Genomic DNA, 113,299 nt, shown 5'->3' on the forward strand with positions numbered 1-113,299 from the left:
GAACTGCTTCGCAGCCCTACGGGTGACCTTCGGCCATTCAGCCGGCCCCACCTCCCCGCCGCACACCAACCATGGCCCGGTACCCTGCATCCCTTGACCGAGCCCCAGTTCGTCGGTACGGCCCTTACTCCTCTGCCCCCAACGGCATAGGCGTCATCAGCGGCGACACGCTCGCCACCAGCCCACCGCGACCTCAAACGCGTTCGGCTTCGGCGTGCAGGCCAGCTTGCCGCTAGGCACAGGCGGCCTCCTCGATGAGCGCGCGGGCCCGCTCGTACGCCTCATCTACGTCGATGCCGTAGTTCTGGGCGACGATCAGGTCCACCAGGTCGTTGACCGCGCGGGCGGCGTCCCACGCGGAGACGGCCTGCACGGCCTGGTCCTCGTCGGACTCGGCGACGAGCGCGGCGAAGCCGATCTCTCTGACCGCCTTATCGGTGGCGTCCTGCAGCAGGGCGCGCCTGCACTGGTCGAGCGGTTCACGGCAGTGGAAGCACGTAACCATCAGGGGTCCTTTCAGAACAGGGCGAATTGTTCGACTTCGGGTTCAGGAGTGGGGGTGGGCGGGACCTCGGCCGGACGCACGCACCCGAGGTCGTAGCGGGCGTCGTAGGGGTGGTCGGTGAGGTCGTCCGGGTCCACGAGGGACGGCGCGTCATCCCGCAGCAGGTGCCACGTCCAGCGCAGGGCTGACGGCAGATGCTTGTCGGGGCCGTTGGTGAGGAGCGTTCCGTCCGCCGAGTCGGCGTCCATCGCGAGCGCGGCGTACCGGTGGCGTTTGAACGAGTTGACCCGGCCGACGTGGACCCACAGCCCGGCGGCGCCTGCGGCGCGCGCCAGTACTGCGGCCGCGGGGCTGAGCTTCCAAGACGTCGAGCCGCCGATGAACAGGCAGTCGAAGTCCTCCCAGCGCCACCAGTTGCAGAATTCCAGGTGGTCCTGGGCGACCAGCGCGACGGGGTAGCCCATCTGGCGGATGCGTTGCAGGTACGGGTATGACCGGTTGATCGTGGCGAAGGCGTTGAAGGGGACATCGGGCGCGGTCGCGAACAGGCACCGGTCGGCGTGCTCGCGGCGGTCCTCCAGCCAGTCCATGTACGCCTCGTCGCCGACGTACTTCTTGCCGAAAATTCCGGAGTCGGCGGCCCACCAGCCGTCCTCTGGCACGCGGTTTCCGGAGGATGGGGTGACGATGGCGCCGAGCCGGCCCGCGTGGATGTGCTCACGGATCCGGTCGGTGCTGGGTGGGGCCAGGTAGAGCGGGGCGTGCATCAGCAGCCTGCCGCCGCGGTGTCGAACAGCCTGGCCTGCCGGACCTTCTTGCGGCGGCGAACGAGACCGGCCTCGTACCGGCGGCGCAGCTCCGCGAGCGTCAGCGGGTACTTCACCCCCGCGACGGTCTCGGTCAGGATCGCCACGTTCTTGTCGTGGGTGGCGCGGAACTTCTCCTCCAACTCTTCGGCGTAGGCGTACCGCGCCGGGAAGACCTCCAGCGTGAGCAGCCATTGCTCGCGGCCCGCGCGGACGCACAGGCCGCCGCAGTTGTTGTGTTCGTAGCCCAGCTCGTTCAGCCGGGGCACGGCGATGCTGAGAGCCCTGCACTCGTCGAGCATTCGGTCCTTGGACCAGTGGGGCTCTGAGCGCATTGGGAATTCGACACGCCACGGCGACCAGCCGTTCACGGTGCCGGGCAGACGTCGAGTTTCTGCGTGGTCGAACCCGACGTAGGCGATGGTGTTGGCGGGGTCGCAGTGGTCCGTCATCCATTTGCGGCAGGGCACCTGCTTGAGGTGCTTGCTGCACGGTGCGAGCCGGGAGTTGCCGAGCCACTTGACGTCGAAAAACACCTCGAACGGCGTGCGGCCGTCCTGGACGATGGTCGGTGCGACGCCCAGGTGTGCGCTGGCGTCGTTCATGAACCGGTAGAGGTCTTCGTCCTCGACCAGGGTGTCGGCGAACAGCAGGACCAGGTTGTCGGTGCCGTGCTGGGCGGCGACGCGCTTCGCGGCCCAGAACGACCCGATGCCGCCGCTCATCTGGACGACGTGACGGGTGGCCATGACGGTCTCCTCGATGGTCGGGGGGAGGGCGTTGGCGGCCCCGCTGGTGCGGCGCCGCCGATTGCGGTTTCGCTATTGACGGTTAGGCGGCGAGGGGGGCGAACCGGTCCAGCTCGATCCCGAGAATCGCCTCCACTACGGCGCAAGTCAGGATCTCGGCCATGGGTGGCGGGACCGCGTTGCCGATGAGCTTGACCTTGTCTCGCGATCGGTCGGCGACGAACACGTAGTCGTCCGGGAACGACTGCGCACGCCGGAGCTCGGCGAGCTTGAGCATCCGGAACAGGATGGACGACACGTCGATTCGGCCGTCTGGGGTGAGCAGTGCCCATCGGTCGCGGGTCGGCAGGGTTCCCATCGGTTCGTCCACTCCCTGCACGCCGCCCCTGCCGTAGTACGCCATCAGCAGCGGCTGGGGCATGCGCAGGCCGGGCGGTGCGGTGACGAGCGACTGATGCCCGGTAGTGGTGACCGTGCGCATGTGCTCGCTGGTCGGGGTGCAGTGCTCGCGCCCGTCCCCCTTCGATCCGTTGTTGCGCATGAGGAACGAGGGCGGAGGCTCCCAGCCCGGCGGTACGCCGAGCCCGTGATGGTAGCCGCCGGCCGTGACCGCGTGCGCCGGGTCCACGAACGCTGGCCTCGATCGGAGCGCGTCACCGCCGCCGCGCATGGGGAACACGAGCGGCAGCATCCCGTCCTCCATGTCCGGCAGGTCGGGGTGGCTGGCGAGTCCGTGGTTGGAGCCCTCCGCCACCAGGGTGGCCAGCGGGTCCTTGGACGGATTCGTGTTCCGCGCCCGGTCCGACCGCATCAGCGACAGGAACGCCGGGAATACGCCTGGCTGGGTGCCGGGGTCGAACGCGATGCCGTCCTCGTGCCGAGTGGTGCTGGTCCGCTTCGGCAGGCTGACCGGGCGCGCCACCTTGCCGTCGCGGCCTTCGCACGGCACCACGAGGGCGTTCGCCTCGCGCGTGGTGAGCGCGGGGATCGGCTCGTCCACTCCCCTGGGCCCGTCGTTCCATGTGCCGCCGGCAGGGACGGTGAACGGTTTGATCCAGTGCTCCTCGACTCCGGCGCGGATGCGCGCGATCGTCTTGGGTGCCAAGCCCTCCGGCTTCTTCTTGGTCTTCTTGCGGGACCCGATCGGAGTGCCGAGGTCGGTCCAGTCGATCGCGTACGCGGCTGGGAGAACGGGCGGTTCGATGAGCTGCCCTTGGCACGCCAGCTCGGGGCACACCCACACGTACTGGCCGTTCTTGATGCCGTAGACGCCCATGTCCACGCCGGGACGTTTCCACGCCCGGACAGCCTGCACCCATCCTCCGTGGCGGGGGCAGTAGGCGTACGGGTCGAACCACTTGCGGTAGTTCGGCCTGCGGCCCACGGACTCATGGATGCCGGACACGAGCAGCCTGTCACGTGACTGCGGGGTGGGCAGCGTGGTCCGGCCCTGCACGTGCGCGGCGTTGACGGCGTGGAGCTGGATGATGTAGCCGAGCTTCCGCAGCTCCCGGACCCACCGGTCCCAGTGCGCCCACAGCCGGGCCTGCACCACGTTCTCGACACCGAACCCGAGCACCGGCTTGCCGTGCTTCTCCTGGCAATGCCGCAGGTAGGTGACGACTTCTTCCATCAGCGCGCGGCTTCGGATCCTGGTCTTCTGATGCTCGGTCAGGTTGTCCAGGTCGTCGGCCCAGAGGGCCATCTGGTTTTCCTTGTCGAAGTACCGCGTCTCCCCTGATGCGGTACTGAACGCCGGGCACGCTGGCGACGCCCAGAAGAAGCTGGCGTAGGGGAACTTCTCGATGGCGTCGGCTGCCTGGACGTCGCCGAGCCAGAAGTCAACGTTGGGGTGGTTCTTGACGTAGGTCCACTTGGCGGGCTTCGCGTGGTTGGCGGCGAACTTCAGCTCGGTTCCGGGGACGGCGGCGATGCCGGTTCCGGAGCCGCCACCGCCCGCGAACATCTCGGCAACGTCGATTGAACTGGGGAAGAGCCGGTTCAGCACCCGCGCTCCCTGCGGGCAGACTCCTCGGCGGCGACCCGCGCAGCACGGACCTGCTTGACCGCTTTGGCTACTTCGCCCTGCTCGTGTTTTTGGGCAGCAGGCACCACAGTGTGGTCGTTCATCAAGGGTTTCGCCTTCCGCGAATAGCGAGGGGTTAGAAGGACAGCGAGAGCTGGGCGGGGCCTTCGAGCCCGGCCCGCCAGGCGCTGGAGAAGGTCTTGTTGGTCTTGTCGGACGCCAGCGCGGGAGCTGCGGCGACGAGCTGCTCCACGCACGGGTAGTAGAGGTTGCGTTCGTGCAGCCACAGCCGGTGGTGTCGGCCCGTTTCGAGCCGTGCCCCGAGGGGGTGTAGGAGGGTGGCCATGAAGCGGACCCCGCCGATCATGTCGCCGCGGGTGCCTTCATGGACGCGGGTGAGGGAGCGGGCGGCGTTGGCTGGGCGCATCATGTCGTCCGGGTGGGCGCGGAAGGCGCGCCGAACGTCATAGATTGCCCAGGGCAGGCTGTCCAGGTGCTGCTCGAACTGGTCGAGCAGCGGCCCGCTTCCTTCGGTCGCCTCCAGTTCGTCGAGGAGCTGGCGCCCACCGATGAGGCCCTGCCGTGGGTTGATCGCTACGGCCAGGTACTCCATCGTGAGCGTCCGCATCGCCTCGTCGGGGTGGGCGAGGAACCGTGGGATGGTGCGCGCACGGCCGGCCGCCGTGGCGAGGGCGTAGGGGCACTGGACGCATGCCGATTTCGGCCACCACACGCCGAGCTGGTCGTGGATGTACTGTTCGCACGTGGCCCGGTCCCAACCCCACTCGATGAGCGGGTAGGTCGGGATGCGGCCGGGCAGCCCCACGACCTGAGCGTCACCGAGCATGCGGGACAGCTCGTCGGACTCGTAGCCCACGACGTGGACGAAGTCCTCCCCCTTAGTGAGTTCGGCGATGAACGTGTCCAGCGGCCAGCCCTTGGACTTCAAGGAGCACAGCCGCTTGCCGCCGGTCTGTGGAACGGTGGCGACGTCGATCAGCTCGTCGCTGAGCTTGTAGGCGCCGGTGACGTAGCAGCGGGTCGGGGTGCGGGTGTCGTCGAGGATCACGATGCCGTCGCGCTGGCTCTTGCTTTTCCGCGCGACCTGGACGGTGCGGATGCCGTGCTTGGCGAGCAGCGGGTAGACGTACTGCTCGACGAGGTGTCCGGTTTCGCTCCATTCGTCGCCGGTCTGTGCGGACACGACGATGAGGTCTGCCAGGTCGAAAGTGCGGGTGGCGGGTTCGATTAGCCAGCGGAGCAGGATCGCCGTGCTGTCGGCGCCGAGGCCGTAGGACAGCACGATCTTCACATGGTGTCTCCGTTCTGGGGACGCGGCCCCGCCCAGTACGGGCGGGGCCGATGAGCGGCGAATTAGTCCTGGGCGGGGATGACTACGACGACCGTGTTGGCGTCGGTCGCCGGAGCGAACGAGCCCGCGGGCAGCGGCTCAAACTCGCCGCCGTGCTCCTCCACCAGGGCACGGAACCGTTCGGCCACCTTGGTTTGCTGGAAGATCACCGAGGAGCCCATTACTGCGACGAGACGACCGCCGGGCTTGAGGAAGCGCAGCGCGTGGGTGACGTGCGCGATGTCCTTACCGCCGGAGAACGGCGGGTTCATCACGATCCGGTCGTACGCCTCCTGCTCGACCTGTTCCAGGTCGAGGAAGTCCTGACGGCGGACGCAGTTCACCCCGGGGACGCGCTCGACGAGGAGGTTCGCCAGGCTGTGCTCGATCTCGACGCAGTCCACGACCGCGCCCCGCTCTACGGCAGCCGCCGCGATATTGCCGGTGCCCGCCGAGGGTTCGAGGACGGCCATGCCGGGCTGGATATCGGCCAACTCCATGAGCTTGTCCACCACAGCGGGCGGGGACACGAACGCTTCCCGGTCGCGGCCGACGCGCACGCTGCTTGCCCTGCGCGCGGCTGCCTGAAGCTGCTCGGTGTCGAGCTTCGGCACCTTGACCTTGGGCCGAGCCGGCTGGGCACGGGCTGGCTCGGATACGCCCGCCAGGCTGGGCTTGTCGCCGTGCGGGCATTCGACTTGCAGGATGTCGGTGTACGGCACCTTCGGCTGCCAGTGGTCCCGGAAGTCCAGCCGGACCGTCGTGGGGTTGGTCTTGACGGCGAGGCCGTTGTACCCCCATGCCCACACCCGGTCGCCGACGTGGATGTTGTGCTTGCCCCACTCGACGAACTCGCCCTCCTGCGTGGCAGCCGCGAGCTGCTGCCGCTCGTAGGCGAGCTGGTTCTCGATGTGGGCCTGCTCGGCGAGGAGCCTTTCGCGGTGCTGCCCGGTCGCGGGCTCGTGCTTCTCGATGTAGTACGGCTCGCCTCGGTGATTGCGGAACACCCGCTCATAGCCGTCGAGGCCGCGCTGCACCCGCCGCAGGTCTGCCTCCAGCTTCTTGATGCGGCGGGCGGTGACGCGCGGCCGCGCCGAGTAGGCGGCCTGCTTGCCCACTGCGTTGGCGCGGCGGGCGGCCTGCTGCGCGGCCGTGTCCTCCTCCACGGATTTCCGCATGGCGGTGTCCATGCGCTTCTGGTCGCGCCGCGCGCCGCGCTCGGAATGGTGCCCGAGGAGGATGGGCTGCCCGCCCGCGAACCGCTCCGACAGATCGTTCGCCCGCTCCGCGGCGGCGGCCGCCCGGCCGGCGTGGCGTTCGGCCTTCGCTGCGAGCGCGTGCCGCCGGTCTTCCAAGCGGTCTGCCTTGTCGGCGAGGACCTGGGCGCGGTCGCGCGGGGTGTCGTCGATCTCGACCTCGACCTCGAACCCGGCCGCCTTCAGGGCCTTGGCCGCCTTGTTGATCGCCCACCGGTCGGCTACACGGTCGCGCGAGTGGCGGAGCCCGATCATGCCGATGGAGGGGAAGAACGTGAAACGGCCGTTCTCCCACTTGCGGACGATCTCGTACACGCCGTCGCCCTTGGACGAGCCGTAGATGAGCGTGCCGTCCTCGTGGGTGTGCTTGATCGTGATCACTGGTCGGCCTCGCCCTCGTCCTCGGCGTCCTGGAGCTGGGCCTGCATCAGCTCGACGGCGAGTGCGCGAGGCGGCTTGGAGCCGGGCCGGGGCGCGAACACGGCGCACGTAGGCGGGCACTGTGTGGTGCGGTCCTCAGGACCGGCCGGGGCAGTGCCGCAGTGCGGGCACCGCTCGCGCGGCACGGTCTGGGACACGTCGAACGTGCCCTTCTTCATGTAGTACCGGGGGCGGCGCGGTTTGGTGGACTGCCAGCCCTCCTTGGCCAGCTCCTCCTCCTTGGCCTGCTCCTCGTTCTTCTTCCGGCCGATGTGCCGGAATGTGCCGAGGGACCTCTCCCCCTCGGCCACGATCCGGCCCTGCGCCAGCCAGTAGTCGAAGCCGCCGCAGTGGGTGAGCGGGCGGCGCTGAGCGGCCAGCAGCGCGACGTTCTGCAGCGAGTAGCCGGGGTCGTCGCTGGCGGGGTCGTACTTCCAGCCGATGCTCGCGGCGATCGAGCGGAACTGCTCCAGCTCGGCCGGGTCGGACAGGCACGCCACCGCGTAGGCGTGCAGGGTCTCGTTCGCCGCCGTGCGGCTGGCGGTGTCGCGGTCCTTCATGGCCTGCGTGACGCGGCGGCGCTTGCGGGGCTTCTTCGTGGCGGATGCCATGTGGCGTTCTCCTGTGGTGTTGATTGCGATTCCGCTATCAGCGGTCAGGCGTGGGTGATCTCGTAGCCGTCCGGCATGGAGACCGGCCGGCGGCACTGGCTGCATTCGAAGCCGTCGCTCTCGAAGGTGCTGTCGCCCAGGTGCGCGCTGATCTTGCCGTCGTCTGAAATCGACAGCGCGTTCTCCCGGGTGGCCACGTCGAGCTCGACGATTTCGTCTGCGGCGCCGCAGTCGCCGTAGGGGCAGATGAGCTTGCCGTCGTAGATGAGCACGGGCAGTTCGTCGTTCATCTCGGGGATGACGGCCTCGCAGCAGGCCGAGACGACCGTGCCGTGGGCGCCGCCGAGGGTGATGATGTGCGTGTTCTCCCCGCACTTCGGGCACTCGGTGCCGCCCGGGGGGATGGTGTCGGTCAACGTTCCTCCGTTGATTGCGAATCCGCTATCGGCCCCGCTACCAGGGCGGGGCCGATGCAGGATTAGAGCCTGGCCCAGGTTCCGGCGTGCGGGACCAGGTGCCAGATGCTGTTGGTCGTGATGTGGCGGGCCTTTATCAGGCGGCCTTCCTCGCGGACCTGGAGGACGATGTACTGGCCGTCCTTGGCCGTGAGGACGTCGTCTGCCGTGAGCGGTTGGTCGGTCGCGGTAAGGCCGCTCACACCGGCGCCTCTTCCTCGGCGCGGACGTGCGTGGTGTACGGCTCGCCGACACCGCCGCCGTCGTAAACGACGATGAGCCGGACCTTCACCTCGTCGTCGGGGATAATGTCCTGCACCACCCCGGCCTGGTCGCCGACGATGACCCGCTGGCCACGGCGGAAGGCTGACATCTGCTTCCGGTTGCCCCGCAGGTAGCGGGTCAGCAGCCCGAGCGACAGAATGCCCGCTGGGTGGGTCTGGCCGGGGTACAGGATGGCGGCCGCGAACGCCGTCCCCGCCTGGAACCCGACGAAGATCTTCCAGTCGTCGCGGGTCAGGGCCAGCTCAGTGACACCTTCCGTATACGTCGGGCAGGTGGCGATGGCCCATCCGCACAGGTGCGCCTTCGCGGTGATGAGGCTGTGGCTGGTGTTCGGGTTGACGGCGGGCCGTGGTTTCCTGGTCATCGGTTTCCTCTCGGGATCGAGTCGGACACGGAACGTGCCGTGTCATAGACGGGATCGGGTAGGTCGCAGGGGCAGCCGCAGTGGCACAGGCCGGTGATGACGACGCCGCCGTGTAGGTCGAGCCACCACCGGTTGGCGGCAGGCCGGAAGTACTGGTCGAGGACCAGCCCAGCGATCTGGTTGCGCTGCCGGTCGCCGGGGCGGGCCAGCCGGCCCACGAGGAGACGGACGCCGGGGTACTCCTCGACCTCGCAGATCTCGCGGTCGGTGTCGCCGTCGCCGAGGGTGAGCACACCCGACAGGTATGAGTGGTCGAGCCGGTCTCCGTCGTCGGCCAGCAGCAGCGGAACACGGTCGCCCTGGTTGAGGTCCGTGGTGAGCAGCAACCCGGTAACGGTGCTGGTCATTAGGAGTGCAGTCCTTTCAGTTGGCCCAGCCGTGCTCGGGCAGGCAGTTGAGGACGCCGATGATCTCGGACGCACCGCTGCCCTTCCGGTTGGAGCCGTTCGGCTGCCAGGTCAGCGAGATCCGCAGGGCGCGCCCCTTGTCGGCGGAGATGTCGAGGGTGCCGAAGTACAGGCCGCGGGACAGCCGGAGTTGGTAGATGCGGCGGTACGGCTCGTCGGGGATGTTCACGGTGAACCCGGCCTCGCGGAGCCGGTTGATGATCTGCGCTGCGGTGCGATTCGGCCGCATGGGCATGGAGCGAGTCCTTTCAGGGTCGGAGCTCGGGCGGGAGGTCGGTGATGGGGATGCGGCGGACGTGGGCGCCCGTGCCCCAATTGCGGGCGGTGTTCCAGGCGTGCGCCCGTGCCCATTCGCAGGGCACGGGGTGCCGGTTGTTGGGGTCGGGCTGAGGGGGCGCACAGTGATGCAGGGGCGGCCGGTGACGTAGACGTTGCCTCCGCCGTTCGGGCTGACCGCCATGTAGGCGTAGCCGCGTTCCTGGTCGAGCTGGTCGTTTCGCAGCACAGGCGTCCTCCGTAGACGAGATAGGTAGGGCGGCCGCGGGGCGGACGGGATCGGCTACCGCCAGTTGACGGAGCAAGAAAAGGCGTGTTCCTGCGGGGGCGCGTCCCAGCGCGCCTCGCAGTCGTTGCACTGGTCTTGAATCTCGACGGGGAAGGCGTCGGTGACGCTCTCCTCGGGCTCGATGTCGTCGAGGCGGCGGCAATCGACGATGACGCCGGGGCATCCGCCCCCGCCGCACCAGAACAGGCCGGTCGGCTCATCGCGCTCAACCAGGGCGCCGCCGGGGAGGCAGGGGTGGAACCCTGCGAACGAGGAGACGTTGCCGCACAGGCACGTGATCTCGTCGTCCTCGTCCACCGTCACGACGCCCGGTATTGGGTCGTCCGAGCTGTGAACCCGGACAGGCTTGACGAGCCGTAGCTGCTGGTCGCTGCGCCGGTAGGAGGGGTAGGCGATGACGCCCTCGTAGGCGAGGTGGCGGGCCTCGGCGCACTGGGAGGAGCCGCAGTTCGACGACATGTACGGCCCGTCGCAGTCGTACTCGAACACACGCGGCCGGGCACGGCACCATGTGCAGGCTGGCACCCGCTCCACCGTGAGCGCCGTGAGCGAGACGACGAGCGGCAGGCCAGCGAGACGAGCCAGGCGGATGGAGTCCACGACCTGGTTGAGGTTGTCGGTGGTGCGTGGCGCGAACCACTCGTGGCCGGGGAGTTCCATGCGGTAGCGGCGGACGGCCGCGACGACGTGCTTCACAGTTCCTCCGTTGCTGGCGGCTGAAATAGACCGGATGGGTGCATTACGCTGAAAGGCACTGGGACCTCGTTGTGGCTACGAGAGGCCCCGGGGCTTTTGTGGTGTTGGGATGGCCGGGCCGTGGCGGGCCCGGCCATCGCGTTGCAGGGGCTAGAAGCAGGCGTCTCCGTGGGGCGGGACGAGCTGCTCAGTGCGGGTGAGGCCGGGGTACTTGCGGCTGTTCTGGACCATGTCCACGGAGTTGTCGCCCCAGTAGGTCCTTTTGCCGTCCTGCCAGTCCGGGTCCACCTCCTCCATGTGGCGGCAGTACGCCAGGTAGCGCCGGTGCAGGCGGTAGACGCGGGCGTAATCCTCCGGCGACAGGCGCAGGTGCGTGCGCTCCCACAGCCAGTAGTCGCCGTGGTCCTCAGGCGCGGTCAGCCAGTAGCCGTCCACCGTGCGCCGCCAGCCGTGCTGTTGGGTGTTCGCCGCGAGCCAGCGCAGCACCTCGCCGCCGCTGCGGAACTCCTTGATCTGGTTGTGCAGGTACGAGGCGGTGATCATCGAGGTCCCCTCCCGGGGTTGTGGTGATAGGTCAGTGGGCGGCGGGGCCTGTGGCTGGCCCCGCCGCTGGAGTGCTCAGCGGGGGTTGGGCAGGATGCGCAGGGCCTGCGGGTTGATCACCTCGGCCCACACGCCCGCAGGCAGCGGAAGCGACGCGTACTCGATCGGCGCATAGTCGGACGTTCCGCCGTCGCAGGCCAGGAACGCCCAGTCGGGCAGGCCGTCCATCCAGACGATGACGCGGCCACCACCGCTATCCCAGTCGGCGTCCATGACCTGCGGCCAGTAGTCGCGGTCGGCGCCGAAGTGCTCGCCGATCGCGTTGGCGATCTGCTGCGCCAGCTCGTCGCTGATCTCCGACAGAGGGGCGTTCACCGGAGTTGCGACGTTAGCGGTACCGCATTCACCGACACGCGTGGCCAGCATGGCGTCGAACAGCGTCGAGCCTTCCTGCATCGCGTGCAGGATCGCCTCGTTGGCGTGGGCGGGGCCCCAGTCAGCGGTCTCCAGGATCGTGATGAGGGCGTGCCGGGTATGCCCGTACGGGCCGGGGTCACGGGCAAGCTTCTGGTCATCGGCCTGGTTGAGGCGGCGCAGGATGAGAAGTAGGTCTTCGGCGATGCCGCGGGTGGTGGTGTCCATGACGTTCCGTTCGGGTGGCGGGGTCAGATGAGGCCCATGTCGAGCAGGGGCGAGATGTGCCCGTCCGGGCAGGTGCCGTCCACTTCGATCTCGTAACCGTCCGGGCAGATAGGGGTGTCGCCGTAGACGCTCCACTCCCAGCCCTCGGGCAGGTCGATCAGGTCGCGCATCTTCGTGGTCCTTCCGTGCGGGCTCAGTGGCCGGTGTTGGCGCAGACGGTCTTGCCGTCCGTCGTCTTGCGGGCCAGGGCGGTGGGCGTAGTGGCCGGCTGGAGCCGCACGCCGAAGTCGGAGATGACGCGCCGGATGACGACCATCTGGCCTTCGGGGGTGAGGTCGTCGTACGTGGCGTCGTCCGCGTAGTGCGTTGGACCGGTGTCCTTCTCGTAGGCGAAGTGGTGGGCGGCCGTCCGAGTGACGGCGTACAGGATGTCCTCGTACTGCTCGGGGGTGGCCGGGTCGGTCAGCATGCGGGCGATGGTGGCGAGCATCTGGCTGGTGGTGCCGCCCGCGTTGCAAATTCCCTCGACTGCGGCGAGCAGTTCGGTGTGCGTTCGGGTGGTCATGGCGTCCATGTCGTTTCCCTTGTGACATGCAGCGGCCCCGCGACCGTGGCGGTCGCGGGGCCGGAGCCTGCTTGTTGATTGCGGTGCCGCTATCGGCACGTCTTGTCGAGCCTGTCCAGCCGGGCGGTGGTGTCGGCGGCGGCGTCCTGTCTGGCGTTTCGCCTTGTCAGGGTCGGTGTTTCGTGGTGGTACGTCTTCGACGCTAACACGTTCAGGAGAGCGACCTAGACATTAAGGGGTGCGGTGATCCCTTATCCTCATAACGATTCGATTAACGCGTCAGACGCATCCTTAGCGTCCCAAAGCATGTGACGCGTCAGATGTACCGGATGCACCCTAGACGCGCGTCTCCGTTGATCTGACGCGTACACAGCACGGGTTCTGGACCTTCATCGCCCCCACCTCCCGGCTTTACGACGTAGATCAGGATTTGTCGTTTTGTCGGTGCGCGCGGGCCCGCATCCGCGCCCGCGCCAGCGAGACCCGCCGCCGCTCCGCCACCTCGTCCACCACCGGCTGCTCGACCAGCGGCAACGCCTCGACAAGCCGGGGCCGCCTCGCGATCTCCTCGCGCGCCTGCTGGTCGATCCGGCCCCAGCGACGCTCATCCCCCGCCTCGCGCGGTCGCGCAGCCTCCCGGCCTCGGACACGCATCGCCCGAGCGGCCGCCGGAGAGGAACGCACCAGCAACTCCCGGGCACGCGCGGCCTGGTCGGAGTACGACGCGCTCGCAACTCCGGCCAGCGCGAACCGCTCACGCATCCTCACCTGCTCTGCGCGAAGCTCGGCGGCCGCAGCCGCGAGCCGCTGCGACTTGCCGGGCAGGGGCCGGCCGTGCTCGTCCAGCCACGCCGACAACCGGAACCGGACCCAGCCGGGGACGTTGCGGATCTGGTCGCGGCTGGTCCAGGTGTAGGTCCAGGCCGAGCCGTCCGGCTTGTGGTCCAGGGCGTGCATCACGTCGTCGGCGGTCCATCCGGCAGTGACGTAGTCCCTGATCAGGTGCCGGATGTACCAGGGCGACAACCGGCGCAGCGTGGTGCTCTCGTCGTGGATCTTCTCGGCGACCTGAAGGGCCTGCTTTCGCTCGTGTCTGCGGGTCCCCGGCGTGGCGGCGAGTTCGCCCGTCGTCGAGATTCGGTTCCTGCGGCGGGAAGATGATCTTTCCTCGCGCGCGCGCGTAGGACCTTCCTGTACTCCCCTACGGGAAGTACAGGAGGGGGGTTCAGTTGTCGTTTTGTCGGTGCGCGCGTCGTGTTCGTCCAACTCCGGAGCCGGAACGCACAGCACCCACACCGCCGCCCGGTTCCCCAGACCGTCGTCGCCGAGGCCGCACCGGTTTCCCCTGCGGTACCGGTTCGTCGTGCCCTCTTCCACGACGCCGAGGAAGCCGCGCTCGCGCAGCCACCGGATCCAGCGCTTCACGGTGGACAGCGCCAGGTCGAGATCGTCCGCGATCCGCTGCTCGGTCGGACGGGTGGTCATCGTTGTCCAGTCGGCCCAGTTGGCCAATGCATCGGCCACCTCGGTCAGGTTCCGGTAGGCGTGGCACTTCAACGCGAAAGCGTCGGGGTGCTCCTTGACGGCGCGGCGGAAGTCTTGCTGAGAGGGAGCGCGGCGCATGCCAGCAGGGACGGCCGACAGGACCGCCGCACGGGACGGAATCAGTGAGGGTTGTGAGGCGTCCGACTGGAGCGCGGCCCAGAGGTTCGGGCGCGCCGGGGCGAACGCTTGGCGAGGTGATATCTTCGGCTCCAAGCATTTCTGTGGCACCCACCCGATCGGCTCGTCGGCGACCATCCTTGGAGCCGGTCAGGGGTGCGGTGTCGTTGGTGATGTGGGTTAGGCGCTCTCCGCTTCGCGGGGGGCGCCTTTCTTGTTGTCTGGCCCGGGCGACTCCTGGGGCAGGCGGCTCGGATGCGGGCATGGATGCTGCTCCCCCGGCCCGCCCCGCTGAGGGATTGGACGGCGTGGGCTTCTCGGACCCGTGCCGGTGGTCTCGTGCTATACAAATAGTAGAACTTGACGCGTCAGACGCGTCAGTCACACGATAGCGCGTCGCATGCGCTCGCACGAGACGCGGTCGTGAAGATCAGCAAGCGCGAGAGGTGACCTCCACAGACGGCGAATCGCGCGAGCCCCGCAGGCTCAGTACCAGGCGAAACGCCAGACGGAGCAGCCCGCTGCGGCCGGCCACAACCCCCTCAGGAGAAGAACGATGGCCCGCGTCAAGGACCTGTGGTTCAAGACCGTGAAGACCCCGGACGGCAAGACGAAGCGAGAACCGACCGCGCGCCACGGGAAGGGCAAGAGGTGGTTAGCGGTCTGGACCAACCCCGAGGGGCGGGAGCAGACACAGGCGTTCACGAAGAAGTCGGCGGCCGAGACGCACGGTTCGCTCATGGAGGCCGACAAGGCGCGAGGGAACTACATCGACCCGAATGGCGGCAAGACGCGCCTGGTCGCCCTCGTCGAGGGCGACGAAGGCTGGCTGGCGTCGCTCACCGCAGACCCGTCCACTCGGCAGATCTACGAGGGGTACTGGCGGGTGCACATCAGGCCGAAGTTCGGGCAGCGGGAGATCGGCTCGATCCGGCCGAGCGAGATCCGAGCCTGGGTCAAGCAGCTTGAGAAGCGACTGGCGAAAAGCACGGCCAATCGGGTGCTCGCGTTCCTCGAACAGCTCCTGCAGAGCGCCGTGGACAACGACTTGATCGCCAAGAATCCGTGCGCGTCGAAGACCGTCCAGAAGCCCAAGGCGGAACCACGGAAGGTGGTGCCGTGGCCGATGGAGCGCGTGCTGGCGGTGACCGATGTGCTTCCCGCGCGGTACAGGATCATGGCGACGCTGGGTGCCGGCCTCGGGCTTCGCCAGGGCGAGATCTTCGGTCTTGCCGTGAACGACGTGGACTTCGACAAGGGTGTCGTCCACGTGCGGCAGCAGGTGAAGCTGGTCAACGCGAAGCTGCTGTTCGGCCTGCCGAAGCACGATCGCGAGCGGACGGTCCCCCTCCCTGAGTCGGTGGCCGCGGCCGTGGAGGAGTACCTGAGCCTGTTCCCGGCCCGGGAGGTCACTCTGCCGTGGGAGGAGGTGGACGGAGATCCCGTGACCTTGCCGCTGATCATCACCAGCCGTGAGTCCAGGGCGCTGAACCGCAACTACATCAACACCTACGTCTGGAAGCCTGCTCTTGTGGGTGCGGGTGTGGTCACCCAGGCGGATCTCAAGGCGCGAGTACCGGGGCGCCGCAACCAGAAGAACCGCAAGCACGGCATGCATGCGCTGCGGCACTTCTACGCCAGCGTGCTGCTCGACGCCGGCGTGTCCCCGAAGGCGCTGGCCGAGTATCTCGGGCATCAGGATGCTGGCTATACGCTCCGGACCTACACGCACTTGATACACGGCAGCGAGGACCGAGCCGGGAAGGCCATCGACACGGCATTCGACCTTGCGCTTACTGAGACCGGAACAGAGCCGGAACAAACCCCTTAATGATCAAGGGATTGGCAGCTCAACGGTGTGTATAGATCACACCTACGACGTGTGACGGCGGGTTCCGCCGCACGCGAACGGCCCGGCACCGCGATCGGTGCCGGGCCGTTCGCGTGCCACCGGCCGGACGGCCTCGGACCGGCGGCCCCAGGTGGACCGGCACCGGCGACCCGTTCACGCTGCGGCCGCTGCACACCGGTGACACCAAGTGCCTGGACGTGGCCTGGCGCAGCCACGACTGGGGGGCCAACGTGATCCAGGCCGACTGCGCGAGCTCGAACAACGCCAATCAGATCTGGCGGCTCAGGCTGGTGGACACCGCCTGGGAGGAATAGGCGCCCACGATCGCGGCCGCCCCGCCGGACGGACGATGAGGGCACAGGGCCAGGCCCCCGGCCGCCTCCTCGGGGGAGCGGCCGGGGGCCTGGCGGGTGTCGCGGTCAGTGCGGGCAGGTGTGGCGGGAGTCCGACAGGGTGATGTCGTCGGGGGCGGGGCACAGGAACTGCTCGTAGCGGGTGTCGTCGTCCACGAACCGCTTGAGCCAGGAGATCATGTACTTGGCCAGGGTGGTGTTGGAGGTCTGCGGGAAGAAGTGGCTGGCGTTGTTCAGCTCCAGGTACGCCTTCTCCGCCGAGGCCGGGATGCTGGTGTAGAACGGGATCGAGTGCGAGGACACCGGGGCGATGCTGTCCGACTCGCCGCCGACGATCATCGTGGGCACCCGCAGGCCGCTCCAGCTCTTGGTCAGGTTCCACGGGGCGATCGGCACGGCCGCCTGGAGCGACGGGCGATCGTCGGCCGCCTCCAGGCTGCCGCCGCCGCCCATGGAGTGGCCGGCGACCGCGAGGCGGTTGGGGTCGATGCGGTCGCGCACGCTGCTGCGCTGGGTCAGGTAGTCCAGCGCGGCCAGGAGCTGGCGGCCTCGGCTGGAGGGCTGGTCGTACAGGGTGTTGGTCTCGATGCCGATGACGACGAAGCCCTGTGAGGCGATGCGCGGGCCGAGCCAGTCCAGGCTGGACCACCTCGCGGTGTAGCCGGGGGAGATCGCGACGGCGCCGAAGGTGCCTTCGGCGGTGCTGGTCGGGTAGTACACGGTGCCGCCGCCGAAGCCGGTCACGCTGAGCGAGGAGACCGAGAACTGCGAGGTGGCGAACGGGCCGCGGGCGGCCTCGATGCTCGCCTCGGTGGGGGCGGGGCCGCGCTCGTACGGGTTCGCCGCCGCGGCGGAGGCGGGGGCGTGGGCGGCGGTGCCGGCGGCGAGGGCGAGCGTGACCGCGGCGGCCAGCTTGGCGAGGCGGCGTCCGGGGCGTGAGGGGCGGAGGGTGACAGTGGGGGGCTGCACGTCCGTTGACTCCCGTTCGTGAGGGGACTTACGCAGCACACTTTCTCTGTGTCAGCCCGTGGTGTGCACCGGTGGAATCACCAGCCTTCACACCGAAAAATCCCGCAAAAGGTGGCTATAGCGGACATACAGCCGTGGCTCGCCGGTTAGTGGGCCAAGGATGCCTCAGACGCCATTGAGAGTCCGGCCCATCCTGCTCGCGACGCTCCGTGCCCAGCCGACGGCGGTGTTCATCGCCCGGCTCACGATCACGGCCGTCGCGGCGTACCTCCTGGCCCTGCGTCTGCCGGCCGCCCAGGCGCCGCCGCTGCTGGCGCCGCTGACCGCGCTGCTGGTGGTGCAGTACACGCTGTACCGCACCGTCCGCACCGCCATCGAGCGCATCCTCAGCGTGCTGGCCGGGGTGGTGATCGCCGTGCTGGTCTCCGCGACGCTCGGCTTCTCCTGGTGGACGCTGGGCGTCACGATCGCCGCCGCGCTGGTCATCGGGTACGTCGCGCGGCTCGGCGACCACCTGCTCGAAGTGCCGATCAGCGCGATGCTGATCTTCGCGCTGGGCGCGCACACGCCGGCGGGGGCGCTGGACCGGATCCTGGAGACCGTGCTCGGCGCGGCCACCGGTCTGGTCGCCGGGCTGATCGCCTCCCCCGTCCACATGTCGCCCGCCCAGGAGGCCATCGCCGAGCTGGGCGACCGCCTGGGCGCGATGGTCGACCGGATGGCCGAGCGGCTGGCCGGGCACCCTGGCGGGGAGGTCTTCGCCGAGATGCTGGACGACGCGCGGATGCTCGGCGGCGAGATCGAGCGTACCGACCAGGCGCTGAGCCAGGCCGAGGAGAGCCTGCGGCTCAACCTGCGCGCGGCGGCGCTGCACCCGATGGGGATCGCGCTGCGCAGCGGCCTGGAGACCCTGGAGCACTCCGCGCTCACGCTGCGCGGCATGGTGCGCTCGCTGGCCGACCGCGAGCGGCTGCCCGGCTCGGCCGCCGTGTACGACGCCGAGGCACGCGGGCGGCTCGCCGACGCGCTGCGCGAGGTCGCCGAGATCGTACGCGCCTTCGCCACCCTGGTACGCGCCGAGTCGCACGAGGAGGCCCGCGCGTGCGCCGAGTCGCTGCGCAGCCGCCTTCAGGAGGGCCGCGGGCTGCGCGATGAGTTCGCCGAGGCGCTGCCGCCGTGGACCTCGGCCCGCTCCCCCGAGTGGCGGCTGCACGCCGAACTGCTGGTGCACCTGGACCGGCTGCTGGACCTGTTCGACTCCGAGCACCGCGCGCAGGCCCGCAACCGGCGCCGCCGCCCCGTACGGCGCGGGTTCCCCCGTACGCCGCGCGGCCTGAACGCCCGCGCCCGCCGGTCCTGAACCGGCACGGCACGGCCAGGGCGAGACGCGGCTACGGCGAGATGCGGCGCAGGCCGGTCAGGCGGCGCAGGATGTCCCACCAGAACGAGGCGCCGAACAGCAGGGCCACGAACGACAGCAGGAAGCCGGGCCAGTGGCCCGGGGTGATGATCCGCTCGGCCCAGGTGCCGAAGTTCCACGAGATGCCCGGCGCGCCGTCCTCGGGCATGCGCAGGCTGACGATGGAGTGGTCGAAGATCTGCACCAGCGCCGGCGAGCTGAAGGACTCGGTCACGCACGCGTACGGGTCGGTCTGCTCGGCGCACCGGGTGCGCAGCGCCGACAGCCCGTCGGAGTCGCCGGCGATGGCCGCCACGCCCGCCCGGTAGCCGTTGTCGCGCAGCAGCGACTTGGCGTATTCGAGGGAGTCCATGCTGAAGGCCAGCACCACCAGCAGGCCGAGCAGCGCGACCACCCAGCGGACGTACCTGCGGTAGAGCATGCTCAGGCGCTGCATCTCGCCGTCGAACCACTCCTCGGTGCCCTTGCGGAAGCGCTCCAGGTCGTTGGCCGCGCTCTTCCACACGCCGCTGAGGTGGCCGTGCAGCGGGCTGCCGATCTCCTCCAGCTTCTTCAGGAAGCCCTCCACGCCGCCGTGCTCGGCGGAGACCATCTCCATCACGGCCACGCCGAACCTGTTGGGCGGGATGGTCGCGATGCTGGTCCGCCTGCCCTTGGCGTGGTCGATCTCGCGCAGCCGCGCGTACAGGCGGGCGGTCATGTCCACCCGCGGCGCCTCGTCCCCGGCCCGCAGCGCCTCGTCGGACGGCATCGGCTCGACGACGGGAGGCGAGGGCTCGGGGTCGTGCACCGGCCTGGGGTCGCGCCCCTTGCGGGCGAACGGCAGCCTGGCGAAGACGTCCATCGGCCGGGAGGGCAGGTGCGACTCCCCCTCGGCCGGCGGCCCGTCCAGCGTGTCCTTCAGGTACGCCCACAGGAACTTGCTGCGGATGGACAGCAGCCGGACCATGCCCTCGTTGATCCCACTGACCAGCAGCGAGAGCAGCAGGAAGGCGAGCACCAGGCCGATGGCCAGGTCAACGTAGACGGATATCAAAGCGGATCACCCGCAATGTTGATACACGTCCGGTAAAGCCACCGCAATGCGTTCGGCCGAACCCGGGCTCCTCCCCCGATCCCGCACGCCCTCGCCGTGCGCGGGCGGGTCGGTCAGCGGCGGGTGTCGTCGCCGTAGAAGACGCGTTCGACGACCTGGCGGGCGCGGCGGGTGGCGCGGCGGTAGTCGTCCACGAAGTCCTCCGAGCCGTCGGGCGGGTAGCCCAGGGCCTGGGCGACCATGCCGCGTTCGCGCAGGTCCACCGGGATCGAGTCGGACGCGCGGCCGCGTACCAGCATGATGGCGTCGCGGATGCGGGAGGCGAAGCGCCACGCCTCGGCCAGCACCGGCTCGTCGGCCGCGGACAGCAGGCCCGCGGCGACGGCGGCGCGCAGGGCGGCCAGGGTGCGGGTGGTCCGCAGCGCCGGGCACGCATGCGCGTGGCGGAGCTGCAGGAGCTGCGCGACCCACTCCACATCGGACAGCCCGCCGCGGCCGAGCTTGGTGTGCAGGGCCGGGTCGGCGCCCCGGGGCAGGCGCTCGGCCTCCATGCGGGCCTTGAGCCGCCGGATCTCGCGTACGGCGGCGTCGTCGATGCCGTCCTCGGGGTAGCGCAGCGGGTCGATCACGGCCAGGAACCGCTCGCCCAGCCCGGGATCGCCCGCGGAGACCCGGGCGCGCAGCAGCGCCTGCGACTCCCAGGGGGAGGACCAGCGGGCGTAGTAGGCCGCGTACGACGCCAGCGTGCGCACCAGCGGCCCCTGGCGGCCCTCCGGGCGCAGGTCGGGGTCGATGAGCAGCGGCGGGTCGGTGGCGGGCAGGGCGAGCAGCCTGCGCAGCTCGTTGGCCACGGCGTGGGCGGCGTCGGCGGCCTCCTTCTCGGCCGCGCCCTCGACCGGCTCGTGCACGAACATCACGTCGGCGTCGCTGCCGTAGGAGGGCTCGAACCCGCCCAGGCGGCCCATGGCGATCACGGTGAACCGGGTGGGCAGCGGCGCGCGGCGTTCGAGCACGACCTTGCCGATCGCGGCGTCGAGGGCGGCCTGGATCGTGACGTCGTTCAGCTCGGCCAGCGCCTGCCCGACCTGCTCGATGTCCACCCGGCCGACCAGGTCGGCGACGGCGGTGCGGAACAGCTCGCGGCGGCGCAGCGCGCGCACCGCGGCGACGGCGGTCTCGGCGTCGCCCTCGTGCCGGGAGACGGCCGCGGCGGCCTCGGTGGCCAGGGCGGCCTTGGGCCGCACCTCCAGCTCGGCGTCCGAGCCGAGCATCGCGACCGCCTCGGGGGCGTGCATGAGCAGGCCGGTGACGTACCGGCTGGTGCCGAGCAGCCGGGCCATGCGGGAGGCGACGGCGGTCTCGTCGCGCAGCAGCCGCAGGTACCACGGGGTGGCGCCCAGCTTGTCGCTGACCTGGCGGAAGCCGAGCAGCCCGGCGTCGGGGTCGGGGGCGTCGGCGAACCAGCCGAGCATGACGGGCAGCAGCGTGCGCTGGATGGCGGCACGCCGGGAGACGCCGCTGGTCAGCGTCGCGATGTGGCGCAGCGCGCCCTCGGGATCGGTGTAGCCGAGCGCTTCGAGCCTGGCCTTGGCCGCCGCGGTGGACAGTCGGGCCTCCTCTCCGGGGAGCCGGGCCACCGCCTGCAGCAGGGGCCGGTAGAAGAGCTTCTCGTGCAGGCGGCGCACCTCCATCGCGTGGCGCCGCCAGCGCGTGGTGAACTCGCCGACCGGGTCGATGGGCATGCCGAGCGCGCGGCCGATGCGGCGCAGGTCGGCGGTGTCCTCGGGCACGACGTGGGTGCGGCGCAGCCGGTGCAGTTGCAGCAGGTGCTCGACCTGGCGCAGGAACGTGTACGCCTCCGCCAGCGCGCGGGCGTCGTCCCTGCCGACGTATCCCCCGCGCGACAGGGCGGCCAGGGCCGGGAGGGTGGCGCGGCGGCGCAGCAGCGGGTCGTGCCTGCCGTGCACGAGCTGGAGGAGCTGCACCGCGAACTCGATGTCGCGCAGCCCGCCGGGGCCCAGCTTGAGCTGCCGCTCGGCGGCCGTGCCGTTGCCGCCCTCGCGCAGGTGCGACTCCACCCGGCGCCGCATCGCCTGCACGTCCTCGACGAAGTTCTCGCGCCCGGCGGCCTCCCAGACCATCTCGTTGACCTCATCGACGTACGCCTGGCCCAGCTCCATGTCGCCGGCGACCGGGCGGGCCTTCAGCAGGGCCTGGAACTCCCAGGTCTTGGCCCAGCGGCGGTAGTACGTCAGGTGGCTGGCGAGGGTGCGTACCAGGGGGCCGGAGCGGCCCTCGGGGCGCAGCGCCGCGTCGACCTCCCACAGCGAGCCCTCGGCGGTCGCGGTCGAGCAGGCCCGCATCATGCCCTGGGCGAGCTTGGTGGCCAGGCGCAGCGCCTCGGTCTCGTCTTCGCCCTCGCGGGGCTCGGCCACGAAGATCACATCGACGTCGCTGATGTAGTTCAGCTCGCGCGCGCCGCACTTGCCCATGCCGATCACGGCCAGGCGCACGCCGGTGCCGTGCTCGGCGCGGGCCACCGCCAGCCCGGCCTCCAGCGCGGCGGCGGCGAGGTCGGACAGCTCGGCGGTGACCTCGCCCAGCGTGGCCGAGCCGGTCGCGTCTCTGGCGGCCACCCGCAGCAGGTGGTTGCGGTACGCCACGCGCAACGCCGACAGGGTGGGCGTCGAGAACGCGCCCGCGCCCGGCGGGGGCACGGCCACGGGCTCGGCGGCCTCGGGGTCGGCGCCGACCGCGAGCAGCAGGTCGGCGCACAGCTCCTCCTGCGGCGGGCGGCGTACGGCCTGCTCACCCTGCAGGACCTTCCAGCTCTCGGGATGCCGTACCACGTGCTCGCCCAGGGCCGCGCTGACGCCGAAGACGGCCAGCAGCCGCTCGCGCAGCCCGGCGTCGCCCCGGAGCGCTCCGAGCACGCTCGGGTCGCGCTCGGCCAGCCGGTTCAGCGAGGTCAGCGCGAGGTCGGGATCGGCGGCGGCGACGATGGCCTCAAGCAGGTCGTAGTCGCCGACCGCCTCGGGCCCCAGCTCGTCGAGCAACCGTTCGGCGCGCGCGCCGTCGGCGAATCCGAGACGGGCGAGACGCCCGGCGGTCGACTCCATCCGGGGCACGGCCGTCACGCTCCCTCCGTCATGTTCCGCCCCCGTCATGGGCACCATCTCCTGCGGGGGGCTCTCCACGGTATGCACGCGACCTCCCCAATCCTTCCAGCCAGGGAACCCGTGGGCGCACGCCACACCGTCGGGGCGTCGCCGCACACGTTAAACCTTCCGGCTGTGCGACGTCGTTAGTGGATTGGCAGCGTAATCGCGTTCTCAGCGGCGAATACGCGGTTCCGCCACGACTTTGCCGAACGCCTCCGCGAGAGGCCGCCACGCCGCCACGAGACGGTCCTCGGCCTCCTTGACCTGGGCATTCAGCTCGTCCACGGAGAAACCCTGGCCGATCAGGGCATCGGCGGACCCGGACGTCCACCCGGTGAAAATCTCAGGTGTCGCCTCGGGGTGGAACTGCACCGCCCACGCCGCCTCCCCCAGCCGGTACGCCTGGTTCGGGTACACCTCGCCGGTCGCGAGCGGCACGGCGCCCTCGGGCAGCCGCCGCATCACGTCGCGGTGGTACTGCACCGCCACCGTCTCGGGCCCCAGGTGGCCCAGCAGCGGGTCGCCCGCGGCGGCCGGCAGGGGGCGTACGGGGACGGCGCCGACCTCCAGGCCGTGCTCGCCGCGGTTCACCTCGCCGCCGCAGGCCAGCGTCATGAGCTGGGCGCCGAGGCAGACGCCCAGCGTGGGCACGCCCGACTCGACGGCGCGGCGCAGCAGGCGCCGGGTGGCGGCCAGCCAGGGGTATCCCTCGTCGTCCCAGGCGGACGCCTCCCCGCCCAGCACGATCAGCCCGCCGGGGGCCTCGTCCGGGACCGGCTCGCCGAGGTAGGGGCGTACGACCTCGGTCGCCACGCCCAGCCACCGCTCGAAGTACCCCAGGCCGGCATCGGCCTCATGTTCGACCACCAGAACGCCCATAAAGCAATTATTCCCGTTGCTTTGGACATCCCAGACAGTAGGGGACGTAATTCACAACGCCCCGCCTCCGCGCCGTCTCCGGCGTGGAGGCGGGGCGGCGTGTCACTTCGGCAGGATCCACACGGCGCGGGACACCGCGACCAAGGTGCCGTCGGTCTCGTAGATGGCGCTCTCGCCGAACAGCTTGCGCCCCACCCGCCCGGCGGCCCGGCCGACCACCGAGTAGGTGCCGCCCGGGTAGACCCGGCGGTGCACCTGGGCGGTCAGCCGCCCCAGCAGCGCGCTCTCGCCCGGCCGGAACCCGGCCCAGCCGCTCACGCAGTCGAGCGCGGCCCACACGATCGGCGCGGGCACGTGGCCGTCGGCGTCGGTCACCGTGATCGGCACCCGCCAGCCCGCGGCGTGCAGATCGGTGCCCTCGACCGGCCCGGGGAAGATCCGCAGGCCGTCGCCCGGCTCGCGCAGGCCGCACACGAAGCACTCGGGAACGGGGTGGCGCACCAGCCCGGGGAACCCGGCCTCGGCGCGCGCGGCCACGTTGAACGGCACGAAGCCCGGGGCGGTCAGCTCCGCGGCCACCGGGATCGCCTCGACCAGGCCGCGCTCGCCGTCGCACAGCGTCACGGCGTTCGTATGGTGTTCCAGGCGTAGCTCGGTCTCAAGAGGGGTGGGCGCGTGCAGGGTGACCTCGACGGGAGAGCGGTGCTGCTCGGCGCCGTTCAGCGCCTCTGCGACGGTGCCGGCGATCCAACCGCCGTTGGCGGTGCCCGCGGGCCCGCGGAACCTCGCCGGAACGGACAACACGGTCTGCAGCTCCGCAGCCGTCGTCATGCCAGACCTCCCCATATCGCCCCCACAAGGGACGATTCATCCGAAACCACTATTCAGAACAGTCCGATTACTCTACCCGAATAGCTGTCGCCACAGCTAAACACCCCTGGATGTCCCGGTCGTCAACCCCGGGTAACACCCCAATGACGCGTCTCCGGCCCGCACCGCGAACCGGAGACGGATCACACTACAAGCAACCGGAACCGCTCGATCGCGCATTCCCGCACGAGAGGGGGCCTGCTGAGAGAACTCACAGGACCGGGAGGTGGCGGTCCAGCTCGAACTCGGTGACGTGGCGGCGGTACTCGTGCCATTCGGCGCGCTTGTTGCGCAGGAAGTAGTCGAAGACGTGCTCGCCCAGGGTTTCGGCCACCAGCTCGCTGCGCTCCATCACCGAGATGGCCTCGTCCAGCGACTGCGGCAGCGGCTGGATGCCCAGCGCGCGCCGCTCGGCGGAGGTCAGCGCCCACACGTCGTCCTCGGCGCCGGGGGGCATCTCGTAGCCCTCCTCGATGCCCTTCAGCCCGGCGGCCAGGATCACCGCGAACGCGAGGTAGGGGTTGCACGCGGAGTCGAGCGAGCGGAACTCGATGCGGGTCGAGCCGCTCTTGTGCGGCTTGTACATCGGCACCCGCACCAGCGCGGAGCGGTTGTTGTGCCCCCAGGAGATGTACGCCGGCGCCTCGCCGCCCTGCCCCGCGATGGCCTCGGCGCCGCCCCACAGCCGCTTGTAGGAGTTGACCCACTGGTTGCACACCGCGGTGATCTCGGCGGCGTGCCGCAGCAGCCCGCCGATGAACGAGCGGCCGATCTTGGAGAGCTGGTACTCCGCGCCCGGCTCGTAGAAGGCGTTGCGGTCGCCCTCGAACAGCGACATGTGGGTGTGCATGCCGGAGCCGGGGTGCTCGGTGAACGGCTTGGGCATGAAGCTGGCCCAGATGCCCTGCTCCAGCGCGACCTCCTTCATGACCAGCCGGAAGGTCATGATGTTGTCGGCGGTGGTGAGCGCGTCGGCGTAACGCAGGTCGATCTCCTGCTGGCCGGGGGCGCCCTCGTGGTGGCTGTACTCCACCGAGATGCCCATGGCCTCCAGCATCATGATCGCGTTGCGCCGGAAGTCGTGGCCCGAGCTGTGCGGGGTGTGGTCGAAGTAGCCGCCGGAGTCGATCGGCTCGGGCTTCTCACCGCGCTCCGGCTTCTTCTTCAGCAGGAAGAACTCCACCTCGGGGTGGGTGTAGAAGGTGAAGCCCATGTCGGCGGCCTTGGCCAGCGCGCGCTTGAGCACCCAGCGCGGGTCGGCGTGCGACGGCGAGCCGTCGGGCATCAGGATGTCGCAGAAGATGCGCGCCGCGCCCGGGGTCTCGCTGCGCCAGGGCAGGATCTGGAACGTGCCCGGGTCGGGCTTGGCCAGCATGTCGGACTCGTAGACGCGGGCGAAGCCCTCGATCGCCGAGCCGTCGAAGCCGATGCCCTCGGCGAACGCGCCCTCCAGCTCGGCCGGGGCGATGGCCACCGACTTCAGGAACCCGAGGACGTCGGTGAACCACAGCCGGATGAACCGGATGTCACGCTCCTCAAGGGTGCGCAGAACGAACTCCTGCTGGCGGTCCAAGGCATCTCCTTCGTGCTGCCGTGCCCAACACCATTGTCAATCGCGGTCAGCGGAAGACATGTCTGGTCGGCTTCAAGTCTGCCCGCTGCGTGTTTCGCACACGTTACGGGGTCCAGTAGTGAGGATGCCCTATCAGCTCCCCAATCCCACGATACGTACCTCGTCGTAGCCGTCCACCCGGTTCAGCGGCGGGTGAAACCCCGGGCGAGCCGGTCCAGGAAGGCCAGGGCGTGATCGGCCGACCAGCGCTCGGCGCGGTGCTTGCGGGTCAGCCCCTTCACCAAGGGCTTGAGCGCGTCGAGCCGGCGCGGCGCGGGCGGGTCCTGGGTGAGGATCGCCGACAGCACGGCGGGCAGCCCGTCGCGGGCGAACGGCTGGTGCCCCTCCACCGCCTGGTACAGCGTGACGCCCACGGCCCACAGGTCGGACGCCGCCGAAGCCCGCTCGCCCCTGATCCGCTCCGGCGCCAGGTACGCCGGCGTGCCCACCAGCCGCCCGGACGTCGTCAGCGAGCCCGGCTCCTGCTCGGCCACCGACAGCCCGAAGTCGGTCAGCACCACCCGGTCGCCCGTCAGCAGGATGTTGGCCGGCTTGACGTCCCGGTGCACGATCCCGGCCGCGTGCGCCGCCGACAGCGCCCCCAGCACCCAGGTGCCGATCGCGGCCACCGTCGACTCGGGCAGCGGCCCCTCCTGCAGCGCGTGCCCCAGCGAACGCCCCTTGACCAGCTCCATCACGATCCACGGCAGCCCGTCCTCCTCCACCACGTCGTGCACGGTGATCACACCGGGGTGGTTGAGCTGCGCGGCCAGCCGGGCCTCCCGCAGGGTCCGCCGCAACGCGGCGGCCCGCTCACGCGGCCCGAGGGCATGCCGCAACAGCACCTGCTTCACCGCGACGGGCCGGTGCAGAAGCTGGTCGTGGGCACGCCAGACCACGCCCATGCCGCCCTCGCCCAGCGGATCCTGGAGCACGTAGCGGCCGGCGAGCAGTCGGGAAGGATGCTCCGGCATGCGCGGCAACCTACCGGCCGCCATGGGGGCTGTCGGGAAGAATCATCCCAAGGAGTTTAGCCAGGTATGAAAGCCTCCCCCGACGGCAAGCCCGGCCCCCACGGCGATCCGCCCCACACCACCCCGCCCAACACCCACCACCGGCCCTGCGCCACCGGACACCGCGCCGCCCTGCCCTGCCCGGCGCACCCCGCCGGGCATCGGTCGATGGAGGTGGCCGTGGCCTTGTGGCCAAGGCCCGAGGGCCGGGCATCGCGCCGGTGGGGTGGCGGAGCCGGGCTCGACCGGCACGAGCACGAGGAGGATCAGCGCGCGGCTGCGCCCGACCGGCCCGGCGCGGGCGGCGCGGGCGGCGCGGGCGGCACGGACAGCACGGACAGCACGGACAGCACGGACAGGGCGGACAGCACGGACAGCGCGGACGGCGGGCCCTCCTCCCACAGCGTGCCGGCGCCCAGCACGGGACAGACCAGCATCGACCGGTACGGCGCGCACATCACCGCCACGCCTCAGCAGGATCGTGACGGCCGGGATAGCGGACGCGATCGTCGCCGCGCCGCTGCCCGCCCTCCCTCGCGGCCGGTACGCCGACATGTAGGGGTGCGCCTGGCCGGTGGGCACCCTGCCGACCCCGCTCACCGGCACCCAGCCGCCCCAAGCCAACGGGCCCGCGTTGCCGCAACCCACGACCGGAGGTGACCGCCCAACCACCGCCACCCCCCGACCCCCTCACCAGTACCCAGCCGCCGCAAGCCAACGGGCCCGGGTTGCCGTGGCTCCCGACCGGGGTGACCGGCTCAACGAGCGTTCATCGGATGCCAGATGGCAGCCGCTAGCGTGTGCCGGCATGCCCGCAAGGATCATGCCGGGCCGGGCCGGGCCGCGCGCGGCGACGGGCGCGCGCCTAGTCGGCGGGCACCCTGCCGACCCCGCTCATCGGCACCCGGCTGTTGGAGGCCGACAGGCCCGGGTTACCGGCCCGCGGCCAGGCGACCACCCCGGTCGCCGCCGGCCGTCTCCCCAACCGCCCCGCCACCCGTCTCCCCCGGCCCTCTCCCCAACCGCCCCGCCACCCGTCTCCCCCGGCCCTCTCCCCAACCGCCCCGCCACCCGTCTCCCCCGGCCCTCTCCCGAGGGCCCTACCGGCCGTCTCCCCGGCCGCCCTACCGGTCCCTTCCCGGGCCGGCCATCCACTGGCCTCTCCCCGGCCATCCACCGACCGTCTGCTCGGCCGCCCTACCGGCCCTCTCCCCGCCATCCACCGACCGTCTGCTCGGCCGCCCTCCCGCTCCTATCCCCGACCGGCCGAGGGGTGGCGCGGGGAGCGCTTTCAGCGAGTGTTGATCGGATGCCAAGTGGCGGTCGCTAGCGTCTGGCGGCATGCGGGCAAGGACCATGGCGGGCCGGGGCGCGGCGGCGGGGGCGCCCGGCGGGCACATTACAGGGCGCGAACGCTGGTGGAAGTTGCCGTTTCCCGACGGCGTCAGTACACGTACGCTTACCGCTGCAATGTTGAAATTTCATGCCCTCGGGCCTTTTCAGGCATATAACGGCGACACGCCGTTGGATCTCGGCGGCCAGCGCCAGATGGCCGTGCTCGCGCGGCTCCTCGTGGCCGGAGGGCGCGCCGTGCCCGTGCACACGTTGATCGACGAGCTGTGGCCGGGTGAGCCGCCCGCGCAGGCCCTGTCCACCATCCAGGGGTACGTCTCGCGGCTGCGGCGGGCGCTGGAGCCCGGACGGGCGCCGCGTGAGGAGGCGGGCGTGCTCGTCTCGGCCCCGCCCGGGTACGCCCTGCGGGCCCGCACCGATCAGGTGGACACCTGGAGGTTCGAGGCGCTGGTGAAGGCCGAGGCCGATCCGGAGGCCGACCCCGAGGGCGACTGGCAGCGCATGGAGACCGCGCTCGAACTGTGGCGCGGGCCGGCGCTGGCCGAGTTCTCCGACCTGTCCTGGGCGGCCACCGAGGCGGGCCGGTTGGAGGAGCTGCGCCTGGTGGCGACCGAGCGGCGGGCCAACGCGGGCATCCTGCTCGGCCGGTCGGCCTCGATGGTGCCCGACCTGGAGGCGCACGCCGCGGCCCACCCGCTGCGGGAGGAGGCGTGGCGGCTGTACGCGCTGGCGCTCTACCGCGCCGGCCGCCAGGGCGACGCGCTGGGCGCGCTGCGCCGCGCCCGCGCCATGTGGCGCGACGAGCTGGGCCTGGACCTGAGCGCGGCGTTGCAGCGGCTTGAGGCCGACATGCTCGCCCAGGCGCCGCACCTCGACGGGCGGCGCGGCGCCGCCGTGGCGAGGGCGGCGGCCGTACGGGCGGCGGTGGGGGGCGAGCAGGGGCATGCCGCCGCGCCCGGCGCCGCGCCGCTGCGCGTGGTCGTCGTGGACGACCAGGCCCTGGTGCGCACCGGCATGCGGGTGGTGCTGGACAGCGAGACCGGGCTGGAGCTGGCCGGGGAGGCCGAGGACGGCGAGCAGGCCATCGCCGTGGTCCGCGAGACCCGGCCCGACCTGGTGCTGATGGACATCCAGATGCCCCGCCTGGACGGCCTCACCGCGGCCAGGCGGCTGCTCGCCGACGACAACCCGCCGAAGGTGATCATGATGACGACCTTCGGCACCGACGAGAACCTGTACGCCGCGCTGCGTGCCGGCGTGAGCGGGTTCGTGCTGAAGACGTCGCCGCCCGAGCAGCTCATCGCCGCGCTGCGCGCCGCCGCGTCCGGGGACGCGCTGATCGACCCGGCGGTCACCACCCGGCTGATCGCGGCCTTCGCCGGGCGCCTGGACCCGGCCACGCCGCCCGAGCTGGCCGGGCTGTCCGACAGCCAGCTCGACCTGATCAAGCTGATCGCCCGCGGCCTGACCAACCGGCAGGTCGCCGCGACGCTGGGCGTCCCGGAGCCGACGGTGTCCGACCGGGTCTCCGAGCTGCTGGACCGCCTCGGCCTGCTCGACCGGGCGCAGCTCGTCGTGATCGCGTACGAGTCCGGCCTGGTCAACCCGGCCGGGCACGGGCGCTGACGGCCGGGGGACGGCTCCGGTGCCGGGCTCGCCGGGGGCGGGGTGGGTGCGTGCGGTCTCGGGGGCGGTGGCCGCGCTCGCGGTGACGCTGACCGTGACCGGCACCATCCTCCAGTTCCGCGTGCCCGCGGAGTGGGCGCCCTGGCCGCCCGTGGCGCCCGACCACGGCGCGGGGCTCACCTTCCCGGTGGTCGGCGCGTTCCTCCTCGCGCACCGGCCCCGGCTCAGGATGGGCTGGCTGATGTGCGGCGGCGGCCTGGCCTGCGCGGTCAACGTGATGGCGACCGGGCTGCTGGTGCACCACGCGTCGGCGGGCGACCTGGAGACGGCCGGGTACATGCGGCTGGCGGCGGCCCTCGGCTGGCAGCTCGGCGGCGCGACGCTGGCCGTCCTGCTGCCGCTGCTGTCGCCCGACGACAGGCTGCCGTCGCGCCGCTGGCGGGTGGTGGTCGTCGTGGGCGTGCTGGCCACGCTGGCGGAGGGCACCCGCATCCTGGTACGCCCGACGCCGCCCGCGGCCTCGTACATGTGGCCGCAGGTGATCCCCAACCCGCTGGCGATCGAGTCGCTGGCCCCGTACAACGCCACGATCATGACCGTCACCACCGTCGCGATCAACGTGTGCGTGGTGCTCGCGCTGCTGTCGCTGGGGCTGCGGCTCCGCCGCGCCGACCCGCTGGGGCGCAGGCAGATCGGCTGGCCGCTCGCGACGTTCGCGATCTACGTCGTGTTCCTGATCCTCGGCGAGGACTTCTGGCTGCCCGCGACGATCTGGACCGGGCTGATCCCGGTGGCCATCGCCTTCGCGGTGCTGCGCTACCGGCTGTACGGCATCGACACGGTGATCAGCCGGGCCGTGGTCGCGACCGGCCTGATCTTCGCGATCGGCGCGGTGTACTTCGGCGTGGGGGCGCTGGGCGGGCTGCTGGTGTCCGGCTACGACGAGCTGGCCGGCCTGGCGGCGGCGCTGGCGGCGGGCGCGTTCTTCCAGCCGCTGCGCGTCCGGCTGCGCCGGCTGGCCGACGTGATGCTGTACGGCAAGCACGGCGAGCCCAGGGAGCTGGCCAGGAGGCTGGCCAGGGAGGTGCGCGAGACCGAGCCGACGAACGCGCTGGCCGCCGTGACCGCGGTCGTGCGCGACGGGCTCGGCGTGACCGGCGTCGCGGTCGAGGTCGGCCGGGCGGGCATCCGGGTCGAGCTGGGCCGGGCCGGGCCCGATCCGCGCGAGGTGCCCCTGATCTGGCACGGGGAGCCGGTGGGCCGGATGCTGCTCGGCCCTCCCGGGCCGCGCCGGTTCGCGGCGGCGTACAACGACCGGCTGATCGCGGCGGCGACGCCGTACGTGTCCGACGTCGCGCACGCGGTCCTGATGGCCGCCGATCTGCAACGTTCCAGGGAGCGCATCCTGAGCGCGCGCGAGGAGGAGCGGCGCAGGCTCCGCCGCGACCTGCACGACGGTCTCGGCCAGGCGCTGACGAACATGTCGATGTCGCTGAACATGGCCAGGCTGACCCTGCGCAAGGCGCCGTCGTCGGCCGACCGACTGCTGCTGGACCTGCGCACCGGCATGGACTCGGTCAGCCAGGAGATCCGCGAGCTGGTCTACGGGCTGCGCCCGCCCAGCCTGGACGACCTGGGCCTGGCGGGTGCGATCCGCGCCCTGGCCGACGAGCCGGGACCCCCGGTCTCGGTCGAGGTCGAGGGTGAGATGACCGAGTTGCCGGCGGCGGTGGAGGTCGCGGCGTACCGGATCGCGCAGGAGGCGCTGACGAACGTGCGCAAGCACTCGGGGGCCTCGCGCGCCACGGTCTCGCTGACGCGCACCCCGCACGCGCTCGTCGTACGGGTGCGCGACGACGGCAAGGGCCTGCCCGAGCACCGGCGCTCCGGGGTCGGCTTCGCCTCCATGCGCGAGCGCGCGGCCGAGCTGGGCGGCACCTGCCTGATCACCTCCGACTCGGGCACGCAGGTCGAGGCGACGCTGCCTCTGCCCGGCTGAGCCGGCGCCCAGGGCGTACGGTGATCTGGATCGCACCCGGCAGGCCCTGATAGGGCGAAGCCACATAACGGAATATGGTGTACATCGTGGCACAATTGCGCATCGCTCTGGCCCAGACCAACCCCACCGTCGGCGACCTGACCGCCAACGCCGGAAAGCTCGTCGACTGGACGCGCCGCGCCTCCGAGCGGGGCGCCCACCTGGTCGTGTTCACCGAGATGTTCCTCACCGGCTACCCGGTGGAGGACCTGGTGCTGCGTAACTCGTTCGTGGAGGCCTCGATCGCCTCGCTGGACGCCGTGGCGCGCCGGCTGGCCGACGAGGGGCTCGGCGAGCTGCCCGTCGTGGTCGGTTACGTCGGCCGGGCCAACCTGGCGCCGCGGGTCGGCCAGCCGAAGGGCGCGCCGCTGGACGCCGCCGCGGTGCTGCACCGCGGCTCCGTCGTCACGCGCACGGCCAAGCACCACCTGCCCAACTACGGGGTGTTCGACGAGTACCGCTACTTCGTGCGCGGCGACCGGCTGCCGATCTTCCGGCTGCGCGGCGTGGACGTCGCGGTCGCGGTCTGCGAGGACCTGTGGCAGGAGGGCGGCCCGGTCGCGGTGGTGTCGCAGGCGGGCGCGGGGCTGCTGGTCGTGCCGAACGCCTCGCCGTACGAGCGGGAGAAGGACGACGTACGGCTGGAGCTGGTCGCGCGGCGGGCCCGCGAGGCCGGGTGCGCGCTGGCGTACGCCAACCAGATCGGCGGGCAGGACGAGCTGATCTTCGACGGCGACTCGATCGTGGTGGGCGCCGACGGCACGCTGATCGCGCGGGCGGCGCAGTTCACCGAGGAGCTGCTGGTCACCGACCTGGAGCTGCCCGAGGCCGACCCCGAGGCGCGTCCGGGCTCCTACCCCTACGACGCCGGCGACGGCTCCACCATCACCGTCGAGCGGCTGGACCTCGGCCTGGAGCCGGTGCCGCCGTACGAGCCGGAGCCGCCGTCGATCGCCGCCAGGCTGGACGACCTGGAGGAGGTCTACTCCGCGCTGGTGCTCGGCGTGCGCGACTACGCCGCCAAGAACGGCTTCCAGTCGGTGATCCTGGGCCTGTCGGGCGGCATCGACTCGGCGCTGACCGCCACGATCGCCTCCGACGCGATCGGCCCGGAGCGGGTCAACGTGGTGCTCATGCCCTCGCGCTACTCCTCCGAGCACTCACTGTCCGACGCGCGGGAGCTGGTGGAGCGGCAGGGCATCCGCTCGCGCGTGGTGCCGATCGAGGGCATCGTGGACGCCTTCGAGAAGGAGATCGACCTGAGCGGCCTGGCCGCGGAGAACCTCCAGGCGCGGGTGCGCGGCATGCTGCTCATGGGGCTGTCCAACGAGCACGGCCACCTGGTGCTGACCACGGGCAACAAGAGCGAGCTCGCCACCGGCTACTCCACCCTGTACGGCGACTCCGCCGGCGGCTTCGCGCCGATCAAGGACGTGCCCAAGACGATGGTCTGGCAGCTCGCCCGGTGGCGTAACGAGCAGCGGGGGTCCGGAGAGTTCATCCGCGATTTCGGCCGGCCGCCGATCCCGGTGAACTCCATCGAGAAGGAGCCCAGCGCCGAGCTGCGGCCGGGGCAGCTCGACACCGACTCGCTGCCGCCGTACGAGGTGCTGGACCGGCTGCTGGACGACTACGTCGAAAAGGACATGGGCCGCGAGGAGCTGATCGCCGCCGGGCACGACCCGGCGCTGGTGGCGCGGATCATCCGGCTGGTGGACCTGGCGGAGTACAAGCGCCGGCAGTACCCGCCGGGCCCGAAGATCACCCCGAAGAACTTCGGCCGCGACCGCCGGCTGCCCATCACCAACCGCTGGCGCGAGACCGGCGCGTGAACGCGGTGGTCCCCCTTCCGCCGCCTGGGGGCGGAAGGGGGACCACCGGATCGGCTCAGGCTCCGGGATTCGCGCCGAAGCCGCGCAGCAGCTCGTCCACGACGTCGGCGGCGCTGGAGCCGGGCGGCTCCTCGGCCGACACGGCCTGCCACCTGTTCAGCCAGATCATCGTGCCCACGATCGCCGCCATGGCGATCTCCACGTTCAGGCCGGGGCGCAGCTCCCCGTTGTCGATGCCGCGCTGGAGCACCGCGCGCAGGGTGCGCCGGCGCGGCTCGATGGCGACCTCATGGAACCGTTCGGCGAGGCGGGGGTGGCGCTCGTACTCGCTCTGGGCGAGGTGCATGACGCAGCGCAGGCGCGGGTGGCGCGACTCCTGCCTGATCGCGTCGAGGTAGCAGATCAGGTCCTCGCGCACCGAGGTGCCGGGCAGCGGCGGCAGCGGCGCCTTCAGCGCGGCCAGCGCGTCGACGACGAGGTCCTCCTTGTTCGACCAGCGGCGGTAGATCGTGGTCTTGCCCACGCCCGCGCGGGTCGCGATGGCCTCGATCGACAGCTCGGAGATGCCCACCCCCTCGCCCATCAGGTCGAGGGTGGCGTCGATGATCGCCTTCTCCGCCTTCGCCGAACGGGGACGGCCCGCGGGCCGGGCCGTCGCTTCGACTGTTCCATGGGTCGTCATCAGAGCCTCACACTACCGCCGGTTCCTTCTCCCGATTCTGCGGCGCGGGCGGAACCTGTACCGCGCCCTTGCCCGGCAGGCCGAAGAACACCACGATCGCGCCCACGAGGGCGATGGCCGCGGAGACCAGCGCCGTCACGTGCATGCCGTCGAGGAACGCCTGCTTGGCCGGCTCGATCAGCCCGGCACCGCGCGCGCCGAGCCCGTCGGCGACCGCCATCGTCGCCGCGATCGACTCGCCGGCGGCGTGCCGTACGGTCTCGGGCAGCGCGGTGAGCGAGCCGGCGATGCCGTCGCGGTAGCTCGCCGACAGCACCGAGCCCAGGATGGCCACGCCGAGCGCGCCCGCCACCTGCCGGATGGTGTTGCTCATCGCCGAGCCGACGCCCGCCTTCTCCCTGGGCAGCGATTCCATGATCGCGGTGGTCGCGGGCGGCATGATGTTGGCCATCGCGGCGCCCTGGACGAAGAAGACGATCTCGATCACCAGGACCGGGGTGTTCTGGTCCATCAGCGCGTAGCTCGCCAGGATCACCGCGATGATCAGCATGCTGACCGTGGCGGACGCGCGGCCGCCGAAGCGGGTGACCATGCGCTGGCTCAGCGGGGCGAAGATGAGCTGGGCCGCGGCGAACGGGATCATCAGGGCCCCCGCCTGCAGCGGCGAGTAGCCGAGCACCGACTGCAGGTAGAAGACCAGGAAGAACATCCCGCCCATCATCGCGAAGAACACGATGCCGACCATGCCGATGGCGCTGGAGAAGCGGCGGTCGCGGAAGTACCTGACGTCGAAGGCGGGGTGGTCGGTCCTGCGCTCCCACCACACGAAGGCGCCGAGCACGACGAGCCCCAGTACCGTCGGGAGCAGCACCTCCGCGCTGGCGACCGTGGCCAGCTCGCCACCGCGGATGATGCCGTAGGTGACGGCGACCAGGCCGACGATGGACAGCAGCACGCCGATCGGGTCGAGCCTGCCCGGCTTCGGGTCGCGCGACTCGGGCACGATCAGCCCGATGAGCACCATGCTCACCAGCACGACCGGGACGTTGATCAGGAAGACCGAGCCCCACCAGAAGTGCTCGATCAGCAGGCCGCCCGTGATCGGCCCGATCGCGACCGCCAGGCCGACGCCCGCGGCCCAGATCCCGATGGCCTTGCCCCGCTCCTGCGGCGGGAAGACGTTGGAGATGATCGCCAGCGTGGCGGGCATGATGGCCGCGCCGCCGACGCCCATGAAGGCCCTGGCGATGATCAGTTGCGTCGGGTCCTGCGCGTACGCGCTGGCCAGCGAGGCCAGCCCGAACAGCACCATGCCGATGAACAACATCCGCTTGCGCCCGGTCCGGTCACCGACGACCCCGAAGGTGAACAGCAGGCCCGCGAACACCAGCGTGTAGGAGTTGATCGCCCACTCGAGCTGGCTCTGCGTCGCGCCGAGCCCTTCCACCGGGTCGGCGATGGTCTTGAGCGCGACGTTGAGGATCGTGTTGTCGAGAACCACGACGAGCAGGCTGAACACCAGCACACCGAGGATCTGCCATCTCCGTGGATGTCCCGCGGATTGGTCCACCACCTGCTGCTTTTCCATACGCTTTCCCCCACGAGGTTTTCGATACGCCTAAGTTTCGCAACGCAACCGTAGCGCATGCAGATTCCGATACGCAACCGTCGCGTATCGATACGGAGCATGAACGGCAGGCGAACCCCACGACTCGGCGCACCGCGGCGGGCGCGTGAGGGCCTCTCGATCAGGGACGTGACCGCCGGGGCTCGGAGCGGCGCCGGGCCGACACGGGGCCTTGGGCAGGCCCGGACACCGCGAGCACCGTCACGAAGCCGTGCTCGAAGAACGTGCCGGGGCCGGGTGTCCGCGCCGAGGCTCGATCTCTCGCGGCGCCTCGCCGGGCTCGGCGGGGACGGCCTTCGGCGTCAGAGGGGCGGGGGTGCGGTGGCGGCGCCAGAAGGGGACGGCGAGGAGGACGGCGGCGGCGCCGATGAGGCCGGTGACGGCGAAGGCGGTCGCGGGGCCGTAGGCGTCGATGACCGCGCCGGCCACGGGGTTGCCGATGGCGACGCCCAGGGTGAGGGCGGTGCTGTGCAGGCCCATGGCCTCGCCGCGGGCGGCGGCGGGGACACGGCGGCTCACGACGTCGATCGAGCTGGACAGGGCGGGGGCGCACAGCAGGCCGGAGGGGAGGATGGCCAGGCACAGCCACCACCAGCCGCCGCCCACCAGGCCGAGGGGCGCGGTGAGGGCGCACAGGCCGCCGATGAGCAGCAGCGGGGACACCTCGCGGCTCAGGCCGCCGTACACGAAGCCGCCGATCAGGGAGTACAGGCACCAGACGCCGATGACCAGCCCGGCCAGGCCGGTGGCGCCGGCGGTGGTGAGGGTGGCGACCAGGGACAGCTCGGTGGCGGTGAGGACGAAGGTGAGCGCGGAGACCGCGCCGAGGAGGGTGACCAGGCCGGGGGTGAGCCAGGAGCGGCGGGACGGCGCGCCGCCGGCGGCCTGCTCCTCCTCCCGCTCGGCGTCGGACTTGATGGGCGGGTCGAGCAGGAACAGGACCACGCCGGAGCCGACCAGGCCCACGCCGACCGCGATCAGCATCCACGCGCTGCCGAGCGCGGCCACGCCGGCCGCGGCCACGGCGGGGCCGACCATGTAGGACAGCTCGACGGCCATGGAGTCGAGCGCGAAGGCGGGCCTGCGCCGCTCGGCGGGGACCATCGCGGCCAGGCACTGCCTGATCACGGTGAACACGGGCAGGCTGAGCAGGCCGGCCACCGCGCCCGCGACCAGCAGCGCGTAGTACGGCAGCGCCGGCGCGGCGAGCCAGAACACGAGCTGGGCCGCCGTGGTGACCAGGAGCACCGGGCGCAGCCCGTGCCTGTCGACGAACCGGCCGGCCAGCGGCGCGCCCACGGCGGTGCCGAGCGTGGCCGCGGTGCCCACCAGGCCGGCCTGGGTGAAGCCGAGCTTCATGCTGTCGGTCACGTGCAGCGTGAGCGTGAGCCCCGTGGCGGTGACCGGGATCCTGGCGATCAGCCCGACCAGCGTCAACGAGCGGACCCCCGGCAGCCCCAGAACGCCCCGGTAAGGTGTCATATCCATTACAGGTGCTTACCTCCCTCCGCATTGTGTCGTATGCCACCGACAAAAAGGCAACCGGATTACGCCCCTGTTTGGGGGTGTTACACCACCGGATGGCATGCCATCATCGGAGACGTCCGGGGACGCCACAGGGGCGCCTCGAGGCCATGGAGGGATCTGCGATGTCCTCTGCCACTTCTGTGTCCAGCCCGTCGACCAAGCTCTACGGCGGCCAGGCTGGGAGAAGGGTTACCGTCCGCGACCTCGCCGCCGCCAAGGAGCGCGGTGAGCGCTGGCCGATGGTCACCGCCTACGACGCGATGACCGCGCACGTGTTCGACTCGGCCGGGATTCCGGTCCTGCTGGTGGGCGACTCCGCCGCGATGGTCGTCTACGGCTACGATTCCACGCTCCCCGTCTCCGTGGACGACCTGCTGCCGCTGACGGCGGCCGTCGTACGCGGCTCGTCCCGCGCGCTCGTCGTCGCCGACCTGCCCTTCGGCTCCTACCAGGCGTCCCCCCAGCAGGCGCTGGAGTCGGCGGCCAGGTTCATGAAGGAGGCCGGCGCCCACGCGGTCAAGCTCGAAGGCGGCCACCGCGTGCTCCCCCAGGTCGAGGCCCTGGTCTCGGCGGGCATCCCGGTGATGGCCCACCTCGGCCTGACCCCGCAGTCGGTGAACGTCTTCGGCGGCTACCGGGTGCAGGGGCGCGGGCAGTCGGGCGATGAGCTGATGGCCGACGCCAAGGCCCTGGAGCACGCGGGCGCGTTCTCCGTGGTGCTGGAGTGCGTGCCGGCCGAGCTGGCCAAGCGGGTCACGGGCTCGCTGTCGATCCCGACGATCGGGATCGGCGCCGGGCCCGACTGCGACGCCCAGGTGCTCGTCTGGCAGGACCTGATGGGGCTGACCGAGCGCCCGGCGAAGTTCGTCAAGAAGTACTTCGACCTGGCCGGCGAGATGGACCGCGCGGTGCGGGCCTTCGCCGACGAGGTCACCACGGGCGCCTTCCCCACCGCCGAGCACAGCTACCGCTGATCACCGGTACCGCTCCGCGGCCCCCTCAGGCGAGGAGGGTCGCGGGGTCGGTGTTGGCGCCGCAGAGGATGACGGCCACGCGCTCGCCGGGCGCCGGCGTGTAGGCGCCCGCGGTGACCGCGGCGAGCGCGGTCGCCCCGGCGGGCTCGACGGCGATCCGGTGCGTGCGCCACAGCTCGCGGCGGGCCTCGGCGATGGCGTCGTCCTCGACCAGGACGCTCTCAACCCGGTCCCGCACGATCGAGAAGGCCAGCTCGCCCAGCCGGGTGGCGCCGAGGGCGTCGGCGGCGACCCCGCCGACCGGTACGTCCACGGGGCGCCCGGCGGCCAGGGCCTCGTGCAGGGTCGGGCACAGGCGCGGCTCGACGGCCACGACCTTGGCCCGCCCGGCCACGGCCAGGGTCACACCGCCGATGAGCCCGCCGCCGCCGACCGCGACCAGCACGGTGTCCACGCCGCCGGTCTGCTCCAGCAGCTCGGCGCCGAGCGTGCCCTGCCCGGCGATCACGTGCGGGTGGTCGTAGGCGTGGATCTCCAGCGCGCCCGACTCGGCGGCGCGCTTGCGGGAGGCGAGCAGGGCGTCGGAGTACACGGCCCCGGTCCGGGTGACGTGCGCGCCGAGGTCGCGCAGGCCGCCGACCTTGACCGGGCCGGTGACCTCGGGCACGAAGATCTCGGCCCGTACGCCGAGCGCCCGCGCCGCGTACGCGACCGCGAGCCCGTGGTTGCCGCCGCTGGCCGCGATCACCCCGGCCGGCCCCGGCTCGCCCGCCTCCCGCGCGGCGAGGATGCGGTTGAACGCGCCCCGCGCCTTGAACGACCCGGCGTGCTGCAGGAACTCCAGTTTGTACACCAGGCCGGGCGGCCCCTCCACCACCGGCGTACGCCGGACGCGCCCCGCTATGCGCCGGGCCGCCCGCTCGACGTCCGCGACCGTGACCTCACTCATGCCCGTCTCCCGTGGATGCTCATGGCCGTCTCCCGCCGATGCTCATGGCCGTCTCCCGTCGATACTCATGGCCGTCTCCCGTCGATGTGCCGCTTGATCCCGGCGATCCTAAGCCGCCAGCGCCCGCTCGAAGTCGGCCCACAGGTCCTCGGGGTGCTCGATGCCGACGGCCACCCGCACGGTGCCCTCGCCGATGCCCGACCGGGCCAGCTCCTCGGGGGTGAGCGAGCGGTGCGAGGTGCTCGCCGGGTGCAGGATCAGGGTCTCCACGCCGCCGAGCGAGGGCGCGAGCAGCGCCACGCGTACGGCGCTCATGAACCGCTCCCCGGCCGCGCGCCCGCCCTTGAGGTCGAAGGAGAACACGCCGCCGAAGTCGGGCAGCAGCTTGGCCGCGACCCGGTGCGAGGGATGGGTGGGCAGTCCGGGCCAGTGCACCGCGGCGACCGCGGGGTGCTCCGCGAGCCGGGTGGCGAGCAGCCGGGTGTTCGCGCAGTGCCGCTCCATGCGCAGGCCCAGCGTCTGCATGCCGCGCAGGGTGAGCCAGGCGGCGAACGGGTCGGCGGTGGCGCCCAGCTCGATCGCGAACGACCACACCTTGCGGTACAGCTCGTCGGAGGCGAAGACCGCGACGCCGCCCAGCACGTCGGTGTGCCCGCTGAGGTACTTCGTGGTGGAGTGCACCACGACGTCCGCGCCGTGCTCGATGGGGCGGCACAGCAGCGGAGAGGCGAAGGTGTTGTCCACCACCGAGATCACCCCGGCCTCGCGCGCCGCGCCGCACATCGCGGGCAGGTCGGCGACCTGGGTCACCGGGTTGGCGATGGTCTCCAGGTACAGCAGCCGGGTCTCGGGGCGCACGGCGGCGCGGAAGGCGTCCGGGTCGTCCTCGGGCACGTGGGTGACGGCCACGCCGAACCGCTCGGCGAGGTCGTTGAGCATCGTGGCGGTCCCGCCGTACAGGGCGCGCTGGGCGACGATGTGGTCCCCGGGCTTGACCAGCGCGAGCAGCACCGAGTTGATCGCGCCCATGCCCGAGCCGGTGGCGATGGCGCCCGCCCCGCCCTCCAGCCCCGACACCGCCAGCTCCAGGGCCCGCACGGTCGGGTTGCCGAGCCGCCCGTAGACGTACGGCCCGTCGGGCCGGCCCATGCCGTCGGCGAACACGGCCGGGTCGTCCAGGACGAACCCGGACGTCTGGTACAGCGGCACCGTGATCGGCCGCCCGCCCTCCAGCGGCGGGTGCGGCAGGTGGACGGCACGGGTGTCAGGGTGCAGTTCCGGCATATCCCTCAAATCGCTCATGGTGTTAAGGATGGCGGCAAACCGGATGTCATCCGAACCCGGCCCCGAAGTCATGAATTTTTCCCTGCCGGGCCCCGCACCGCTCCGCCCACAATCGGCGCATGGACACGGCGATACGAGTGGACGGGCTGCGCAAGCGCTACGGCGACTACGAGGCGGTGCGGGGGATCTCCTTCGAGGTGGCGCGGGGCGAGGTCTTCGCGCTGCTCGGCCGCAACGGGGCGGGCAAGACGACCACGGTGGAGGTGCTGGCCGGCTTCGGCCGCCCCGACTCGGGCACCGTCCGGGTCCTCGGGCACGACCCGGTGGCCGACCGGGCCCGGGTGCGCCGGCGCACCGGGATCATGCTGCAGGAGGCCGGCTTCTTCCCCGACCTCACCGTGGCGCAGACGGTCGCGTCCTGGCGGGAGTTCGTCACCGACCCGCGCCCCGACGTGCTGGCCCTCACCGGCCTGGAGCACCGCTCCGGCACCAAGGTGCGCCAGCTCTCCGGCGGCGAGAAGCGCCGCCTCGACCTCGCGCTCGCGCTGCTCGGCCGGCCCGAGGTGCTCTTCCTGGACGAGCCGACCGCGGGCATGGACCCCGAGGCCCGGCGCGCGACCTGGAACCTGGTGGCCGAACTCGCCGACGCGGGCACCACCGTGCTGCTCACCACGCACTACCTGGAGGAGGCGCAGCGCCTCGCCGGGCATCTCGCGATCATGGACGGCGGCGAGATCGTGGCGGGCGGCGGCATGGCCGAGACCCTCGCCGGCCGCGCCGGGCGGGTCGCCTTCGAGCCGCCCGACGGCGTACGCCCCGAGGACCTGCCGCTCCCGGCCACGGCGGAGGGGCCCATGCTCGTCGTACGCGCCGCCGACCCCGACGTGGCCGCGCAGACGCTGCTGGGCTGGGCCGGCGAGCGCGGCGTGCGGCTGCGCGGCCTGGAGGTCCGCAGCGCCACGCTGGAAGAGCTCTTCCTCGACCTGGCCGGCTCGGCCGCGGAGGAGGCCCGATGAGCACGATGGCGGTGTTCAGGCTGGGCAACCGGCTGTTCTGGCACGACCGCGCGATGCTGACCGCGAGCGTGGCCACGCCGCTGCTCCTCGGCGTCGGGCTGCCGGTGATGATGAGCAGGCTGGGCCGCCCGCAGGACGCGGTCGCGATGTACCACGGCATGATCGCGCTGCTGCTGTCCGTCAGCGGCTTCATGGCCATCGCCACCCTGCTCACCGCCCGCCGCGACCACCTCGTGCTCAAGCGGATGCGCGCCACCGGGCTGACCGACCGGCAGATCCTCACCGGCGAGATCGGCAACGTCGTCTGGCAGCAGATCCTGCTGGTCGCCCTGGTCACGGCCGGGGCACGGCTGTTCGCCGGGGTGCCGCTGCCGCGCGACCCGGTGCTGTTCGCGGTCTTCGCGGTGGCGGGCGCGACGGTGGCCGCGATGCTGGGCGCGGCCTGGACCGCCGCGATCCCGCGGGCGGAGCTGGCCGCGGCGATGAGCGTGCCGTTCTTCCTGCTGGCCGCGCTGGGCGGGGGCGCGTTCGGGCCGCTGCTCGACCTGCTGCCGCCCTGGCTCGGCACCGCCCTGTCGCTGCTGCCGACCAGCCCGGTCGTGGACGCGGTGCGCACGGCGTACGACGAGGGCGGCGACCTGGCGGGCGACCTCGCCGCGGCCGGGCGGCCCGCCCTGCTGCTCGCCGTGTGGGCCGCCGTGGCGGTGGTGGCGATGGCGCGCTGGTTCCGCTGGGAACCCCGGCGGCCATAATCGACAGTTGTGTCTCCTCAGCGACTCGCCGTCGCCACGGTCGTCACGATCTCGGTCGGCTACACGGTCAACACGGTCATCCTGGTCTCCTCCTCCGGCTCCTTCCCGCACATCGCGCTGATGGCGGGCGCGCTGGCCGGGTTCTTCCTGCCGCACTACGTCCACGTACGGGCGGCGCTGCGCGGCGTGCGGCTCTCCGGCCCGCCGTGGGGCCTGATCGTGCAGGCCGTCGCGGCGTACGCGCCGATCCTCGCCTTCGGCGCGGTCTGGGGGCTGGCGGTGCCGCCGATCCTGGCCGGCTCGGCGCTGATCCGGCTCGGCCTGCGCACCGGACTGCCGATCCTGGCCGCGATGATGGCCTGCCAGGCGGTGTGGACGGCCACCATGCCGCCGTACGGCACGGTGTTCGCCGGGTTCTACTACGGGCTCACGGTGTTCATCACCGGCTTCGTGCTGTACGCGGTGACCAGGCTGGTCGTGGTGACCAGGGAGCTGTCCGAGGCGCGGGCCGAGCTGGCCGAGGCGGCCGTGCTGCGCGAGCGGCTGCGCATCTCCCGCGACCTGCACGACGGGCTCGGGCGCAGCCTGACCGCCATCGCGCTCAAGGGCGACCTGGCGGCCAGGCTGGTGGAGACCGAGCCCGGACGGGCGCGCGCCGAGGTGGGCGAGCTGGCGCGGGTCGCCAGGGAGGCCGCGCAGGACGTACGCAGGGTGGCGCGCGGCTACCGGGAGATGTCGCTGGAGCAGGAGGTGCACCGGGCCGTGGCGCTGCTGGAGGCGTCCGGGGTGGAGTGCCAGGTCAACCTGGCCGACGCGGAGCTGCCCCGGCCGGTGGAGGAGGTGCTGGCCTGGGCGGTGCGCGAGGGCGTGACCAACGTGCTGCGGCACAGCGCCGCCACCACCTGCTCCATCACCACTTCGGCCGCGGCGGGCGGCGTACGCCTGGAGATCGTCAACAACGGCGCGTCCGCCGCCGGCGACGGGACCGGCAGCGGGCTGGCCGGCCTGGCCGAGCGCGCGGCGGCCGTCGCGGGCCGCGTGGAGGCCGGGCGCGCGGGCCCGGAGGGCTTCCGCCTGGCCGTGGAGGCGGCCACATGATCAGGGTGCTGCTGGCCGAGGACATGCACATGATCAGGTCCGCGCTGACCGCGCTGCTGCGCCTGGAACGCGACTTCGAGGTGGTCGCCGAGGTCGTCAGCGGCGACCACCTCGTGCCCGAGGCGCTGCGCACCCGCCCGGACGTGGCGATCGTGGACATCGACCTGCCCGTCGTGGACGGCATCACGGCCGCGGCCGAGCTGCTGCGGGTGCTGCCGGAGTGCCGGGTGTTGGTGCTCACCGCGCTCGGCCGCCCCGGCAACGTACGCCGCGCGCTGTCGGCCGGCATCCGGGGGTTCCTGGTCAAGGACGCCCCCGCCGACCGGCTCGCCGACGCCGTACGCCGCACCGCCGCCGGCCTGCGCGTCCTGGACCCGGAGCTGGTCGCCGCCGCCATGGAGTACGGCGAGAGCCCGCTGACCGCACGCGAGACGACCGTCCTGCGCGAGGCCGCCGGCGGCCTGTCCGCCGAGGAGATCGCCGCCCGGCTGCACCTGTCCCCCGGCACCGTGCGCAACTACCTGACCAGCGCGATCACCAAGACCGGCGCCCGCAACAAGATCGACGCGATCCGCGTCGCCGAGGACGCCGGCTGGCTGTAGCGTACGGCGGCCGAGGAGCCTCCCCCCGAACACGACACCCCGAGAACACCGGAGGACCCACCGCAAACGCCGGCACCAGCCGGACACCAGACGACCCCCACCCCAGACACCAGAGGACCCACCCGAGCCCCCCAGGGCCCGGCGGCCTCAGACGTCGGTGATGCGGAAGCCGGCGTGGGCCTTGTAACGGCGGTTGATGGAGATCAGGTTGGCGGTGAACGCCTCCACCTGGCGGGCGTTGCGCAGCCGGCCGCCGTACAGGCCGCGCACGCCCGCGATCCGGTTGGCCAGGGCCTGCACGGTGTCGGTGGCCTCGCGGTCGTCTCCGAGCACGAGCACGTCCAGGTCCACCTCGGCCACCTCGGGGTCGAGCAGCAGCACCGCGGAGACGTGGTGGAAGGCCGCAACCACGCGCGACTCGGTGAGCACCGCGGCGGCCTGCTCCGCCGCGCTGCCCTCCTCCACCGGCAGCGCGTACGCCCCGCGCTTGTCGAAGCCGAGCGGGTTCACGCAGTCGACCACGATCTTGCCCGCCAGCGGCTCGCGGAGCGATTCGAGCAGTTCCTTGTGCCCCTCCCACGGGACCGCGACGATCACGATGTTGCTCTCGGCGGCCACGGTCGCATTGACGGCGCCGGACACGTCGGCCCCGTCGAGCCCGAGCGAGGCCGCGGCCTGCTCGGCGCGCTCGGCGCTGCGGGAGCCGATCAGCACCCGGTGGCCCGCCATGGCGAACCTGCGCGCCAGCCCCTTGCCCTGGTCCCCCGTACCGCCCAGGATGCCCAGGGACAGGCCGCTGACGTCAGGAAGGGTGCTCTCCGGCACGCTCATCACTCCTTCGCCCGCCCGCGGCGGGCCGCTGCGCTCGTCGTACGTCCGCATCATGCCAGGCGGCGAAACCCGGGACGGTGCCGGGGTCGCTGAGGCACGATGAGGGAATGGACGCTTCGTCGGTGGCCGTGTTGCGCGAGGTGCTCGCATCGACGGGCTGGGTGGAGCGCACCCGCGAGTTCGCGCGCCCGCTGCGCGCGACCCGCTCCCCCGGCGGCCTGCTGCTGGTCGGCACCCCCGAGGACGAGCCGTGGCACCTCACCGCCCACCTCGACGACGAGGCCAAGCTGTCCGGGCTGCCGCAGCTCGCCCCCACGCTGGTGCGCTGGCAGGTCCCGCTCGACGCGCCCGCCCACCTGAGCGTCGGCATGGAGCGCCTGCGCGAGGCCGGGCGGGGCGAGACCCTGTTCGTGGTCTCCGAGGGCCCCCGCGCACCGGTGCCCCTCCTGGAGCGGGTGGACGACGCCCGCCGCTCCGGCGCCACGATCCTCGCCCTGGACGGCGGCGACCCCGAACTCGGCGGCCTGGCGCACGACGCCCTGGCGATCCCCGGCGACGGCCCGGTCTCCTTCGACGGCGCCCAGCACCTGGTCAGCATGGCCGCCGGCGAGCAACCCCGCCGCCCCAACCTCCGCGACCGCCTGGCCCGCCTCCTGGACCGCGTAAGCGGCCCCCGAATCCCCGACTGACCCTCCCGCCCGTCCAGGGCCCCAACAGGCGAACACGCGCGCCCGCTGCGCGGTCTGGTGCGCAGCCACAGCCGACTGGATGCGTTTGCAGGCGGGGGCCGGCATCAGTTAGAGACCACTTTGCGTCTGTAGAGAGTGAAGTGGATTCGACCACCTCGGAGCGATGGCGTTCGCCCCTGAGGAGTGCGTCATGCGCGAAGATCACCCTCGGGCGGCGGTTGGGGGGTGGGGTGGAAGCGGTGGGCGAGTTGGGGGGCCAGGAGGTCGGTGGCCTGGCGGAGGGCGGAGACGACGACGGCTTGCACCGGGTCGGGTTCGCCTGATCTGGTCCTGCTTACGCGGGTCACCGCGTCGATTCGCCGGGCGCCGACGCCGCCGATGTCGGTGACCACCACCTCGCCGGCGGGGACTTCGAGCAGGGCCAGCTCCGGCACGATCGCCACGCCGTGCCCGGCCGCGACCAGCGCCAGTGTGGGCGGGAACTCCTGGATCACGTGCACCCGGCGCGGGGTGAAGCCGTGCAGGCCGGCCAGGCGTTCCAGGGCCTGGCCGCACGCCTGGTCGGGGACGCCGGCGACCCAGGGCAGCTCGGCGAGGTCGGCCACCTCGCGCGGGATCTCCGGCCATCCGGGCGGGGCCACGATGCGGTACTCGTCCACGTACAGGGGGTGGACGGCGATCGAGGGCTGGACGGGCAGGGGGAGGCTCATGTCCTGCTCGGTGATGGCGACGTCCACCTCGCCGAGGCGCAGCGCGTGCAGGGCGGGCGGGCCGTACATCTCGCGGATGGAGGGGACGATCTTGGGGTGCTCCTGCGCCAGGGCGCCGATCGCGGGCAGCAGCAGGTGCCGGATCACCGTGGGGTACGCCGCGATGGCGACGGGGCCGGCCAGGCGCTCGGTGAAGCGGATCAGCTCCCGCCTGGCCTCGACCAGTTCCTCCTCGATGCGCTCGGCGTATCCGGCGAGGACCCGGCCGGCGGGGGTGAGCGTGACCCGGCGCCGCGAGCGGTCCACGAGCGGCAGCCGTACCTCGCGTTCGAGCTGGGCGAGCTGCTGGGAGACGGCGGAGGGGGTCAGGTGCAGCGCTTCGGCGGCGCGCATGACGCCGCCCCGCCTGGCGACCTCGTGCAGGATGCGAAGCCGCCGGGGATCTATCTCCATGCAGGTCAGCTTACGCGCCGCTTAAGAATTCGTTATTTGTGCTGCAGCGTCGTCTGCGGCGACCATACCCGTGTGTCGCTTCTCATCGACGTCATCGGCTGGGCGGGGGCGGCCGTCCTGCTGCTCGGCTACGGTCTCGTCTCCACCTCCCGCCTGCGCGGCGACGGCCCGGTGTACCAGGTGATGAACCTGGCCGGGGCGTTCGGGCTCATGGTCAACTCGGCGTACTTCGCGGCCTGGCCGTCGGCGATCCTCAACGTGATCTGGTGCCTGATCGGCGTGGTCGCGCTGACCCGCCTGGTCGCGGCCCGCTCCCGGGCGTCGGCGCCCGCCGGGCCGCGCCATGACGGGTAGCGCTCGTCTCGCTGTCAGTCGCCGTCCCAGTCGCGGTCGGCCTCGCGCCAGGCCTTGTTCCGCTCCGCGGCCGTCTTCAGCGCATCGGCCGCGGCGGCCTCGCTCTCGTACGGTCCCATGCGGTCCTTGTTGGGACAGCCCTCTTCGGGCTCGACACGCATGTGCTTCAAACAGAACCACCAACGACCATCGCTCACAGCCCAATCCTGCCCGCTCCGCGGCCGAACTAGACTTGCGGGCATGACGACACTGCTCCAGCCCGGGCGGATCTCGCCCACTCGCAAGGTCCCCGCCCAGATCGAACGGCCGGAGTACGTCGGAAAGAAGTCACCGCGCACGGGCGAGCCCGACGTCAAGACCCCCGAGATCATCGAGCGCATGCGCGTCGCGGGCAAGATCGCCGCTCAGGCCCTGGCGGAGGTCGGCAGGCACGTCGCCCCCGGGGTGACCACCGACGAGCTCGACCGGATCGGCCACGAGTTCCTGTGCGACCACGGCGCCTACCCCAGCACGCTCGGCTACCGCGGCTACCCCAAGTCGCTGTGCACCTCGATCAACGAGGTGATCTGCCACGGCATCCCCGACGACACGGTGCTGCAAGAGGGCGACATCGTGAACGTGGACATCACCGCCTACATCGGCGGGGTGCACGGCGACACCGACGCCACCTTCCTGGTGGGCGAGGTGGACGAGGAGTCGCGCCTGCTGGTCGAGCGCACCCGCGAGGCCACCAACCGGGCCATCAAGGCGGTCGCCCCCGGCCGCAGGCTGAACGTCGTGGGCCGGGTCATCGAGGCGTACGCCAAGCGGTTCGGCTACGGCGTGGTGCGCGACTTCACCGGCCACGGCATCGGCACGACCTTCCACTCCGGCCTGATCGTGCCCCACTACGACGACCCGTCGCTGGAGACGGTCATGGTGCCGGGCATGACGTTCACCATCGAGCCGATGCTGACCCTGGGCACCATCGACTACGAGATCTGGGACGACGGCTGGACCGCCGTGACCAAGGACCGCAAGCGCACCGCCCAGTTCGAGCACACCGTGCTGGTCACCGAGACCGGCCACGAGATCCTGACCCTGCCCTGATCCCCGGCCCGCCCCTCAGCTCGCCGGGGCGGCGGCCGAGACCGTGGTGCCCTCGCCGTGCACGCTGTTGACCCGCACGGCGCCGCCCACCTCGGCGAAGGCCGCGCGCATGGCGGCGATGCCGCGGCCGGTCACCGGCTCGGCGAAGCCGATGCCGTCGTCGCTGACGGTCATGCGCAGCCCCGAGGGGGCCATGGTGATCGCGATGGCGACGGTGCGGGCGTGGCTGTGCCGGGCGGTGTTGGACAGGGCCTCGCGCAGCACGGTCATCACGGCCCGCGACAGCGCGACCGGCACGTGCCCCTTGGGGAGCGCCCAGACCTCGACGGTGATGCCGGTGCGCTCGGACCACTCGTCGAGATGCTCCTCGATCGCCTCGGCCAGACTGCGGCCCCCCCGCATGCGGGTTTCCTCGGTCACTTCGCCACCAACGCCCTTCCGCACGCCGGACACCACCGCTCCCCCGGACGGGTCGCATGCCCGCGCGCTGCCCCCGAGGAAACCCGGTGCGGCACGGGAGCGCCGCCCCGCTGATGCCTCTCCCCCACCCGTCAGGCTACCCGCCTGGTCACGGGGGCGAAGCTGGAAGATAGCCATCCGTGGCGGGGAGGCTATTTCGTACCGCCCTCTTTACTGAGCGCGATCCCTTTTGTTGAGTTCGGCCAGGTAGTCGTTGTACGCGTCCAGATCGGCGTCGCCGCTGCCCCCGGTGCGCGCGGCGACGGCGTCGGCCCTGCGGTCGGCGCGGCGGGCCCTGCGGTCGTCGTCGCGCCACCACTGGATGGCCAGCGCCAGCAGCACGACCAGGGTGGGGATCTCACCGAAGCCCCACGCGATGGCGCCGCCGGTCTGCTGGTCGGCGATGTCGGAAACCCCCCAGGTGCGGCCGAGCTGGTCGTACCAGTCGGAGGCGATGGGGGTGCCCATCATCATCAGCGCGATGCCGAAGAACGCGTGGAAGGGCATCGTGACGAACAGCGTCAGCAGCCGCCCCACGTGCGGCAGCCGGTACGGCGCCGGATCGACGCCGATGATCACCCAGAAGAACAGGCTGCCGCTGATCAGGAAGTGGGCGGTCATGGCGATGTGCCCGAGGTGCTCCTCCATCGCGGCGGCGAACAGCGGCGTGAAGTACAGCGCGTACGTCGAGACGATGAAGATCGCGGTGGCGACGGCCGGGTGCGAGAGCACCTTGACCGCGCGGCTGTGCAGGATGACGGTCACCCACTCGCGCGGCCCCCGGTCGCCGCGGCGGGTGGCGGGCCGCAGCGCGCGCAGCGCCAGCGTGACCGGCGCGCCGAGCACCAGGAAGATCGGCACCATCATGGACAGCGTCATGTGCTCGACCATGTGCATGCTGAACAGCACCTGGGCGTAGCGGGCCAGGCCGCTCTGGGTGGCCAGGACCATGATCAGCACGCCGACGAGCCACGAGATCGTACGTCCCCACGGCCAGGCGTCGCCGCGGCGGCGCAGCCGCCACACGCCGGCGAGGTACAGGCCGGTCAGCAGCGCGGCGACCACCGCGAAGAACAGGTCGAACCACCACAGCGTGACCAGGTTGGCCAACGAGATCGGTGGCGGGACCGGGTAGCCGAGCAGCTCGAAGGCCCGATCGACCGGCAGCGGGCTCTCGGGCGGGGCGGTGCGGCCCAGGGCCACGGCGACGCCGACGACCGCGAGCATCAGCACCAGCTCGCCGGCCACGAGCCGGGCGAACGCCCCCGGCCTGCCGCGCTCCAGCTCGGGCAGGGTGCGCCGCCGGTGCCACCAGCCGACCGCGCCCAGCCCGGCGTACAGGACCGCCTTGACCACGATCAGCAGCCCGTACGCCGTGGTGAACAGCTCGGTGACGGAGGTGAGCCGGGCCATGACGCTGAACACGCCCGACAGGCCGACGGCGACGAAGCACCACAGCGCCATCCGGGAGAACCGCGCCGCCGCGATCTCGACCTGGGGGCGCTTGAGCAGCGCGTGCGCGCACAGCACGGCCAGCCCGCCCACCCACAGCGCCAGCGCGACCAGGTGGAAGGCGACGCCGCTGGTGGCCAGGGAGTGGTTCGGCGAGGAGGAGGAGTGGCCGGTCAGCGCGGGCGGCAACAGCGTGGCCAGGGCGAGCAGCAGCAGCCCGGCCGCCGCGCCGGAGGTGATCGCGCCACGGGAGAACAGCGCGATGGCGACGGCAAACAGCACCACGAGGGTGAGCGCGATGCCCTGGGAGACCTGGCTGGCGAAGCTGATCAGCTCGTTGCCCGCGATCACGTCCAGCACCGGCACGCCGATCGACTCCGACAGCGTGAACACCATCGTGGCCGCGGCGGCGACCGCCCAGCACAGCGCGCTCCAGGAGGCCGCGCGGACGTAGCCCAGCGCGGCCTTGCCGAGCATGCCCTTGTCGCCGGGCAGGAACGCGGCGGCCATCAGCAGCGCGCCGACGGTGACCAGGCCGGCGACGTCCATGGTCAGCTTGGAGATCGGCAGGCCCCACCGGGTGAACGGGCCCTCGTCGGGCAGGCCGGGGATGATCCGCGGGGTGGCCGCCCCGCCCGCCAGCATCGCGACGGCGAGCGCGACGACCGCGGCCGCCGCGGCCAGGACCGCGATGCGGGCGACCCGCCCGGTGGGCGCTCCCCGATCCGCGCCCCTGGAGGCCGTGCCCATGCTCCCCTCGCTCCGCCCGGTCATGGCCGCTTCTTCGGCCGCAGACTGAAGTACATGCCGATGCCGATGCCGGCCAGGCCGCCGACCGCGATCCACAGCCACGCCGGGATGCCGCCGCCCCCGGCCTCCTCGCGGGTCGCCGCGACCTGTGTCGCGGGGGCGGCGGGGGCCGGGGTGGTCGCGGTCTCGGCCGGGCTGGTCGCGGGGGTGCTCTCGGGGGTGCTCTCGGCGGCGGCGGGCGTGGGGGACGCGGAGGCGCCGCCGACGACGGTGAACGGGATCTCGCCCTCGATGGGGTGGCCGTCGGAGGAGACCACGCGGTAGGCGATCGTGTACTTCCCCGGGGGCAGCGGCCCGGTCACGGCCTGGGTGACCACGGTGCCCTCGACCTCGGCCTCGCCGCTGTGGTGGCGGGAGCCGTCGGCGCCGGTGACCAGGACGGTCGGCAGGCGCACCTTGCCGGTGAACTCCAGCGTGACCTCTCGCACGCTCTCGACCTCGGCGTTCTTGGCCGGGTCGCTGCGCTTGAGCGCGTCGTGGGCGAGCGCGGGCGCGGCGAGGCCGAGCAGGACGGCGATGACGGCGAGCGGCAGCCAGAGCGCGGCGCCGAGCGGGGAAGTCTTCATGGCACCCCCAGGCTACCGACCCCCCGCCCCGGTCCCGACCTCGCGCCGCCGAACGGGCCCGTGACACCCGGACGGCGCCGCCCCCGGCCGGGGACGGCGCCACGTGAAGCCGGTCCGGGACCGGATCGGGTCAGAGGCCGGCGCAGGCCAGGGCGCGCTGGTAGGCGGCCACGCTGCCCTCGTGGTCCTCGGCGCTCTCCAGCACCTCGGCCACCGCCCGCCACTGCGGCGCGGTGGCGCTGGCGAGCGTGACACGCTCCAGGTTGCGCCGGGCGGCCGCGATGGCGTCGCGGGCCTCCTCGCCGCGTCCGGCGGCGGCCAGGGCCGCGCCCAGGACGAGGCTGCAGTCGGGGTCGGTCCTCATCGCGCTCTCGGTCACCAGCTCGCAGGCGGCCTCGGCGTGGGCCATCGCCTTGTCGCGGTTGCCCAGGCTCAGCTCGACCATCGCCAGCTCGACCTCGCACTCGGCCCGGTCGCCGACGCCGGCCGAGGACTCGGCGAGCTCGCGCCGGCAGCGCAGCATGATCTCGCGGCACTCCTCGGCCTCGTCGGGCCGGACCCGGAAGCGCAGCGCGGTCTGGGCGAGCCTGAGCCGGGCGAGGTTGCGGGGATCGGTGGTGGTCTCGGACTGGATGGCCAGCGCCTTCTCCACCAGCGCCAGCGACTCCTCGCCGTGCCCGGCCTTCTCGGCGATCAGGGCGGCGTTCCAGCAGGCGGCGACGGTGGCGCGCGGGCTGCCGAGCATGTCGGCCGCGGCCAGCAGCTCGGCGGCGAAGTGGCGGGCCCGCAGTATGTCGCCGCGGACCAGGTAGGCCCCAAGGAGCGTGGCGCCCAGCTCGACCAGTTCGTCGGTCCACACCGGGCGGGCGCCGCTCATCAGGATCTGCTCGCCGATCTGCACGGCGGCGGTGAGGTCGCCGCGCTCGCGGTAGCAGCGCGAGAGCACCATGGCGACCGCGATGTGCCGCTCGGGGGTCATGGTCTCGGGGGCGGAGGCGCGCAGGCCGTTGAGCGTGGCGATGGCCGCGTCGAGGTCGCCGCACGCCTCCATGGCCAGCGCCAGGCCGTACTCGGCGTCGCGGCGGAGGTGGGCGAGCCCGGCGAGGTTGTTGTCGGCCACCAGCTCGGCGTAGCGGCGGCGGGCCTCCATCACCTCGCCGTTCTCCAGCGCCATGCGGGCGTAGCCGAGTTCGAGTTCCAGCTCCTGCATCTGCTCCGCGGTGACCCCGTTGACCAGGTAACTCAGCGAGCAGTCGAGCTTGGCGGCGAGCAGCTCCAGCACGGCCGGGGTTGGCGTTCGCTTGCCGCTTTCGATAAGAGATACATAACTGTCCGACAGCTCGGGATGGGCGAGCTGCGCCTGGGAAAGACCCCGTTGACGCCGGATCGCCTTGATGCGCTGACCTACGAGATCTTGACTCACCCGAACCCCTTGCGAAAATGTCTGCGAACCAACCCAACGAGCGGAGCGACACATGCGCCGATACCTGACACTCGCCGCCCTTGCTGTACTTTTGTCGGCCTTCGTGGCCACTCCTGCACATGCTACGGCCGCCGAGGCCCCGGGGTCTTCCCTTAGCTCCTTCGGAGTCCCCATTTGCTGTTAGCCTGCGCGTAAGGCGAGGAACATGTCCACGCGGTCGGTCATCGTCGACAGGTCGCGCCCGGTCAGTTCCTCTACCCTCCGGATGCGGTATCGCACCGTGTTCACATGTACGTGCATACGCTCGGCACACGCGTTCCACGAGCCCGCGCACTCGAGGAACGTGCCGAGCGTTCGCACGAGCTCCGACTGGTGCCGGCGGTCGTAGTCGAACAGCGGCTCCAGCAGGCGCGCGGCGAAGGTCCGGCGCACGTCGTCGGGCACGGTGGCGAGCAGAAGCGTGTGCGTGTAGATTTCATCGCTGGTGACCAGGCCGCCGTTACGCATCTCGGCCAGGCGCCGGGCGTGCCGCGCCTCCTCGATCCCGCCGCGCAGGGCCCCCGGCCCGCTCAGCGTGGCGCTCATGCCCACCGACAGCCGCAGGCCGGGCACCCCGGCCGAGAGCGCGGCGATCCCTTCGCCGATCCGCCGGGCCAGCTCGCCGGGGCCGGCGCCGGGGTCGTCCAGCGGCACCAGGGCGAGCGCGCCGTCGGCGTGGACGGGCGCCACGATCCGCCGCCCGAGCAGCTCCTCCACGATCCGGCCGCCGAGCGTCGCCCGGTCGGGTCCCCTGGTGGCCTCGGCGCGGGCGGCCGTGGCGCTGAGCACGCAGTAGGGCTCGTCGGGGCCGATGCCGCAGGTGCGCAGGCGCGCGGCCACCTCTCCCGGCTCCCCGCCCACCGCCACCGCGCCGATGAGCTGCTCGGCCAGCCTGCGCTCGACCCGCCGCCCCTCCTCCATCCGGGTGCGTTCCAGGGCCACGCACGCGGCCAGCTCGTAGCCGACGTCGGCCCGCTCGGCCAGGTCGCCCGCGCACACCAGCGCCCACCCGGCCGCCCGGTGGGCCCGGCCCACCCCGAAGATCGTGTAGGTGCCCTCGGGCAGCCGCACGACGTGCGGCAGGCGGGGTGCGAGCAGGTACTCCCTGGCCAGCCGGGCGGTCGGCAGCCCGGCCTGGTCGCCGGCGATCACCTCGCCGACGGCCGAGACGACCGCGCCGCGTACGTCCAGCTCGCGCACCATGAGCGCGAACAGCTCGGCCAGCCCGGCGCCCTCGGCGACCGCGGCCACGATGCGGCGGTGGCGGCCGAGCGCGTCGCGCATGTCGGCGGCCAGCCGGGCGGCCAGCAGCTCGCTGATGCTCTTGAACGACACCTCGGTGGGCACGGCCAGCAGCGGCAGCCGGTGCGCGCGGCATGCCTCGACGAAGTCGGCCGGGACCTCGCCCAGCCGGGCCAGACCGGCCCCGACGGCAACCACGCCGCCCTCGGCCAGCGCCGCGGCGAACGGCTCGGAGTCGCCCGGCCCCTGCCGCCACATCAGCCCGGTGAGCACCAGCTCGCCGCCGGCCAGGTAGCGGCGCGGGTCGGGCAGGTCGGTGATGTGCACGGCGGTGAACTCGCGGTCCAGATGCTCCGCACCGGACAGGACGGTGATGCCGAGTTCGCCGATCGCGAGCAGATCACGGATGCGCACAGCAAAGCGTAACCCGGCGGGTTTGGAGGAAGATACAAGCCCGCTGCGCCGCCGGGCCCGGCGTTTCATCGCGCCCGTGCCTAGGCCGAGGCCGGCCGGGCTGGTGTACTGCCGCTGTGAGGGAGCGTAGCGGGCGAGCCGATGGGCACGGCGGCATGCCCTCGGCCCCGGCGGAGGAGGGGCCGTGAGCGGCATGGACACGCGCGTGGCGGGGGGCGTGGGCGCGAGCGCTCTGCGTCCTGACGGCACGCTGAAGGTGACCGGGGAGTTCGCGTACTCCTCCGATCTGTGGCTGGACGACATGGTCTGGGGTGTGACGCTGCGCAGCCCGCACCCGTCCGCGCGCATCCGCTCGATCGACGTGACGCCCGCGCTGGCGATGCCGGGCGTGCTGTGCGCGCTCACCCACGAGGACGTGCCCGGCCTGAAGTTCCACGGGCTCGACCACCCCGACACGCCGGTGCTGGCCATCGACCGGGTGCGCTACCAGGGCGAGCCGGTGGCGCTCGTCGCGGCCGACCATCCCGAGCGGGCCAGGCGGGCGGCGGCGGCGATCGTGGTGGACTACGAGGTGACCGAGGCCGTCACCGACCCGTGGCGGGCCGCGTTCGACCCCTCCTGTCCCAAGGTGCAGGAGGGCGGCAACGTGCTGCGGCACCAGCCGGTGCGGGTGGGCTCGGTGTTCGAGGCGCCGGTGGTGGTGACCGGCGAGTACGAGGTCGGCATGCAGGACCAGGCGCCCCTGGGCCCGGAGTCGGGCCTGGCGGTGCCCGCCGAGGACGGCGGCGTCGATCTGTTCGTCGCCACCCAGTGGCTGCACGTGGACCGCGACCAGATCGCGCCGTGCCTGGGCCTGCCGCCGGAGAAGGTGCGCATGACGCTGGCGGGCGTGGGCGGCGCGTTCGGCGCCCGCGAGGACCTGTCGATGCAGATCCACGCGTGCATGCTCGCGCTGCGCACCGGCCGCCCGGTGAAGATCGTCTACGGCCGGGAGGAGTCGTTCTTCGGGCACGTCCACCGGCACCCGGCCCGGATGCGCTACGAGCACGGCGCGACCGAGGACGGCCGGCTGGTCTACGTCAAGGCGGAGATCCTGCTCGACGGCGGGGCGTACCGCTCCTCCTCCCCCGCCGTGGTCGGCAACGCGGCCTCGCTGGGCGCCGGGCCGTACGAGGTGCCCAACGTGGCGATCGACGCGTACGGGGTGTACACCAACAACCCGCCGTGCGGGGCGATGCGCGGGTTCGGCGCGGTGCAGGCGTGCTTCGCCTACGAGTCGCAGATGGACAAGCTGGCCGAGGCGTGCGGGATCTCGCCGGTCGAGGTGCGGGTGCGCAACGCGGTCTCCCAGGGCTCCAGGCTGATCACCGGCCAGGTCATCGACTCCCCGGCGCCGCTCGCGGAGATGCTGCGCGAGCTGGAGGCGTTCCCGCTGCCCGAGGAGCCGGCCGCCGGCGGGCGCGACCTGCGCGCGCTGCCGGGCGGGGTGGCGCAGACCACCCACGGCGAGGGCGTGCGGCGCGGCGTGGGCTACGGCGTCGGGATCAAGAACATCTGCTTCTCGGAGGGGTTCGACGACTTCTCCACCGCCCGGGTACGCGTCGAGCTCGCGGGCGGCGAGCCGCACGTGCTCGTGCACACCGCCGCGGCCGAGGTGGGCCAGGGCCTGGTCACGGTGCAGGCGCAGATCGCGCGCACCGAGCTGGGCATCGACCGGGTGACGGTCGCCCCGGCCGACACCCGGGTCGGCTCGGCGGGCTCCTCGTCCGCCTCGCGCCAGTCGTACGTCACCGGCGGCGCGGTCAAGGCCGCCTGCGAGGCGGTGCGCGCGCGGCTGGACAAGCTGGCCGAGGAGAACCCGGGCCTCACGCTGCCCGAGCTGCTGGAGCGATCCGGGCCGGTGGAGGAGACGCGGGAGTACCGGCACCGGCCGACGTACCCGATGGACCCGGTCACCGGGCAGGGCGACTCGCACACCCAGCTCGCGCTGTGCGTGCACCGCGCGGTGGTGGACGTGGACGTGGAGCTGGGCCTGGTGAAGGTGGTCGAGCTGGCCGCGGTGCAGGACGTGGGCCGGGTCCTCAACCCGCTGGCGCTCGAGGGCCAGATCCACGGCGGCACGGCGCAGGGGCTCGGGCTGGCGCTGATGGAGGAGATCCAGGTGGTGGACGGGCGGGTGCGCAACCCGTCGTTCACCGACTACCTGATCCCCACCATCCTGGACATGCCGCCGATGCGGGTGTCGATCCTGGAGAACGCCGACCCGGCCGCGCCGTACGGGCTGCGCGGGGCGGGCGAGCCGCCGACGCTGTCCTCGACGCCCGCCATCGCCGCGGCCGTGCGTGCCGCGACCGGCCGGCCGCTGCCGCGGGTGCCGATCCGGCCCCAGGACATCGCCCTGCCCGCCTAGCCGAGGGCAGGGGTCACAGACCTAGAGGGCAGGGGTCACAGCTCGTCCGCGTCGCAGGCCACGCCGTCGCGGTCCTTGTCGGGGTACCACGCGTACTCCTCGTGGCTCTCGCGGTAGTAGGGCCCGAAGCCGGCCGCGACGGCCTCCCTGCAGCTCGGGAAGCGCTGGTCCAGCGCGCCGCCGAGGGTGCTGCTGGGGTTGGCGCTCGGCCGGGTGCCGACGGGCGGGGGCGAGGACCGGGTCACCGGGCCGGTGGACGGCACTCCGGTGGACTGTCCGGGGGCGGTGGCCTGGCCGGTCGCCGAGGGCTGCTGGGCGGGGCCGGTGGCCGGACCGGTCGCCGGGCCGGTGGCCGGGCCGGTGGCCGGGCCGGTGGCCGGGCCGGTCGGCTGGCCGGGGGCCGTGGGCTGACCGGTCGGCTGACCGGTGGACTGGCCGGGGGCGGTGGGCTGACCGGTCTGTACGCCCGCGCCGAGCAGCTCGGCGACGAGCGCGTCGGCGGCCTCCTTGGTGTAGGAGCCGGAGATGCTCAGGCTGTCCTCGGTGATCGCCTGGGTGACGGTGGGGACGGCCACGACCTTCGAGCCGGTGACGATGGCGATCTGCTTCTTCAGCACCTCCCGGGTCAGCTCGGCGACCTGCTCGCGGAACGGCGAGGGGAGCGCGACGCGCACGGCGTACGTGCCGTCCTGCTGCCTGACCGCCTCGACCCGGTGCACCGAGGTCACCTTGACGCCGCTGGCCAGCATGTAGCAGGTGGTGCCCTCCTCGTCGAGCACCGCGCGCTGCCCCGGGCAGGGGGCGGGCTGGGAGCTGGTGACGGGCGCGAAGAAGATCGGCACGGCGAGCCGCTTGGGCCGCTCTCCGCCCGGCAGCATGTCGGGGTTGGTGGTCATCAGCACCGCGACCGTGGCCAGGATGCCGGTCACCACGACCACGATGACCAGGGCGGCGGCCAGCAGGACGGTGGTGAGCCGGCTGGCCCGAGGCCCGTCGTCGGCGGGCTCCTTCTTCTCCTTCTCAGAGCCCTTCTCCGGGCCCTGTTCCGGGCCCTGCCCCGGGCCCTGTCCCAGGCCCTGCCCCGGGCCCTCTGCCGGGCCGTGCCCCGGGCCCTCGCCCAGGCCCGGTCCCGGGCCCTGCTCGAAACCCCGCTCAGGCACGTCCTCCGCCATGGCGGCGCCTGGCGGTCCCGGAGGCAGGTCCGGGACCGGCTGCTTGTCCATCGGTTCGACCCCACATCCCAGCCGTCACTCGCGGGAGAGCCTACCGATCCCGTGGACGGGCGGGTAACCCGTGAGTCACGGGGGCTCTGACTGACAGATTGTCATCATCGGCGGCCCATTGGAGGCACTGTGCGCGTGGTGCTCGACGCTGCGGGAACGGACAGTGAAAGGGAGGGACCGGCCGCACAGGAGGAGTCGTGAGGATCGGAGTTCCCCGCGAGATCAAGAGCAACGAGTACCGCGTCGCGCTGACGCCGGCGGGCGCGCACGAGTTCGTGCGCCACGGCCACGAGGTCATCGTCGAGCGCGGGGCCGGGGTCGGGTCGGCGATCCCGGACGACCAGTTCACGGCGGCCGGTGCGACGATCGTGCCGTCGGCCGAGGAGGTGTGGGAGCGCGGCGAGCTGGTGCTGAAGGTCAAGGAGCCGGTGCCCGAGGAGTACCCGCGGATGCGCAAGGGGCAGGTGCTGTTCACCTACCTGCACCTCGCGGCGTCCGCGGAGCTGACCCGGGCGCTGCTCGACTCGGGCGTCACCGCCGTCGCCTACGAGACCGTGCAGACCCCGGGCGGCTTCCTGCCGCTGCTCGCCCCGATGTCGGAGGTCGCGGGCAGGCTCGCGCCGCAGGTCGGGGCGTACCACCTGATGATGCAGGGGGGCGGGCGCGGCGTGCTGATGGGCGGCGTGTCCGGCGTGCACGCGGCGCGTGTGGTCGTGATCGGCGCGGGCGTGTCGGGCATGAACGCCGCGGCCATCGCGCTGGGCATGCAGGCCGAGGTGGTGCTGCTCGACCGCGACATCGACAGGCTGCGCCAGGCCGACATGATCTACCAGGGTGCGCTGCAGACGGTGGCGTCCAACACCTACGAGATCGAGCGTTCCATCGCCGAGGCCGACCTGGTCATCGGCGCGGTGCTCGTGCCCGGGGCGCGGGCGCCCAAGCTGATCACCAACGAGCAGGTGTCCCGGATGAAGCCGGGCTCGGTGCTGGTGGACATCTCCATCGACCAGGGCGGCTGTTTCGAGGACTCCCGGCCGACCACGCACGCCGACCCGGTCTTCCGGGTGCACGACTCGGTGTTCTACTGCGTGGCCAACATGCCGGGCGCGGTGCCGCACACCTCGACGTTCGCGCTGACCAACGTGACGCTGCCGTACGCGCTGGCCATCGCCGACAGCGGCTGGCGGGAGGCGCTGCGGGCCGACCCGTCGCTGGCCCGGGGCCTGAACGCGCACGAGGGCCACCTGACCAGCGAGCCCGTGGCGGAAGCGCACGGGCTCGCGGCCACGCCGGTGGCCCGGGTGCTCGGCTAGGGCGTCAGGACCCCTCCGACGCGCTGGGCGTCGGGATCGGCAGGTCGGTCGGCGTGTGCGTCGGCGTCGCCGTCGGCGAGGGCGCCACGGTCGGGATCGGGTTCTGCGCGGCCGTGTCGCTGGTGCCCTGGTCGCAGGCGGCGCCCAGCTCGGGGGTGTCGGGGCCGTTCTTGTACTTGGTGATGAACCTCGGCAGCCTCGGGTCGTCGGCGCTGTTCACCTTGAGCTGGTTGTTCCAGGAGCTGATCACGACCGGCGAGGGCAGCCCGGGGTACGGGCTGAGCAGCATGTAGTCGGAGGAGGCGAGCTCCTTGAGCTTGTCCACCTGCGCCTTGGGCAGGTCGGGCCGGTAGGTGATCCACACCGCGCCGTGCTCCATGGAGTGGACGGCGTTCTCGTTGTTGATCGGCTCCTCGTAGATGCCGCAGTTCTGCCACACCGGGTGGTGCTCGCCGCCCATCGGCGGGTTCTCGGCGTAGTTGACCTTCGTTTCCTTGTGCAGGCTGCCCGGGTACTTCGCGGTGACCACCGCGTCCAGCGAGGTCCTGGCCCGCTCGTTGATCAGATAGAAGGCCACCACCCCGACGATGAGCGCGATGACGAGTCCTCCCGCGCCCCACATGAGAAAGGCGGTTCTGCGCTCCTTCCGCTTCTGCTCGGCCCGCACCTTGGCCAGGTGCTCCCGCCTCGCCTGGGTCCTGTCCTTCGCCATCGTTCCTCCGTCAGGGGGCTCAATCACCGGTCACCTTATGCCCTTTCGGCGTATGCGGGGAATAAGTGGTACGCGTGGTGGTTTACGGCAGACATCCGGGATCGTGGGTACCCTAAGTAAGCAATGGACAAGCCCCTGGAACCGACCGGTGAGCAGGCGCCACGAGCGCGGCGGAGCCTCCCGTTGGCGATCCTCGGCATCTGCCTCCTCGCCGCCGCGGCGATCATCCTGATCGTCGGGCGCGCGGGCACGCCGACCGACGCCTCGCCCGAGGCGGGCTTCGCCCGCGACATGGGCACCCATCACGCCCAGGCCGTCGAGATGGCGTTCATCGTGCGCGACGCCACCGACGACGAGCGCGTACGGCAGCTCGCGTACGACATCATCGTGACGCAGACCGCGCAGCGCGGGATCTTCATGGGGTGGCTGCAGCAGTGGGGGCTGAACCAGGCCACGGAACGGCCGCGCATGGCGTGGATGGCCGGGCACGGCCACACGGCGTCGGGGGCCGCCGTCACGGCCGGGGCCGCGATGCCGGGCATGGCCACCTCGGCCGAGCTGGACAAGCTGCGGCAGGCCGAGGGGAAGGACGCGGAGATCCTGTTCCTGCAGTTGATGATCCGCCATCACGAGGGGGGCGTGCAGATGGCCGACGCCCTGCAGCGGCTCTCCGAGCGCGAGGAGGTCGTCACCATGGCCCGGCACATCAGCGCCGGCCAGGCCGGCGAGATCAAGCTGATGACCGAGATGCTCGCGGCCCGCGGCGGCCGGCCGTACCCATCGATCCTGAAGTGAGACCGGCGCGCCGCCCGCGCGCGCAGGACGATCAGGGCAGGATGGGAGCCCGATCAACAGGAGCGGAGCGACAGTGAACGAAGAGCCGGAGAGCCATCTCGAAGTGAGCATCTCCGCCGAGGTCGAAGCCGGGCAGTACGCAAACTTCGCGTCGGTGTGGCACACGCGGGATGGTTTCGTCCTGGACTTCGCGGTGATCACCCGGCCGCCGCAGCTCGCCGACGATCCCCAGTCGGGGCAGCGCATCCTCAGCGTGCCCACACGGATCGTCAGCCGCATCCGCCTGCCTCCGAGCCAGGTCTTCGAGCTGATGAAGGCCCTGGAGCAGCAGCTCACGGCGTACGAGAAGGAGACCGGGCACAAGGTGTGAGCCGCCCGGTCCCTCCCGGCGCGGCGCGCCGGGAGGGAGTGCGCTCAGCCCGCGCGCGCCTCCTCGGCTATGGCCTGGGCGAAGGCGTCGACCTCGGCCTCGGTGGTGTCGTAGGAGCACATCCAGCGCACCTCGCCGGTGGCGTCGTCCCAGGTGTAGAAGCGAAAGCGCTTGCGCAGCCGGTCGGCGACCCCGGGGGGCAGGATCGCGAAGACCGCGTTGGCCTGGGTGGGCTGGGTGATCCGGACGCCGGGCACCCCGGCCACGGCGCGGGCGAGCCTGGCGGCCATCGCGTTGGCCCGGCCCGCGTTGCGCAGCCACAGGTCGCCCGCGAGCAGCGCCTCGAACTGCGCCGAGACGAAGCGCATCTTCGACGGGAGCTGCATCGCGGTCTTGCGCACGTAGCCCACGCCGCGGGCCGCCGCGTCGTTGAGGACCACGACCGCCTCGCCGAACAGCAGGCCGATCTTGGTGCCGCCGAAGGAGAGCGCGTCCACGCCGGCGTCGGTGGTCAGGGCGCGCAGCGGCACGCCCAGCGACGCGGCGGCGTTGGCGATGCGGGCGCCGTCCACGTGCACGAGCAGCCCGAGCCCGTGGGCGTGCTCGCAGATCGCCGCGACCTCCTCGGGGGTGTAGACGGTGCCCAGCTCGGTGGCGTTGGAGATCGAGACGACCTTCGGCTGCGCGCGGTGCACGTCGCCGAAGCCCCACGCCTGGCGGTCGATCAGCTCCGGGGTGAGCTTGCCGTCGGGCGTGGGCACGGTCAGCAGCTTGATCCCGCCGGTGACCTCGGGCGCGCCGCCCTCGTCCACGTTGATGTGCGCGGTCTCCGCGCAGATCACCGACTCCCACGGCGCGCACATCGAGCGCAGGGCCACGACGTTGGCCCCGGTGCCGTTGAAGACCGGCCAGGCGCGGGCGGCGGGGCCGAGGTGGGCCCGGAAGACCTCCTGCAGCGCCTCGGTGTACACGTCGTCGCCGTAGGCGGGCTGGTGGCCCTCGTTGGCCCGCGCCACCGCCGCGATCACCTCGGGATGGGCGCCGGCGTAGTTGTCGCTGGCGAAGCCGCGGGAGTGCGGGTCGTGCCGGCGGGTGGTGGCGCCGGTCACCTGGTGAGTTCCAGCCGCTGTCCGTTGAGCTCCTCGGCGGGGCGGTCCCACAGGCCCGCGATGACCTCGGCGAGGCTCTCGACGTCGGTGAACCCGGTGAACTTGGCGTCGGGCTTGGCGCTCCGCATGGCGTCGTTGACCAGGGCCTTGACGACCAGGATGGTGGCGGCCGAGCCGGTGCCGCGCAGCGCGTCGGCCAGGGCGAGCGTCCACGCCTCGGCGGCGGCCTTGGCGGCGGCGTACGCGGCGTCGCCCTGGCCGGGCCGCTGCGCGGCGGTCGCAGAGACGATCACGAAGCGGCCGTTGCGGCTTTCGGCCAGCAGCGGCTCGAAGGCCAGCGAGACGAGCTGGAGCGTGCGGATGAGCAGGTCGTGCAGGAGGTCCCAGTCCTCCAGGTCGGTGTCGGCGAAGGTCTTGCCGCCGCGCCAGCCCCCGACGAGGTGCACGACGCCGTCGACGCGGCCGTACTTCACCGCGATGTCCCGGGCGAGGTCGCCGACGGCGTGCGGCTGGAGCAGGTCGGCCACGAACTGCTCGGCGCCCGCGATCTCGGGCTGGGGCCGCGCGTCCACCGCGACGACGGTGTCACCTGCGGCGGCCAGCCGCCGTACGACGGCCTGGCCCGCGGGGCCTCCGGCCCCGGTGACGACGACAACCCTCTGGTCCATCAGCGAATCCCCCTAGTGGAATCGACGACACTGCTGAGCTTACGGCGGAGCGCCTCGTAGAACATGCTCAGGGGGAATTCGTCGGGGAGCACGGCGTCCACGATCGCCTTCGTACTGCTTCGCATGTCCTGCCCCGGTTCTGCCTCCGGAAGCGCGTCCACACCGCGATTCCACACCGAGGCGGGATGAGGATCTACGTACTTCGCCACAAGCCGGTACGCCGCCAGCCAGTGCGCCAGCTTGGAGCGGTCGATGCCGTCGCGGTACAGCTTGTCCACCTCGCCCCGCAGGTCGGCCACGCCGTCGGGCACCCGCGGCCAGTCGATGGTGAGCCGGTTGTCGGTCCACCGCACGACGTCGTTGCGGTGCAGGTAGGCGAACAGGAGCTGGCCGCCGAGCCCGTCGTAGTTGCGCACCCGCCCGCCGGTGATCGGGAACCGGAACAGCCGGTCGAACAGGATCGCGATCTGGACGTACCGGGCCTGGGGCACGCCCTTGGCCTCCAGCCTGACCGCCTCGCCGAACGCGGTCAGGTCGCAGCGCAGCTCCTCCAGCGCGTACATCCAGTACGGCATGCGCTGCTTGATCATGAACGGGTCGAACGGCAGGTCGCCGTGGCTGTGCGTGCGGTCGTGCACCAGGTCCCACAGGGTGAAGGCGTCGCGGGCGAGATCCCGCCCGGCCAGCAGCCGCTCGGCCTCGGGCGGCAGGTCCAGCCGGAGCGTCTCGGCCGCGGCGGCGGAGACGCGGCGGAACCGGGCGGACTCGCGGTCGCAGAAGATGGCGCCCCAGGTGAACCGGGGCGGGGTCTCGCGCACCGCGACGGTCTCGGGGAACAGCACCGCCGAGTCGGTGTCGTAGCCCGCGGTGAAGTCCTCGAACGCCACCGGCACGAACATCGGGTTGTCGTAGCGGGCGCGCTCCAGACGGGCCAGCCACTCCGGCCAGACCGTGCGCAGCCACACGGCCTCCAGGTTGCGGGCGCGGTTGCCGTTCTGGGTGTACATCGGGAACACGACCAGGTGCTCGCGCCCGTCGATCCGCTGCTCCTCGGGGTGGAAGGCCGTCAGCGAGTCGAGGAAGTCCGGCACGCCGAGCCCCTGCGCGGCCCACTTGCGCAGGTCGGCGACGACGGCGTCGAGGTAGGCGCGGTCGTGCGGGAAGCGGGGCGCGAGCGCGGCGACGTGCCCCGCGATCCGCTCGACCAGGGCGGCGGCCCGCTCGGGCTCGGCGGCGATCGAGCCGTCCTCGGCCTGGAGGGGACGCAGCTCCTCCACCACCGCCTTGAGCGCGGCGAACCCGGCGTCGGGCTCGCCGCGGGTCTGGGTGCCGGTTCGGGTGCCGGTGCCGGTGGCGGTTCGGCTGCCGGATTGGCTGCCCGGGTCGGCGGGGAGGCGGGCGGCCCAGGTCACGACGTCGCCCCACAGGGTCTCGTGGTCGTGCTCGGCGATGGAGTCGTCGCCGAACAGGTCGGAGTCGGCGAAGGCGACCACCCGGCCGTGCCCGTGGCGCACCGCCAGCGCGAGGGGCGCGCTCGCGGGGTCGGCCGTGGGCGAGGTGCGGTACAGGATCTCGGCGTGCCCGGGGCCGGTGAGCGCGCCGGAGCGGTAGAAGCAGGCGCGGCGGGCGCGAGCCGGGATCGGGCCGTCGCCGGGAACGCCCATGACCCAGGTGGGGACGCTGTTGTGGGCGTGGCGCGGGTCCTGCACGGTGACGTGCTCGACGCCGATGCCGAAGCGGGCGAGCAGGGCGGCGAGGTTGCTGCCGTACTTGTCCTGCTCGCACTCCGCGAGCACGACCAGCCCGCCGCCGGCCTCGACGTACGCCTCGATCGCGTCCAGCTCCTCGGCGGGGAGCACGGGGCTGCCGAGGCCGGTGGTGCGCTCCCAGCGCTCGGCGGAGGGATGCGCGATGACCAGCACGTCGTGCCGGGCGAGCAGGGACGGGGTGAGCGGGCCGCCGGTGTGGGCCCGCACCTCGTGGCCGAGGCGGCGCAGCGCGGCGGCGGCGCGGGCGTAGCTGTTGTCGTCGGGATGGCCCGGGTTCATGACCGCCGCGAGCTCGGCGCGTATGGTCCACGACTCGCTGTGGGCCTCGTCGAACAGGACACGCGGGAACACCGTCATGAAGGATCTCCTGAAAAGTCGGGCTTCAGGAGAAAAATATACACAGAAACCGGACATCGACCGCAGAGCCGACTGTGACACACGCCGCCGCGCCTACCGATACGTTCTGCGATCGTATGCTTACTATGAGTGCGCTTGATCCGTCAACCCGTTGTCCGAGAAAGGACTCCAACTCATGGCACAACGGTTCCGAGCACGGCACCTGCTCGCCCCCGTCGGCGCGCTCCTCGCGGCGGCACTCGTCGCGAGCCCGCAGGCGGCGGCGGTGGCCGACCCCGAACCGGTGACCCAGGACGAGCTGGTCCCGTACCTGGGGCACGAGGAGCGGGAGCAGCAGGCCGCCCCGCAGCAGCAGGCGCACGCGCCGCAGTACCGGCTCGTCGTCGCCAGGCACAGCGGCAAGTGCCTGGACATCGCCGGTGCGAGCACCGACAACGCCGCGCGCGCGATCCAGTTCACCTGCAGCGGCAGCTCCAACCAGCGCTGGGCGCTGATCCCGACCAAGGACGGCTTCTACCACATCGTCGCCCGCCACAGCGGACAGTGCCTGGAGGTCGCGCGCCGGTCCACCGACAACGGCGCCCGGGTGCAGCAGTGGCCGTGCTCGTCCGCCCCGCACCACCAGTGGCGCCGGGTGGACCTGCACAACGGCTACTCCAAGTTCGTCAACAGGAACAGCCACAAGTGCCTGGACGTCAACGGCGCGAGCCAGGCCAACGGCACCCGCGTCGTGCAGTGGAGCTGCACGGGCGGCACCAACCAGCAGTGGCGCCTGGTCTGACCGCGCGCTGCCCGGCCTACCGGGCACTGCCCGCCTTGACGGCGCACTGCCCGCCTTGACGGCGTACTGCCCGCCTTGACGGCGCACTGCCCGTCTGACGGCGCACTGCCTGCCTTGACGGCCGCTGCGGCGCTCAGGCGGCCGAGGCCCCGGGGCGCACCACGCCCGACTCGTAGGCGAAGACCACCGCCTGTGCGCGGTCGCGCAGGTGCAGTTTCATCAGCACCCTGGCGACGTGGGTCTTGACCGTGGCCTCACCGACGTAGAGCTCCTTGGCGATCTCGGCGTTGGTGAGGCCGCGGGCCAGGAGGCGCAGCACCTCCAGCTCGCGCGGGGTCAGCTCGGCGAGCTGCGGCGGGGGCGCGGGCTCGTGCCGGCCGGCGAAGGAGGCGATCACCCGGGTCGTCACGGCCGGATCGAGCAGCGCGTCGCCCGCGGCGACCACGCGCACGGCGTCCACGAGCTGCTCGGGAGGCGAGACCTTGAGCAGGAAGCCACTGGTGCCCACGCGCAGCGCGGCGTACAGGTTCTCGTCGGTGTTGAAGGTCGTGAGCATGATGACCTTCGGCGGGTTCTGGCCGCCGAGCAGCGCCGCCGCCGCGGCCAGTCCGTCCATGCGGGGCATCGAGATGTCCATCAGCACGACGTCGGGGCGGGTGCGCCGGGCCACCGCGACGGCCTCGGCGCCGTCGGCCGCCTCCCCGACCACGGCCATGCCCTCCTCGGTCTCCAGGACCATCCGCAGGCCCGCACGGACCATGGCCTGGTCGTCGGCTATCAGGATCCGGATCTCGCTCACACCAGCCTCCCTGGAGATATGTGACGCAGCTTAAACGGCCACGGAGCACCGGGAAACTGGACAAAACGCCCAAACAAGCGGCCTCCAAGTGAGGCCCAAGTGGCCGGTGAGGGGGCGGGGTCAGGAGCCCTGGAACTCCACGCTGCCCGCGATCCGCTCGGCGACGGAGTCCTGGCAACCGGCGGCGGCGCAGTAGTAGATCAACAGCACCGTGCCGCCCTGGTGGTCCACGACGTACGCGGTGAAGTCCAGCCGCCCGCCGTTCTGCGGGTCGCTGACCGCGCCCTTCAGCCGCACGCCCGGCTGCCCGCCGACGGTCACCTGCACCGGCTCGGACGGCACGCTGACCTGCCCCGGCAGTGACGAGGAGAGCGCGTCGGTCACCTCGTCGGCCTGCGAGTCGGCGGTGACCGTGGCCAGCACCTGGGCGTAGACGCCGGTGGCGGCCTCGGGATCGTCGCGGATCACCTGGTTGGCGGACGCCCAGTCGGCGCTGACCGGCGTGACGAACAACCGCTCGAACACGTCCACCTGCTCCGAGGCGATGGCGAACAGGTCGGTGTGGGTGCGCGCCGTCCATTCACCGGGGTACTCGAAGGAGATCGGGGCCGCCACCGTCGGGGCGTAGCGCTTCCAGTCGGCCTCGCCGCCGCGCAGCACCAGGGCCAGCGCCATCGCCGCCGCCACGATGACCGCGATGGCGGCGGACGCGCCGATCAGGATGCCCCTGCCGCCCTTCTTGCCCTTGCTCCCCTTGCTCCCCTTGCCGCCCGTGCCGGCCGAGGGGACCGTCGGCGCGGTCTGCGGCCCGTGCGCCTCTGGCGCCGCCTGGGCCGCCGGGTGGCCGGTCTGGGCCACTTGAGCCGCTTGGGCTACCGGGGCCGCTTGGGCTGCGGCCTCGCCCTGGCCCGCGTACGCGGCGTGACCGGCGTGCGGCTGCGCTTGGCCGGCAGGGTGAGCGTGCAGGCCCGGGTGCGACGTGGGCCCCGCCGGGTGCGGGGCAGGGCCGGCCGGGGCCACCGGGAATGCGTACGACCCGCCGGCGGAGTGGCCGCTGATCGCGTCGCGCAGCGCGGCGACGAACTCACCGCAGGTCGCGAAGCGCTGGTCGGGCGACTTGGCCAGCGCCCGCGCCATCACGCCGTCCACTTCGAGCGGCAGCTCCGGCCGCAGCGTGCTGAGCGGCGCAGGCGCCTCGGCGAGGTGCGCCCACAGCAGCGCGATGTCGTTGTCGCGCTGGAACGGCAGCCGCCCGGCCAGCGCCTCGTACACCACGCAGGCCATGGCGTACTGGTCGCAGCGGCCGTCGATGTGCTCCTTGTTGATCTGCTCGGGCGCCATGTAGCGGGGGGTGCCGATGAACTGGTCGGTCTGGGTCAGCCCGGAGATCGAGGTGCGGTGTTTGGTGATGCCGAAGTCGGTGAGGTAGACGTGCTCGCCCTCGGCGCCGCCCGCGATCAGGATGTTGGCCGGCTTCACGTCGCGGTGGATCAGGTCGTGCGCGTGCGCGGTGTCCAGCGCCGCGGCCACCTGGGAGAAGATCCGGTTGACCTGGGCGACGGCGAGCGGGCCGCGGTCCAGGAAGTGCTTGCGCAGGTCCAGGCCGTCGACGTACCGCATGGCGATGTACAGGACGTCGCCCTCGGCGTTGGCCTCGTAGATCGGGATGATGTTGGGGTGGTCGATGCTGGCGACGGTGCGCGACTCCAGGATGAAGCGCTGCCGGAACCGGTCGTCGGTGGTCAGCACCGGGTGAAGGATCTTCAGCGCGACGCGCCGGTTCAGCCGGGGATCGACGGCGAGGTACACCACGGCCATGCCGCCCTTGCCGATGATGTCCTCGATGTGATACCCGGCGACCTCCTGGCCGATCAGCGAGCGCTCGTTCACCGGCATCACGTCTCGGCCGGGTGGCCGCAGTAGCCGCAGAACCGGTGCGCGGGACCGAGGCCCATGCCGCACTGCGTGCAGTACTTCTGCACCGATTTGCCCTTGGCGCCCTGCTGCCTGCCGACCACGGCCGGGACCACGACCCCCGACAGCCCCGGCGAGGAGTCGCCGTCGGAGGCGGCCATCACGGGCTGCGCGCCGGTGCCGGTGACGACCGGGTGGGCCCCGGTGCCGGACACGACGGGCTGCGGGCCGGTGCCGGACGGCGCCGGCTGGCCCGCGACCAGGATCGGCTCACCCTGCGGGCCGACCTGCGGCACGGGCGGGTAGCTGCGCGGGCGCCCGACGACGACGGTCGGGTCGGCGGTGTCGTCGCGCGGCGGCCGGGGAGCGGCGGCGAGGCTGTCGATCGGCACCCCCGCGGGCCGCGCGGCCCCGGCGGGCGGCGCGGACGACACGGATGACGCTGCCGGCGCCACCGGCGCCTGGTAGACGGCCTGGGCGGCCACGGGCTGGGGCACGGGCTGCTCGGGGGCGGGCCCGCCGCCCTCGTCGCCGTCGCCCGAGCCGCGCCGGCGCCACAGCACCACCGCGCCCACCAGCACGATCAGCACCAGCACGCCCGCGCCGGCGAGGAACGGCCACAGCGGGACGCCCTCGTCGGAGGCCGGCGCGGCGGCGAGCTTGGCGTTGGCGTCCTCGGGGCCGCCGCGCTTCTCCTGGGCGGTCTTCAGGTGCTTGGCGGCGACGATGTGGCCGGGGTAGAGCTCCAGGACGCGCTGGAAGGCGGGCACGGCGTCACCGTAGTACTTGCTGTGGAAGCGGGTGAGCGCGACCTCGAAGGCCGAGTCGATCGGGCCGCGGCGCGGGGGCAGCTTGGCCTGGCCAAGCGCGGCCTGCACCTCGCGGACGCCGATCATCCGGGCTTCCTTGCCGCCGCCCACGAGGTAGCCGACGACCGCGCCGTCCTTGTCGCCGATGACCGGCGCGCCCAGCAGGCCCTTGTCCACCAGCGCGCCCAGCTTGGCGGGCTCGTCCACCTTGCCCTCGGGGTCCTTGAACGGGCGCCCGCTCTCGCCGGCGCCGCCCGCGGCGAGGTGGCCGATGTCGATGGTGTGCTGGAGGTCGGCGGCGGGGCGGCCGACGAACCCGGCCACGGCGATCGGCGACTCCTTGTCGGGCACCTTGGGCGCCAGCGGGGCGGTGGGCAGGCCGGTGCCGCCGCCGTTCTGCTGGACCGGCCGGATCACGGCCGGGGCCTCGGGCCGGTCGCCGGTGTGCACGATCTCGGCCTTGAAGCCCTTGGAGTCGGCGGGCTGGATGTTGGGGAAGACCGTGATCTCGGTGGTGACGTCGATGATGCAGGTGCTGGTCTTGGACTCGGTGTCGTAGCAGGCCTGGAGGTGGTGGTCCAGGACGTCGTTGTTCTCGACCCTGTGCTTTTCGTAGTCGTCGGGGATCGGCACCTTGTGGTGTTCGGCGAAGATCCTGTTGGCCGCGTAGATCTCGACCTTCTTGTCGGTCTTGACCACCTCGGTGGGCACGACGATCGTGCCCTCGGGGTTGACCACGAAGCCGGTGCCGACGCCGATCGGCACGTCGTAGGAACGCTCCACGTGCAGCAGCTCGCCGACGTGGTCCAGCAGGGTGATCTCGACGCGCGACTCGGCCTCGACCCGGACGACCGCGGGGGTGACCAGGTCGGTGATGCCGCTGGGGTGCTGGTGGGCGAGCACGGGCGCCGACGCGCACACCAGCGCCGCCGCCGTCCCCCCAAGCAGCGCCGCCGTGCCCGATAAGCGCGTCCAGGCCGCGGAACGCCCCATCCCCGGTCTCCTCCCGCTGTGCTGAGACAAGGGTCCCAATGACTCTGGAGAAGTCAATACGTTTAAACGTAGACAAGCGCTTGCTCGGCACGTACGCTGCCGCACGTGGAGTACACGATCGGGATCGACGTGGGCGGCACTTTCACGGATGCCGTGCTCAGAGGCCCCTCGGGACCGGTCACCTCGACCAAGTGCTTGAGCACCCACAGTGACCCTGCGTCCGGAATCGTTACCGCAGTGTTAGCTGCCCTGCGCGACGCCGGGGTCGCCCCGGAGGCCGTCGGCCGGGTCGTGCACGCCACCACGTTGGCGACCAACGCGGTGCTGGAGCGGCGCGGCGAGCGGGTCGCGTACGTCACCACCCGGGGCTTCCGGTCCACGATCCCCCTCGGCAGGTACGCCCGCGTCGAGGAGGACCGCTACGACCTGCGCTTCGACCCGCCCCCGCCCCCGGTCGCGGCGCAGGACTGCTTCGAGGTGCCCGAGCGGATCGGGCCGCGCGGCGAGGTGCTGCTCCCCCTCGACGAGGACGCCGTGCGCGAGGTGGCGGCCGAGATCGCCCGGCGCGGCATCACGTCGGTGGCGGTGTGCCTGCTGCACGCGTACGCCGACGGCGCCCACGAGCGCCGGGTGGCCGAGATCCTGGCGCGGGAGCTGCCCGGCGCGTCGATCGTGACCTCCTCGCAGGTGTGGCCGGAGATCCGGGAGTACGAGCGGGCCACCACCACGATCATGTCGGCGTACGTCGGCCCGGTCCTGGGCCGCTACCTGCGGGCCCTCCGCGAGCGCCTGGCGGCGATCGGCGTACGCGCGCCGGTGTACGTCATGGAGTCGGGCGGCGGCGTCATGTCCGCGGAGCTGGCCGCGCGCCGGGCCGTGGCGACCATCGAGTCCGGCCCCGCCGCGGGCGTGCTGGCCGCAGCGGCGACCGGCCGCCCCGACGTGATCTCCTTCGACATGGGCGGCACCACCGCCAAGACCTGCGTGATCAGGAACGGCCGCCCGGAGATCACCCGCGAGTTCCACGTGGGCGGCAAGGGCAGTTTCGGCGGGCGGCGCGCCGGCACCGGCGTGCCGATCAAGACGCCCGCCATCGACCTGGCCGAGGTCGGCGCGGGCGGCGGCAGCATCGCCTGGCTGGACGCCGCCGGCACGCTGCGCGTCGGCCCGCGCTCGGCGGGCTCGGAGCCCGGCCCGGCCTGCTACGGCCTCGGCGGCGACCAGCCCACGGTGACCGACGCGAACCTGGTGCTCGGCTACCTGGCCCCGGGGGCGCTGGCCGGCGGCACGCTCCGGCTGCACCCCGAGCTCGCGGAGAAGGCGATCGACCGGCACCTGGCCGGGCCGCTCGGCGTCGGCCGGGCGGAGGCGGCGCACGCCGTCCACGAGATCGTCACCGCGTCGATGGCCTCGGCCGTGCACGTGGTGACCGTGCAGCGCGGCATCGACCCGCGCGGCTTCGCCCTGGTCGCCTTCGGCGGCGCGGGCCCGATGCACGCGGCCGGGGTCGCCGCGCGCTTCGGCATCGGCACGGTCGTGATCCCCGCCCACTGCGGCGTGGCGTCCGCGGCCGGCCTGCTGTCGGGCGCCCTGTCCACCGACCGGGTCCTGACCCGGCTCGGCGCCCCCGACCCCGAGGCCGTCTTCGCCCGGCTCGCCGAGGACGCCTGCCGCGACCTCGGCGTCACACCCGGCGACCCCGGCGTGACCGTCACCCGCACCGCCACCGTCCGCTTCACCGGCCAGTCGCACGACCTCCCCGTCGCGTGGACGCCCGACCGGGACGAGCTGGCGGCCCGGTTCGAGGCGGAGTACGAGCGCGTGTACGGCATCCGCCAGACCGGCCCGATCGAGATCGTCACCTACCACGCCAGGGTGACCCTCCCCCCGCCCGAGGCCGGCGAGGCCGGCGAGGCCGGCGCAGCCGTCCCGGCGGCCGGGAGCCCCGCGCCGGCGCCGGGGGCGCGCCGGGCGTACTTCCCGGAACGGGGCGGCTACACCGCCGTCCCGGTCCTGTCCCGCGCGCACCTGACCGCCGCCGGCGCCCCCGGCCCGCTGATCATCGAGGAGGCCGGATCGACGATCGTGGTCCCGCCCGGCTGGCACGCCGCCCGCACCCCCGGCGACGCCGTGACCATCCGGACGGCGCCGTGAGCCAGGACGCCCTGACCGCCGAAGTGCTGCGCAACGCGCTCGTCGTGGCCGCCGAGGAGGCCAGCATCGTCGTGGTGCGCTCGGCGTACTCGACCTTCATCGTGGAGGGCTCGGACGCGTCGGCGGCGCTGCTCGACGCCTCCGGCCGGCTGATCGCCCAGTCCATGGCCACCACGCTGATGAACAGCATGGCCCTCAAGGTCGCCCTGCCAGAGCTGCTGCGCGACATCCCCCTCGCGGCCATGCGCGACGGCGACGTCTACGCCCTCAACGACGCCTACCGCGGCGGCGTGCACACCAACGACCTGCTCGTCTACCGGCCGGTGTTCCTCGGCGGCGCCCCGCGCTACTTCACCGCCACCATGATCCACGTCGCCGACCTGGGCGGCCTGTCGGCCGGGGGCATGGCCCCGCTGGCCACCGACATCTTCCTGGAGGGCCTGCAGCTCCCGCCCGTGCGCCTGGCCACCGCCGCCGGCCTCGAACCCGCCGTCGAGGCGATCCTGCGCGCCAACAGCCGCACCCCGGACAAGGTCATGGGCGACGTACGTGCGCTGGTCGCGGGCACGGCCGTGGCGGCGGCCCGGCTGCGCACCCTGGCCGGGGAGTACGGCGAGACCGGCCTGGCCGCCGGGATCGAGGACTACCTGGACGACACCGAGGCCCGGACCCGCGCCGCCCTCGCCGAGCTGCCCCGGGGCCGGTACGCGGCGTCGTACCCGATCGACGACGACGGCATCCACCCCGGCGTCACCCACACCGTCGCGGTCGAGGTCGAGGTCGGTGACGGGCGGGCCGTGCTCGACTTCGCGGGCACCGGCCCGCAGGTGCCGGCCGCGATCAACTCCTCGGCGTCGCAGTCGCTGGCTGCGGCGGTGTTCGCGGTGCGCTGCTTCCTGGACCCCACGATCCCGATGAACGACGGCTGCCTGCGCGCGATCGAGGTACGCCTCCCGTCCGGCTCGCTGCTCAACGCCCAGCCGCCCCACCCGTGCGGCGGCCGGTTCGTGCCGATCTACGCGGCCATGGAGGCGGTCTTCCAGGCCCTGTCGGACGCGATGCCCGACCGCGCCATCGCGGCCAGCGGCATCCTGCAGCCGTTCAGCATCGCCGCGGTCGGCGCGCCGTACTGGATCCACCTGTCCTACGACTTCGGCGGGGTGGGCGCCCGCCAGGGCAAGGACGGCCCCGACGCCACCGGCGTGCACTTCGGGGTCGGCCGCAACTCCATCCCGCAGGCCGAGCCGGTCGAGTCGCGCTGCCCCCTCGTGGTCGAGTCGGTCGAGACGATCCCCGACTCCGGCGGCCCCGGCCGCCACCGCGGCGGCCTCGGCTCCCGCACCGTGATCCGCTTCCTCGCCGCCGCACACGTGACCACCCGCGGCGACCGCCTCCGCACTCCCCCACCGGGCCGCTCCGGCGGCCTGCCGGGCCGCACCGGAGGTTTCCGCAAACGCCACCGCGACGGCACCGTGGAACGCCTGCCCGCCAAATCGAACAACGTCCGCTTCGAGGCGGGCGAGGCGTTCATCATCGAGACCACGGGCGGAGGCGGCATCGGCGACCCGCGCACCCGCCCCCTGCCCGCCGTCGAGAGGGACCTCGCCACCGGCGCGATCACCCCCGAAGCCGCGGCCACGGACTACGGAGTGACCGTCAACCCGGACGGCACCCTCACCAGATGCTTCAGGTGAGGTCGGCGGGATCGAAGCTCACCGGGAACGGCCGGACCAGCTCGGCGACCTTGCCGCCCTCGTAGCACACCGGCGGCGTGTACTCCCCGTCTTCGAGTTCGTACACGTAGAGGCTGTGACCCTCGGTCAGCTCAAGCCGCCAATAGAGCGGAATGCCGGCAGCGGCGTAGGCACCGACCTTCAGGATGCGGTCACGCGCCTTGGTGGAGGGGCTCACGATCTCGACCGCCAGATGGAGGTCCGCGGGCTTGAACATCAGCTCGGTCGCCGACGTGGCCTCGGTGGGAACCACGACTACGTCAGGGATGTAGAAGTCGCGTTGACTGACGGCCAGGTTGACGTCAGGCAGCGCTTCCAGCTCAGGCGGTGCCGCGTCGTCGAGGACCCGTAGGAGGCGTGCCAGCGCACGCTGGCGGATGGGCGTGGGGGAAGGGCTCACCAGGAGGCTCCCGTTGGCGAGTTCGTAGCGGTTCCCGTCGTCGGGGAACTCCAGCAGGTCGGTCACGGTGTACGGCGGCCTGCCGGGGAGATGAAGCGACATGCCGCCCGCTCCCTGGTCCGGCTCGCTCTGCGGCTCGATCGCCATGCTCGTCACCCGTTCATTGTCGTGGTGCTCGCCCTCACGCACATGCTACTTGGCGAAATTCCCTCACTTAAAGTAGTCGAACCCTCACTCGGCGGCGGCGAGGGAGTGCCAGGCGGCGGCGCCCTCGGCGACCGCCTGGTGGACGGCGCGGGCCAGGCGGGCGCCCCAGGTCGAGCGGGGGCCGCCGAAGGGTTCCCGCGGGCCTTCGGTGCGGACGGCGACGCAGATGGCGTCGGAGGCGGTGCCGGTGCCGGGGTGGCCAGCTTCGAGCAGGGCCTGGGTCTTGGCCTCGGTGGCGGTCATGACCGTGTTGACCAGGGCGGCGTCGGTCATGGCGACCGGGACGGCGGCGATGATGTTGATCGTGCCCACCCGGATGGGCGCGAGTTCCGGGTCTTCGGCGCCCTCGGGGGACGCGGCCCAGGTGGGGACGCGGAGGCCGACCGTGGCGACCACCTCTACGCCGCCGTCCTCGCCCCTGGCGTAGTGGTCGGCCTTGGCGGCGGTCATCATGCCGACGCCGGCGCCGTGGGCCGGGCCGAGGGCGGCCAGGTGGTCGGCGGGGTCCATGCGGGAGTAGCCCGCGATCACCTGGGCGTTGAGCACCCAGGTCCGCTCGCCGATGCCGCCGCCCAGGACGGCCGAGGAGATCATGCGCCAGCCGGGGCCGCACTCCCACAGCAGCGACGCCAGGCGGGCGCCGTCCTCGTCGCGGTGGCTCACCGTGAGTTTCACCGGGCTCCTCTCACCAGGTGGACCTGGGGACTGCCGTCGGGGCCCGGCTCGACCTTGACCTCGGCGCCGAAGTGGCCGGAGATCAGGTGCTCGGTGAGCACCTCGGCCGGGGCGCCGGAGGCCGCGGCCCGGCCGCCGGAGAGGAGCATCATCGCATCGGCGTACTGGGCGGCGAGGTTGAGATCGTGCAACGTGGCGATCACGGTGAGGCCGTCGGCGCGGCGCAGGCGGTCCACGAGCTCCAGCACCTGCTGCTGGTGGCCCAGGTCGAGGGCGGTGGTGGGCTCGTCGAGCAGGAGCACGGGCGCCTGCTGCGCCAGGGCGCGGGCGAGCACGACGCGCTGGCGCTCCCCGCCCGACAGCCGGGCCAGCGGGCGCGCGGCGAGCGGGGTCAGGTCGAGGCGGTCCAGGACGCCCGCGGTGACCTCGCGGTCGTGCCGGCTCTCGCGGCCGAAGTAGGAGATGTACGGCGTGCGTCCCAGCAGCGCGTAGTCGAAGACCGACATGTCGGGCGGCAGGGCGGGGGTCTGCGGCGCGTACGCCACCAGCCGGGCCCGCCGGCGCGGGGGCAGGGCGCCCGCGTCCTCTCCGTCGATCAGCACCCGGCCCTCCACGGGCAGCAGGCCGGCCAGGGCGCGCAGCAGCGTGGACTTGCCCGCCCCGTTGGGGCCGATGACGGCCAGCCAGCCGCCGGCCGGGGCGTCCAGATCCACCCCGGACAGGACCTCGCGGCCGTCTAGGGCGACGGTCAGGCTCCGGGCGCGCACCTCGGTCATGTGGCGGTCCCGCGGGTCACACGCAGCACGAAGACGAAGAACGGGGCGCCGACGAAGGCGGTGACGACCCCGATGGGCAGCTCGGCCGGGGCGAGCACCGTACGGGCGACCGCGTCGGCGAGCACCAGGAACGCGCCGCCGCCGATCAGCGACAGCGGCAGCACGATCCGGTACGAGCCGCCCGCCAGCCGCCGCACGACGTGCGGCACGACGATGCCCACGAACGCGATCAGCCCGCTGACCGCGACCGCCGCGGCCGTGGCCAGGCTGGCGGCCAGCAGCACCGCCAGGCGCACCCGCGCCGCCCGCACGCCCAGGCTGACCGCCTCGTCGTCGCCCACCGACAGCACGTCGAGCATCCGGCCGTGCAGCAGCATCACCACCGCGGCCAGGGCGGCGTACGGGGCGGCCAGGCGCAGTTCGCCCCAGCCGCCGCCGACGTCGCCCAGGATCCAGGCGTAGATCCGCTGCAGCTCCTCGACCCCGAGCTGCTGCACGAAGGTCTGGATCGCGGTCAGGAACGAGGTGACCGCGACCCCGGCCAGCACGAGGGTGGCGGTGCCTCCGCCGGTGCGCGAGGCCGTGGCGCCCAGCGCGTACGCCATCAGCACCCCGCCGACCGCCCCCGCGAACGCCGCCACCGGCACCGCCGCCGACCCCGCGTCGCCGCCGACCAGGACGATCACCACGGTGACGGTGAGCCCGGCCCCGGCGGCGGCCCCGAGCAGGTAGGGGTCGGCGAGCGGGTTGCGGAACACACCCTGGTACCCGGCGCCCGCCACCGCGAGCAGGCCGCCCACGACCGCGGCGAGGAGCACGCGGGGCAGGCGCAGCTCCCACAGCAGGTTGCGCTCCACCGGCGTGAGCCCGCTGTCGGCCGACACCAGCGGCAGCCAGTCGGCGGCCTGGAGCAGCACCTCCCCGGGGCCGATGCCGGCCGCGCCCACCAGCAGCCCGGCCAGCAGAGCGGCGGCCAGCAGCGCCGCCGCGGCCGAGATCCACAGGGCGCGCGTACGCAGGCCGCCGGCGGGGGGCGCGAGGGTACCGGTGGTCACGAGGCGGAGGCGGCTGCGGTGACGCTCCGGCCGACCTGCTCGGCGAAGTCGGCGATCCTGGGACCCCAGCGGGAGGCGATGTCGTCGTCGAGCTCGACGACCCGGTCGTTCTTGATCGCCGACAGCCCCGACCAGCCGGGCCGCTTGGCCAGGGTCTCCTTGGACTGCCCGCAGCACACGGTGTCGCCGAGGAAGATCAGGTCGGGGTCGGCCTCGGCCACGAACTCGGCCGACAGCTTGGGATAGCCGCCGGCCGCGCCGGGCGCCTCGTCGGCGATGTTGGTCAGCCCGAACCGGGCGTAGATCTGGCCGATGAACGTGCCGGAGGTGGCGGCGTACGGCGTGACGTCCAGCTCGTGGTAGTAGCTGAGGTCGTGGTCCTTGGGCACGGCCGAGGCCGCCTGCTCGACGCGGCGCTTCACGGTCGCCGCCAGGGTCGCCGCGGCCTCGGCGTTGCCGGTGGCGGCGCCGAGGTCGGTGATCTGGTCGTAGCTCTCCTCCAGCTTGGTGGCCGCGGGTTCGAGCAGCACCGGGACCTGGAGCTTGCCCAGCTCGGCCACGATGCCGCCGGCGTCGTTGGCCAGCACGACGAGGTCGGGGTTGTGCTCGGCGATGGCCTCGGCGTTGGGCTTGAAGCCGGACAGGGAGGTCTTCGGGGCCTCCGCCGGGTAGTCGGACTGGTCGTCCACCGCGACGACCTGGGGGCCCGCGCCGATGGCGAACAGGGTCTCGGTGGCTGTCGGCGAGAGGGAGACGATGCGCTCGGGCCTCTTGGCGATGGAGACCGCGCCGTTGCCGGCCTGGACGGTGACCGGGAACGCCGCGGAGGAGGATGCGGGGGCGGTGGGGGAGGCCGTGGTGCCGGCGCCGCTGTCTGTGGTGGTCGCCTGGCCGCATCCGGCCAGGGCCAGCACACCCAGCAGGGCGCCCGCGAAGGCCGTGCGTACGGGCCTCACGAGGGTCCTTTCCAGGTTGCCGGAACCGAGAGACCCGCTGGGAACGACGGATCACCCTTTTCCGCGAGGGCTGATGGCGTCGGCGCGGCGGCAGGCGACCTGGCTCAGGTCCGCGGGGGACCGTGACAGTTGCGGGACAGCGCCGGACTCCAACCGGACTTCGCTGCGCGCCACGCGTCGGTGACACGTTATCAACCGCCAATTCGCGGCCCCGCGTCAAGGTGCCGCGTCTCAAAGTGCCCGTCTCAGGGTGCCCGTCTCAGCATGCCCCGCGGCCGGCTTCGCGCGGCCCCTCCTTCAACTCGCCCCGCGCCACCGCCGGAGCACGTGCTCGCCGCGCTGGGCCGTGGTGCCGCCGTCCACGAGCAGGGTCTGGCCGGTGACGCAGCGGGCCTCCTCCGAGGCGAGGAACGCCACGGCGGCGGCGACGTCGGCGGGCTCCGCCGCCCAGGGCAGCAGCCGCTCGGCCGCCTTGGCGGCCAGGCGCTCAGGGCCGAGGGCGGCCCTCGCGGTCTCGGTCAGCACCAGGCCGGGCGCGACGGCGTTGCACCGGATGCCGCGTTCGCCGTACATGGTGGCGACGTAGCGGACCAGGCCGCCGAGCGCGGCCTTGGAGGCGCCGTACGCGGCGTGCTCGTGGTCGCCGGCGTACGCGGAGACCGAGGAGGTGAACACGATCGCCCCGCCGTCGCGCATGCGCGGCACGGCGTGCTTGACCACCAGCATCGCGCCGCGCAGGTTGACGGCCATGGTGCGGTCCCAGACGGCGGTGTCCATGCCGGTCAGGTCGAGGTCGCGCCGGTACACCGCCGGGGAGAGGTCGGCGGCGTTGGCGTGGGCCACGTCCAGCCGGCCGTACGCGTCCGCGAGCCGGCCGACCGCCGCCGCGACCTGCTCCTCGTCGGCGACGTCGCACGGCAGCGCGAGCGCCGTGTCCGGGCCCAGCTCCGCGCCGAGTTCGGCGGCGAGCTCCTTGGCCGCGTCCTCGCGCACGTCCGCGATGCCGACCCTGGCCCCCTCGGCGGCCAGCCTGCGCACGGTGGCCGCGCCGATGCCGGACGCCGCGCCGGTGACCAGCGCCACCCGGCCCTCGAACCGCCGCCCGCTCACCACTCCACCCGCAGCGCGGTCAGGCCGCGGCCGACGATGGAGCGCCGGTAGGCGATCGGCTGCCCCGGGACGAGCCGCAGGCCGGGCAGGCGCTCGCCCAGCACCTCCAGCGCGGTGCGGAGCTGGAGCCGGCCGAGCGCGGCCCCCACGCAGAAGTGGATGCCGTAGCCGAAGGTGAGGTGGGCGTCGGCGTTGGGCCGGTCGGGGTCGAAGCGCTCGGGGTCGGGGAAGACGGTCTCGTCGTGCGCGGCCGAGTCGCTGGACAGCAGGCACAGCGACCCGGCCGGGATGACCACGCCGTGCAGGTCGATGTCGGTGCGCGCGTAACGGAAGGAGCCCAGGCTGGCGCCGTCGATGCGCATGCACTCCTCGACCACGTTGCGCACCTTCTCCGGCGGCACCGGCCACAGGCCCTCCCGGCACAGCCGCAGCACGCTGTTGCCGAGCTGGTTGGGCACGGTGTCGTTGCCGCCGAGCAGGATCGTGGAGATCAGCTCCACGACCTCCCGGTGCGACAGCTCGGTGCCGATCAGGGCGGCCATCAGCGAGGTGAAGTCCTCGCGCGGCTCGCGCCGGCGCGCGGCGACCAGCTCGTCCACGTACCCGAGGTATTCCAGGAAGGAGTGCGCGAGCGTGAGCTGGCGCTTCGGCGGCTGCGGCGACAGGAAGAGCTGGAACCAGTCCTTGACGTGCTCCTGCACGAACTCCTCGTCGCTCTCGGGCACGCCGATGAAGCGGGCGGACAGCTTGACCGAGGGCGGGTGCGCGATCTCGGCGATCAGGTCGGCGCCGCCGCGCGGGGCGAGCCGGTCGAGCAGGTCCTCGTTCAGCTCCCGGAAGCGCTGCTCCATCGCGCCGACCGCGCGCGGCGTGAACGCCCGCGACACCGAGCGGCGCAGCCGGGTGTGGGTGGGCGGGTCCACGTTGGCGACGAAGCTGGACAGGAACGAGCCGTGCTCGCCGAGCACCCGCTTGGTCTCCTCGGCCAGGCTGCGCGAGATCGTCAGCGACCCCTCGGAGGAGAACCGCTTCGGGTCGCCGTACGCGGCGCGCACGTCCTCGTAGCGGGTCAGCACGTACGCGCCCAGGTGCTCGCTGCGGAACACCGGCCGCTCGTGCCGCAGCCTGCGCAGGAAGTCGTACGGGGCGGCGACGTGCCACTCGGAGCCGACGTCGAAGTCCTCGGCCCCCGGACCCTTCTCGGCCGCCCTGTCGCCACCGGCGGGGAGGTCGCGGGGGGAATCGGGCTGGGAAGGGTTCATCGCGGGCTCCCGGAGAGGATCGTGCGGGGGTTGTCGATGAGCATCTGCCGGATCTGCTCCTCGGTGACGCCGCGCCTGCGCAGCTCGGGCAGCACGTCGCGGGAGATGTGCAGCAGGTGGTAGTCCGGGTGGCGGGCGCGTACGACGTCGGCGTCGAAGCGGTCGTTGAAGCAGTAGGAGTCGTGCGAGAGCACCATGCGGCCGGCGTGCCCGCGCTCGCACATCGCCGCCACCGTCGCCACCCGGTCCTCGAAGGAGCAGATCGTCCCGATGCCGAAGCGGTCCATGCCCAGGTAGGAGCCGCCCGCGACCAGTTCCTCCAGGTAGGCCAGGTCGGTGGAGTCGCCCGCGTGCCCGATCACCACTCTGCCCGGGTCCACGCCGCAGGAGGCGAGCAGCCGCTGCTGCTCCAGGCCGCCCCGGGAGGCGCTGTGGGAGTGGGTGGAGATCGGCGCGCCCGTGGCCAGGTGGGCCTCCGCCACGGCCCGGAACACCCGCTCGCAGCCGGGGGTCATGCCGAGATGGTCGGAGGCGCACTTGAGTATCGCGGCCTTCACGCCGGTACGTCCGATGCCCTCGGTGATGTCGCGCACGAAGAACTCGGCCAGCCGGTCCGGGCCGCCGAACAGGCTGCCGGGGCCGCGGTTGCCGAAGTAGGGCGGCAGCGCGTCGTAGGTGTACAGGCCGGTGGCGGCGACGATGTTCACCGAGGTCAGCTCGGCCACCCGGCGCACCGCCGGGATGTAGCGGCCCAGGCCGACCACCGTGAGGTCCACGATGGTGTCGATGCCGTGCTCCTTGAGCTCGTCCAGCCGGGCCGCGGCCTCGCGGGCGCGCAGCTCGGGGTCCCAGCCCTCGGGGATGTCCGGCCAGTTCCACAGGATCTCCGGGCTGAGCCCGAAGACGTGCTCGTGCATCAGCGTGGCGCCGAGGTCGGCCACGGGCCCGGCGACGGTCTCGACCACAGCCGTCCCCCTCAGGCCGGCACCGGCGGGAAGCGCGGATGCTCGAACGGCCGGTTGACGGTCAGGCCGAGCCCGTCGGTCTGCGCGTACGGGGTGCCGGTGTAGAGGGCGTCGGCGTCGAAGTAGGTGACGGTGAAGGACAGCCGGGGCGTGCCGCGCCGGTTGGCGGGCGCGCCGTGCACGGTGAGCGAGTGGTGCACGGTCGCGTCGCCGGCGGCCAGGTCCAGCGACGGCGACAGCTCCAGCTCCTTGAGCCAGGGGTGCTGGCTGAGCTGGTCGTCGCCCTCGCGGGTGAACGAGCGGCCCAGGATGCCGTACCGGTGGGAGCCGTCGTAGAAGCGCAGCGAGCCCATGTCGGCGGGGACGTCCACCAGCGCCAGCCAGAACGTGAGCATGGCCGAGCGGTCCATGGGCATCCAGGGGAAGTCCTGGTGGAACTCCGTCGCCCCGTGCCCGCCGCCGGGCTCCTTGATCAGCAGGTTGGTCACCTGCACCCGCACGCCGCGGACGCCGCGCAGCAGCCGGGTGGCCGCGCGGCCCATGGCGGGCGCGAAGGTGAGCGCCCGGAACAGCTCGTCGGACTCGGCGATGTCGCGTGACTGCCCGAACGCCCGGTCCACCAGCGTCGTACGCTCCCGCTCACGGCGCCGCAGGTACACCTCCGCGCGCTCGCGCAGCCGCGCGACGGCGTCGGGCCCGACCAGGCCCGGCAGGCGCACCCACCCGTGCTCGGCGAAGAAGGCGGCCTCGTCCGCGGTCACGTCCCTGACGGGGATCTCGTCGGCCATGCCCCGAGTCTCGCACTAAAGCAAGCGCTTGGTAAAGAGCGCCGGCCGCGGCGGGGTGTGGATGTCGAAGGGGATACTGCGCTGCGCCAGGATCGAGTGCGGCCGGTCGCCCGCGCCGACCAGCCCCAGCCCCTCGAACACCGCGAACCGGGCGCTGCCGGCCTCAAGGTGCACCGCCCGCATCGGCGGGTGCCAGATGCTGTAGGTCCCCACCCGCCCGTCGCGCCGCAGGTACCAGCCGACCGTCGGATGGGTGAGCAACGGCAGCCACTCCCCCTCCCCCGCGAACCCGTCCAGCTCCCGCGCCGCCACGCCCACGGCCTCGCACCGCGCCCGGCCGGACTCCAGCCGCCACCGCACCTCGCCGTCCCACTCCGCCTCGATGGCGATGCGGGAGCGCCGCCACGGCATGCCCCACACGTGCCTCGGGATCGCGACCAGCGGATGGTCCAGCTCGGTGCCGAAGAACCACACCCCGCTCTCCCCGTCCCGCCCGGTGACGTACGCCCGGTAGTTGATCTGGCCGCAGGAGATCGCTGCGGGCGGGCAGAACCGGAAGTGGAAGTCGCGGTCCCGGAAGGCCACGGCCGACACCAGCGCCCCCGTACGCCCGTCCGCGAACGCCCGCACCACCGGCTCGAACCCGGGCGGCAGCCGGCCCGCCAGCGCGCCGGGCTCGACCCGGTAACTGATGATCGCGAAGTCGTCCAGATCGGTGCGCGCGTGATGCCACCGCGCCCGCGGCCGGGCCGTCCCCTGGAAGCTCACCCGTCCTCCCCTCCGCCGCGGTGGGCGGCCGCCGCCTCACGCGCCTCCCCGGCCGCCCGGCGGCGCGGCGCCCACTCCCGCGGCCGGTCCACCGGCGCCGTACGCTCCCGCTTCCGGCCCCGCCCGCAGCCGGGCGCCGTGTCGCCGTCGCGGTGCCGCTCGATGACCGTGAAGAGCACAAGGCATCCTAAGGCGCGCCCACACTCACCGCCGGGCCCGGAAAGCGTCCCGGCGACGGTGGATCTCCTCCCTCGCCCGGCGCCTCGCCGCGCCGTACGATCTCACCAAGCGCTTGCTTCGAGCCCTGGAGGACGCCATGCCCGCCACCCGCCCGTTCCGGTTCGCCGCGGTGGTGCGGCAGGCCGGGTCCGCCAAGGAGTGGGCCGAGAAGGTCAGGCGCCTGGAGGACTCCGGGTTCGACGCGGTGCTCGTGCCGGATCATCTCGTCGGGCCCCGGTTCGCGCCCGTGGCGGCGCTGACGGCCGCCGCGTGCGCGACCACGCGGCTGCGGGTGGGCACGCTGGTCTTCGCCAACGACTTCAGGCACCCGGCGGTCCTGGCCAAGGAGGCGGCCACGCTCGACGTGCTCTCCGACGGGCGGCTCGACCTGGGGCTCGGGACGGGGTGGATGGCCGCCGACTACACCGCGGCGGGGCTGCGGTTCGATCCCCCCGGCGTCCGGGTGGACCGGCTGGCGGAGGCCGTCGCCGTGCTCAGGGGGCTGTGGGCCGACGGGCCGTTCACCTTCCACGGGCGGCACTACCGGATCACCGGGCTGGACCAGCAGCCCAAGCCGGTGCAGCGGCCGTACCCGCGGCTGCTGCTCGGCGGCGGCGGGCCGCGCATGCTCGGCCTCGCGGCCCGGCACGCCGACGTGATCAACCTCGGCATGCGCGTACGCGCCGACGGCACCGGCCCCGACGGCGCCGACGGCGGACTCGCCGCCTTCCTGGCCAAGATCGACGTCGTACGCCGTGCCGCCGGCCCCCGCTTCGAGCGCATCGAACTGGGCACGAGCGTCCTGCAAGCGGGCGCCCGCAGAAAGCGCGCCGCCTGGAGCGCCGCCGACGACTCGGGGCAGGCCGAGACCCCGCAGGTCCTGCTGGGCACCGCCGCCGACATGATCGCCAAACTGCGGCACTGGCGCGACGAGCACCGCGTGTCGTACTTCGTGCTGCACGACGAGCGCGACCTGCCCGCCTTCACCCCGGTGGTCGAGGCCCTGGCGGGCGGAACCTGATTGACACCGGCACCGGCCCCTGTTCAAGATCGGAGAATGCCCCCGCGCGCAGGCGCCCTCCTTCTCGTGCTCGCCCTGGTGCTGACGGCCTGCACCGGCCCCGGCACCCGGCGCGTCTCGGTCGAGGAGATGGTCTCCCCCACAGCACCGCGGCAACCCGCGGTGACCCCGGTCCCGGCGGCGGCCTCCGGCGCGTCGCCGCGCTTCGTCGTGACCGCCAGGACCCCGCTCACGCGCTTCCCCGACGGCGGCAAGAACGCCGAGTTCACCCCGGTGCCGCCGGCCGTGCACGACGCCGCGACCGGGGCGTTCGTGGCCGAGATCCCGCTCCCGGAGGGCGCGCCGTCCTCCTGGCGGCTCCTCGCGGCCGCGCGCGACAACCGCACGTTCCTGCTGTCCGGCTGGACCGGCCCCGGCTCCCCCTTGGTGTTCTTCCGCGTCCGCCTCGCCGAGGACGGCACCCCGGGCGAGCCGGAGGCCGTGCCGGGTCCCGCCCCGGCCGACGCCGCCCGCGGACTGCCGCACGCCGTCGCGCTGAGCCCCGACGGCACCCGCGTCGCGTACGCCATGACCGTCGTGGGCGCCGTAAAGGTGACCGTGGTGGACACCGCCACCGGCGAGCGCCGCGACTGGACCGCCCCGCCCGGCGCACCGGCGTACGGCCTGGCCTGGTCGCCCGACGGGAGGAGGCTCGCGCTGGCGTCCGGCCCGCGGGGCCTGCGCGTGCTCGACACCGAAGATCCCGGCGCCGACCTGCTCGCCGCGAGCACCCGGGTGGCGCCGGCCGGGAACCTCCTGGTCTCCTCGGTGGGGTTCACCCCCGGCGGCGAGGCCCTGATCTACTCCGACGGCCATACCGTGAAGCGGGTCGCGGTGGACGGCCGGACACCGCCCGCGACGCTCGCCGAGGTGTCGCTGCCGCGCGACGCGTCGGCGTCGCTGCGCTTCAGCCTCGACGCCGGCGGGCGTCACCTGCTCTACACGCACGGCTGGCGGCTGTTCCGGCTCGATCTGGCCGGCGGCACGACCGCCTCGGCGCCGATCGCGGGCGGCGAGCGCCCGGGCGAGGGCGATACGCCGGTGGCCGCCTGGTGACCCCCTCCCCGCACGGCGGGACCGCGCGGGGCATGATGGGGGAGCGATGGACGAGATGATTCTGCTCCGGCACGGCGAGACCGAGTGGAGCCGCACCGGGCGGCACACGGGGCGTACCGACGTGCCCCTCACCGCCCGCGGCGAGGGACAGGCGCGGGCCCTGGCGCCGCTGCTGCAGGGGCGTGAGATCGACCTGGTGCTCACCAGCCCGGCCCAGCGCGCACGCCGTACGGCGGAGCTGGCGGGCCTGCCCGGCGCCGAGCCCGACCCCGGCCTGTGGGAGTGGGACTACGGCGGCTACGAGGGCGTGACCACCCCGCAGATCCGCGAGACGCGCCCGGGGTGGTACCTGTGGCGCGACGGCGTGATCCCCGGCGACGCCGACCATCCGGGCGAGACCGTGGAGCAGGTGGGCGAGCGCGCCGACAAGGTCATCGCCCGTGCCCGCGCCGCCGCGGGCACGGTGGTGCTGGTGGCCCACGGCCACTTCCTGCGGGTGCTGACCGCGCGCTGGCTCGGCCTCGATCCGGCCGGGGGCCGGCACTTCAAGCTCGACACCGGTACGTACGGCGCGCTCGGCTTCGAGCACGCCGAGCCGGTCATCCTGCACTGGAACTCCCCGATCTGACCCGCGACGGGCTGAGCTTCGAGCCCGGGAACGGCGCGAGCAGGGTCTCCCGCCACGGCCCGTCCAGGTAGTCACGGGCCCGCTTCGCCCAGGCGAGCAGGCGCTCGTCCGGCTCGGCCTCGTCGTCGAGCCCGAGCGCGGCGTCGCGGGCCCGCTGGGCGGCGAGGTGGTCGTCCAGCGACACGCCCCAGACGGTGACGACCTCGGTGTCGCAGAACAGCACCTCGTACAGCCCGATGGGCCGGTGCCCGTGGTCGGCCAGGATCGGCGCGCGCTCCTCGCGCACGGCCGCCAGGTAGTCCAGGGCCGCGCCCGGCCGCACGGTGGCGCTCTCGAACAGGTACAGCGGCGCCGCGTACCCCTCGGCGCAGACGTCGGCGAGGGCCGGGCTCCCGTGGACGGCCCCGAGCGGCCGGGAGAAGGCCGAGAAGCGCAGGTCGTCGATGTCCGACAGGAACAGCCTGCCGTCCACCCCGTCGTAGATCTCCATCATCTGCCGCCAGCCGCCGTCCCACCCGCCGTGGCAGTCCCACAGCGTGACGGCCTTGAACTGCGGATGCCCGGTGATCCCCACGGCGTAGAACGCCCCCACCAGGTCGATCTGCCGCGACCGGATCGACAGCCCCTCGGTCAGCTCGGGCGCCTCCCGCTCCTCGTCCTCCTTCTTGTACCCGGTGAGCCAGGTGAGGTACGTCAACGGCCGCTGCGAGTTCATCGGCCGGAAATCGACCTCTTCCAGGAGATAGATGCCACGCCGCACACCGGCCTCCCACCGAAACCAAGCGAATGCTTGCTCGGACACTAACCCATGCCGTCCCCCACGTGAAGCGCCGGCACTACGGCGGCACCATCAGGGCGGTGTACGGGGCGGGGGCTCGCCCGCCGGCGGGAGAGGGCACGACGGGGTCACGACGGCGGCGCGGTGGCGCTCGGGGGCGTGGGACCGCCTCGGGGTGCCGGGGGCGGGCACCGGGGGGTGGGCGTGGGGGGCGCCTGTGGGGGGTGCCTTTGGGGGGTGCCGGCCCGGCCGGAGCGGCCGGGCTGGGTGTGGTCAGGCGGCCGTGGCCGCGGGGTGGGGCTGGGGGCCTCGGCCCGTGAGCCATTCGAGGACCTTGCGGTGGCCATGGCAGGCGTCCTCGAAGTGGCCCCATCGCCAGTAGCGGGGCTGGTCGCGCACCCCCGTGACCCAGGTGCGGTAGGAGACCGCGCGTTCATCGCCGTTCTCGCCCGTCGCCGAGGCGACGCCGTACGTGCGGATCACGACGCGGCCGCCGGGGGCGAACAGGACGTCGTCCGCCACCGGGTACAGGGTCATCTGGTCGAGCATGGTCAGGCCCCCAATTCACCGAGCTGCTGCTCTGCTGCTGGGGCTGAATCTGCCCGACGCGCGAGACCGGACCATTACACATCCGGCGCACCCCCGTTAAGCGGGTGCGCTGGATGTTAAAACGGCGTTACACGAGCAGGCTGTCGAATTCGCCGTCCTTGACCCCGAGGACCAGCGCCCGCATCTCATCTCGGGTGTAGATGAGGGCGGGACCGTCGGGGAAGCGGGAATTGCGGACGGCGACGCTGCCGTCGGGAAGCTCGGCGAGTTCGACGCAGTTGCCCGTCGAGTTGCTGCGCCGGCTCTTGCGCCAGCTTACGTCGGTGAGGTCATGTGCCGGCATGCCGTTGTAGGTGTGCTTCATTTATATCTCTCTGAGAAGTTCGCCGAGGATCTCGGCAGTGCCCCCAGGCGTGGTGCTCTCCACGCACAGTTGTTCCATGGCGGTGAGGTAGGGATCGATGTCCTCACGTTTGTCCAGGTAGAGGGCACCCCAGAGCTGCTCGACGTAAACGACGTCCGACAAGTCGGACTCGGGAAACCGCAGGATGCTGAAGGCGCCCCCCTCGGCGGCGTGCATGCCGAACCGAAACGGCATCACCTGGATGGTGATGTTGGGGAGGGTGGCGACCTCCTGCAGGTGGTGAAGCTGCTCCCGCATGATGGCCGGCCCGCCGATGGGCCGTCTCAGCGCCGCCTCGTCGATGACGGCCCACAGCCGCAGGCCGTCCTTCTTGGTGAGGCGCTCCTGGCGCTGCATGCGCAGATGCACGCGTCGCTCGATCTCCGACGAGGGCGCGTCGGGGTATCCCAGCTCGATGACGGTACGCGCGTAGGCGGCGGTCTGCAGCAGGCCGGGAACGAACTGCACCTCGTAGGTGCGGATGATGTTCGCCGCCTCCTCCAGCCCGATGTAGGTGGTGAACCAGGACGGCAGGACGTCGCCGTACTTGTGCCACCAGCCCGGGGTGTTCGCCTCGCGGACCATCTCCAGCAGGCCGCGCCGCTCGGCGTCGTCGTGCACGCCGTACAGGGTGAGCAGATCTTCGACGTCCCGTGTCTTGAACCCGACGCGGCCCAGCTCCATCCGGCTGATCTTGGACTCCGAGGCGCGGATGTGGAATCCCGCGGCCTCGCGGGTGAGCCCTCTCTGCTCACGCAGGCGACGCAGGCTGGCGCCGAGCATGATGCGCCGAACCGTGGAGCCGTTTCCCGGCGGATCCATCGACACGTGCTGCTCCTTGGTCGTTTCCTTGTTTCACAGTCTGTCACTTCGCAGCCCAAAGATCACCGGGCCGCGATCGAGATCCCCTTTGCTGCCGATTTACCGGATCACGGGTAACGGTAGCGGTTGCACAGAGCTTCTGCACGTGCATCCGCCCTTGCACCTGCACGCTAGTTTGCACCATCATGATCCCCGTGCAGTCCGCTAACCTCGGGGTCTTACGAGCGAACGGCCGGCCGGGCCCGCACCAGGGTCAGGCGCCGGCGCAGCACGGTCAGCAGAGCGCCCAGTGCCGGCAGGGCGTCCAGGGGTCCGCGCAGGCCCAGTGGACGACGCTCGACTGGTGGCCGCCCCTCGGGTGGTGGCCTGACGCGGCGCGCGACCTGCTGCCGCCCGTCCCCGAATCCGCCATGGCCAGCGCCACGTTCGTACTGCCCGCGCGACCCGACTCGGTGCACTGCTCCCGGAGCTTCGCCACCGGCACCCTGTCCGGGTGGTGCCTGCCGGAGCTGCGCGAGAACATGGAGCTCGTCGTCTCCGAGCTGTGCACCAACGCGATCCGCCACGGCCTGCGGCTGACGCCGGGCGGGGCGCGGGAGCCCGAGGCCATCCGCCTGTCGCTGGTACGCCGCGGCGGCCTGGTCGTGTGCGCGATCGGCGACCCCGGCTCGGCGGCGCCCGTGCTGCGCGACCCGGCCTCGCTGGAGCCGGGGGGTCTCGGGCTGCACATCGTCGAATCGCTGAGCCTCCGCTGGGGCTGGGCCCCGTTGGCGCCCTACGGCAAGGTCGTATGGGCGGTGCTGTCGGGATGATTCGCCCGGCCGGCCGCGGCCGGATGACGCGGGCGGCCGGATGACCGCATATCTCGGATCAGCCGGGTAGGCCATCTCCCAGGCGCCGTCCTTCCCCTCGTGTCGGCGCCGCCACGGCCGGCCCGGGGACGCCCCTCCCCCACCCGCGCGGCGTCCCCGGACCGGTCGGCCCGGAAGCCTCCGAGGAACGCCGGGCCGGTCATGTCCGGATCGGCAGCCGCTTCAGGCCGCTGATGAAGTTGGAGCGCAGCCACCGCGGCTCCCCCGCCTGCTCGATGCCCGGCATCCGCTCCGCCAGCGTCTCGAACAGCACCTTCAGCTCCAGCCGGGCCAGGTGGGCGCCCAGGCAGAAGTGCGGCCCGCCGCCGCCGAAGCCGACGTGCGGGTTGGGGTCTCTGCCGATGTCGAAGACGCCGGGACGGTCGAAGGCGTCCTCGTCGCGGTTGGCGGCGGTGTAGTAGAGGATCACCTTGTCGTTCTCGGCGATCCTCTGGCCGCCGATCTCGGTGGCGGCGGTCGCCGTGCGCCGGAACGCGATCACCGGCGAGACCCAGCGTACGATCTCGTCCGGCAGCGTGCGCAGCAGCGAGCGGTCGGCGAGCAGCCGCCGCCACTCGGCCGGGTGCGCGAAGAAGGCCAGCATGCCGCCGGAGGCCGCGTTGCGGGTGGTCTCGTTGCCCGCCACGGCGAGCAGGACCACGAACATGCCCAGCTCGGCCTCGCTCAGCGCCTCGCCGCCGGTCACCAGCCGGGTCACCAGGTCCTCGCCGGGGCGCTCGCGGCGGGCGGCGGCCAGCCGGACGCCGTACTCGTACAGGTTGCGCAGCGGCTCGGCGCCCTTCCGGGCGAGGTCGGGGTCCTCGAAGCCGATCAGATGGTTGGACCAGGCGAAGATGCTCTCCCGGTCCTCGGCGGGGGCGCCGAGCAGCTCGCAGATCACGTGCAGCGGCAGCGGGGCGGCGATGTCGGCGACGAAGTCGGCCTCGCCGCTCACCCGGTCGAGCAGGTCGTGGCAGATCTTCCTGATCCGGTCCTCCAGGCGGCCGATCGCGCGCGGGGTGAAGCCGCGGTTGACGACCGCGCGGGTGGCGGTGTGCCGGGGCGGGTCCTGGTTGAGCATGATCAGCCGGTCGCGCTCCAGCAGCTCGCCGCTCCGCTCGTACAGCAGGCTGGAGCGCCGGTGGGAGGAGAACAGCTCCGGGTGGCGCGAGACGTGGGTCACGTCCGCGTGCCGGGTGACGGCCCAGAAGCCGGGGCCGCCGGGATCGGGGTGCCAGTACACCGGCGCGTTGCGGCGCAGCCAGGCGAACTGCTCGTGGGGGACGCCCCGCTCGTACCGGTCTGCGGAGAAGATGTCGATGTCGGGGCCCATGTAACGCGTTCTATTGTGGCGCGCTCATCCCGTCAAGGATGCCATCTGCATTACCGTTGTTGCCTATGGCTCACGGTGAGTCCCGCGCGCGACCCCTGAGAGAGCTGAGAGATGGACGATCACCTGCTCGGCTGGTTGAAGACCCTCAACGAAGACCGCCTCGCCCGGGTTCTGGCCAACCGCCCCGACGCCATCGCCGCTCCGTGGCCGAGGAGGCTCGACACGCTGGCGCAGCGGCTCGGCAACGGGTTCGCGGTGATGGAGGCGCTGCGCGGGCTGCCCCTGCCCTGCCTTGAGATCGCCCAGGGCTGCCTGGTGCTCGGAGACGACGCCCGGCCGGCCACGCTGGCCGCTCTGTTCGACGTGCCCGAGGACGACGTGGCGCCCTGGCTGGACAGGCTCTACGACCACGCGCTGGCCTGGCCCGACGACCGCGGCCGGGTGCGCCTGTCGCCCGCCCTCGCGCGCTGGTGGACCGCTCCGTGCGGCCTGGGCGAGCCGCTGGCCCACTACCTGAACTCCTGGACGATCAGCCCCGACGCGCTGCGGTCGCTGAGCCGCGCGCTGGGCCTGGAGCCCCACGGCAGCAAACGCCGGGCGGTGGCCCGGATCGCCGAGACCCTCGCCGACCCGGCCCGGGTGGCCGAGCTGGTGCGCCAGGCGCCCGAGGGCACGCGGCGACTGCTGGAGGAGTTCGCCTGGGACGGCCCGGTGCGCGACGTGGACGGCGGGCTGTTCGTCACTCCGGGCACCCCGGAGAAGTGGGCCGCCGATCACGGGTTGCTGTACCGGCCGAGCTGGAACGTCGCCGAGATGCCGCGCGAGGTGGCCCTGGCCGTGCGCGGGCCCGGCTACCACCCGCCGCTGACCCCGCAGCCGCCGGAGCTGCCCACGCTCCCGGTCGATCCCGAGGAGATCGACCACCTGATGGCGCTGGCCGCGCCGCATGTCGTCGAGCGCTGCGCCGCCCTGCTGGAGAACGCGGCCAAGAGCCCGCTGCCGCTGCTGAAGAGCGGCGGCGTGGGCGTACGCGAGGTGCGCCGGGTGGCCAGAGAGACCGGGTGCGACGAGGACGAGACCCGGCTGCTGCTCGACGTGTGCGCGGTGGCCCGGCTCCTGGCCTGGGACGAGCCGGCCGGGGGCCTGGTGCCGACCGAGAGGTTCGACCGCTGGCGGCTCGACGACGGCGGGGCGCGGCTGCGGGTGCTGCTCGCGGCGTGGTGGCGCATGGAGCGCTCGTCGCTGCGCCGGATCGACGGCAAGTTCGGCACGGTGCTCGGCGACGACCCCGCCGGGCCGGTCATCGCGCGCATCCGCAGGGCGGTGCTGGGCGTGCTGGCCCGCCTGCCCCACAGCACCGCCTTCACCGGCACGGCGGCGCTGGTCCGCCACGTCCACTGGCACGCCCCGCTGCTGGACCGGGCGCTGCTGGCCGACATCACCCCGGCCGTGCTGGACGAGGCGCGGCTGCTCGGCCTGGTCGTGCAGGACGCGCTGACCGACCTGGGCCGGGCCCTGGCCGCGCTGGACCAGGTGGCGGGCACCGAGAACGACGACTCGGCCCCGGCGGTGGAGCACGACCCGGGGCTGGCCGAGTGCTCCACCCGGGCGCTGGCCAGCGTGCGGCGCAGCGCGCTGTTCGGGGCCGACCTGACCGCGGTGGTGACCGGGCCGCCCTCGGCCGAGCTGGCCGCGCTGCTCGACCGGGCCGCCGACCGCGAGTCGCGCGGCGCGGCGTCGGTGTGGCGGTTCTCGGCCCAGAGCGTACGCCGTGCGCTCGACGCCGGGCACACCCCCGAGAGCCTGCTCGACGAGCTGTCCGAGGTCGGCACGGTGCCCCAGCCGCTCAGCTACCTGATCCACGACGTCGCCCGCCGCCACGGCGAGGTCACCGTGACCACCGTGGCGTGCATCGTGCAGGCGTCCGACCCGGCGCTGCTGGCCGAGATCGCCGGGCACCGGCGGCTGGCCCGGCTGGGCCTGCGCCTGCTCGCGCCCACCGTGCTGGCCAGCTCCGCCCCCGCCGAGCGCACTCTCGCGGCGCTGCGCGAGAACGGCTACGCCCCGGTGCCGATCGACGACACCGGCGAGATCACCATTCACCGGGCCAAGATCGAGGAGCCTTCCGGCGGACGGCTGATCCTGTTGCCGGGCGGCCGGGTCGCCGAGCTGGAGCAGCCGCCGTACTCCATCGCCGAGCCGGCGCCCGACCCGCGCGAGCACGCCCAGCGCCTGCTGTCGGCGAGCGACGCGCAGGGCCGGCCCCACGGCCGCACCTGGGCGATCATCGGCAGGGTGGCCACCCGGCTGCCGACGGCGCAGCAGTCGCTGCTGGGCTTCGTGGTGGATCGGGGCGTGCGCGCCGCGATCACCCTGGCCGACGGCGTGACCGCCACCATCAGCCACGGCGAGCTGCGCGGCGGCGTGCTCGACGCCTGGTGCGAGGAGGCCGGCGACTACCTGGAGTTCCCGCTGGCCGACATCGTGGACGTGCGCGCGGCGCAGACCTGACCGGGGCCACACCCGGCTACTCACCGCGAAAACGGGGCATTTACCACTCGATGACCGGAACGATGAGGTTAGGCTAACCTTTCTTCTAGCCGGCCTCGTATCGGTCGGACACGACGGAAGTCCCCGAAGGGAGCGTTGAGTGAGCCGGGCCACCCCGCCCGCCGCCGGCCCCGCGTCCCCGCGGCCCGCCCCCGGCGCCCCGCCCGCCGACACCCCCGCGGCGTCCGGCCCGAAGACCGACCCACAGACCCGTCCGGAGCCCCTTCCGAAGACCGACCCGAAGACCCGTCCGGAGACCGGCCCGGAGACCCGTCCGGCCGTGCGGGCGAAGGCCGCGCGGCGTGCCGCCGGGCTCGCGCTCGGCGTCGGCCTGCTCGCCGCCGTCGCGCTGCTCAGCCTCGCGGTCGGTTCGCGCCCGATGCCGCCGTCCACGGTGCTGGACGCGCTGTTCTCCCCCACCGGCTCCGCCGACCACGTCGTGATCAGGGAGCTGCGGGTGCCGCGTACGCTGCTCGGCATCGGCGCGGGCATGGCGCTCGGGCTGGCGGGCGCGCTGATGCAGAGCCTGACCCGCAACCCGCTGGCCGACCCGACCCTGCTCGGCGTCAGCCAGGGCGCGATGTTCGGCGTCATGGTCGCGCTCGGCCTGCTCGGGCTGACCAACCCGGCCGTCTACGTCTGGTTCGCCTTCGCGGGCGCCGCGCTGGCCTCCATGGCCGTGTACGCGCTGGGCTCCGCCGGCCGCACCGGCGCCTCCCCGGTACGCCTGACGCTGGCCGGGATCGCGCTCGGCGCGGTGCTCACCGCGGGCACCCAGGCGGTGCTGCGCATCGACACCCAGACCTACGACCGGATGCGGTTCTGGACCACCGGCTCGCTGGCCGGACAGACCTCCGACGTGCTGCTCAGCCTCGCCCCGTTCCTGGTCGCCGGCGTGGTGATCGGGCTGTGCCTGGCCGGGCCGCTCAACGCGCTCGCGCTCGGCGAGGACGCCGGGCGGGCCCTGGGCGCGGGCGTCGGCCGCACCCGCGGGCTGACCGCGCTGGCGATCACGCTGCTGTGCGGGTCGGCGACCGCCGCCGCCGGGCCGATCTGGTTCGTGGGCCTGGCCGTGCCGCACGCGGTGCGCGGGCTGGTGGGCCCGGACCAGCGCTGGGTGCTGCCGTTCTCGGCGCTGTACGCGCCCGTGCTGCTGCTCGGCGCCGACGTGCTGGGCCGGGTGCTCGGCGGCTCCGGCGAGGTGCAGGTCGGCATCGTCAGCGCGGTCCTCGGCGGCCCGATCTTCATCGCGCTCGCCCGGCGCAGGAGGGTGGCGGCGCTGTGACCGGGCGGAGCGCGGCGACCAAAGGACACGGCGACCTGGTCGCGGGCGGAGGAGGGCCCGTGACGGCCACCGCCGGAGGCGCGCCGGTGCGGCGCGTGGCCAGGCCGCCGGTGGTGCGCGTGGGCGCCCTGTCCGTACGCCTCGCGCCGCGCGGCCTGGCCGCGGGCGTCGGGCTGGTGGCGGTGGCCGCCGTGGTGGCGGTGCTCGCGATCGGCACCGGCGACTTCCCCGTCTCGCCCCCCGACGTGATCGCCGCGCTCACCGGCGGCGGCACCCCCGCGCACCGGTTCATCGTCGGCGAGATCCGGGCCCCGCGGGTGCTGACCGGGCTCCTGGTGGGCGCGGCCTTCGGGGTCAGCGGCGCGCTGTTCCAGAGCGTGACCCGCAACCCGCTGGGCAGCCCCGACTTCCTCGGCTTCACCGCCGGGGCGTCCACGGGCGGCATCCTGGCCGTGATCCTGGGCGGCACCGGCTGGGTGATCGCGGGCGGCTCGCTGCTCGGCTGCGCGGCGGCCTCGCTCGCGGTGTACCTGCTCTCCTACCGGCGCGGCGCGCACGGCTACCGGCTGGTGCTGGTCGGCGCCGGGGTCGCGGCGATCCTGCTCGCGGTCGACTCCTACCTGCTCACCCGGGCCGACATCCACGACGCGGCGAGCGCCGCCGCCTGGCTCACCGGCAGCCTGTCCGGGCGCGGCTGGGACCACGCCGTCCCGGTCGCGCTGGCCCTGGCCGTGCTGGTGCCGCTGTGCGCGCCGCTGTCGCGCCCGCTGCGCATGATCGAGATGGGCGACGACGCGGCCCAGGCGATGGGCATCGCGGTGGAGCGGGTGCGCCTGGCCGCGGTCCTGATCGGCGTCGCCCTGTGCGGCGTGGCGACCGCGGCGGCCGGCCCGGTGGCGTTCGTGGCTCTCGCCGCGCCCCAGCTCGCCCGGCGGCTCACCGGCTCCCCCGGCGTCACCCTGATCGCCTCGGGGCTGATGGGCGCCGTCCTGCTGATCCTGTCCGACCTCGCCGCCCAGCGGGTGATCGCGCCGGCGCAACTGCCGGTGGGCATCATGACGGCCGCGCTCGGCGGCGCGTACCTCGCCTGGCTCCTGCGAAAGGAACGACGTTGACGACCGCACGCCTGCACGGCACGGGACTCTCGCTCGGGTACGACGAGCGGGTCGTGGCCGCCGATCTGGACATCACCATCCCCGACCAGTCGTTCACGGTGATCGTCGGGCCCAACGCGTGCGGCAAGTCCACGACGCTGCGCGCGCTGGCCCGCATGCTCAAGCCGCGCACCGGGGCGGTCTACCTCGACGGCAGCGTGATCACCTCGCTGCCGTCCAAGGAGGTCGCGCGCCGCCTGGGCCTGCTGCCGCAGAGCTCGATCGTGCCGGACGGGATCACCGTGGCCGACCTGGTCGCGCGCGGGCGCTACCCGCACCAGCGGCTGATGCGGCAGTGGTCCCGCCAGGACGAGGCGGCGGTGAACGCGGCCATGGCCGCGACGCACGTGGACGACCTGGCCGAGCGGGTGGTGGACGAGCTGTCGGGCGGGCAGCGGCAGCGGGTGTGGCTGGCCATGGTCCTGGCGCAGGAGACCTCGATCCTGCTGCTGGACGAGCCGACCACGTTCCTGGACATCTGCCACCAGATCGAGGTCCTGGACCTGTGCGCCGACCTGCACGAGCAGGGCCGCACCCTGGTCGCCGTGCTGCACGACCTGAACCAGGCGTGCCGCTACGCCACCCACCTGATCGTGATGCGCGGCGGGCGGATCGTGGCCGAGGGCGACCCGGGCGAGATCGTCACGGCCGATCTGATGCGCGAGGTGTTCGACCTGCGCTGCGAGGTCATCGAGGACCCGCAGAGCGGCACCCCGATGATCGTGCCCGAGGCCCGCAGAAGGGCCAGAACGCCCGCCTAGCCGGGCCCTGATCGTTTAGAGTCGGCGCCATGGCGGTCGAGGAGGCGGTCACGCAGCGGGCCGCGCGGCCGGCGGGGCACCGGGGGTGGTGGCCGCTCGACCTGGCGCTGTGGACCGCCGCGTCGCTGTTCGCGCTGTGGGCCGCGCTGCGGCTGAGCGGCTGGGAGGCCCTGTTCCGCTGGGTGCAGCTCGTGTCCTTCACCCCGTACGTCGCCGCCGTCGCGCCGCTGCCCGCGCTGGCGGCGCTGCTGCTGCGCCGGTGGGGCGCGGGCGCGGTGGCCGCCGTGGCGGCGCTCGCCCTCGCGGCGGCGGTGCTGCCCCGCGCGCTGCCCGAGGACGCCCCGGCGGGCGGCCCGCGCACGCTGCGCGTCCTGTCGGCCAACCTGCTGGAGGGCCGCGCCGGGCAGCGGGCCCTGGTCGATCTGGTGCGCGCCGAGCACGCCGACGTGCTCACCTTGCAGGAGGCCACGCCCGACGCGGCCGACCGGCTGGAGGCCGCCGGCCTGCTCGACCTGCTGCCCCACCGGGCGGGCGGGCTGATCCGGGGCGGCACCCGCGGCTCGGCGATCTACGCCCGGTTCCCGGTGCGCGAGCTGCCGCCGATCGACATCGGCGGGTTCGGGCAGGCCAGGGCCATGATCGCGGTGCCGGGCGGCGCGGAGGTCGAGGTGACCTCGGCCCATCCGTGCGCGCCGTACCGGGAGGCGCTGCACGCCTGCTGGCGCGACGGCCTGCGCGCGCTGCCCGGCGCGGGCGGCGAGGGCACGCTGCGCGTCCTGGCCGGCGACTTCAACTCCACCCTGGACCACGCCGAGCTGCGCGCCGTGATCGCGCGCGGCTACCGCGACGCGGCCGACGCCGTGGGCGAGGGGTTGCGCGCCACCTGGCCCTACGACGGCCGCCCGGTGCCCGGGGTCGCGCTGGACCGCGTGCTGGCCGACGAGCGCATGGCGGTCACGGCGTTCCGGGTGCACGAGCTGCCGCGTACCGACCACCGCGCCGTCTTCGCCGAGCTGCGTCTGCCCTGAAAGCGTGCCCAGGGAGCCTGTCCTGGGAGCTCTGCCTTGAGAGCCCGCTCCGGGGTCAGGCCGGGCGCGCGCCGCAGCGGCGTACGGCGAGCAGGGCCAGGGCCTGGGTGACGTCGCGCAGCTCGCGCAGGTCCACCTGCTCGCGCGGGGCGTGGGCGTAGCGCACGTCGCCGGGGCCGTAGTGCAGGGTCGGGATGCCGTCCGCGGCGTACAGCCGCAGGTCGCTGCCGTACGGCGCGCCGCTCTGGGCCGGCGCCGCGCCGGTGACGTCGCGTACGGCCGCGGCCATCTCGGCGGCCAGCGGGTGGCCGGCCGGCAGGCGTCCGCTGGCGAACTGGCCGCCCGGCCAGGTCACCCGCGGCGGGTTGGCGCGCAGCCAGGGGTCGCCGGTCTCGGCGAGCGCCTCCTCCAGCGCCGCCCTGGCCTCGGCCGGGTCCTCGTCGAGCCGCACCCCGAGCCGTCCCTCGGCGACGAGCAGGTCGGGCACCGTGCTCGCCCAGTCGCCGGCGCGCACGGTGCCGACCTCGATCGGGTACGGCAGCGGGTTGCCGGTGAACAGGGGGCCGGGGTCGCGGTTGCGCTCGGCCTCCAGCCGCCGGATCGCCGTGAACACCGGCCAGAACGCCTCGATCGCGCTGACGCCCTCGGTGCGGGCCCCGCCGTGGGCCGCGCGCCCGGCGACCTCGATCCGGAAGGTGAGCGCGCCCGCGTTCGCGGTGACGATCCGGCCCCCGGTGGGCTCGGTGATCACCGCGGCCTCGCCCCGGTGGCCGCGGGCCAGCGTGGCGAACGCGCCCAGCCCGCCGTCCTCCTCGCTGATGACGCAGTGCACGGCGAGGGGCCGCGCCAGGCGTACCCCGGCCGCGTGCAGTGCCCGCGCGACCGCGATGTTGGCCGCCAGGCCCGCCTTCATGTCGCAGGCGCCCCGGCCGGTCAGCACCGAGCCGGTGATGTCCGCCCCGAACGGGTCGCGGCCCTCCCACTTGGCCGGGTCGCCGATCGGCACCACGTCCACATGGCCCTGGAGCACCAGCGCGGGCTCGCCCTCGCCGCCGGTCGTGGCCACCAGGCCGTAGCCCTCGCCGCGCGGGGCCTCGGTGCCCGGGAAGCCGGGGGCGGCCCGCAGCGCGTCCAGGTCGAGCCGCCACAGGTCCACCTCCATGCCGGCCTCCTCCAGGAGACGGGCGCAGCGGTGCTGCAGGTCGGACTCGGCCGGGCTGCCGGTGATGCTGGGGACCCGCACGGTCTCGGCGAGCAGCCGCACGGTGGCGGCCTCGTCCAGGGCGTCGAGCACCCTGGACTCCACGTCGTCGAACGTCACGAACCGGATTCTGTCAGGTCGATCCGGGCGAAGCGGACAGGGAACCCCTTGCCATCGGGGGCCGCGCACATCGCCCCGGCGAGCACCGGCACGCCGGGCGGGAAGTAGGCCAGGCGCAGCATCTGCTCGGGCTCGGCGTCGCCGAGGGCGTAGCGCACGGTGACGGCGTCGCCGGTGCGCTCCAGGCCGAAGGTGAGGCTCCCGGCGCGTACGGGGGCGGGCATGACCGACCAGTCGGACAGCTCGCGGGTGACGACCGCGCTGAGCTGGAGCGCGCCGTCCACGAACTCGGCGCCCGCCTTGATCCAGGTGGTCTCGTCCAGGCGCACGAACGCGCCCGCCTGGTCGTACTGGTCGGCGTACTCGCCGTCGAAGGTGACCGCGAGCCGGAAGTCGCCGGTCACGGGCGCGCCGAACATGTGCCCGTTGTCGCGCACGAACCCGTAGTGTGTGGTCCGCCACAGATCCGTACGCGCGTCGGCCACCGCCCGCAGCCCGGAGTCCGCCATGGACCACTCGCGGGGCGGGTTGATCCAGCGCCAGTCGTCGCGCCCGAAAGCCTCGATCATCAGGCCATCCTCCCAGGAGATCGCTCTTTGGCGGTAGAGCCCCCGTGATGCTGCGTAAACTTTGTCTGTGTCAGACGCACAGGACCCCAAGTTCGAGATCCAGATGCTGCACGACCGAGTCATGATCAAGGTCGAGCAGGAGCCGGAGGAGCGGCGGAGCAGCGCGGGCATCGTGATCCCCGCCACCGTCAAGATGGCCAACCGCCTCGTCTGGGGCGAGGTCTGCGGCGTCGGCGCCAACGCCCGCTCCGTGAAGGTCGGCGACAAGGTCCTGTTCAACCCCGAGGACCAGTACGAAGTCGAGGTGCACGGCCAGACCTACCTGGTCATGCGCGAGCGCGACCTGCACGCCGTGGCCACCCAGACCACCGAGCACGGCACCGGGCTGTACCTGTAATCCCGGCGCCGCCCGACCGTGAGCCGGGCGGATGAAAGTTTCAGCGCCGGTTGACGGGCACGACGCCACCCCGCATGATCCTGATGCCTCCTGGGTCAGGAGGGGGCGCCGAGTGAACATCCCCGTCCGCCACGAGGTGCGCCGATGCCGAAACCGCCGTTACGGGCCGCGTTCGCCGCCCTGCTCACCCTGACCGCCCTGGGCGTCCCCCCGGCGCACGCCGACGAGGTCACCCCCGTCGCCGTGACCGTCAACGCCCGTGCCGCGCTCGCCGCCGTGCCCGAGACCGGCATCGGCGCCAACCACGCGATCTGGGACGCCCACCTGGGCACCGACGAGACCGCCGACCTGCTCAAGGACGCGGGCACGAAGCTGCTGCGCTACCCCGGCGGCTCCTACTCCGACATCTACCACTGGGCCGATCACACCGCCCCCGGCGGCTACGTGGCTCCCGGCACCGACTTCGACACCTTCATGCGCGGCGTGCGGCGCACCGGCGCGCAGGCCATGGTGACCGCGAACTACGGCACCGGCACGGCCGAGGAGGCCGCCGCGTGGGTGCGGTACGCCAACGTCACCAAGGGCTACGGCGTCAAGTACTGGGAGATCGGCAACGAGAACTACGGCAACGGCCACTACGGCGCCGCGTGGGAGGCCGACGAGCACGCCGACAAGAGCCCGGCCGAGTACGCCCGCCACGTCGTGGCCTACTCCGAGGCGATGAAGGCCGTCGATCCGACCATCAAGATCGGCGCGGTGCTGACCACGCCGGCCGGCTGGCCGGACGGGATCGTCGGCGAGGGCGACGCGGGCACCTGGAACCAGGTCGTCCTGTCGGCCGCCGGCTCGAAGATCGACTTCGTGATCCTGCACTGGTACCCCGGCGCCCTCGACAAGGCCGCCCACATCCCCGACATGATCGAGCTCACCCGGCGGCAGATCGCGGAGTACGCCGGGCCCGGCTCCGAGCGCATCGGCATCGCGATGACCGAGTTCAACACCGGCTCTAGCAGCCGGGGCACCACGACCCAGCCCGGCGCGCTGGCCGCCGCCGACGCCTATGCGACGCTGCTGGCCCACGGGGTGTTCACGGTGGACTGGTGGAACGTGCACAACGGCATCGGCGAGGTCACGCAGGTCGCGGGACACACCGACTACGGCGACTTCGGCCTGCTGTCGAGCGGCACGTGCACCTCCGACGGCAGCGTCTGCGAGCCGCCGGTGAACACGCGCTTCGCGCCGTACTACGCGCTGCAGATGATGAGCAGGTTCGCCCGCCCCGGCGACCGGTTCATCCGTGCCGCGACCGACCGGCCCGAGGTCGTCGCGCACGCCGTCCGCCGCCCCGGCGGCGAACTGGCCGTCCTGCTGATCAACACCTCCGCCGAGACCTCCCACCCCGTCGCCATCCGGTACTCCGGGTTCACCCCGGCCTCCGGGGCGCCCACGGTGCTGACCCACACCAACGGCGCGACGGCCATCACCACCTCGGCCGCGGGCACCGCGACCGGGCACACACTGCCGCCGCTGTCGATGACCACGCTCGTCCTGCGGCCCGCCGCCGCCGAGGCCGGCCTGCCGGGCACCCCCGGGCAGCCCGCCGTCCGGGACGTGACCGACACGACCGCCGCGATCTCCTGGCCCGCCGCCCCGGCCGCCGCCCGCCCGATCGCGAAGTACGAGGTCTACCGCCAGAACGGCGCGATCAGCGAACAACTCGGCGAGACCTCCGGCACCTCGTTCACCGCCCGCAACCTGAAGCCGGGCACCCGCTACACGATCAACGTGATCGCCCGCGACAGCGGCGGCGGCCTCTCGCGCCCCTCCCCGCCGCTGACGTTCACCACCGGCACCCCCGCCTCCAGTTCCTGCTCGGTGCGCCTGACCAAGCAGACCGACTGGGCCAGCGGCTACGTCGGCGTACTGGACATCACCAACCACGGCGCGCCGATCGACGGCTGGACCCTGAACTTCCGCTGGCCCAGGACCTGGCAGAGCCTGGGCAGCGGCTGGAGCGCCACCTGGACCCAGAACGGGACGGACGTCAGGGTGGTCAACGACCCGGGCAACGGGTCGCTGCCCACCGGAGGCTCGGCCACGGTCGGCTTCGTCGGCAACTACAGCGGCCCGAACGTGCTGCCGTCCGTGTTCACCTTGAACGGGACCCTTTGCACCACCCGCTAGCCGCCGCCGGGGGCCGCCGGCTCGCGGGCGGCCCCCCGACGTGCTCCAGCCGGGCTGCCTCCGGCCAGGCTGCGCTTCCTCCGGCCAGGCCGCCTCCGGCCGGGCCACCTCCGGCCGGGCTACGCCTCGGCGAAGAGGCGGTCGTAGCCGGCGGCGCGGTGGCGGCCCGCCATGAAGTCAAGGAACTCCCGGACGAAGGCGGTGCGGGTGAGCCGGGCCGCGCCCGCGGCCGACTCGTGCCGGAAGGCGGTCCGCAGCAGGGCCTGGTACTCCTCGGCGCTGATGAACTGGTCGTCGTCGGTGTCGGTGGCGTCGAACAGGACCTCGGCCACCTTGATCAGCGCGGGCCCGGCCATGGTGGCGGCGGCCTCGGCGTACTCGCGCATGGCGACGCGGCCGTCGCCGTCGGAGTCGAGGGCGGCCTGCAGCTCGCGCCACCAGTCGGCGTAGGCGGTGTAGAGCCGGTCCTCCATGGATTCGTCCATGTCGAGCCGGGTGGCGATCTCGCGCGCCATGGCGGCGAGGTCGGGCCAGCCCACGTAGCCGTCGCCGGTCTGGTCCATGACCTCGGCGAAGAACCGGTCGGCGGACCGCCGCGCGTCGGCCTGCCCCTGCGATCCGGCCGGCTCGGCGGGCGGGTCGTCCAGCAGGGCGCTGATCCGGCCGGCCTGGTGGAGCAGGGCGCCCAGCAACCCGGCGCCGGACTCGGCGCGGTGGGCCGGGTCGAGGACGCTCATGACGGAGGTGAGGCGGGTCCAGCCCTGCGGCAGCCACTCGGTGGCGAGCCCGGCGGTCAGGTAGGCGCCGTGCATGAGCACGCGCGCGCCCGGGATCGCGGTGAGACCCGCCTGCCTGCGGTAGCTCTCGGGCAGCGAGGCCACGGTGATCGCGGTGGCCACCGGCCCGGCCAGCGCCCGGATCGCGGCCCACAGCGCGGGGTGGTCGCGAAGCCCGGGCGGCGCGGGCACCTCGGCGAACAGGCGGTACAGGACGGCGTGGACCGCCTCGTTGCCCTCCAGCCGGGTGCCGATCATCTCGTCGTAGTAGCGCCAGAACTCCTCCAGGGCCGCCGGCAGGGCGTCCTCGTCGTCGCCGAGGAGGGGGAGCAGCGCCCGGAACTCGGCGTAGAGCCGCTCCTGCTCAGCGGCGCCGAGGGGGCGCCCGCCGAGGCGGCACATCATCACGGTGGACTCGAACAGCGTGGCCAGCACCCAGGCGCGCGCCCGCGGGTCCATCGCGTCGTAGGGACGCCCCTGCGCGTCGGTCCCGGACATCCGCCGGTGCAGGCGGTTGAGCCGGTCGGCCTCCCGCCGCCGCACCTGCTCGTCGTCGTCGACCAGCCGCCGCGTGCTGAGCACGGTGTTGCGCAGCCGTCGCCACGGCCGCGCGACGAACGTGGAGTTGTCCATCAGCGCCGCGCCGATCGGCGGGTAGGCGGCCTCCAGAACGCTCGCCCGCACCGCGGCCAGCCCCCAGCGCGCCTCGTCGGCGAAGCGCCGCAGCAGCGGGCCCGCCTCGGGGGCGGGGCGGGTCTCCGTCACCGGTTCCATGGTCGTGTCAGCCCTTTCCCGTCGCGGTACGCACCTGGACGCCGCCGAAACGGCGCTCGCGCCGGCGGTAGGCGTGCAGGCACTCCCACAGGTGCGCCGCCCGGAAGTCGGGCCAGAGCACCTGGGGGAACATCCATTCGGCGTAGGCCACCTGCCAGAGCATGAAGTTGGAGATGCGCTGCTCGCCGGAGGTGCGGATGACCAGGTCGACGTCCGGCGTGTCGGGGTGGGGCAGGTGGCCGGCGAAGCTCTCCTCGGTGACCTCCTCGGGCGGCACCCGGTTGCGGATGAGCGACCGGGCCGCGGTGACGATGTCGCCGCGGCCGCCGTGGTCGAAGGCGACCGTCAGCGTCATCCCGGTGTTCGCGCGGGTGAGCGTCACCAGGTCGGCGATGTCGCGGGCCAGGGACGGCGGAATCCGGTCGAGGGCGCCGAGGAACCGGCAGCGGATGCCGCGGGCGTGCAGCGCCATGGCGTGCTTGCGTATGGTGCGCTGCACCAGCCGCATCAGGAACTCGACCTCGACCCCTGGCCGCCGCCAGTTCTCGGTGGAGAACGCGAACAGGCTCAGCCACTGGATGCCGGCCGCGCGCGCCGCCTCGATCACGTCGATCACCGCCGCCTCGGCGGCCTTGTGGCCGGCCGTCCGCGGCAGGGACCGCTGCGCGGCCCACCGGCCGTTACCGTCCATCACGCAGGCCACATGCACCGGCAACCCCGACACGCCTCACCGCCCCCGCCGATCTACCTACTTTCGGTAGTCACTTTATCGCCGCCTGTATTCATCGCAGGTCCCGGGGTCACAACTTTCCGTGAGCAAACGAATACACAACGTGCGGCAAAGAATCCATACTCCATCTGTAAGCCCTCTGACCTCCCCACCTCTCCCGTATCGGGGTGGCAGGGGAACACAAAAGGAGAGCAGATGAAGTCGAAGAGGTCCATCGCCATCGCGCTCGGCATCGCGGCGGCCGCGGCGTGCGCGACCACGGCCACCGTGGCGCACGCCGAGCAGGACGCCGCCGCCCCGGCGCAGCGGGCCGCTACGGCGCTGCCGCCGGGCTACCAGCTCGTCACGCTGCCCAACGCCAACGTGCCCAACTTCCAGCGGCGCGTGGTCTACTGCCCCGGCAGCAAGAGGGTCCTCGGCGGCGGCGCCGAGGCCCGCGGCAACCGGGCGATCCTGGTCGGGTCGTTCCCCACCGACGACGGCCGCGGCTGGATCGGCCTCGGCCGCCAGGACGGATACAACGACGTCGGGATCAGCGTCTTCGCCATCTGCGCCGACTGAGCCGAGCCGGCCTGAACCGAGCCGAACCGAGCCGAACCGAATTGAGCTGAGCCGAGCTGAATCGAGCTGAGCCGTCGGTTCGTCTCCGGCCCCGGCGCGCCCGCGCGCCGGGGCCTTCCGCTCACCCCACCCGCGATTCGCGGCGCCCGCGCCGCACCGGGACCGTCCGGGCGCGCCGGCCGGAGCTGCGGCCGTACGGCTCGGGCGTCGTGGCGGCGGCGGCGCGGGCGCGCCGCCTGCGCAGGATCAGCCAGCCGACGCCGAGGACGGCGAGTCCAAGGGGCGTCCGGCCCAGCCAGCGGGTCAGGAGCACTGTCAGGATGCGCTTCATGGCCCTCGCCTACCCGGGCGCCGCCGCGTCATGTGACGAGCGGCGGCCCGGCGCCGAGGGCGGCCTGCGCACCAAGCACGGCGACGAGGGCGACCTGCGCGCCAAGCACAGCGACGAGGGCGGCCTGCGCACCAAGCACGCCAACGAGGGCGGCCTGCGCTCCGGGCACGGCGACGACTGCCCGCGACGGGCGCGCCGGGCCGGCCTGCGGCCTTTCGGCCCGTCAGCGGGCGATCAGGTCGCGGGCGATCATGATCAGGTCGATGCCGAGGCTGAGCTTGAGCGCGGCCCACACGATCGCGCAGGCGGTGACCGCCGCCACGCCGACCACCAGGATGCGCACCGTCCAGCCCTGCCGCTTGAGCCAGTCGGTCCACGCGTCGAGCGTGCGCCGGCCGAACTGCAGCAGCTTGTGCGCCCAGTGGAACTCGGTGGCCAGCACCGCCAGGCCGGCGAAGACCACCAGCCACCCCGGCCCGGGGAACGGCACCATGATCAGGCCGCCGATCACCAGGACCGCGCCGACCACGCCGACCACGATCTTGAGCGTGAGCGCCCCGCCGCGGGTCGCGCGGATGCCGTCGCGCCACCCGCGCAGCCCGCTGCGGCGTGCCGCCGCCCCCTTCAGCACATCCGCGTCGCCCACCACGGGCGCCGTGGCCGGCGTCCTACGCCGCGCGGGGTCCACGGCCCGGTCCCCCTCCGGGCCGCTCGCGCGGGTCACGCCGACCCCATCCGAGATCGCCATACGTCCCCCTGAGCCGTCCGTTTCGTCCAAGGATAGGGCGGCGCGGCGAACTGCGGGTCAGCCTTTCGGCTGACTTGAACAGCCCGAAGTCGTACGCGGCCCGGTGCGGCCCCGGCGGACCGCACCGGGCGCGGGGGTCAGGCCACGGAACAGGTGACCTCGGGGACGGTGTTCGTCCCGCCGCGGCTCGCGGTGAAGCCGAAGGAGGTCGTGGCGTTGGCGGCGAGGGCGCCGTTGTAGCTCGCGTTCGTCACCGTCACGTTCGCCCCGGTCTGGGTGAGCGATCCGTTCCAGAGCTGGCCGATCGTCTGCCCGTCGGCGAAGGTCCACTTCACCGTCCAGCCTCTGATGGCCGCGGTGCCGGTGTTGCGCACCGTCACCGACGCCTGGAAGCCGCTGGGCCAGGAGTTGGTCACGGTGTACGCGGCCGAGCAGCCGGTGCCGGTGGTCGGGGTGGTCGTCGGGGTGGTCGTCGGCGTGGTCGTCGGGGTCACCGTGGGCGTGACCGTGGGGGTCACGGTCGGGGTGACGGTCGGGGTCACCGTGGGCGTTGTCGTCGGGGTGCCGCCGTCGCGGTCGGCGTACAGGATGCCGCGGCCGTTGGTGCCCAGGTAGACCCGGCCGTAGACGCGCGGGTCGCCGGTGATGGCCTCGCCCATGTTGCCGTACTGGTGCTCGTCGTCGTTGATCCGCACCCAGGAGGCGCCGGTGTCGTCGGAGCGGTAGACGCCGGTGACGCCGCCGATGGTGGCGACCGCGTACAGGGCCGGGTAGCTCGCGCCGGGCGCGGCCTTGCCGAAGCCGATGTTGACCGCCTTGGTGGCCGCGGCGAGCTTGGTGAAGGACGCGCCGGAGTCGGTGGAGCGGAAGATGCCGCCCTCGCCGGCCAGCCAGATGTGGCCCTCGCGCCCCGGCACCGCCTTGAACTTGGCCGAGGACGGCAGCCCGGTGGCGGCGGCGGTGAAGGTCTGGCCGCCGTTGGTGCTGACGTAGAAGGTGCCGTTGGCGAAGCCGTAGAACTTGCCCGGGTTCACCCGGTCGGACTCCACGATCGCGTCCGTGGGCAGGCCCGACACCTGGGTCCAGGTGTTGCCGAAGCCCACCGAGTAGTGCGGCGCGACGCCGCGCGGCGCCCACACGAACCGACTGCCGTCGGCGGCGGCGGCGACCGTGCCGCCCTCGTTGATCCCGCCCGGCTCGCCGCCCTGGAACCAGTTGGCGCCGCCGTCGGTGGAGAAGGCGACGTGGCTGTCGTTCGGCCGGTCGGCGTCGGTGAAGTTGCCCGCGCGCACCATCACGCTCGGGTTGCTCTCGGCGTAGTCGAGGCTGGTGGTGCTGGTGAAGGTGGGCGAGGTGAACATCATCGCCGGCACGGCGTCCAGGTTCGTGTGCCGGAACCCGGCGATGTCGCCCAGCCCGCTCACCAGCGGCGCGCCGGACGGCGGGCTGATCAGGTCGAGCACCGCGGTCTCCTCCAGGCCCTTGACCATGGGGCTGATGGTGATCTTGCCGCCGGAGTCCCACTCGCCGAGGTTCTCGGTGCCGTAGATCGTGGCGCCGGTGCCGTACATCATGCGGTCGGAGTCGAAGGGGTCGATCTCCAGCGACTCGGTCATCCAGCCGAGCTTGGGCGTCACCTCGGGGGGCTGCGGGTTGGTGCCGAACGTCAGCCACGGCGCGGCCGAGATGTTCATCGTGTAGCGGAAGGTCCGGTTCGGGTAGGAGCTCCAGTCCCAGATCCGGGTCCAGGTCGCGCCGCCGTCGCGGCTGCGGAAGAAGATCACGTCCGGCCACCAGGAGATCTGGGTGGCGACCATGATGGTGGAGGGGTTCTGCCGGTCGATGGTCAGGCCGCTGTAGCCGAAGTAGTCGTCGCCGCTGCTCGATGGGATCGGGCTGATCTGGGTCCATTCGCCGGAGTCGGTGTCGTACTTCCACACATCGCCCTTGGCGCCGTCGTACGGGCCGGCGGTGTCGCTGGTGGCGATGTAGAGGTAGCCGTTCTCGTGGTCGAGCACGCCCTTGTGCGGCAGGTAGCCGGTCGGCTGCCCCGCCACCCGCTCCCAGCTGGCGCCGCCGTTCGTGGTGCGGTAGATCGAGTTCTGCTTGTCCGCGACGCCGACGTAGATGTGCTGGGTGGCGTTGCCCGCGGTGGCGCTGGAGGGGTCGAAGGTCACCCAGACCACGCCGGGCTGGTGGCTGAGGTAGCCGTTGGGGTCGTTCGGGTCCTGGGCGTAGTTGCCGGCGTTGGGGAAGCTGGTCACCTTGGCCCAGGTCGCGCCGTAATCGGTGCTCTTCCACAGGCCGTTGCCGTTGGGCGCGCCGAGGTACAGGATGCTGTTGCGGTTGGGGTCCACGGCCAGCCGCTCGCCCATGCCCCGGCCCGGCATGTTCCCGCCCAGTTTGAACGGCAGCGGGGTGATCTGCCAGGTGTCGCCCTTGTCGGTGGAGCGCAGGATCGCCCCGTTGTTGGGGTCCCAGCTATTGGTGTACATGCCGACCGCGGCGTACACGCGGTTGGTCTGCACGGGGTCGGTGGCGAGGCTGTCCACGCCGTTGTAGCCCCACCGGTCCCAGCCCACCCAGTCCAGCAGCGGCGTCCAGCTCTTGGTGGACTGGTTCCAGCGGTACGCGCCGCCGATGTCGGTGCGGGCGTAGATCAGGTTGCGCTCGGTCTGGTTGAAGATGATCGCGGGGACGAACCCGCCGCCCGCGATCTGCACGTTCTTCCAGGTGTACGGGTCCGCGGCGGCCGCGGCCGAGGTGGACGTGCCGGCTGTGACCATGGCGACGACGCCGGCCCAGCCGAGCACCACGGCCACGATCGCGCTGAGTAACTTCCTTCGCATCTAGGGCCTTTCCTTCGCACTGTCGGAGGGTCGCTGCCGGCGAGCCCGGGACCCTGACCATCGACCGTCGCGCGCCGGGGGCATACGCGGGCGCACCATATCCATGCGCTCTACCTGAGCGTCAATAGTTTGGTGACTCAACTAAGTGAACCGGCATGTCGCCGCGCCACCCCCGCCCGGCGCCCCTGAAAGTTTCAGCCCCTTGACCTCGACCGCGGTTGAGGTTGCACGCTCGCCCCATGACCGTCTTCACCGAGGGTGAGCTCGACTACCTCGCCTCCCAGCGCCTGGGCCGGCTGGCCACCGTGGACGCCGCGGGCCGGGTGCAGAACAACCCGACCGCGTTCTTCGTCAACCCCGACGGCACCGTGGACATCGGCGGCCACGCGATGGGCGGCACCAAGAAGTTCCGCAACGTCCGGGAGCATCCCGAGGCCGCCTTCGTCGTGGACGACATCGTCTCCCCCGACACCTGGCAGGTGCGCGGCATCGAGATCCGCGGCCGCGCCGAGGCCCTGACCGGGCAGCCTCCGCCCGCGCCCGGCTTCAGCGCCGAGATCATCCGCATCCACCCGCGCCGGATCATCTCCTGGGGCATCGACGGCCCCATGACGTCGCGTGAGGCAGGACGGCCCCATGACGTCGCGTGAGGCGTCGCGTGACGCGCGACAGGACGCCGCGGGCGCTGGTGCGTACGGGAACGGGGCTGAGACCATGGGGACATGACGAAAGCTCTGGTACTCGGCGGCGGCGGCATAGCGGGCATCGCCTGGGAGGCCGGGGTGGTCACCGGCCTGCGCCGGGCGGGGGTCGATCTCGGGGAGGCCGAGGTGTTCGTCGGCACCTCGGCGGGCTCGGTCGTCTCGGCCATGCTGGCGACGGGCGCCGACCTGGAGGACGCGATCACGCACCTCGTGGCCACCGACCGGTCCAGCCCGCCGTCGGTGGACATGGACACCGTCATGGCGGCCTTCGCCGTCCTGGCCGACACCGCGCTCGACCCGGCCGAGGCCAGGCGCCGGGTGGGCGCCATGGCGATGGCGGCGCCGGTCAGCGGCGAGGCCGAGCGGCTGGCCGCGATCGGAGAACGGCTGCCGGTCAAGGAGTGGCCCGCGGGCCGCCTGCTCATCACCGCGGTGGACGTCGAGACCGGCGAGCTCGTGATCTGGGACCGCGAGGCCGGCGTGCCGCTGGTCTCGGCCGTCGCGTCGAGCTGCGCGGTGCCGTGCGTGTTCCCGCCCGTGCGCATCGACGGCCGCCACTACATGGACGGCGGGGTGCGCTCGATCACCAACGCCGACCTGGCCGCGGGCTGCTCGCCGGTCGTCATCATGTCGCCGATGGCCGCGATGACCCCGCCCGAGCCGCTCCGCTCCGAGATCGAGACGCTGGTCACCGACGACGTGTCCGTGATCGCCCCCGACGAGAACGCGGTCGCCGTCTTCGGCGTGAACGTGCTCGACCCCGCCCTGTGGCAGCCCGCCTTCGAGGCCGGCCTCGCCCAGGCCCCCGCGCTCGCCGACGACGTGGCCAAGATCTGGAACCGTTAGGGCACCTGGAAGATGTGATCCCGCACGTCGGTGATCGCCATGTGCCCGGGGAGGTGCCCGATGGCGAACGGCACCCCGCTCGCCATCACCGCGGCCTGCGGCGTGACGCCGCAGGCCCAGAACAGCGGGATCTCCCCGGGGTTGATCTCCACCGGGTCGCCGAAGTCGGGCTGCGCCAGGTCGCCGATCCCGATCTCCTTCGGGTCGCCCACGTGCACCGGCGCGCCGTGCAGGGCCGGGTAGCGCGAGGTGACCCGGATCGCCGCCGGCACCAGCGCCGCCGGGATCGGCCGCATCGACACCACCAGCGGCCCCGCCAGCACCCCCGCGGGCCGGCACGCCAGCGAGGTGACGTACATCGGCACGTTCCTGCCCGTCTCGATGTGCCGCACCGGCACCCCGGCCTGGAGCAGCGCGTCCTCGAAGGTGAAGCTGCACCCGATCAGGAACGGCACCAGGTCCTCGCGCCACAGCTCCCGCACGTCGGAGGTCTCGCCGACCGGCTCGCCGTTCTCGTACACGCGGTAGCCCGGCAGGTCGGTGCGCAGGTCGCCGTCGAAGATCCGCGTACGCGTCTCGCCGGGGTCGCCGACGTCCAGCACCGGGCACGACTTGGGGTTGCGCTGGCTGAACAGCAGCAGGTCGTACGCCAGCGCCCGCGGCACGGCGAGCAGGTTGGCCTGCGTCCACCCGCGGCACCAGCCCGCGGTGGGGGTGCGCAGGCCGTCGCGGAACAGCTCCCTGGCCCGCGCCGGGTCCAGCGAAGCGACATCCTTCGGCGCCATGGTTCCCTCCCGGGCCGTCGCCCCAAGTGACGCCTTCATGATGCCGTCCCGGCCCGGCTCACACCGGGCACTCCGCCACAGTGCGGTTCAGTGGTACTCCAGCCCCCAGTCGTGCGGCCCGAGCGCGTAGCCGTCGCCGCCCATGGGGACCAGCCAGCCGGTCTCCACCAGGGCGACGAGGCTGCGCCGCACGTCGTCCTCGCTCCGGTCGGTCATGTGCGCCACGTCGGCGACATGCGCCATCCGGCCCTCCACCGCGAGCGAGGCGACCGCCTCGTACACGCGGGTGTCCTCATCGCTCAGCGCCTGCACATCATGTAGATCTTGCTTCCTGACCACGTCGCCGTGCCCCCTCTCGCAGCCGTTCCGGATCGACCTCGCGCTCGGGGAAGCGCCGGAGGTACTCGATCTCCAGTTCCGCGGTGCGCGTGGTGTGGTGCGCCAGCGCGTCCTCCGAGCCGTGCCGCAGCGTGTCGGACCGCGTCTCGTGCACGTGCCGCATCTCCCGGAACAGGTCCTCGTCCGAAAGTTCCCGTGGATCGATTCCCATCGTCATAACCCGAGTGCCTACCCACAGCGGCCGGGTAATCACTCCCGTCCCAGGTCACGGCTCCGGGCGTACCGGCGGAATATCCGGAGGACCGCTCCGGGTTGGCGTTGACGTGAGCGACGTTGCCGAAACCCCCGCCCCCGACGACCAGATCCGCGGCATCGCCCGGGGCGACGCCGAGGTACCCCTGTCGATCCTCGACCTCGCGACCGTGAGCGCGGGCCACACCCCGTCCGACGCGCTGCGCACCAGCACCGAGCTGGCCCGTCGCGCGGAGGAGTGGGGCTACCACCGGCTCTGGGTGGCCGAGCACCACGGCATGCCCAGTGTGGCCAGCTCCTCCCCCGCCGTGCTCATCGCCCACCTCGCCGCCAACACCAGCACGATCAGGCTCGGCTCCGGCGGCGTCATGCTGCCCAACCACGCCCCGCTGGTGATCGCCGAGCAGTTCGGCACCCTGCACGCCCTGCACCCCGGCCGCATCGACCTCGGCCTCGGCCGCGCCCCCGGCACCGACCAGGCGACCGCGAACGCGCTGCGCCGCGGCGACGCCGAGCGCTTCCCCCAGGAGGTCGCCGACCTGACCTCCTTCCTGGACGGCTCCTTCCCCGCGGGCCACCCGTACGCCCGGATCAAGGCGGTCCCCGCCGACCCGTCGCTGGGCCGCCCGCCGATCTGGCTTCTCGGCAGCAGCGGCTTCAGCGCCCAGCTCGCCGGTTTGCTGGGCCTGCCCTTCGCCTTCGCCCACCACTTCAGCGCCGCCAACACCGGCCCCGCCCTCGACCTGTACCGCTCCTCCTTC

Annotated in this window: 109 protein-coding genes (1 of these 109 cut by a window edge); 36 read left to right on the plus strand and 73 right to left on the minus strand. The window is 72.7% G+C overall.

Features of this window, described 5'->3' with window-relative positions; genetic code table 11:
• Positions 1-232 precede the first annotated feature (232 nt).
• From HNP84_RS12100 to HNP84_RS12185, 18 genes are all read right to left on the minus strand, one after another.
• Complete coding sequence (locus HNP84_RS12100) at positions 233-505, minus strand: hypothetical protein (RefSeq protein WP_185049772.1); 273 nt, start codon at positions 503-505, stop codon at positions 233-235.
• Between the two features lie 11 nt (positions 506-516).
• Positions 517-1,272, minus strand: coding sequence for a hypothetical protein (locus HNP84_RS12105; protein ID WP_185049773.1), 756 nt, complete (start codon positions 1,270-1,272; stop codon positions 517-519).
• The gene (locus HNP84_RS12110; protein WP_185049774.1) at positions 1,272-2,060 is read right to left on the minus strand and encodes a hypothetical protein; all 789 of its coding nucleotides are present in this window, start codon (positions 2,058-2,060) and stop codon (positions 1,272-1,274) included. The genes HNP84_RS12105 and HNP84_RS12110 overlap by 1 nt, the downstream gene beginning before the upstream one ends.
• Before the next feature lie 82 nt (positions 2,061-2,142).
• Positions 2,143-4,068 (minus strand): DNA cytosine methyltransferase, encoded by a 1,926-nt coding sequence (locus HNP84_RS12115; RefSeq protein WP_185049775.1) that lies wholly within the window; start codon positions 4,066-4,068, stop codon positions 2,143-2,145.
• Positions 4,069-4,222: 154 nt separating this feature from the next.
• Entirely contained in the window at positions 4,223-5,398 is a 1,176-nt protein-coding gene (locus tag HNP84_RS12120; protein ID WP_185049776.1) for a hypothetical protein, read from the minus strand.
• Positions 5,399-5,460: 62 nt separating this feature from the next.
• Positions 5,461-7,008 (minus strand): DUF3560 domain-containing protein, encoded by a 1,548-nt coding sequence (locus tag HNP84_RS12125; RefSeq protein ID WP_185049777.1) that lies wholly within the window; start codon positions 7,006-7,008, stop codon positions 5,461-5,463.
• 62 nt (positions 7,009-7,070) lie between these two features.
• Positions 7,071-7,724, minus strand: a complete 654-nt coding sequence (locus HNP84_RS12130; RefSeq protein WP_185049778.1) for a hypothetical protein — start codon at positions 7,722-7,724, stop codon at positions 7,071-7,073.
• 44 nt (positions 7,725-7,768) lie between these two features.
• The gene (locus HNP84_RS12135; protein ID WP_185049779.1) at positions 7,769-8,140 is read right to left on the minus strand and encodes a hypothetical protein; all 372 of its coding nucleotides are present in this window, start codon (positions 8,138-8,140) and stop codon (positions 7,769-7,771) included.
• Between the two features lie 62 nt (positions 8,141-8,202).
• Complete coding sequence (locus HNP84_RS12140) at positions 8,203-8,382, minus strand: hypothetical protein (RefSeq protein WP_185049780.1); 180 nt, start codon at positions 8,380-8,382, stop codon at positions 8,203-8,205.
• Positions 8,379-8,828 (minus strand): hypothetical protein, encoded by a 450-nt coding sequence (locus HNP84_RS12145; RefSeq protein WP_185049781.1) that lies wholly within the window; start codon positions 8,826-8,828, stop codon positions 8,379-8,381. The genes HNP84_RS12140 and HNP84_RS12145 overlap by 4 nt, the downstream gene beginning before the upstream one ends.
• A complete protein-coding gene (locus HNP84_RS12150) occupies positions 8,825-9,235 on the minus strand; it encodes a hypothetical protein (protein ID WP_185049782.1) in 411 nt (136 codons plus the stop codon). Before HNP84_RS12150 ends, HNP84_RS12145 begins: the two co-directional genes overlap by 4 nt.
• Before the next feature lie 16 nt (positions 9,236-9,251).
• Complete coding sequence (locus tag HNP84_RS12155; RefSeq protein WP_185049783.1) at positions 9,252-9,530, minus strand: hypothetical protein; 279 nt, start codon at positions 9,528-9,530, stop codon at positions 9,252-9,254.
• 324 nt (positions 9,531-9,854) lie between these two features.
• Positions 9,855-10,556 carry a hypothetical protein gene (locus HNP84_RS12160; protein ID WP_185049784.1) on the minus strand — a complete coding sequence of 234 codons (702 nt, stop codon included), beginning with the start codon at positions 10,554-10,556 and terminating at the stop codon, positions 9,855-9,857.
• Positions 10,557-10,706: 150 nt separating this feature from the next.
• Positions 10,707-11,099 carry a hypothetical protein gene (locus HNP84_RS12165; protein WP_185049785.1) on the minus strand — a complete coding sequence of 131 codons (393 nt, stop codon included), beginning with the start codon at positions 11,097-11,099 and terminating at the stop codon, positions 10,707-10,709.
• Positions 11,100-11,174: 75 nt separating this feature from the next.
• Positions 11,175-11,741 (minus strand): hypothetical protein, encoded by a 567-nt coding sequence (locus tag HNP84_RS12170; RefSeq protein WP_185049786.1) that lies wholly within the window; start codon positions 11,739-11,741, stop codon positions 11,175-11,177.
• Between the two features lie 23 nt (positions 11,742-11,764).
• Positions 11,765-11,911 (minus strand): hypothetical protein, encoded by a 147-nt coding sequence (locus HNP84_RS12175; protein ID WP_185049787.1) that lies wholly within the window; start codon positions 11,909-11,911, stop codon positions 11,765-11,767.
• 23 nt (positions 11,912-11,934) lie between these two features.
• Entirely contained in the window at positions 11,935-12,306 is a 372-nt protein-coding gene (locus HNP84_RS12180) for a hypothetical protein (RefSeq protein ID WP_185049788.1), read from the minus strand.
• 423 nt (positions 12,307-12,729) lie between these two features.
• Positions 12,730-13,929, minus strand: a complete 1,200-nt coding sequence (locus tag HNP84_RS12185; protein ID WP_185049789.1) for a hypothetical protein — start codon at positions 13,927-13,929, stop codon at positions 12,730-12,732.
• Positions 13,930-14,524: 595 nt separating this feature from the next.
• Here HNP84_RS12185 and HNP84_RS12190 point away from each other — a divergent pair.
• Both HNP84_RS12190 and HNP84_RS12195 read left to right on the plus strand, forming a co-directional pair.
• Positions 14,525-15,799 (plus strand): tyrosine-type recombinase/integrase, encoded by a 1,275-nt coding sequence (locus HNP84_RS12190; RefSeq protein WP_185049790.1) that lies wholly within the window; start codon positions 14,525-14,527, stop codon positions 15,797-15,799.
• A 113-nt stretch (positions 15,800-15,912) separates the two neighbouring features.
• Complete coding sequence (locus tag HNP84_RS12195) at positions 15,913-16,134, plus strand: RICIN domain-containing protein (protein ID WP_185049791.1); 222 nt, start codon at positions 15,913-15,915, stop codon at positions 16,132-16,134.
• A gap of 105 nt (positions 16,135-16,239) precedes the next feature.
• Here the strand turns inward: HNP84_RS12195 and HNP84_RS12200 are convergent, their stop codons facing one another.
• Positions 16,240-17,142, minus strand: coding sequence for an alpha/beta hydrolase family protein (locus tag HNP84_RS12200; protein ID WP_376771869.1), 903 nt, complete (start codon positions 17,140-17,142; stop codon positions 16,240-16,242).
• Between the two features lie 175 nt (positions 17,143-17,317).
• On the opposite strand from HNP84_RS12200, the gene HNP84_RS12205 reads away from it, so the two are divergent.
• Positions 17,318-18,502 (plus strand): FUSC family protein, encoded by a 1,185-nt coding sequence (locus HNP84_RS12205; RefSeq protein ID WP_185049792.1) that lies wholly within the window; start codon positions 17,318-17,320, stop codon positions 18,500-18,502.
• Between the two features lie 31 nt (positions 18,503-18,533).
• Here the strand turns inward: HNP84_RS12205 and HNP84_RS12210 are convergent, their stop codons facing one another.
• From HNP84_RS12210 to HNP84_RS12240, 7 genes are all read right to left on the minus strand, one after another.
• A complete protein-coding gene (locus HNP84_RS12210) occupies positions 18,534-19,598 on the minus strand; it encodes a hypothetical protein (protein WP_185049793.1) in 1,065 nt (354 codons plus the stop codon).
• A 113-nt stretch (positions 19,599-19,711) separates the two neighbouring features.
• Positions 19,712-22,717 (minus strand): bifunctional [glutamine synthetase] adenylyltransferase/[glutamine synthetase]-adenylyl-L-tyrosine phosphorylase, encoded by a 3,006-nt coding sequence (locus HNP84_RS12215; RefSeq protein WP_185050240.1) that lies wholly within the window; start codon positions 22,715-22,717, stop codon positions 19,712-19,714.
• A 213-nt stretch (positions 22,718-22,930) separates the two neighbouring features.
• On the minus strand, positions 22,931-23,638 hold the full coding sequence (locus tag HNP84_RS12220; protein WP_185049794.1) for a type 1 glutamine amidotransferase: 708 nt from the start codon (positions 23,636-23,638) through the stop codon (positions 22,931-22,933).
• Positions 23,639-23,740: 102 nt separating this feature from the next.
• Positions 23,741-24,469 (minus strand): hotdog fold domain-containing protein, encoded by a 729-nt coding sequence (locus HNP84_RS12225; RefSeq protein ID WP_185049795.1) that lies wholly within the window; start codon positions 24,467-24,469, stop codon positions 23,741-23,743.
• Between the two features lie 250 nt (positions 24,470-24,719).
• Positions 24,720-26,081 carry a gamma-glutamylpolyamine synthetase GlnA2 gene (gene glnA2, locus HNP84_RS12230; protein WP_185049796.1) on the minus strand — a complete coding sequence of 454 codons (1,362 nt, stop codon included), beginning with the start codon at positions 26,079-26,081 and terminating at the stop codon, positions 24,720-24,722.
• 182 nt (positions 26,082-26,263) lie between these two features.
• A complete protein-coding gene (locus tag HNP84_RS12235; RefSeq protein WP_185049797.1) occupies positions 26,264-27,094 on the minus strand; it encodes a serine/threonine-protein kinase in 831 nt (276 codons plus the stop codon).
• Between the two features lie 305 nt (positions 27,095-27,399).
• Positions 27,400-27,600, minus strand: coding sequence for a hypothetical protein (locus tag HNP84_RS12240; RefSeq protein ID WP_185049798.1), 201 nt, complete (start codon positions 27,598-27,600; stop codon positions 27,400-27,402).
• A gap of 1,057 nt (positions 27,601-28,657) precedes the next feature.
• Between HNP84_RS12240 and HNP84_RS12245 the strand changes: the two genes are divergently transcribed.
• The 3 genes from HNP84_RS12245 (at position 28,658) to HNP84_RS12255 (ending at position 33,982) form a co-directional block, all read left to right on the plus strand.
• Positions 28,658-30,112, plus strand: a complete 1,455-nt coding sequence (locus HNP84_RS12245) for a BTAD domain-containing putative transcriptional regulator (protein WP_246518106.1) — start codon at positions 28,658-28,660, stop codon at positions 30,110-30,112.
• A gap of 46 nt (positions 30,113-30,158) precedes the next feature.
• On the plus strand, positions 30,159-32,111 hold the full coding sequence (locus HNP84_RS12250; protein WP_312924553.1) for a sensor histidine kinase: 1,953 nt from the start codon (positions 30,159-30,161) through the stop codon (positions 32,109-32,111).
• A gap of 86 nt (positions 32,112-32,197) precedes the next feature.
• Positions 32,198-33,982, plus strand: a complete 1,785-nt coding sequence (locus HNP84_RS12255) for an NAD+ synthase (RefSeq protein WP_185049801.1) — start codon at positions 32,198-32,200, stop codon at positions 33,980-33,982.
• A gap of 55 nt (positions 33,983-34,037) precedes the next feature.
• On the opposite strand, the gene HNP84_RS12260 is transcribed toward HNP84_RS12255, so the two are convergent.
• From HNP84_RS12260 to HNP84_RS12270, 3 genes are all read right to left on the minus strand, one after another.
• Positions 34,038-34,664 (minus strand): TetR/AcrR family transcriptional regulator, encoded by a 627-nt coding sequence (locus HNP84_RS12260; protein WP_185049802.1) that lies wholly within the window; start codon positions 34,662-34,664, stop codon positions 34,038-34,040.
• Between the two features lie 7 nt (positions 34,665-34,671).
• On the minus strand, positions 34,672-36,252 hold the full coding sequence (locus HNP84_RS12265) for an MFS transporter (RefSeq protein ID WP_185049803.1): 1,581 nt from the start codon (positions 36,250-36,252) through the stop codon (positions 34,672-34,674).
• A 240-nt stretch (positions 36,253-36,492) separates the two neighbouring features.
• Positions 36,493-37,779, minus strand: coding sequence for an MFS transporter (locus HNP84_RS12270; protein ID WP_185049804.1), 1,287 nt, complete (start codon positions 37,777-37,779; stop codon positions 36,493-36,495).
• 161 nt (positions 37,780-37,940) lie between these two features.
• Between HNP84_RS12270 and panB the strand changes: the two genes are divergently transcribed.
• Positions 37,941-38,792 (plus strand): 3-methyl-2-oxobutanoate hydroxymethyltransferase, encoded by an 852-nt coding sequence (gene panB, locus HNP84_RS12275; protein ID WP_185049805.1) that lies wholly within the window; start codon positions 37,941-37,943, stop codon positions 38,790-38,792.
• Positions 38,793-38,817: 25 nt separating this feature from the next.
• On the opposite strand, the gene HNP84_RS12280 is transcribed toward panB, so the two are convergent.
• Both HNP84_RS12280 and HNP84_RS12285 read right to left on the minus strand, forming a co-directional pair.
• Complete coding sequence (locus tag HNP84_RS12280) at positions 38,818-39,741, minus strand: threonine/serine dehydratase (protein ID WP_185049806.1); 924 nt, start codon at positions 39,739-39,741, stop codon at positions 38,818-38,820.
• A 108-nt stretch (positions 39,742-39,849) separates the two neighbouring features.
• A complete protein-coding gene (locus HNP84_RS12285; protein ID WP_246518107.1) occupies positions 39,850-41,043 on the minus strand; it encodes a trans-sulfuration enzyme family protein in 1,194 nt (397 codons plus the stop codon).
• Positions 41,044-41,144: 101 nt separating this feature from the next.
• On the opposite strand from HNP84_RS12285, the gene HNP84_RS12290 reads away from it, so the two are divergent.
• Genes HNP84_RS12290 through HNP84_RS12305 form a run of 4 tightly spaced genes read left to right on the plus strand, consistent with a single transcriptional unit; the run spans position 41,145 to position 44,493 of the window.
• Positions 41,145-42,041 carry an ABC transporter ATP-binding protein gene (locus HNP84_RS12290; protein ID WP_185049807.1) on the plus strand — a complete coding sequence of 299 codons (897 nt, stop codon included), beginning with the start codon at positions 41,145-41,147 and terminating at the stop codon, positions 42,039-42,041.
• Positions 42,038-42,793: an ABC transporter permease gene (locus HNP84_RS12295; RefSeq protein WP_185049808.1), complete on the plus strand. Its 756-nt coding sequence runs from the start codon at positions 42,038-42,040 to the stop codon at positions 42,791-42,793. Before HNP84_RS12290 ends, HNP84_RS12295 begins: the two co-directional genes overlap by 4 nt.
• Positions 42,794-42,802: 9 nt before the next feature.
• The gene (locus HNP84_RS54895) at positions 42,803-43,891 is read left to right on the plus strand and encodes a sensor histidine kinase (RefSeq protein ID WP_185049809.1); all 1,089 of its coding nucleotides are present in this window, start codon (positions 42,803-42,805) and stop codon (positions 43,889-43,891) included.
• Positions 43,888-44,493 (plus strand): response regulator transcription factor, encoded by a 606-nt coding sequence (locus HNP84_RS12305; RefSeq protein ID WP_185049810.1) that lies wholly within the window; start codon positions 43,888-43,890, stop codon positions 44,491-44,493. The genes HNP84_RS54895 and HNP84_RS12305 overlap by 4 nt, the downstream gene beginning before the upstream one ends.
• Positions 44,494-44,640: 147 nt before the next feature.
• On the opposite strand, the gene npdG is transcribed toward HNP84_RS12305, so the two are convergent.
• Positions 44,641-45,318: an NADPH-dependent F420 reductase gene (gene npdG, locus HNP84_RS12310; protein ID WP_376771870.1), complete on the minus strand. Its 678-nt coding sequence runs from the start codon at positions 45,316-45,318 to the stop codon at positions 44,641-44,643.
• Between the two features lie 113 nt (positions 45,319-45,431).
• Between npdG and HNP84_RS12315 the strand changes: the two genes are divergently transcribed.
• On the plus strand, positions 45,432-46,013 hold the full coding sequence (locus tag HNP84_RS12315; protein WP_185049812.1) for a hypothetical protein: 582 nt from the start codon (positions 45,432-45,434) through the stop codon (positions 46,011-46,013).
• Positions 46,014-46,201: 188 nt separating this feature from the next.
• Here the strand turns inward: HNP84_RS12315 and HNP84_RS12320 are convergent, their stop codons facing one another.
• Positions 46,202-47,176: a LysR family transcriptional regulator gene (locus HNP84_RS12320; RefSeq protein ID WP_185049813.1), complete on the minus strand. Its 975-nt coding sequence runs from the start codon at positions 47,174-47,176 to the stop codon at positions 46,202-46,204.
• A gap of 72 nt (positions 47,177-47,248) precedes the next feature.
• Here HNP84_RS12320 and HNP84_RS12325 point away from each other — a divergent pair, with 72 nt between their 5' ends.
• Positions 47,249-47,530: a CBU_0592 family membrane protein gene (locus HNP84_RS12325; RefSeq protein WP_185049814.1), complete on the plus strand. Its 282-nt coding sequence runs from the start codon at positions 47,249-47,251 to the stop codon at positions 47,528-47,530.
• Between the two features lie 14 nt (positions 47,531-47,544).
• Here HNP84_RS12325 and HNP84_RS56690 read toward each other — a convergent pair whose 3' ends face one another.
• Positions 47,545-47,691 (minus strand): hypothetical protein, encoded by a 147-nt coding sequence (locus HNP84_RS56690; RefSeq protein ID WP_376771871.1) that lies wholly within the window; start codon positions 47,689-47,691, stop codon positions 47,545-47,547.
• Positions 47,692-47,770: 79 nt separating this feature from the next.
• On the opposite strand from HNP84_RS56690, the gene map reads away from it, so the two are divergent.
• The gene (map, locus tag HNP84_RS12335) at positions 47,771-48,619 is read left to right on the plus strand and encodes a type I methionyl aminopeptidase (RefSeq protein WP_185049816.1); all 849 of its coding nucleotides are present in this window, start codon (positions 47,771-47,773) and stop codon (positions 48,617-48,619) included.
• A 15-nt stretch (positions 48,620-48,634) separates the two neighbouring features.
• Here the strand turns inward: map and HNP84_RS12340 are convergent, their stop codons facing one another.
• From HNP84_RS12340 to HNP84_RS12360, 5 genes are all read right to left on the minus strand, one after another.
• Positions 48,635-49,039: a sensor histidine kinase gene (locus tag HNP84_RS12340; RefSeq protein WP_185049817.1), complete on the minus strand. Its 405-nt coding sequence runs from the start codon at positions 49,037-49,039 to the stop codon at positions 48,635-48,637.
• A gap of 210 nt (positions 49,040-49,249) precedes the next feature.
• Positions 49,250-51,304, minus strand: a complete 2,055-nt coding sequence (locus tag HNP84_RS12345) for a bifunctional copper resistance protein CopD/cytochrome c oxidase assembly protein (RefSeq protein WP_185049818.1) — start codon at positions 51,302-51,304, stop codon at positions 49,250-49,252.
• Positions 51,301-51,906: a copper resistance CopC family protein gene (locus HNP84_RS12350; protein ID WP_185049819.1), complete on the minus strand. Its 606-nt coding sequence runs from the start codon at positions 51,904-51,906 to the stop codon at positions 51,301-51,303. The genes HNP84_RS12345 and HNP84_RS12350 overlap by 4 nt, the downstream gene beginning before the upstream one ends.
• Positions 51,907-52,036: 130 nt before the next feature.
• Positions 52,037-53,383 (minus strand): helix-turn-helix domain-containing protein, encoded by a 1,347-nt coding sequence (locus HNP84_RS12355; RefSeq protein WP_185049820.1) that lies wholly within the window; start codon positions 53,381-53,383, stop codon positions 52,037-52,039.
• Between the two features lie 126 nt (positions 53,384-53,509).
• A complete protein-coding gene (locus HNP84_RS12360) occupies positions 53,510-55,024 on the minus strand; it encodes a PucR family transcriptional regulator (RefSeq protein ID WP_185049821.1) in 1,515 nt (504 codons plus the stop codon).
• A 193-nt stretch (positions 55,025-55,217) separates the two neighbouring features.
• Here HNP84_RS12360 and HNP84_RS12365 point away from each other — a divergent pair, with 193 nt between their 5' ends.
• The gene (locus HNP84_RS12365) at positions 55,218-57,434 is read left to right on the plus strand and encodes a molybdopterin cofactor-binding domain-containing protein (protein WP_185050242.1); all 2,217 of its coding nucleotides are present in this window, start codon (positions 55,218-55,220) and stop codon (positions 57,432-57,434) included.
• Between the two features lie 35 nt (positions 57,435-57,469).
• Here the strand turns inward: HNP84_RS12365 and HNP84_RS55985 are convergent, their stop codons facing one another.
• Positions 57,470-58,594, minus strand: a complete 1,125-nt coding sequence (locus HNP84_RS55985; protein ID WP_185049822.1) for a SecDF P1 head subdomain-containing protein — start codon at positions 58,592-58,594, stop codon at positions 57,470-57,472.
• Between the two features lie 260 nt (positions 58,595-58,854).
• Between HNP84_RS55985 and ald the strand changes: the two genes are divergently transcribed.
• Positions 58,855-59,970: an alanine dehydrogenase gene (gene ald / locus HNP84_RS12375; RefSeq protein ID WP_185049823.1), complete on the plus strand. Its 1,116-nt coding sequence runs from the start codon at positions 58,855-58,857 to the stop codon at positions 59,968-59,970.
• Positions 59,971-59,974: 4 nt separating this feature from the next.
• Here ald and HNP84_RS12380 read toward each other — a convergent pair whose 3' ends face one another.
• The gene (locus HNP84_RS12380; RefSeq protein WP_185049824.1) at positions 59,975-60,682 is read right to left on the minus strand and encodes a thioredoxin-like domain-containing protein; all 708 of its coding nucleotides are present in this window, start codon (positions 60,680-60,682) and stop codon (positions 59,975-59,977) included.
• A gap of 123 nt (positions 60,683-60,805) precedes the next feature.
• On the opposite strand from HNP84_RS12380, the gene HNP84_RS12385 reads away from it, so the two are divergent.
• Both HNP84_RS12385 and HNP84_RS12390 read left to right on the plus strand, forming a co-directional pair.
• Entirely contained in the window at positions 60,806-61,477 is a 672-nt protein-coding gene (locus HNP84_RS12385) for a DUF305 domain-containing protein (RefSeq protein ID WP_185049825.1), read from the plus strand.
• A gap of 73 nt (positions 61,478-61,550) precedes the next feature.
• A complete protein-coding gene (locus HNP84_RS12390) occupies positions 61,551-61,847 on the plus strand; it encodes a DUF3467 domain-containing protein (protein ID WP_185049826.1) in 297 nt (98 codons plus the stop codon).
• 44 nt (positions 61,848-61,891) lie between these two features.
• Here the strand turns inward: HNP84_RS12390 and HNP84_RS12395 are convergent, their stop codons facing one another.
• Genes HNP84_RS12395 through HNP84_RS12405 form a run of 3 tightly spaced genes read right to left on the minus strand, consistent with a single transcriptional unit; the run spans position 61,892 to position 65,750 of the window.
• Positions 61,892-62,956, minus strand: coding sequence for a threonine aldolase family protein (locus HNP84_RS12395; RefSeq protein ID WP_185049827.1), 1,065 nt, complete (start codon positions 62,954-62,956; stop codon positions 61,892-61,894).
• On the minus strand, positions 62,953-63,624 hold the full coding sequence (locus HNP84_RS12400) for an SDR family NAD(P)-dependent oxidoreductase (RefSeq protein WP_185049828.1): 672 nt from the start codon (positions 63,622-63,624) through the stop codon (positions 62,953-62,955). Before HNP84_RS12400 ends, HNP84_RS12395 begins: the two co-directional genes overlap by 4 nt.
• Complete coding sequence (locus HNP84_RS12405; RefSeq protein ID WP_185049829.1) at positions 63,624-65,750, minus strand: DUF6421 family protein; 2,127 nt, start codon at positions 65,748-65,750, stop codon at positions 63,624-63,626. Before HNP84_RS12405 ends, HNP84_RS12400 begins: the two co-directional genes overlap by 1 nt.
• 175 nt (positions 65,751-65,925) lie before the next feature.
• On the opposite strand from HNP84_RS12405, the gene HNP84_RS12410 reads away from it, so the two are divergent.
• Positions 65,926-66,531 carry an RICIN domain-containing protein gene (locus HNP84_RS12410; RefSeq protein WP_185049830.1) on the plus strand — a complete coding sequence of 202 codons (606 nt, stop codon included), beginning with the start codon at positions 65,926-65,928 and terminating at the stop codon, positions 66,529-66,531.
• Between the two features lie 133 nt (positions 66,532-66,664).
• Here HNP84_RS12410 and HNP84_RS12415 read toward each other — a convergent pair whose 3' ends face one another.
• From HNP84_RS12415 to HNP84_RS12425, 3 genes are all read right to left on the minus strand, one after another.
• Positions 66,665-67,330 carry a response regulator gene (locus HNP84_RS12415; protein ID WP_312924569.1) on the minus strand — a complete coding sequence of 222 codons (666 nt, stop codon included), beginning with the start codon at positions 67,328-67,330 and terminating at the stop codon, positions 66,665-66,667.
• Positions 67,331-67,450: 120 nt separating this feature from the next.
• The gene (locus tag HNP84_RS52830) at positions 67,451-69,220 is read right to left on the minus strand and encodes a serine/threonine-protein kinase (RefSeq protein ID WP_425585880.1); all 1,770 of its coding nucleotides are present in this window, start codon (positions 69,218-69,220) and stop codon (positions 67,451-67,453) included.
• Positions 69,221-69,225: 5 nt separating this feature from the next.
• A complete protein-coding gene (locus tag HNP84_RS12425; RefSeq protein ID WP_185049831.1) occupies positions 69,226-71,046 on the minus strand; it encodes a zinc ribbon domain-containing protein in 1,821 nt (606 codons plus the stop codon).
• Between the two features lie 129 nt (positions 71,047-71,175).
• Here HNP84_RS12425 and HNP84_RS12430 point away from each other — a divergent pair, with 129 nt between their 5' ends.
• Together HNP84_RS12430 and HNP84_RS12435 are read left to right on the plus strand one after the other, a co-directional pair.
• Positions 71,176-73,200 carry a hydantoinase/oxoprolinase family protein gene (locus HNP84_RS12430; protein WP_312924820.1) on the plus strand — a complete coding sequence of 675 codons (2,025 nt, stop codon included), beginning with the start codon at positions 71,176-71,178 and terminating at the stop codon, positions 73,198-73,200.
• Complete coding sequence (locus tag HNP84_RS12435; RefSeq protein ID WP_185049833.1) at positions 73,197-74,894, plus strand: hydantoinase B/oxoprolinase family protein; 1,698 nt, start codon at positions 73,197-73,199, stop codon at positions 74,892-74,894. Before HNP84_RS12430 ends, HNP84_RS12435 begins: the two co-directional genes overlap by 4 nt.
• Here the strand turns inward: HNP84_RS12435 and HNP84_RS12440 are convergent.
• The 11 genes from HNP84_RS12440 to HNP84_RS12490 form a co-directional block, all read right to left on the minus strand.
• Positions 74,887-75,480 carry a Uma2 family endonuclease gene (locus HNP84_RS12440; RefSeq protein ID WP_185049834.1) on the minus strand — a complete coding sequence of 198 codons (594 nt, stop codon included), beginning with the start codon at positions 75,478-75,480 and terminating at the stop codon, positions 74,887-74,889. The genes HNP84_RS12435 and HNP84_RS12440 overlap by 8 nt on opposite strands.
• Before the next feature lie 84 nt (positions 75,481-75,564).
• Positions 75,565-76,215, minus strand: a complete 651-nt coding sequence (locus HNP84_RS12445; protein WP_312924572.1) for an adenosylcobinamide amidohydrolase — start codon at positions 76,213-76,215, stop codon at positions 75,565-75,567.
• Positions 76,212-76,991, minus strand: coding sequence for an ABC transporter ATP-binding protein (locus HNP84_RS12450; RefSeq protein WP_185049835.1), 780 nt, complete (start codon positions 76,989-76,991; stop codon positions 76,212-76,214). The genes HNP84_RS12445 and HNP84_RS12450 overlap by 4 nt, the downstream gene beginning before the upstream one ends.
• On the minus strand, positions 76,988-78,046 hold the full coding sequence (locus tag HNP84_RS12455) for a FecCD family ABC transporter permease (protein WP_376771872.1): 1,059 nt from the start codon (positions 78,044-78,046) through the stop codon (positions 76,988-76,990). Before HNP84_RS12455 ends, HNP84_RS12450 begins: the two co-directional genes overlap by 4 nt.
• Positions 78,043-79,002, minus strand: coding sequence for a helical backbone metal receptor (locus HNP84_RS12460; RefSeq protein WP_185049836.1), 960 nt, complete (start codon positions 79,000-79,002; stop codon positions 78,043-78,045). Before HNP84_RS12460 ends, HNP84_RS12455 begins: the two co-directional genes overlap by 4 nt.
• A 297-nt stretch (positions 79,003-79,299) precedes the next feature.
• Complete coding sequence (locus tag HNP84_RS12465) at positions 79,300-80,112, minus strand: SDR family NAD(P)-dependent oxidoreductase (RefSeq protein ID WP_185049837.1); 813 nt, start codon at positions 80,110-80,112, stop codon at positions 79,300-79,302.
• Positions 80,109-81,374 (minus strand): cytochrome P450, encoded by a 1,266-nt coding sequence (locus HNP84_RS12470; RefSeq protein WP_185049838.1) that lies wholly within the window; start codon positions 81,372-81,374, stop codon positions 80,109-80,111. The genes HNP84_RS12465 and HNP84_RS12470 overlap by 4 nt, the downstream gene beginning before the upstream one ends.
• A complete protein-coding gene (locus HNP84_RS12475) occupies positions 81,371-82,339 on the minus strand; it encodes a phosphotriesterase family protein (protein WP_312924574.1) in 969 nt (322 codons plus the stop codon). The genes HNP84_RS12470 and HNP84_RS12475 overlap by 4 nt, the downstream gene beginning before the upstream one ends.
• 11 nt (positions 82,340-82,350) lie before the next feature.
• Positions 82,351-83,127 carry a phytanoyl-CoA dioxygenase family protein gene (locus HNP84_RS12480; protein ID WP_185049839.1) on the minus strand — a complete coding sequence of 259 codons (777 nt, stop codon included), beginning with the start codon at positions 83,125-83,127 and terminating at the stop codon, positions 82,351-82,353.
• A gap of 15 nt (positions 83,128-83,142) precedes the next feature.
• The gene (locus tag HNP84_RS12485) at positions 83,143-83,895 is read right to left on the minus strand and encodes a DUF2071 domain-containing protein (protein ID WP_185049840.1); all 753 of its coding nucleotides are present in this window, start codon (positions 83,893-83,895) and stop codon (positions 83,143-83,145) included.
• Positions 83,892-84,074, minus strand: coding sequence for a hypothetical protein (locus HNP84_RS12490; protein WP_185049841.1), 183 nt, complete (start codon positions 84,072-84,074; stop codon positions 83,892-83,894). Before HNP84_RS12490 ends, HNP84_RS12485 begins: the two co-directional genes overlap by 4 nt.
• Before the next feature lie 137 nt (positions 84,075-84,211).
• Here HNP84_RS12490 and HNP84_RS12495 point away from each other — a divergent pair, with 137 nt between their 5' ends.
• From HNP84_RS12495 to HNP84_RS12505, 3 genes are read left to right on the plus strand one after another with little or no spacing between them, the layout of a single operon-like run.
• Positions 84,212-85,135, plus strand: coding sequence for a TIGR03621 family F420-dependent LLM class oxidoreductase (locus HNP84_RS12495; protein ID WP_185050247.1), 924 nt, complete (start codon positions 84,212-84,214; stop codon positions 85,133-85,135).
• 36 nt (positions 85,136-85,171) lie between these two features.
• Entirely contained in the window at positions 85,172-86,230 is a 1,059-nt protein-coding gene (locus HNP84_RS12500; protein ID WP_185049842.1) for a WD40 repeat domain-containing protein, read from the plus strand.
• A 46-nt stretch (positions 86,231-86,276) separates the two neighbouring features.
• Positions 86,277-86,858 carry a histidine phosphatase family protein gene (locus HNP84_RS12505; protein WP_185049843.1) on the plus strand — a complete coding sequence of 194 codons (582 nt, stop codon included), beginning with the start codon at positions 86,277-86,279 and terminating at the stop codon, positions 86,856-86,858.
• Here the strand turns inward: HNP84_RS12505 and HNP84_RS12510 are convergent.
• The 4 genes from HNP84_RS12510 to HNP84_RS12525 all read right to left on the minus strand — a co-directional run bounded on the left by HNP84_RS12510 (position 86,830) and on the right by HNP84_RS12525 (position 89,410).
• On the minus strand, positions 86,830-87,618 hold the full coding sequence (locus HNP84_RS12510) for a hypothetical protein (RefSeq protein ID WP_185049844.1): 789 nt from the start codon (positions 87,616-87,618) through the stop codon (positions 86,830-86,832). The genes HNP84_RS12505 and HNP84_RS12510 overlap by 29 nt on opposite strands.
• Positions 87,619-87,909: 291 nt before the next feature.
• Entirely contained in the window at positions 87,910-88,173 is a 264-nt protein-coding gene (locus HNP84_RS12515) for a hypothetical protein (protein WP_246518109.1), read from the minus strand.
• Between the two features lie 139 nt (positions 88,174-88,312).
• Entirely contained in the window at positions 88,313-88,549 is a 237-nt protein-coding gene (locus tag HNP84_RS12520; protein WP_185049846.1) for a DUF397 domain-containing protein, read from the minus strand.
• The gene (locus HNP84_RS12525) at positions 88,550-89,410 is read right to left on the minus strand and encodes a Sco1979 family transcriptional regulator (protein ID WP_512700963.1); all 861 of its coding nucleotides are present in this window, start codon (positions 89,408-89,410) and stop codon (positions 88,550-88,552) included. It abuts the gene before it with no gap.
• 194 nt (positions 89,411-89,604) lie between these two features.
• On the opposite strand from HNP84_RS12525, the gene HNP84_RS12530 reads away from it, so the two are divergent.
• On the plus strand, positions 89,605-90,222 hold the full coding sequence (locus HNP84_RS12530; RefSeq protein ID WP_312924584.1) for an ATP-binding protein: 618 nt from the start codon (positions 89,605-89,607) through the stop codon (positions 90,220-90,222).
• A gap of 199 nt (positions 90,223-90,421) precedes the next feature.
• Here HNP84_RS12530 and HNP84_RS12535 read toward each other — a convergent pair whose 3' ends face one another.
• Entirely contained in the window at positions 90,422-91,594 is a 1,173-nt protein-coding gene (locus tag HNP84_RS12535) for a cytochrome P450 (RefSeq protein ID WP_185049848.1), read from the minus strand.
• A 111-nt stretch (positions 91,595-91,705) separates the two neighbouring features.
• Between HNP84_RS12535 and HNP84_RS12540 the strand changes: the two genes are divergently transcribed.
• The 5 genes from HNP84_RS12540 to HNP84_RS12560 all read left to right on the plus strand — a co-directional run bounded on the left by HNP84_RS12540 (position 91,706) and on the right by HNP84_RS12560 (position 98,372).
• Entirely contained in the window at positions 91,706-94,105 is a 2,400-nt protein-coding gene (locus HNP84_RS12540; RefSeq protein WP_185049849.1) for a helicase-associated domain-containing protein, read from the plus strand.
• A 139-nt stretch (positions 94,106-94,244) separates the two neighbouring features.
• Complete coding sequence (locus HNP84_RS12545; RefSeq protein ID WP_312924587.1) at positions 94,245-95,429, plus strand: FecCD family ABC transporter permease; 1,185 nt, start codon at positions 94,245-94,247, stop codon at positions 95,427-95,429.
• A 59-nt stretch (positions 95,430-95,488) separates the two neighbouring features.
• Positions 95,489-96,544 (plus strand): FecCD family ABC transporter permease, encoded by a 1,056-nt coding sequence (locus tag HNP84_RS12550; RefSeq protein WP_312924589.1) that lies wholly within the window; start codon positions 95,489-95,491, stop codon positions 96,542-96,544.
• Positions 96,541-97,344 carry an ABC transporter ATP-binding protein gene (locus HNP84_RS12555; protein WP_185049850.1) on the plus strand — a complete coding sequence of 268 codons (804 nt, stop codon included), beginning with the start codon at positions 96,541-96,543 and terminating at the stop codon, positions 97,342-97,344. The genes HNP84_RS12550 and HNP84_RS12555 overlap by 4 nt, the downstream gene beginning before the upstream one ends.
• 29 nt (positions 97,345-97,373) lie before the next feature.
• Entirely contained in the window at positions 97,374-98,372 is a 999-nt protein-coding gene (locus HNP84_RS12560; protein WP_185049851.1) for an endonuclease/exonuclease/phosphatase family protein, read from the plus strand.
• 55 nt (positions 98,373-98,427) lie between these two features.
• Here HNP84_RS12560 and HNP84_RS12565 read toward each other — a convergent pair whose 3' ends face one another.
• Both HNP84_RS12565 and HNP84_RS12570 read right to left on the minus strand, forming a co-directional pair.
• Positions 98,428-99,693, minus strand: coding sequence for an ArgE/DapE family deacylase (locus HNP84_RS12565; RefSeq protein WP_312924592.1), 1,266 nt, complete (start codon positions 99,691-99,693; stop codon positions 98,428-98,430).
• Positions 99,690-100,262 (minus strand): DUF1349 domain-containing protein, encoded by a 573-nt coding sequence (locus tag HNP84_RS12570; protein ID WP_185049852.1) that lies wholly within the window; start codon positions 100,260-100,262, stop codon positions 99,690-99,692. Before HNP84_RS12570 ends, HNP84_RS12565 begins: the two co-directional genes overlap by 4 nt.
• Positions 100,263-100,365: 103 nt before the next feature.
• Here HNP84_RS12570 and HNP84_RS12575 point away from each other — a divergent pair, with 103 nt between their 5' ends.
• Both HNP84_RS12575 and HNP84_RS12580 read left to right on the plus strand, forming a co-directional pair.
• A complete protein-coding gene (locus HNP84_RS12575) occupies positions 100,366-100,659 on the plus strand; it encodes a GroES family chaperonin (RefSeq protein WP_185050252.1) in 294 nt (97 codons plus the stop codon).
• A gap of 144 nt (positions 100,660-100,803) precedes the next feature.
• Positions 100,804-102,843: a cellulose binding domain-containing protein gene (locus tag HNP84_RS12580; RefSeq protein WP_185049853.1), complete on the plus strand. Its 2,040-nt coding sequence runs from the start codon at positions 100,804-100,806 to the stop codon at positions 102,841-102,843.
• 119 nt (positions 102,844-102,962) lie between these two features.
• Here HNP84_RS12580 and HNP84_RS12585 read toward each other — a convergent pair whose 3' ends face one another.
• Positions 102,963-104,384, minus strand: a complete 1,422-nt coding sequence (locus HNP84_RS12585) for an oxygenase MpaB family protein (RefSeq protein WP_312924595.1) — start codon at positions 104,382-104,384, stop codon at positions 102,963-102,965.
• A 16-nt stretch (positions 104,385-104,400) separates the two neighbouring features.
• Entirely contained in the window at positions 104,401-105,117 is a 717-nt protein-coding gene (gene uppS, locus HNP84_RS12590; protein WP_312924597.1) for a polyprenyl diphosphate synthase, read from the minus strand.
• A 201-nt stretch (positions 105,118-105,318) separates the two neighbouring features.
• Here uppS and HNP84_RS12595 point away from each other — a divergent pair, with 201 nt between their 5' ends.
• Positions 105,319-105,684 carry a hypothetical protein gene (locus tag HNP84_RS12595; RefSeq protein WP_185049855.1) on the plus strand — a complete coding sequence of 122 codons (366 nt, stop codon included), beginning with the start codon at positions 105,319-105,321 and terminating at the stop codon, positions 105,682-105,684.
• A 121-nt stretch (positions 105,685-105,805) separates the two neighbouring features.
• On the opposite strand, the gene HNP84_RS12600 is transcribed toward HNP84_RS12595, so the two are convergent.
• The 3 genes from HNP84_RS12600 to HNP84_RS12610 form a co-directional block, all read right to left on the minus strand.
• Positions 105,806-106,015 carry a DUF6203 family protein gene (locus HNP84_RS12600; RefSeq protein WP_185049856.1) on the minus strand — a complete coding sequence of 70 codons (210 nt, stop codon included), beginning with the start codon at positions 106,013-106,015 and terminating at the stop codon, positions 105,806-105,808.
• A gap of 223 nt (positions 106,016-106,238) precedes the next feature.
• Positions 106,239-106,763 (minus strand): TIGR02611 family protein, encoded by a 525-nt coding sequence (locus HNP84_RS12605; protein WP_185049857.1) that lies wholly within the window; start codon positions 106,761-106,763, stop codon positions 106,239-106,241.
• Between the two features lie 137 nt (positions 106,764-106,900).
• Entirely contained in the window at positions 106,901-109,612 is a 2,712-nt protein-coding gene (locus HNP84_RS12610; protein ID WP_185049858.1) for a cellulose binding domain-containing protein, read from the minus strand.
• A gap of 239 nt (positions 109,613-109,851) precedes the next feature.
• Here HNP84_RS12610 and HNP84_RS12615 point away from each other — a divergent pair, with 239 nt between their 5' ends.
• The gene (locus HNP84_RS12615; RefSeq protein WP_185049859.1) at positions 109,852-110,262 is read left to right on the plus strand and encodes a PPOX class F420-dependent oxidoreductase; all 411 of its coding nucleotides are present in this window, start codon (positions 109,852-109,854) and stop codon (positions 110,260-110,262) included.
• A 72-nt stretch (positions 110,263-110,334) separates the two neighbouring features.
• Complete coding sequence (locus HNP84_RS12620) at positions 110,335-111,162, plus strand: patatin-like phospholipase family protein (protein WP_185049860.1); 828 nt, start codon at positions 110,335-110,337, stop codon at positions 111,160-111,162.
• On the opposite strand, the gene HNP84_RS12625 is transcribed toward HNP84_RS12620, so the two are convergent.
• The 3 genes from HNP84_RS12625 to HNP84_RS12635 form a co-directional block, all read right to left on the minus strand.
• Positions 111,159-111,947 (minus strand): putative hydro-lyase, encoded by a 789-nt coding sequence (locus tag HNP84_RS12625; RefSeq protein WP_221336203.1) that lies wholly within the window; start codon positions 111,945-111,947, stop codon positions 111,159-111,161. The genes HNP84_RS12620 and HNP84_RS12625 overlap by 4 nt on opposite strands.
• A gap of 87 nt (positions 111,948-112,034) precedes the next feature.
• A complete protein-coding gene (locus tag HNP84_RS12630; protein WP_185049861.1) occupies positions 112,035-112,259 on the minus strand; it encodes a helix-turn-helix domain-containing protein in 225 nt (74 codons plus the stop codon).
• Position 112,260: 1 nt separating this feature from the next.
• Positions 112,261-112,497: a DUF6158 family protein gene (locus HNP84_RS12635; protein WP_246518110.1), complete on the minus strand. Its 237-nt coding sequence runs from the start codon at positions 112,495-112,497 to the stop codon at positions 112,261-112,263.
• Positions 112,498-112,609: 112 nt separating this feature from the next.
• On the opposite strand from HNP84_RS12635, the gene HNP84_RS12640 reads away from it, so the two are divergent.
• Positions 112,610-113,299, plus strand: partial view of an LLM class flavin-dependent oxidoreductase gene (locus HNP84_RS12640; RefSeq protein ID WP_185049863.1) — the 5' portion only. The gene runs 384 nt beyond the window's last position; 690 of the gene's 1,074 nt are visible here — the first part of the coding sequence; its start codon is at positions 112,610-112,612; the stop codon falls past the right edge of the window.

This window comes from Thermocatellispora tengchongensis (assembly GCF_014202315.1).
Classification (GTDB): Bacteria; Actinomycetota; Actinomycetes; order Streptosporangiales; family Streptosporangiaceae; genus Thermocatellispora; species Thermocatellispora tengchongensis.

Coding starts and splice junctions, on each gene's coding strand:
- HNP84_RS12100 (WP_185049772.1), bottom strand. CDS start 505: ATGGTTACGTGCTTCCACTGCCGTGAACCGCTCGACCAGTGCAGGCGC.
- HNP84_RS12105 (WP_185049773.1), bottom strand. CDS start 1,272: ATGCACGCCCCGCTCTACCTGGCCCCACCCAGCACCGACCGGATCCGT.
- HNP84_RS12110 (WP_185049774.1), bottom strand. CDS start 2,060: ATGGCCACCCGTCACGTCGTCCAGATGAGCGGCGGCATCGGGTCGTTC.
- HNP84_RS12130 (WP_185049778.1), bottom strand. CDS start 7,724: ATGGCATCCGCCACGAAGAAGCCCCGCAAGCGCCGCCGCGTCACGCAG.
- HNP84_RS12145 (WP_185049781.1), bottom strand. CDS start 8,828: ATGACCAGGAAACCACGGCCCGCCGTCAACCCGAACACCAGCCACAGC.
- HNP84_RS12150 (WP_185049782.1), bottom strand. CDS start 9,235: ATGACCAGCACCGTTACCGGGTTGCTGCTCACCACGGACCTCAACCAG.
- HNP84_RS12155 (WP_185049783.1), bottom strand. CDS start 9,530: ATGCCCATGCGGCCGAATCGCACCGCAGCGCAGATCATCAACCGGCTC.
- HNP84_RS12165 (WP_185049785.1), bottom strand. CDS start 11,099: ATGATCACCGCCTCGTACCTGCACAACCAGATCAAGGAGTTCCGCAGC.
- HNP84_RS12170 (WP_185049786.1), bottom strand. CDS start 11,741: ATGGACACCACCACCCGCGGCATCGCCGAAGACCTACTTCTCATCCTG.
- HNP84_RS12175 (WP_185049787.1), bottom strand. CDS start 11,911: ATGCGCGACCTGATCGACCTGCCCGAGGGCTGGGAGTGGAGCGTCTAC.
- HNP84_RS12180 (WP_185049788.1), bottom strand. CDS start 12,306: ATGACCACCCGAACGCACACCGAACTGCTCGCCGCAGTCGAGGGAATT.
- HNP84_RS12185 (WP_185049789.1), bottom strand. CDS start 13,929: ATGCGCCGCGCTCCCTCTCAGCAAGACTTCCGCCGCGCCGTCAAGGAG.
- HNP84_RS12190 (WP_185049790.1), top strand. CDS start 14,525: ATGGCCCGCGTCAAGGACCTGTGGTTCAAGACCGTGAAGACCCCGGAC.
- HNP84_RS12215 (WP_185050240.1), bottom strand. CDS start 22,717: ATGGAGTCGACCGCCGGGCGTCTCGCCCGTCTCGGATTCGCCGACGGC.
- HNP84_RS12220 (WP_185049794.1), bottom strand. CDS start 23,638: ATGGGCGTTCTGGTGGTCGAACATGAGGCCGATGCCGGCCTGGGGTAC.
- HNP84_RS12225 (WP_185049795.1), bottom strand. CDS start 24,469: ATGACGACGGCTGCGGAGCTGCAGACCGTGTTGTCCGTTCCGGCGAGG.
- HNP84_RS12235 (WP_185049797.1), bottom strand. CDS start 27,094: ATGCCGGAGCATCCTTCCCGACTGCTCGCCGGCCGCTACGTGCTCCAG.
- HNP84_RS12260 (WP_185049802.1), bottom strand. CDS start 34,664: ATGACGACCCATGGAACAGTCGAAGCGACGGCCCGGCCCGCGGGCCGT.
- HNP84_RS12265 (WP_185049803.1), bottom strand. CDS start 36,252: ATGGAAAAGCAGCAGGTGGTGGACCAATCCGCGGGACATCCACGGAGA.
- HNP84_RS12270 (WP_185049804.1), bottom strand. CDS start 37,779: ATGGATATGACACCTTACCGGGGCGTTCTGGGGCTGCCGGGGGTCCGC.
- panB (WP_185049805.1), top strand. CDS start 37,941: ATGTCCTCTGCCACTTCTGTGTCCAGCCCGTCGACCAAGCTCTACGGC.
- HNP84_RS12280 (WP_185049806.1), bottom strand. CDS start 39,741: ATGAGTGAGGTCACGGTCGCGGACGTCGAGCGGGCGGCCCGGCGCATA.
- HNP84_RS12285 (WP_246518107.1), bottom strand. CDS start 41,043: ATGAGCGATTTGAGGGATATGCCGGAACTGCACCCTGACACCCGTGCC.
- HNP84_RS12290 (WP_185049807.1), top strand. CDS start 41,145: ATGGACACGGCGATACGAGTGGACGGGCTGCGCAAGCGCTACGGCGAC.
- HNP84_RS12295 (WP_185049808.1), top strand. CDS start 42,038: ATGAGCACGATGGCGGTGTTCAGGCTGGGCAACCGGCTGTTCTGGCAC.
- HNP84_RS12305 (WP_185049810.1), top strand. CDS start 43,888: ATGATCAGGGTGCTGCTGGCCGAGGACATGCACATGATCAGGTCCGCG.
- HNP84_RS12315 (WP_185049812.1), top strand. CDS start 45,432: ATGGACGCTTCGTCGGTGGCCGTGTTGCGCGAGGTGCTCGCATCGACG.
- HNP84_RS12320 (WP_185049813.1), bottom strand. CDS start 47,176: ATGGAGATAGATCCCCGGCGGCTTCGCATCCTGCACGAGGTCGCCAGG.
- HNP84_RS56690 (WP_376771871.1), bottom strand. CDS start 47,691: ATGCGTGTCGAGCCCGAAGAGGGCTGTCCCAACAAGGACCGCATGGGA.
- map (WP_185049816.1), top strand. CDS start 47,771: ATGACGACACTGCTCCAGCCCGGGCGGATCTCGCCCACTCGCAAGGTC.
- HNP84_RS12345 (WP_185049818.1), bottom strand. CDS start 51,304: ATGACCGGGCGGAGCGAGGGGAGCATGGGCACGGCCTCCAGGGGCGCG.
- HNP84_RS12350 (WP_185049819.1), bottom strand. CDS start 51,906: ATGAAGACTTCCCCGCTCGGCGCCGCGCTCTGGCTGCCGCTCGCCGTC.
- HNP84_RS12355 (WP_185049820.1), bottom strand. CDS start 53,383: ATGTGTCGCTCCGCTCGTTGGGTTGGTTCGCAGACATTTTCGCAAGGG.
- HNP84_RS12365 (WP_185050242.1), top strand. CDS start 55,218: ATGGACACGCGCGTGGCGGGGGGCGTGGGCGCGAGCGCTCTGCGTCCT.
- HNP84_RS12380 (WP_185049824.1), bottom strand. CDS start 60,682: ATGGCGAAGGACAGGACCCAGGCGAGGCGGGAGCACCTGGCCAAGGTG.
- HNP84_RS12385 (WP_185049825.1), top strand. CDS start 60,806: ATGGACAAGCCCCTGGAACCGACCGGTGAGCAGGCGCCACGAGCGCGG.
- HNP84_RS12400 (WP_185049828.1), bottom strand. CDS start 63,624: ATGGACCAGAGGGTTGTCGTCGTCACCGGGGCCGGAGGCCCCGCGGGC.
- HNP84_RS12405 (WP_185049829.1), bottom strand. CDS start 65,750: ATGACGGTGTTCCCGCGTGTCCTGTTCGACGAGGCCCACAGCGAGTCG.
- HNP84_RS12410 (WP_185049830.1), top strand. CDS start 65,926: ATGGCACAACGGTTCCGAGCACGGCACCTGCTCGCCCCCGTCGGCGCG.
- HNP84_RS12425 (WP_185049831.1), bottom strand. CDS start 71,046: ATGGGGCGTTCCGCGGCCTGGACGCGCTTATCGGGCACGGCGGCGCTG.
- HNP84_RS12440 (WP_185049834.1), bottom strand. CDS start 75,480: ATGGCGATCGAGCCGCAGAGCGAGCCGGACCAGGGAGCGGGCGGCATG.
- HNP84_RS12450 (WP_185049835.1), bottom strand. CDS start 76,991: ATGACCGAGGTGCGCGCCCGGAGCCTGACCGTCGCCCTAGACGGCCGC.
- HNP84_RS12470 (WP_185049838.1), bottom strand. CDS start 81,374: ATGAACCCTTCCCAGCCCGATTCCCCCCGCGACCTCCCCGCCGGTGGC.
- HNP84_RS12480 (WP_185049839.1), bottom strand. CDS start 83,127: ATGGCCGACGAGATCCCCGTCAGGGACGTGACCGCGGACGAGGCCGCC.
- HNP84_RS12495 (WP_185050247.1), top strand. CDS start 84,212: ATGCCCGCCACCCGCCCGTTCCGGTTCGCCGCGGTGGTGCGGCAGGCC.
- HNP84_RS12500 (WP_185049842.1), top strand. CDS start 85,172: ATGCCCCCGCGCGCAGGCGCCCTCCTTCTCGTGCTCGCCCTGGTGCTG.
- HNP84_RS12505 (WP_185049843.1), top strand. CDS start 86,277: ATGGACGAGATGATTCTGCTCCGGCACGGCGAGACCGAGTGGAGCCGC.
- HNP84_RS12515 (WP_246518109.1), bottom strand. CDS start 88,173: ATGACCCTGTACCCGGTGGCGGACGACGTCCTGTTCGCCCCCGGCGGC.
- HNP84_RS12520 (WP_185049846.1), bottom strand. CDS start 88,549: ATGAAGCACACCTACAACGGCATGCCGGCACATGACCTCACCGACGTA.
- HNP84_RS12525 (WP_512700963.1), bottom strand. CDS start 89,410: ATGGATCCGCCGGGAAACGGCTCCACGGTTCGGCGCATCATGCTCGGC.
- HNP84_RS12535 (WP_185049848.1), bottom strand. CDS start 91,594: ATGGGCCCCGACATCGACATCTTCTCCGCAGACCGGTACGAGCGGGGC.
- HNP84_RS12540 (WP_185049849.1), top strand. CDS start 91,706: ATGGACGATCACCTGCTCGGCTGGTTGAAGACCCTCAACGAAGACCGC.
- HNP84_RS12560 (WP_185049851.1), top strand. CDS start 97,374: ATGGCGGTCGAGGAGGCGGTCACGCAGCGGGCCGCGCGGCCGGCGGGG.
- HNP84_RS12570 (WP_185049852.1), bottom strand. CDS start 100,262: ATGATCGAGGCTTTCGGGCGCGACGACTGGCGCTGGATCAACCCGCCC.
- HNP84_RS12575 (WP_185050252.1), top strand. CDS start 100,366: ATGCTGCACGACCGAGTCATGATCAAGGTCGAGCAGGAGCCGGAGGAG.
- HNP84_RS12580 (WP_185049853.1), top strand. CDS start 100,804: ATGCCGAAACCGCCGTTACGGGCCGCGTTCGCCGCCCTGCTCACCCTG.
- HNP84_RS12595 (WP_185049855.1), top strand. CDS start 105,319: ATGAAGTCGAAGAGGTCCATCGCCATCGCGCTCGGCATCGCGGCGGCC.
- HNP84_RS12600 (WP_185049856.1), bottom strand. CDS start 106,015: ATGAAGCGCATCCTGACAGTGCTCCTGACCCGCTGGCTGGGCCGGACG.
- HNP84_RS12605 (WP_185049857.1), bottom strand. CDS start 106,763: ATGGCGATCTCGGATGGGGTCGGCGTGACCCGCGCGAGCGGCCCGGAG.
- HNP84_RS12610 (WP_185049858.1), bottom strand. CDS start 109,612: ATGCGAAGGAAGTTACTCAGCGCGATCGTGGCCGTGGTGCTCGGCTGG.
- HNP84_RS12615 (WP_185049859.1), top strand. CDS start 109,852: ATGACCGTCTTCACCGAGGGTGAGCTCGACTACCTCGCCTCCCAGCGC.
- HNP84_RS12620 (WP_185049860.1), top strand. CDS start 110,335: ATGACGAAAGCTCTGGTACTCGGCGGCGGCGGCATAGCGGGCATCGCC.
- HNP84_RS12625 (WP_221336203.1), bottom strand. CDS start 111,947: ATGGCGCCGAAGGATGTCGCTTCGCTGGACCCGGCGCGGGCCAGGGAG.
- HNP84_RS12635 (WP_246518110.1), bottom strand. CDS start 112,497: ATGGGAATCGATCCACGGGAACTTTCGGACGAGGACCTGTTCCGGGAG.